Source organism: Marichromatium gracile (genome assembly GCF_004343155.1).
GTDB classification, from domain to species: Bacteria; Pseudomonadota; Gammaproteobacteria; order Chromatiales; family Chromatiaceae; genus Marichromatium; species Marichromatium gracile.
Map to the genome: position 1 here is coordinate 1 of NZ_SMDC01000014.1, position 87472 is coordinate 87472.

88 protein-coding genes, 1 pseudogene and 1 riboswitch are annotated in these 87472 nt (G+C 68.1%); of the genes and pseudogenes, 58 read left to right on the forward strand and 31 right to left on the reverse strand.

Annotated features, from left to right (window positions below; all coding sequences use genetic code 11):
* Window positions 1-105 precede the first annotated feature (105 nt).
* Window positions 106-486 carry a DnaJ family domain-containing protein gene (locus tag EDC29_RS15225; RefSeq protein ID WP_132230548.1) on the reverse strand — a complete coding sequence of 127 codons (381 nt, stop codon included), beginning with the start codon at window positions 484-486 and terminating at the stop codon, window positions 106-108.
* Window positions 487-671: 185 nt separating this feature from the next.
* Between EDC29_RS15225 and EDC29_RS15230 the strand changes: the two genes are divergently transcribed.
* Together EDC29_RS15230 and EDC29_RS15235 are read left to right on the forward strand one after the other, a co-directional pair.
* Window positions 672-1283 (forward strand): phosphate signaling complex PhoU family protein, encoded by a 612-nt coding sequence (locus tag EDC29_RS15230; RefSeq protein WP_165913551.1) that lies wholly within the window; start codon window positions 672-674, stop codon window positions 1281-1283.
* Window positions 1284-1418: 135 nt separating this feature from the next.
* Window positions 1419-2690, forward strand: coding sequence for a D-amino acid dehydrogenase (locus EDC29_RS15235; RefSeq protein WP_132230550.1), 1272 nt, complete (start codon window positions 1419-1421; stop codon window positions 2688-2690).
* A gap of 5 nt (window positions 2691-2695) precedes the next feature.
* Here the strand turns inward: EDC29_RS15235 and EDC29_RS15240 are convergent, their stop codons facing one another.
* Window positions 2696-3292 (reverse strand): TMEM165/GDT1 family protein, encoded by a 597-nt coding sequence (locus EDC29_RS15240; RefSeq protein WP_123143475.1) that lies wholly within the window; start codon window positions 3290-3292, stop codon window positions 2696-2698.
* A 183-nt stretch (window positions 3293-3475) separates the two neighbouring features.
* Window positions 3476-3573, reverse strand: a riboswitch (yybP-ykoY riboswitch).
* Window positions 3574-3832: 259 nt separating this feature from the next.
* On the opposite strand from EDC29_RS15240, the gene EDC29_RS15245 reads away from it, so the two are divergent.
* Window positions 3833-4180 (forward strand): TusE/DsrC/DsvC family sulfur relay protein, encoded by a 348-nt coding sequence (locus tag EDC29_RS15245; protein ID WP_123141554.1) that lies wholly within the window; start codon window positions 3833-3835, stop codon window positions 4178-4180.
* Between the two features lie 374 nt (window positions 4181-4554).
* Here the strand turns inward: EDC29_RS15245 and EDC29_RS15250 are convergent, their stop codons facing one another.
* The 7 genes from EDC29_RS15250 to EDC29_RS15280 all read right to left on the reverse strand — a co-directional run bounded on the left by EDC29_RS15250 (window position 4555) and on the right by EDC29_RS15280 (window position 10648).
* The gene (locus EDC29_RS15250; protein WP_132230551.1) at window positions 4555-5973 is read right to left on the reverse strand and encodes a DUF4139 domain-containing protein; all 1419 of its coding nucleotides are present in this window, start codon (window positions 5971-5973) and stop codon (window positions 4555-4557) included.
* 26 nt (window positions 5974-5999) lie between these two features.
* Window positions 6000-7220 carry an HD-GYP domain-containing protein gene (locus EDC29_RS15255; RefSeq protein WP_123141552.1) on the reverse strand — a complete coding sequence of 407 codons (1221 nt, stop codon included), beginning with the start codon at window positions 7218-7220 and terminating at the stop codon, window positions 6000-6002.
* 49 nt (window positions 7221-7269) lie between these two features.
* Window positions 7270-8493 carry an HD-GYP domain-containing protein gene (locus tag EDC29_RS15260; RefSeq protein WP_123141551.1) on the reverse strand — a complete coding sequence of 408 codons (1224 nt, stop codon included), beginning with the start codon at window positions 8491-8493 and terminating at the stop codon, window positions 7270-7272.
* Between the two features lie 125 nt (window positions 8494-8618).
* Window positions 8619-8798 carry a hypothetical protein gene (locus EDC29_RS15265; RefSeq protein ID WP_123141915.1) on the reverse strand — a complete coding sequence of 60 codons (180 nt, stop codon included), beginning with the start codon at window positions 8796-8798 and terminating at the stop codon, window positions 8619-8621.
* A gap of 72 nt (window positions 8799-8870) precedes the next feature.
* Window positions 8871-9176 (reverse strand): DUF4342 domain-containing protein, encoded by a 306-nt coding sequence (locus tag EDC29_RS15270; RefSeq protein WP_062275694.1) that lies wholly within the window; start codon window positions 9174-9176, stop codon window positions 8871-8873.
* A 60-nt stretch (window positions 9177-9236) separates the two neighbouring features.
* Window positions 9237-9671 (reverse strand): YchJ family protein, encoded by a 435-nt coding sequence (locus tag EDC29_RS15275; protein WP_123141549.1) that lies wholly within the window; start codon window positions 9669-9671, stop codon window positions 9237-9239.
* Window positions 9659-10648 (reverse strand): serine/threonine protein kinase, encoded by a 990-nt coding sequence (locus EDC29_RS15280; protein WP_123141548.1) that lies wholly within the window; start codon window positions 10646-10648, stop codon window positions 9659-9661. Before EDC29_RS15280 ends, EDC29_RS15275 begins: the two co-directional genes overlap by 13 nt.
* An 89-nt stretch (window positions 10649-10737) precedes the next feature.
* On the opposite strand from EDC29_RS15280, the gene EDC29_RS15285 reads away from it, so the two are divergent.
* The 17 genes from EDC29_RS15285 (at window position 10738) to EDC29_RS15370 (ending at window position 30014) form a co-directional block, all read left to right on the forward strand.
* Window positions 10738-11667 carry a metallophosphoesterase gene (locus tag EDC29_RS15285; protein WP_123141547.1) on the forward strand — a complete coding sequence of 310 codons (930 nt, stop codon included), beginning with the start codon at window positions 10738-10740 and terminating at the stop codon, window positions 11665-11667.
* A 69-nt stretch (window positions 11668-11736) separates the two neighbouring features.
* A complete protein-coding gene (gene leuC / locus EDC29_RS15290) occupies window positions 11737-13140 on the forward strand; it encodes a 3-isopropylmalate dehydratase large subunit (RefSeq protein ID WP_123141546.1) in 1404 nt (467 codons plus the stop codon).
* Window positions 13140-13778, forward strand: coding sequence for a 3-isopropylmalate dehydratase small subunit (gene leuD, locus EDC29_RS15295; RefSeq protein WP_005224567.1), 639 nt, complete (start codon window positions 13140-13142; stop codon window positions 13776-13778). Before leuC ends, leuD begins: the two co-directional genes overlap by 1 nt.
* Before the next feature lie 85 nt (window positions 13779-13863).
* Window positions 13864-14943 carry a 3-isopropylmalate dehydrogenase gene (gene leuB, locus EDC29_RS15300; protein WP_123141908.1) on the forward strand — a complete coding sequence of 360 codons (1080 nt, stop codon included), beginning with the start codon at window positions 13864-13866 and terminating at the stop codon, window positions 14941-14943.
* A 99-nt stretch (window positions 14944-15042) separates the two neighbouring features.
* Window positions 15043-16167 carry an aspartate-semialdehyde dehydrogenase gene (asd, locus tag EDC29_RS15305; RefSeq protein ID WP_132230552.1) on the forward strand — a complete coding sequence of 375 codons (1125 nt, stop codon included), beginning with the start codon at window positions 15043-15045 and terminating at the stop codon, window positions 16165-16167.
* Between the two features lie 130 nt (window positions 16168-16297).
* On the forward strand, window positions 16298-18865 hold the full coding sequence (locus tag EDC29_RS15310; RefSeq protein WP_132230553.1) for a motility hub landmark protein FimV: 2568 nt from the start codon (window positions 16298-16300) through the stop codon (window positions 18863-18865).
* Between the two features lie 111 nt (window positions 18866-18976).
* A complete protein-coding gene (truA, locus tag EDC29_RS15315) occupies window positions 18977-19759 on the forward strand; it encodes a tRNA pseudouridine(38-40) synthase TruA (RefSeq protein WP_123141542.1) in 783 nt (260 codons plus the stop codon).
* 24 nt (window positions 19760-19783) lie between these two features.
* Window positions 19784-20413, forward strand: coding sequence for a phosphoribosylanthranilate isomerase (locus EDC29_RS15320; protein WP_123141559.1), 630 nt, complete (start codon window positions 19784-19786; stop codon window positions 20411-20413).
* Window positions 20394-21644 carry a tryptophan synthase subunit beta gene (gene trpB, locus EDC29_RS15325; protein WP_123141903.1) on the forward strand — a complete coding sequence of 417 codons (1251 nt, stop codon included), beginning with the start codon at window positions 20394-20396 and terminating at the stop codon, window positions 21642-21644. The genes EDC29_RS15320 and trpB overlap by 20 nt, the downstream gene beginning before the upstream one ends.
* Window positions 21641-22483 (forward strand): tryptophan synthase subunit alpha, encoded by an 843-nt coding sequence (trpA, locus tag EDC29_RS15330; protein WP_132230554.1) that lies wholly within the window; start codon window positions 21641-21643, stop codon window positions 22481-22483. Before trpB ends, trpA begins: the two co-directional genes overlap by 4 nt.
* Window positions 22480-23385 (forward strand): acetyl-CoA carboxylase, carboxyltransferase subunit beta, encoded by a 906-nt coding sequence (gene accD, locus EDC29_RS15335; protein ID WP_123141539.1) that lies wholly within the window; start codon window positions 22480-22482, stop codon window positions 23383-23385. Before trpA ends, accD begins: the two co-directional genes overlap by 4 nt.
* Window positions 23386-23387: 2 nt before the next feature.
* Complete coding sequence (gene folC, locus EDC29_RS15340) at window positions 23388-24662, forward strand: bifunctional tetrahydrofolate synthase/dihydrofolate synthase (RefSeq protein ID WP_123141900.1); 1275 nt, start codon at window positions 23388-23390, stop codon at window positions 24660-24662.
* A 105-nt stretch (window positions 24663-24767) separates the two neighbouring features.
* Entirely contained in the window at window positions 24768-25373 is a 606-nt protein-coding gene (locus EDC29_RS15345) for an SPOR domain-containing protein (RefSeq protein WP_123141537.1), read from the forward strand.
* A gap of 13 nt (window positions 25374-25386) precedes the next feature.
* Window positions 25387-25872, forward strand: coding sequence for a CvpA family protein (locus tag EDC29_RS15350; RefSeq protein WP_123141536.1), 486 nt, complete (start codon window positions 25387-25389; stop codon window positions 25870-25872).
* A 389-nt stretch (window positions 25873-26261) separates the two neighbouring features.
* A complete protein-coding gene (purF, locus tag EDC29_RS15360; protein ID WP_123141535.1) occupies window positions 26262-27776 on the forward strand; it encodes an amidophosphoribosyltransferase in 1515 nt (504 codons plus the stop codon).
* Window positions 27754-28983 (forward strand): O-succinylhomoserine sulfhydrylase, encoded by a 1230-nt coding sequence (locus EDC29_RS15365; RefSeq protein ID WP_123141534.1) that lies wholly within the window; start codon window positions 27754-27756, stop codon window positions 28981-28983. Before purF ends, EDC29_RS15365 begins: the two co-directional genes overlap by 23 nt.
* On the forward strand, window positions 28980-30014 hold the full coding sequence (locus EDC29_RS15370; protein WP_132230555.1) for a phosphoglycerate mutase: 1035 nt from the start codon (window positions 28980-28982) through the stop codon (window positions 30012-30014). The genes EDC29_RS15365 and EDC29_RS15370 overlap by 4 nt, the downstream gene beginning before the upstream one ends.
* A 4-nt stretch (window positions 30015-30018) precedes the next feature.
* On the opposite strand, the gene EDC29_RS15375 is transcribed toward EDC29_RS15370, so the two are convergent.
* The gene (locus EDC29_RS15375) at window positions 30019-30507 is read right to left on the reverse strand and encodes an aminoacyl-tRNA deacylase (RefSeq protein WP_123141532.1); all 489 of its coding nucleotides are present in this window, start codon (window positions 30505-30507) and stop codon (window positions 30019-30021) included.
* Window positions 30508-30521: 14 nt separating this feature from the next.
* A complete protein-coding gene (locus EDC29_RS15380; RefSeq protein WP_132230556.1) occupies window positions 30522-31124 on the reverse strand; it encodes a DUF938 domain-containing protein in 603 nt (200 codons plus the stop codon).
* A gap of 351 nt (window positions 31125-31475) precedes the next feature.
* Between EDC29_RS15380 and EDC29_RS15385 the strand changes: the two genes are divergently transcribed.
* Both EDC29_RS15385 and EDC29_RS15390 read left to right on the forward strand, forming a co-directional pair.
* Window positions 31476-32723 carry a hypothetical protein gene (locus EDC29_RS15385; protein WP_132230557.1) on the forward strand — a complete coding sequence of 416 codons (1248 nt, stop codon included), beginning with the start codon at window positions 31476-31478 and terminating at the stop codon, window positions 32721-32723.
* A 76-nt stretch (window positions 32724-32799) separates the two neighbouring features.
* Complete coding sequence (locus EDC29_RS15390) at window positions 32800-33393, forward strand: hypothetical protein (RefSeq protein WP_123141895.1); 594 nt, start codon at window positions 32800-32802, stop codon at window positions 33391-33393.
* 8 nt (window positions 33394-33401) lie between these two features.
* Here EDC29_RS15390 and folP read toward each other — a convergent pair whose 3' ends face one another.
* From folP to EDC29_RS17665, 4 genes and pseudogenes are all read right to left on the reverse strand, one after another.
* Window positions 33402-34259, reverse strand: a complete 858-nt coding sequence (gene folP, locus EDC29_RS15395; RefSeq protein ID WP_123141528.1) for a dihydropteroate synthase — start codon at window positions 34257-34259, stop codon at window positions 33402-33404.
* Window positions 34260-34311: 52 nt separating this feature from the next.
* Entirely contained in the window at window positions 34312-35358 is a 1047-nt protein-coding gene (locus EDC29_RS15400; protein WP_123141894.1) for an FAD:protein FMN transferase, read from the reverse strand.
* A gap of 100 nt (window positions 35359-35458) precedes the next feature.
* Window positions 35459-35575: a DUF3096 domain-containing protein gene (locus tag EDC29_RS17660; protein WP_369958070.1), complete on the reverse strand. Its 117-nt coding sequence runs from the start codon at window positions 35573-35575 to the stop codon at window positions 35459-35461.
* A gap of 45 nt (window positions 35576-35620) precedes the next feature.
* A pseudogene (locus EDC29_RS17665) lies at window positions 35621-35815 on the reverse strand (DUF3096 domain-containing protein); the annotation flags it as partial.
* 515 nt (window positions 35816-36330) lie between these two features.
* On the opposite strand from EDC29_RS17665, the gene EDC29_RS15410 reads away from it, so the two are divergent.
* Window positions 36331-37314 (forward strand): SLAC1 anion channel family protein, encoded by a 984-nt coding sequence (locus tag EDC29_RS15410; protein ID WP_123141525.1) that lies wholly within the window; start codon window positions 36331-36333, stop codon window positions 37312-37314.
* Window positions 37315-37356: 42 nt separating this feature from the next.
* Window positions 37357-38157 (forward strand): OmpA family protein, encoded by an 801-nt coding sequence (locus tag EDC29_RS15415; protein WP_132230558.1) that lies wholly within the window; start codon window positions 37357-37359, stop codon window positions 38155-38157.
* Window positions 38158-38161: 4 nt separating this feature from the next.
* On the opposite strand, the gene EDC29_RS15420 is transcribed toward EDC29_RS15415, so the two are convergent.
* The 7 genes from EDC29_RS15420 to EDC29_RS15450 are packed head-to-tail and all read right to left on the reverse strand — an operon-like array spanning window position 38162 to window position 45708.
* Complete coding sequence (locus EDC29_RS15420) at window positions 38162-40009, reverse strand: V-type ATP synthase subunit A (RefSeq protein WP_123141890.1); 1848 nt, start codon at window positions 40007-40009, stop codon at window positions 38162-38164.
* A gap of 44 nt (window positions 40010-40053) precedes the next feature.
* A complete protein-coding gene (locus tag EDC29_RS15425; RefSeq protein WP_123140827.1) occupies window positions 40054-40743 on the reverse strand; it encodes a hypothetical protein in 690 nt (229 codons plus the stop codon).
* A gap of 12 nt (window positions 40744-40755) precedes the next feature.
* Complete coding sequence (locus tag EDC29_RS15430; protein ID WP_132230559.1) at window positions 40756-41457, reverse strand: hypothetical protein; 702 nt, start codon at window positions 41455-41457, stop codon at window positions 40756-40758.
* A 19-nt stretch (window positions 41458-41476) separates the two neighbouring features.
* Window positions 41477-41923 (reverse strand): ATP synthase subunit C, encoded by a 447-nt coding sequence (locus tag EDC29_RS15435; RefSeq protein ID WP_005224595.1) that lies wholly within the window; start codon window positions 41921-41923, stop codon window positions 41477-41479.
* Window positions 41920-43725 carry a V-type ATP synthase subunit I gene (locus tag EDC29_RS15440; RefSeq protein ID WP_123141889.1) on the reverse strand — a complete coding sequence of 602 codons (1806 nt, stop codon included), beginning with the start codon at window positions 43723-43725 and terminating at the stop codon, window positions 41920-41922. Before EDC29_RS15440 ends, EDC29_RS15435 begins: the two co-directional genes overlap by 4 nt.
* Window positions 43722-44327 (reverse strand): V-type ATP synthase subunit D, encoded by a 606-nt coding sequence (locus EDC29_RS15445; protein WP_123140824.1) that lies wholly within the window; start codon window positions 44325-44327, stop codon window positions 43722-43724. Before EDC29_RS15445 ends, EDC29_RS15440 begins: the two co-directional genes overlap by 4 nt.
* Window positions 44328-44343: 16 nt before the next feature.
* Window positions 44344-45708, reverse strand: coding sequence for a V-type ATP synthase subunit B (locus EDC29_RS15450; RefSeq protein ID WP_123141888.1), 1365 nt, complete (start codon window positions 45706-45708; stop codon window positions 44344-44346).
* A gap of 569 nt (window positions 45709-46277) precedes the next feature.
* On the opposite strand from EDC29_RS15450, the gene EDC29_RS15455 reads away from it, so the two are divergent.
* Window positions 46278-49133, forward strand: a complete 2856-nt coding sequence (locus tag EDC29_RS15455) for a PAS domain-containing hybrid sensor histidine kinase/response regulator (protein ID WP_123140822.1) — start codon at window positions 46278-46280, stop codon at window positions 49131-49133.
* Window positions 49134-49163: 30 nt separating this feature from the next.
* On the opposite strand, the gene EDC29_RS15460 is transcribed toward EDC29_RS15455, so the two are convergent.
* Together EDC29_RS15460 and EDC29_RS15465 are read right to left on the reverse strand one after the other, a co-directional pair.
* Window positions 49164-51320: a VTT domain-containing protein gene (locus tag EDC29_RS15460; protein ID WP_132230560.1), complete on the reverse strand. Its 2157-nt coding sequence runs from the start codon at window positions 51318-51320 to the stop codon at window positions 49164-49166.
* 7 nt (window positions 51321-51327) lie between these two features.
* Window positions 51328-52077 (reverse strand): endonuclease/exonuclease/phosphatase family protein, encoded by a 750-nt coding sequence (locus EDC29_RS15465; protein ID WP_132230561.1) that lies wholly within the window; start codon window positions 52075-52077, stop codon window positions 51328-51330.
* Window positions 52078-52201: 124 nt separating this feature from the next.
* On the opposite strand from EDC29_RS15465, the gene EDC29_RS15470 reads away from it, so the two are divergent.
* A complete protein-coding gene (locus EDC29_RS15470) occupies window positions 52202-52546 on the forward strand; it encodes a hypothetical protein (protein ID WP_123140819.1) in 345 nt (114 codons plus the stop codon).
* Window positions 52547-52561: 15 nt separating this feature from the next.
* Here the strand turns inward: EDC29_RS15470 and EDC29_RS15475 are convergent, their stop codons facing one another.
* On the reverse strand, window positions 52562-52846 hold the full coding sequence (locus EDC29_RS15475; RefSeq protein ID WP_123140818.1) for a late competence development ComFB family protein: 285 nt from the start codon (window positions 52844-52846) through the stop codon (window positions 52562-52564).
* 159 nt (window positions 52847-53005) lie between these two features.
* On the opposite strand from EDC29_RS15475, the gene EDC29_RS15480 reads away from it, so the two are divergent.
* From EDC29_RS15480 to EDC29_RS15625, 30 genes are all read left to right on the forward strand, one after another.
* Window positions 53006-53542 carry a PilZ domain-containing protein gene (locus EDC29_RS15480; RefSeq protein WP_123140817.1) on the forward strand — a complete coding sequence of 179 codons (537 nt, stop codon included), beginning with the start codon at window positions 53006-53008 and terminating at the stop codon, window positions 53540-53542.
* A gap of 208 nt (window positions 53543-53750) precedes the next feature.
* A complete protein-coding gene (locus EDC29_RS15485) occupies window positions 53751-55136 on the forward strand; it encodes a sigma-54 interaction domain-containing protein (protein ID WP_123140816.1) in 1386 nt (461 codons plus the stop codon).
* 259 nt (window positions 55137-55395) lie between these two features.
* The gene (gene fliE / locus EDC29_RS15490; protein WP_025275171.1) at window positions 55396-55731 is read left to right on the forward strand and encodes a flagellar hook-basal body complex protein FliE; all 336 of its coding nucleotides are present in this window, start codon (window positions 55396-55398) and stop codon (window positions 55729-55731) included.
* A 37-nt stretch (window positions 55732-55768) separates the two neighbouring features.
* Entirely contained in the window at window positions 55769-57424 is a 1656-nt protein-coding gene (gene fliF / locus EDC29_RS15495; protein ID WP_132230562.1) for a flagellar basal-body MS-ring/collar protein FliF, read from the forward strand.
* Entirely contained in the window at window positions 57414-58424 is a 1011-nt protein-coding gene (fliG, locus tag EDC29_RS15500; RefSeq protein ID WP_123141885.1) for a flagellar motor switch protein FliG, read from the forward strand. The genes fliF and fliG overlap by 11 nt, the downstream gene beginning before the upstream one ends.
* Window positions 58421-59260, forward strand: coding sequence for a FliH/SctL family protein (locus tag EDC29_RS15505; protein ID WP_132230563.1), 840 nt, complete (start codon window positions 58421-58423; stop codon window positions 59258-59260). The genes fliG and EDC29_RS15505 overlap by 4 nt, the downstream gene beginning before the upstream one ends.
* Window positions 59257-60636 carry a flagellar protein export ATPase FliI gene (fliI, locus tag EDC29_RS15510; RefSeq protein ID WP_123140812.1) on the forward strand — a complete coding sequence of 460 codons (1380 nt, stop codon included), beginning with the start codon at window positions 59257-59259 and terminating at the stop codon, window positions 60634-60636. The genes EDC29_RS15505 and fliI overlap by 4 nt, the downstream gene beginning before the upstream one ends.
* A complete protein-coding gene (gene fliJ, locus EDC29_RS15515) occupies window positions 60633-61070 on the forward strand; it encodes a flagellar export protein FliJ (protein WP_123140811.1) in 438 nt (145 codons plus the stop codon). Before fliI ends, fliJ begins: the two co-directional genes overlap by 4 nt.
* 71 nt (window positions 61071-61141) lie before the next feature.
* The gene (locus tag EDC29_RS15520; protein ID WP_132230564.1) at window positions 61142-62554 is read left to right on the forward strand and encodes a flagellar hook-length control protein FliK; all 1413 of its coding nucleotides are present in this window, start codon (window positions 61142-61144) and stop codon (window positions 62552-62554) included.
* Window positions 62555-62815: 261 nt separating this feature from the next.
* Window positions 62816-63358: a flagellar basal body-associated FliL family protein gene (locus tag EDC29_RS15525; RefSeq protein WP_123140809.1), complete on the forward strand. Its 543-nt coding sequence runs from the start codon at window positions 62816-62818 to the stop codon at window positions 63356-63358.
* 16 nt (window positions 63359-63374) lie between these two features.
* Window positions 63375-64373 (forward strand): flagellar motor switch protein FliM, encoded by a 999-nt coding sequence (fliM, locus tag EDC29_RS15530; RefSeq protein ID WP_123140808.1) that lies wholly within the window; start codon window positions 63375-63377, stop codon window positions 64371-64373.
* Complete coding sequence (gene fliN / locus EDC29_RS15535; protein ID WP_190287937.1) at window positions 64370-64825, forward strand: flagellar motor switch protein FliN; 456 nt, start codon at window positions 64370-64372, stop codon at window positions 64823-64825. The genes fliM and fliN overlap by 4 nt, the downstream gene beginning before the upstream one ends.
* A 5-nt stretch (window positions 64826-64830) precedes the next feature.
* Window positions 64831-65250 carry a flagellar biosynthetic protein FliO gene (gene fliO, locus EDC29_RS15540; protein WP_223806996.1) on the forward strand — a complete coding sequence of 140 codons (420 nt, stop codon included), beginning with the start codon at window positions 64831-64833 and terminating at the stop codon, window positions 65248-65250.
* Window positions 65247-65990 carry a flagellar type III secretion system pore protein FliP gene (gene fliP / locus EDC29_RS15545; RefSeq protein WP_123140805.1) on the forward strand — a complete coding sequence of 248 codons (744 nt, stop codon included), beginning with the start codon at window positions 65247-65249 and terminating at the stop codon, window positions 65988-65990. The genes fliO and fliP overlap by 4 nt, the downstream gene beginning before the upstream one ends.
* 10 nt (window positions 65991-66000) lie before the next feature.
* A complete protein-coding gene (gene fliQ / locus EDC29_RS15550) occupies window positions 66001-66270 on the forward strand; it encodes a flagellar biosynthesis protein FliQ (protein ID WP_005224619.1) in 270 nt (89 codons plus the stop codon).
* 7 nt (window positions 66271-66277) lie between these two features.
* A complete protein-coding gene (gene fliR, locus EDC29_RS15555) occupies window positions 66278-67051 on the forward strand; it encodes a flagellar biosynthetic protein FliR (RefSeq protein WP_123140804.1) in 774 nt (257 codons plus the stop codon).
* A gap of 1 nt (window position 67052) precedes the next feature.
* Window positions 67053-68207, forward strand: a complete 1155-nt coding sequence (flhB, locus tag EDC29_RS15560) for a flagellar biosynthesis protein FlhB (RefSeq protein ID WP_123141882.1) — start codon at window positions 67053-67055, stop codon at window positions 68205-68207.
* Window positions 68207-70318 (forward strand): flagellar biosynthesis protein FlhA, encoded by a 2112-nt coding sequence (gene flhA, locus EDC29_RS15565; protein ID WP_123140802.1) that lies wholly within the window; start codon window positions 68207-68209, stop codon window positions 70316-70318. The genes flhB and flhA overlap by 1 nt, the downstream gene beginning before the upstream one ends.
* Before the next feature lie 22 nt (window positions 70319-70340).
* A complete protein-coding gene (gene flhF, locus EDC29_RS15570; RefSeq protein WP_123141881.1) occupies window positions 70341-71615 on the forward strand; it encodes a flagellar biosynthesis GTPase FlhF in 1275 nt (424 codons plus the stop codon).
* On the forward strand, window positions 71602-72426 hold the full coding sequence (locus EDC29_RS15575) for a MinD/ParA family protein (RefSeq protein WP_123141880.1): 825 nt from the start codon (window positions 71602-71604) through the stop codon (window positions 72424-72426). Before flhF ends, EDC29_RS15575 begins: the two co-directional genes overlap by 14 nt.
* Window positions 72423-73178, forward strand: a complete 756-nt coding sequence (locus EDC29_RS15580) for an RNA polymerase sigma factor FliA (protein WP_369957890.1) — start codon at window positions 72423-72425, stop codon at window positions 73176-73178. Before EDC29_RS15575 ends, EDC29_RS15580 begins: the two co-directional genes overlap by 4 nt.
* A 47-nt stretch (window positions 73179-73225) precedes the next feature.
* Window positions 73226-73600: a chemotaxis response regulator CheY gene (cheY, locus tag EDC29_RS15585; RefSeq protein WP_005224626.1), complete on the forward strand. Its 375-nt coding sequence runs from the start codon at window positions 73226-73228 to the stop codon at window positions 73598-73600.
* 155 nt (window positions 73601-73755) lie between these two features.
* Window positions 73756-74526: a protein phosphatase CheZ gene (locus EDC29_RS15590; protein ID WP_123140798.1), complete on the forward strand. Its 771-nt coding sequence runs from the start codon at window positions 73756-73758 to the stop codon at window positions 74524-74526.
* Between the two features lie 35 nt (window positions 74527-74561).
* Window positions 74562-76676 (forward strand): chemotaxis protein CheA, encoded by a 2115-nt coding sequence (locus EDC29_RS15595; protein ID WP_123141879.1) that lies wholly within the window; start codon window positions 74562-74564, stop codon window positions 76674-76676.
* A gap of 3 nt (window positions 76677-76679) precedes the next feature.
* On the forward strand, window positions 76680-77789 hold the full coding sequence (locus EDC29_RS15600; protein ID WP_123141878.1) for a protein-glutamate methylesterase/protein-glutamine glutaminase: 1110 nt from the start codon (window positions 76680-76682) through the stop codon (window positions 77787-77789).
* 1 nt (window position 77790) lies between these two features.
* A complete protein-coding gene (locus EDC29_RS15605) occupies window positions 77791-78534 on the forward strand; it encodes a flagellar motor protein (RefSeq protein ID WP_123140795.1) in 744 nt (247 codons plus the stop codon).
* Window positions 78535-78542: 8 nt separating this feature from the next.
* Window positions 78543-79478 carry a flagellar motor protein MotD gene (gene motD / locus EDC29_RS15610; protein WP_123140794.1) on the forward strand — a complete coding sequence of 312 codons (936 nt, stop codon included), beginning with the start codon at window positions 78543-78545 and terminating at the stop codon, window positions 79476-79478.
* A gap of 77 nt (window positions 79479-79555) precedes the next feature.
* Window positions 79556-80041 (forward strand): chemotaxis protein CheW, encoded by a 486-nt coding sequence (locus EDC29_RS15615; RefSeq protein ID WP_123140793.1) that lies wholly within the window; start codon window positions 79556-79558, stop codon window positions 80039-80041.
* A 71-nt stretch (window positions 80042-80112) separates the two neighbouring features.
* Entirely contained in the window at window positions 80113-80508 is a 396-nt protein-coding gene (locus EDC29_RS15620; protein ID WP_123140792.1) for a hypothetical protein, read from the forward strand.
* Window positions 80509-80575: 67 nt separating this feature from the next.
* The gene (locus EDC29_RS15625) at window positions 80576-81022 is read left to right on the forward strand and encodes a DUF2802 domain-containing protein (protein ID WP_123140791.1); all 447 of its coding nucleotides are present in this window, start codon (window positions 80576-80578) and stop codon (window positions 81020-81022) included.
* Between the two features lie 30 nt (window positions 81023-81052).
* Here EDC29_RS15625 and EDC29_RS15630 read toward each other — a convergent pair whose 3' ends face one another.
* From EDC29_RS15630 to flgA, 6 genes are all read right to left on the reverse strand, one after another.
* Complete coding sequence (locus tag EDC29_RS15630; protein ID WP_123140790.1) at window positions 81053-81367, reverse strand: EscU/YscU/HrcU family type III secretion system export apparatus switch protein; 315 nt, start codon at window positions 81365-81367, stop codon at window positions 81053-81055.
* The gene (fliK, locus tag EDC29_RS15635; protein ID WP_123140789.1) at window positions 81364-82248 is read right to left on the reverse strand and encodes a flagellar hook-length control protein FliK; all 885 of its coding nucleotides are present in this window, start codon (window positions 82246-82248) and stop codon (window positions 81364-81366) included. Before fliK ends, EDC29_RS15630 begins: the two co-directional genes overlap by 4 nt.
* Window positions 82249-82748: 500 nt before the next feature.
* Window positions 82749-83459 carry a flagellar brake protein gene (locus EDC29_RS15640; RefSeq protein WP_123140788.1) on the reverse strand — a complete coding sequence of 237 codons (711 nt, stop codon included), beginning with the start codon at window positions 83457-83459 and terminating at the stop codon, window positions 82749-82751.
* 64 nt (window positions 83460-83523) lie between these two features.
* A complete protein-coding gene (locus EDC29_RS15645; RefSeq protein ID WP_062274522.1) occupies window positions 83524-84000 on the reverse strand; it encodes a flagella synthesis protein FlgN in 477 nt (158 codons plus the stop codon).
* Window positions 84001-84026: 26 nt separating this feature from the next.
* Window positions 84027-84338, reverse strand: a complete 312-nt coding sequence (gene flgM, locus EDC29_RS17330) for a flagellar biosynthesis anti-sigma factor FlgM (RefSeq protein WP_165913552.1) — start codon at window positions 84336-84338, stop codon at window positions 84027-84029.
* A gap of 100 nt (window positions 84339-84438) precedes the next feature.
* Window positions 84439-85371: a flagellar basal body P-ring formation chaperone FlgA gene (flgA, locus tag EDC29_RS15655; protein WP_243695656.1), complete on the reverse strand. Its 933-nt coding sequence runs from the start codon at window positions 85369-85371 to the stop codon at window positions 84439-84441.
* Between the two features lie 74 nt (window positions 85372-85445).
* Between flgA and EDC29_RS15660 the strand changes: the two genes are divergently transcribed.
* Both EDC29_RS15660 and EDC29_RS15665 read left to right on the forward strand, forming a co-directional pair.
* Window positions 85446-86378 carry a chemotaxis protein CheV gene (locus EDC29_RS15660; protein WP_123140785.1) on the forward strand — a complete coding sequence of 311 codons (933 nt, stop codon included), beginning with the start codon at window positions 85446-85448 and terminating at the stop codon, window positions 86376-86378.
* Window positions 86379-86503: 125 nt separating this feature from the next.
* The gene (locus EDC29_RS15665; protein ID WP_123140784.1) at window positions 86504-87316 is read left to right on the forward strand and encodes a CheR family methyltransferase; all 813 of its coding nucleotides are present in this window, start codon (window positions 86504-86506) and stop codon (window positions 87314-87316) included.
* The last annotated feature ends 156 nt before the right edge of the window (window positions 87317-87472 follow it).

An 87472-nucleotide genomic window follows, 5' to 3' on the forward strand; every position in this document is an offset into this window, starting at 1 on the left:
CTGGCCGCTGGCCGCTGGCCGCTGGCCGCTGGCCGCTGGCCGCTGGCCGCTGGCCGCTGGCCGCTGGCCGCTGGCCGCTGGCCGCTGGCCGCTGGTCGCTGGCCTTCAATCCCCCTCACGATCGGAGAATGCTCGATTCAGCGCATCCTGGTACTGCATCCGGGTGACGGCATTGAGGCCGTGTCCGCGTCCCTCGCTCAGTCGGGTTTCGAGCAGCCTGAGGCGTCTGGCTGCCTCGGCGCGTGCCTGTGGATCCTCGACCCGCGCGATGAGCGCCTCGGTGTCGCGGATCTGGCGCAGGGTCTCGATCTCTGGCGGGATGAACCCCGCCCCCTTGAGCAGACGGTAACCGGCGCGCAGGTGTTCGGGGACCATGGCGAGGTCTTCTGTCGGCAGTGGTTTGCCGCTGCCGGGCAGGTCGTCGAGTTCTCCTCGCGCTCGTGCCCGTTCGATATGACGTTCGGCGATTTGATCGATGAGATCCATGTGTCGTGGTTTCGCTTGACTGATCGACTGGGGATTGTAGCTTGGCTGCTGTCATCTCGCGGTCATCGACCAGTCATGCCCTGGGCGTAGATTGCTCCTATGCAACGAGATGGCAAGGGCGGGGTAAGGTGATGCTGGATCGACGATCGCTGATCGAGGACAGACGGGATGGTCTGCGCGAGTCCATGATCGAACTGGGTGAGCGGGTTGCCGGGATGGTGGTCGAGGGGCTCGAGGTCTTGCGTACACGCGATCTGGAGCGAGCGCGCTCCCTGATCGCGGCGGATCAGCAGATCAATGACGCGCGGCGCGCGCTCGAACAGGAGGCGTTGTTGATCCTCGCCGCACACCGACCGGCCGGCCGCGATCTGCGACTGGTTGGCGTGTCACTGGAGATGGTCTCGGAACTCGAACGTATCGCCGATCACGCCGCCGATCTCGGGCGATTGCTGCTGAGACATCCGGGTTGGAACCCAGATTCCCGGGCGTTCGCCTCTCTTTTGGATCTGGGCGAGAACAGCAGACGCTTGCTCGATGAGGTGCTCAATGGCTATTCGCAGGGCGCCGCAAAGGCCATCTCCTCTGCTTCAGAAACAGATTATTTCGCGATAGATCGCGACCTGGATTCGATAAATGTCGACATTATCGCGGCATTGCGCGCAGATCCCGCGAGTGCGGCCGATCAGGTGGCGCTGCTGTGGATGTCACAACATCTCGAACGGATCGCAGAGCGTGCGACCAACATTGCCGGGCAGTTGGTCTATATCGAGACCGGAAACCTCGAGGTACTCGACTGACCCGGATTGATCAGGCCGCTCATCCCCGCTGTTGTCCCCCTTGATCCTCGCCAATCCTCCCCGACCCTCAACAATTGGGCGTCGGGATCAGCGTATGACCACGCTGATTTCCGGGTACCCAAGGAGGGATGAGTGATGCGTGTCCTGGTCATCGGCAGCGGCGTGATCGGTACCACCGCCGCCTATCAACTTGCCCGCGCCGGTGCCGAGGTGACGGTACTCGAGCGCTGTGCCGGCTCCGGTCTGGAGACCAGCTATGCCAATGCCGGTCAGGTCTCGACCGGCTATGCCGCGCCCTGGGCTGCGCCCGGTCTGCCGCTCAAGGCGCTGCGCTGGCTGCTCACCCCGCACGCCCCGCTGCGGGTGCGACCACGGTTGGACGCGGCGATGCTGCGTTTCATGGCGGCGACGCTCGGCAACTGCAGCGCGCGTCACTATGCCCGCAACAAGGCGCGGTTGCTGCGCCTGGCCGAGTACAGCCGGATCGCTCTGGGCGAGTTGCGTGCCGAGATCGGGATCGACTACGACGCCGGCCAGGGCGGGACCCTGCAACTGCTGCGCTCGGCAGCCCAGTTCGATCAGGCGCGGCGCGATCGCGATATCCTCGAACGTAGCGGGCTGCGCTGCGAGCTGCTCGATGTCGAGGGCTGCGTCCGTCACGAGCCCGCGCTCGCCCGGGTCGCCGATCGCCTCGCCGGTGGTCTGCGCTTCCCCGATGACGAGACCGGCGACTGTCTGCGCTTCACCCAGGCATTGGCGGGCCATGCGACCAGGCTCGGGGTCGAGTTCCGCTACGGGGTGCGGGTCGAGGCGCTGCGTGTCCGCGACGGCGCGATCACCGGGGTCGAGACCGACGCCGGGCCCTTGGTCGCCGATCGCTGTCTGCTCGCTGCCGGACTCGACGCGGTGCGGCTGTTGCGCCCGCTCGGCATCCGCGCGCCGATCCATCCGGTCAAGGGCTATTCGCTCACCCTGCCGCTGCTCGATCCCGAGGCCGCGCCGCGCTCGACCTTGATGGACGAGACCAACAAGGTCGCGCTGACCCGGCTGGGCAACCGCTTGCGGGTGGCCGGCACCGCCGAACTCTGTGGCATGGACCTGCGGCTACGAAGCGGACGCCTGGAGACCCTGCGACGGGTGCTCGTCGACCTCTTCCCCGAGGCCGCCGATCCGCGTCAGGCCGAGCCCTGGGCCGGGCTGCGCCCGATGACCCCGGACGGCCCGCCGATCCTGGGCGAGAGCGGTTGTGCGGGGCTCTATCTCGATATCGGACACGGCTCGCTCGGCTGGACCCTGAGCTGCGGGTCGGCGCGTCTGATCGCCGATCTGATGCTCGGCCGAGCCGCCGCGATCGACCCCGAGGGTCTGACCCTGGCGCGCTATCGCGGCGGCTGGCTGGCCGCCTGAGCGGCTCAGAACACCTGGGTCGCAGCCACCGCGGCGAGCACCAGGAAGAACGCACCGGAGATGCGATGTACCAGTACGATCGGCAGCCGTGTGAGTAATCGGCAGCCGACGAAGACCCCGAGCGCGGCGGTCACGCCCATCGCCAGGTTGGCGCCGATCCACACCGGCAACGGTGCCAGGGTAGTGGCCATACCGGCGACGGCGAGCTGGGTCTTGTCGCCCATCTCGGCGAGGAACAGCAGCAGGAAGGTCGCGACCAGGATGCTGTGCCCGGAGCGTTGCACCGTCTTCTCGTCACTCTCCATCTCGTCCTCGGTGGTGCGTAGCGCGATGACCCCGAAGGTCGCGAACAGCAGTGCGACCGCTGCGGCCAGCCATTGGTCGGGGATCCACTGGGTGAGCGCGGCGCCGAACAGCACCGCCAGGGTGTTGAGCAACAGGAAGGCGGCGAGTGCGCCGAACAGCACCGGCCAGTGACGGTGACGGGCGGCGAGCGCCATGCACACCAGCTGGCTCTTGTCGCCCATCTCGGCGAGTGCGACCAGCGCGAATGTGGCGAACAGTGTGCCGCCATCGGTCGAGATCATGGTGGTATCGATCATGCCGCTGCGTATCCCTCGATCGCTTGGGGCGTGGCGGTGCGCGGTGACGGTGAACGGCGCTGGGCCGTGGTCGTCGGAGGTGACATCGGATGGGATCCTCGGGGCCGGGCGCAGGCACAAGACTCGAACACGATGACGCGCGCCCGGCCCATTGGCCGTCGCGTTCGTGCTCGAGGTCTCGTCAAGCCCGTCGGGCCGCATCCGCCATGGCGATCGCCAAGTCTGTTGACGGATGCCCCGCGCGCTGCGCGGGAGACTACTCCCCTCGGAGTGGGCCGCGATTCTCGCCGCCCGGGGTGGGGGTGTCAAGTCAGCCGCCAGCCGCCAGCCGCCAGCCGCCAGCCGCCAGCCGCCAGCAGGATTGAACCGCAAAGCCTCGAAGGGCGCGAAGGGCTGCAGCGATCAGTTGCCAGCGCGGCGTGCCCTGCGGCTTCGGTTGGATCGAAGCGCCGCTGGGGCTGACCGCTCGCTTGAGTCCTTGTGGTCCGGGTTCTTCTGGCCCCATCTCCAGGGTTCGGGCGTTGGATGGAGGGTGGGGAGATGCAGGGTTCGGATTCTGGGCTGTTGGAGGGGATCGCGCGAGACGAGGAGGGTTATCTGCTCGATCCCGCGATGTGGACGCCGGCGCTCGCCGAGGCGCTTGCGGCCGAGGATGGGCTGGAGCTCGACGCCTCGCGGCTGGAGATCGTGCGCTTCGTGCGTGAGCGCTTCGAACGCACCGAGTCGGTCCCCGAGGCGCGGCGGGTGCTCGCGCACATGCGCGATCTCTGGGGCGCGGAGCAGGCGACCCGCCGTGCGCTCTATCGGTTGTTCCCGCGCGGCTACGGCCAGCAGGCGTGCAAGATCGCCGGGATGCGCAAGCCGCGCAAGCTGATGCTCGACGTTTGACCCAGCCGCCAGGGGATTGAACCGCAAAGACCCAAAGGACACGAAGAAAGCGACCAGCCTTCAGCAAACAGCCTCCAGTGTCGGTTTGCGGTCAACCGCGACGCGACGAGACAACCCTGCCCCCTCACTGGAGGCTGGCGGCTGGAAGCCTTTCTTCATCTTCGCGCTCTTGGCGCCTTGGCGGTTCGAACCAGCTTCCAGCGATCAGCTTCCAGCCTCCAGTCGGGGAGGTTGGTGTGCATGATCGGCGATTGACGGGCAAGACGGTATCTTGGCGGTTCAATCTTCTGATCGCTGATCGCTGATCGCCGAGCCTTCGTAGGTTGGGTTGCCGTTTTCGGCAACCCAACGTCTGCCTTGGGTGCTGGTCTGTCTCAGCGCTCGATGCGGACCCGCCAGGTCAGGGTGGTGTGTCCCTCGGCGGGCACCTCCAAACGCCACACCGCGAGGTCGGCGGCGGCCTTGGTGTGGTCGGCGCTCTCGTCGAGCATGCGCCAGTCGCCGGAGATGCGCTCGCGCACCTCGACCGTCGTCGCCGTGTCCCGGGCGTTGGCCAGCTCAAGCTCGAAGCCGAGTTCGACGGTGTCGTCGCCGATCCGTTCGAGGTCGGTCTGGCGGCGCCGGGCGGTGACGTCGAAGCTCTCGCCGAGGGTCAGGGTGACACGCTGATCAGTGGGCGTGTGGTCGATGGCGTCCTCGCCGACGAACTGGGCCTGTCCGTCGCTGTCTTGCGCATAGACTCGGATGACCCCGCGCGGCAGCGGCATGTCCGGTCCCGCTGCGTCGTTGACGAAGCTCAGGGTGGTACGCACCGGCAGGCGACTCCAGCCGTCGCCGTTGCGGGCGCCGAGCTGTCGTCCGTTCACCACCAGCAGGCGCTCGACCGGGATCGCCTCGGCGGCGAACAGCGCGACCTGCTTGGTCTGGTTGTTGAGCAGATCGGTGCGCCGGGGCAGGGTGTAGAGATGATAGGCGTCGAGCTGTTCGCGTGCGGGCATGGCATCCTCGGCCATGTTTACCCCGAAGCGTATGGACTTTATCGCGCTGACGCGCTCGCGCACCTGGTTGAGTTCGCCGGCGACGAGCTGGAGACGGGCGTCGCGATAGGCCACGCCGCTACGATTGTCGAGCGTGACCCAGGCGTTGAGGGTCATGCGACCGTTGTGCTCGGGGTCGAGCTCGGCGACATAGTCGGCCCGCCAGGACAGCCCGCCGCTGAGATAGGAGAGTTCGAGCGCGCGCTCGCCCGCCGCCTCGGTCTCGAGATGCAGCACCAAGGTCGGCTGATCGCGCAGGTCGGTGGGGACGTCGGGATAGATCAGGTGGCCGACCACCTCGGTCTCGATACGATCGTCGTAGCGCAGCACCACGCCACCGTTGGCCGCCAGCACCCGGGCACGTTCACGGGTACGCTCGCCCTCGGCGTCGGTGCGCACCACCTCGATCTCGCGTCCGACGTACTTCTGCAGCAGGCTCTCGGGGGTGAGCAGGTCGTAGTCGAAGTTCTGTTCCAGCAGTCGCAGTGTGCCGCCGCCCTCGGGTGCGGAGAGCAGGGCCGTCTCCGGGCGGATCTCGGCCGAGACGTTGCGCCAGGCGATGCGGTTTTCGCCCGCTGCAAGCTCGACCCGGCGCCGGTCCCGTACCAGCGCCAGGTCCTCGTTGTAGATGGTCACCCCGAGCCCCTCGCGGGCGCTGTCGTCGAGTCGCAACTCATCGGCGGCGCCGGCCTGGAGCGCGCCGCCGAGGGCGAGCGCGAGCGGGATCCGGGCGAATGGGTGCTGGCGGTTGGGCATGGTGCGGTCTCCTGTGGACGGGCGGGTTAGCCGAGCGTGTGGAGCAGGACCACCTCGGGGCGCATGCGCCAGTGGGCGGGCGACTCGATACCGCTGATCCGGTCGCCGATCCCGGGGGCGGAGAGATCGAGATCGTACAGCGCCACGCTGCGGCGCTGGTTGGCGTTCATGAACACCCGAACCACGGGCTGCAAGGGTCCCTTGCGCCCGCCGCCCACCACCACGCCGAGCAGGCCGCTGTCGAGTCGCACCAGGCTGCCGACCGGATAGATCCCGAGACAGCGGATGAAGCGCTGGACCAGGTCGGCGTCGAAGTGGAAACGGCTCCATTCGAGCAGCTTGCGCAGCGCCAGGTGTGGCTCAAGGCCGGTCTGGTAGACCCGGTCGGCGGTGATCGCGTCATAGACATCGATGATCGCCGCCATCCGCCCCTGGCGCGAGATCTCCAGTCCGCGCCGTCCGCGTGGATAGCCCGAGCCGTCCAGGCGTTCGTGGTGCTCGGCGATCAGCCTCAGCGCGGCCTCGGGCATGCCGGGGAGGGTGCGCAACAGCTCGTGGGCGTGCAGCACATGAGCGTGCACCAGGGCGAGCTCGTCATCGGTGAGTGCGCCTGGTTTGTTGACGATCCCCTCCGGGATCAGGCTCTTGCCGATGTCGTGGAGCAGGGCGCCGAGCGCGATCTCGGCGGTATGGGCGCGTTCGAGTCCGAGGGTGCGGGCGAAGGCGATGGTGAGGACTGCGGCGTTGAACGAGTGCTCTAGGGTGTAGCGCCCGATGCGTCGGACCCGGGTCAGACCGAGCAGGGCGTCGCGATTGCGCTCGAGCGAGTCCATCAACGCTTCGATCAACTCGGTCAGCGGCGGCAGCTCGGGTGGTTGGCCCCGTCCGGTCTGCTCCATGGCGCGACGGATCAGCTCGAGGGCCTGACGCTGGAGCGGGCGGGCGCGTCTGAGTTCGGTAGCCAGCGGAGTCGGCGGTTGCTCGGGCGGTTGGGCGAGTGCAACCTGGGTCATTTCCTGCTCGAGGTCCTGCTCGACCTCGTTCTGGGTGCGGGCGTCGGCGATGTCGAGGCCCTTGTCGGTGTCGATGTAGAGTTCACGGATGCCGAGGCTGCGGATCTGCGCCAGCGCGCGCGCATCCTCAAGGAGGAAGTCGCTGCGCGCGAGCGGGTGGTCGGACCAGCCGAAGTTGAGGTCATGGACGTGCATGCCGGGGCGCAGCTGGTCGATCGCGATCTTCTTGATCACCGTGGACAGTCTCCATTGTTCGTCGCGAGGTCGGACTGCATGCCAGCGTTCATGGCAGGGGCTGCAGCAGGTCCTCCGGGCGGATGCCCCAGCGTTCGGGCGGCTCGGCGCTGAGGATCGACTCCTCGGCCTCGATCGCGGGATCGGACAGGTCCAGCTCGTCGGGTGGAAGATAACGGCGGCGCTGGATATCGAGCACCAGACGTACCTTGGGGTGGCGCACGCCGCTGCGCCCGGTACCGACCACCACCGCGAGGCGCTGGCTCTTGAGTCGGACCAGGGTGCCGACCGGGTAGATGCCGACGCAGCGGATGAAGTGTTGCACCAGCCCGGCATCGAGATGATGACTGCTCCACTCGAGCAGTTTGCGTAGCGCCCGGTGAGGGTCCATGCCCTTGTGATAGACGCGATCGGAGGTGATGGCGTCGTAGACGTCGACGATCGCCGCCATGCGTCCGTATCTGCTGATCTGGTCGCCGATCTTGCCGTCGGGGTAGCCGTTGCCGTCGATGCGCTCATGATGCTCGGCGGCGACGGCCAGGGCCACTGGTGGAATGCCGGGGGCGCGGGCGAGGATGTCGCGGCTGTCGACGACGTGACCGCGTATGATCTCGACCTCGGCGGCGTTCAGTCGTCCGGGCTTGTTGAGCACCTCGGGGGGGGTGAGGGTCTTGCCGATGTCGTGGAGCAGGGCACCGACGCCGATCTGGTGGACCAGCTCGGGGGAGAGCTTCATCGTGGTGGCGAAGGAGGTCATCAGCACGGCGACGTTGACCGAGTGCTCGAAGGTGTAGCGGTCCATGCGGCGGATCCGCGTCAGCCCGAGCAGCGCGTCGCGGTTGCGGAAGATCGAGCCGACCATGCGACTGATCACCGGGTCGGTGCGCTCGACGTCGATCTGACGACCCAGGCGTACGTCCTCCATCAGCTCGCGAATCAGCTGGTTGGCCTCGCGGTGGACCTTGCGGGCCTGCTCCTGCTCGTCCTCGAGGGTGGTTGGCTGATGGGGGTCCGGGGAGTTGTCGGCGACCTCGACCATTTCGCGTTCGAGCGCCGCCTCGACCTCCAGGCGGCTCGGTGCGCTGGCGACGTCGAGCCCCTTGTCGGTGTCGATGTAGAGTTCGCGGATGCCGAGGCTGCGCACCTGCGCCAGGGACTGTTCGTCCTCGATCAGGAAGTCGTTGCGCACATAGGGGTGATCGGTCCAGCCGAAGTTGAGATCATGGATGTGCATCCCCGGGCGAAGCTGATCGATACGGATCTTTTTAATCATGCCGTCTTGCTGATTGTCCGTCGTGCCGGTACGAGCGCGTCGAGATCTTGCTGCTCGCTGGTTCGACGGACATCATACGATCAAACGCGCGCCCCGGGCAGTCCCGCCCCGGGGGCGCGACGCGGTCAGTCGGCGCGCTCCGTCTGGCGTGTTGCGCCGGCTGCGGGGATGAGCTGCTCGGTGCGCAGGATCGTCTCCTTGGCCTCGCCGTTGATCCAGCGCTTCTCGCGTGGGTCGCGCACGGCATAGCGCCCGGTGCGCTTCTGGTAGATCACATAGTCCTCGGTCTGCTTGATCTGCTTCATCGTGAACCTCCGGTTTCTCGTTGATACAGATGATCGGCCGCGGTCGCGGCCGGTGCCGCCGGGGCGGGGTGACTAGCGACGGTCGTCGGGGTAGGGGCCGCGCGGCTGGCCCGGGTCGCGCTCGATCTCGATGCGGAACTGTGCGAGCAGCGCGGCGATGGCACCGAGCGCGGTGAGCACCGGGGCGATCAGGGTGAGCGCCGCGGCGACGCCGAGTCCGGCATTGAGCGGGACGTCGGTGAGGATCTGGCCGCTGGGGCGGCGCACGATCAGCCGTCTGACGTTGCCCTGGCGCACCAGTTCCTTGATCTTGTCGACCAGCGCGCCGCCGGCGACCGTGAATTCTTCGCGGGTCGGTCGTCGGTGATCGTCTCTCATGTCTGATTCCTCGGTGTTTCTGGCTTGGATGATCGGGGCCGGGCGATGCCCGGCGGTGTTTCAGTTCGTCGTGCGTGTCGCGGGAAAGGTTCCGTCGACATAGACCCAGTGTCCCTCGAGCCGGATGAAGCGGCTGCGCTCGTGCAGCCGATGTGCGCGACCGCCGATCTTGTAGCGGGCGACGAACTCGACCGTGCCCTGGTCGTCGTCGGGGCCGCCGGCGCTGCTGGCGAGGATGCGCAGTCCGAGCCAACGCGGTGGCGGATCGTCGGGGCCGAGATCACTCGGGCAGTGTTCGGGGTGCCAGGTGGCGCGCAGATAATCGTACGCCTCCAGGGTGAAGGCGGTGTAGCGCGAGCGCATCAGCCGCTCGGCGCTCTCGGCGTGCGCCTCCCCGGCCAGATAAGGCCCGCAGCACTCTGCGAGCGCCTTGCCGCTGCCGCAGGGGCAGGCGCTCGTCTTCACCACGGGGCTTGGCGTGTTCAGGCGGGCCATAGTGGTCCGGCCTCCATGGCGAGGAGCTGCTCGCGCAGCTGGGCGATGTGCTGTTCCCAGTAGTGCGTGGTGGCGAACCAGGGGAAGGCGGCGGGAAAGGCCGGGTCCTGCCAGCGCCGCGCCAGCCAGGCGGCGTGGTGGATAAGGCGCAGGGTGCGCAGCGCCTCGACCAGGTGCAGCTCGCGCACGTCGAAATCGCAGAAGTCCTCGTAGCCGGCGAGCACGTCGGCGAGCTGTCGGCTCTGCTCGGCACGGCTTCCCGAGAGCAGCATCCACAGATCCTGCACCGCCGGGCCGCTGCGCGCGTCGTCGAAGTCGACGAAGTGCGGTCCGGCGTCGGTCCACAGCAGGTTGCCGCGATGGCAGTCGCCGTGCAGCCGGATCTCGCGTACCCGTCCGGCGCGCGCGTAGCACTCGGCGACCGCCGCGAGCGCGCTGGCGCTCACCTCGGTGTAGGTCTCGCGCAGCTCGGCGGGGATCCACTCTTGATCGAGCAGCAACACGCGCGGGCCGGTGCCGAAGGCGTCGATGTCGAGTCGCGGGCGGTGCGCGAAGGGGCGGGTGGCGCCGACGGCGTGGATGCGGCCGATGAAGCGCCCGACCCACTCCAGCACCTCGGGGTCGTCGAGCTCGGGGTCGCGCCCGCCGCGTCTCGGGCTGACCGAGAAGCGGTGTCCGGCGAAGTGGTGCAGCGTCTCCCCCTTGATACGCAGCGGCGCGATCGCCGGGATCTCGCGCTCTGCCAGCTCGGTGGCGAAGTCGTGTTCCTCGGCGATCGCCGCATCGCTCCAGCGACCGGGGCGATAGAACTTGACCACCACCGGCGTGGTCTCGTCGAGACCGATCTGGTAGACGCGGTTCTCGTAGCTGTTGAGCGCGAGCATGCGCCCGTCGGGGACCAGGTCGACCGACTCGATGGCATCGAGGATGCGGTCGGGGCCGAGGTCGGCATAGGGTGTGGGATCGGTTGTATCCATGGCACGATTCTACGCGGATCGCCGCCCGCCCGGGGAGCACGATCGGAGATCCAGCCGCTGCTGCGCCGTTCCATGCCCGAGGAGTCCTGATGAAGATGCGTACGACACTGCTCTGTACCCTGCTGGCGCTGTGGCTGCCGCTCGCCGCGGGTGCCGCGCCCTGGCGGGTGTTCGCCGTCGGTGATCTCCCCTACGGCGGGTCCGAGCTGGCCGGGTTGCGGGCGCTGTTCACGCATGCCGCTGCCGAGGGCAGCCCCTTTCTGATCCATGTCGGTGACATCAAGAGCGGCTCGCAGCCGTGCACCGACGCCCAGCTGGCGGGGATCGCCGGGTTGTTCGCGGCACAGCCGGTGCCGGTGGTCTACACCCCGGGCGACAACGAATGGACCGATTGCCATCGTCTGCTGGCCGGCGGCCACGATCCGTTGCAGCGGCTCGCGCGGGTGCGCGCGCTCTTCTTTGAAGACCCAGCCGTGCTGCGGCTCGGGCAGCTCGGCGCCCGGGCCGCAACGCCCGACTATCCCGAACTCTACCGCTTCGTTCATCGTCGGGTGATGTTCGTCGTGTTGCACGTGGTCGGCAGTCACGATGGCGCGCGCCGGGCCGAGCCGCGTGCACAGGCCGAGTCGGCGGCGCGGCGCGCGGCCAATCGCGCGTTGCTGCGCGAGGCGGCCGACGCGGCCCGGGTGGCGGGACTCGATGCGCTGGTGGTGGTCTTCCATGTCGATCCGCTGTTCGAGCGCCGCCGCGCCCCGCGGGCGCTGGGCTGGGTGCGCGAGGCCCTCGCCGAGACCCTGGCGCGCTTTCCCGGGCCGGTGCTGGCGCTGCACGGCGACACCCACCGGCTGCGTCACGATCGACCGCTGCAGGGTGGGGCGGGTGACCGGCTGGTACGTGTCGAGGTGCCGGGGTCGCCCTCGATCGGTGGGGTCTGGATCACCATCGATCCGATCGCCGACGAACCCTTCCAGATCGAGCCGGTGTGGGCGCAAGGGCGTGACCTCGATGGTGAGAATTGAGTTTTACCCCTCAGCGGACTACTCTAGGGGATTCCCTTTTTCGCACCGTTCGCACCGAGGACAGAGTCTATGGGCGCCAGGACCCTCTACGACAAACTCTGGGATGAGCACGTCGTGCGCGTCGACGAGACCGGCACGGCACTGCTCTATATCGATCGTCAGCTGATCCACGAGGTCACTTCGCCCCAGGCCTTCGAGGGGCTGCGTCTGGCCGGGCGCCAGCCGTGGCGTACCACCGCGAACCTCGCGGTGCCGGATCACAACGTGCCCACCAGTGGCCGTGCCCAGGGCATCGCCGACCCGGTCTCGCGACTGCAGGTCGAGACCCTCGACGCCAACTGCGCCGAGTTCGGCATCCGCGAGTTCCCGATGTCCGACCAGCGCCAGGGCGTGGTGCACGTGATCGGTCCCGAGCAGGGCTTCACCCTGCCGGGTTCGACCGTGGTCTGCGGTGACTCCCACACCGCCACCCACGGCGCCTTCGGCGCCCTGGCCTTCGGCATCGGCACCTCCGAGGTCGAGCACGTGATGGCCACCCAGTGTCTGATCCAGCGCAAGTCGAAGTCGATGCTGATCCGCGTCGACGGCCAGCTCGGCGAGGGCGTCACCGCCAAGGACATCGTGCTTGCAGTGATCGGCAAGATCGGCACCGCCGGTGGCACCGGCTATGTCATCGAGTTCGCCGGCGAGGCGATCGAGGCGCTGACCATGGAAGGGCGCATGACGGTCTGCAACATGGCCATCGAGGCCGGGGCGCGCGCCGGGCTGATCGGCGTCGACGAGAAGACGGTGGAGTTCATGCGCGGGCGTCCGCTGGCCCCCGAGGGTGAGCTGTTCGAGCGTGCCGCCGCGCACTGGCGCACCCTGGTCACCGATCCGGGCGCCGCGTTCGACGAGGTCGTGGAGATCGACGCCGCCAGCATCGCGCCGCAGGTCACCTGGGGCACCTCGCCCGAGATGGTGCTCGACATCAACGGCCGGGTGCCGGATCCGGCCGCCGAGGCCGACGCGGTCAAGGCCGCCAGCATCCGTCGCGCGCTCGAGTACATGGGGCTCGAGGCGGGGATGGCGATTACCGACATCCGTCCCGACAAGGTCTTCATCGGCTCCTGCACCAACTCGCGCATCGAGGATCTGCGCGCCGCCGCCGAGATCGCCAAGGGCCGCAAGGTCGCCCCCGGCATCAAGCTGGCGATGGTGGTGCCGGGCTCGGGTCTGGTGAAAGAGCAGGCCGAGGCCGAGGGGCTCGACAAGGTCTTCGCCGAGGCCGGGTTCGAGTGGCGCGAGCCGGGCTGCTCGATGTGTCTGGCGATGAACGCCGACCGTCTGGAGCCGGGCGAGCGTTGCGCCTCGACCTCCAACCGTAACTTCGAGGGCCGTCAGGGGCAGGGTGGTCGCACCCACCTGGTGAGTCCCGCCATGGCCGCCGCCGCCGCGGTGACCGGGCACTTTGTCGACGTGAGGGAGCTGTGATGGAAGCGTTCAAGAACTTCACCGGCGTGGTGGCGCCGCTCGATCGGGCCAACATCGACACCGACGCGATCATCCCCAAGCAGTTCCTCAAGAGCATCCAGCGCACCGGCTTCGGTCCCTATCTGTTCGACGAGCTGCGCTATCTCGATCACGGCGAGCCGGGGATGGACTGCAGCAACCGTCCGCTCAACCCCGAGTTCGTGCTCAACGACGATCGTTACGCCAGCGCCGAGATCCTGCTCGCGCGCGAGAACTTCGGTTGCGGTTCCTCGCGCGAGCACGCCCCCTGGGCACTGGCCGACTTCGGCTTGCGGGTGATCCTGGCACCGAGCTTCGCCGACATCTTCTTCAACAACTGTTTCAAGAACGGCATCCTGCCGATCGTGCTGCCGGCCCCGGTGATCGACGCCCTGTTCGGCAAGGCGACCGGTCCCGAGGCGCTGCGCATCACCGTCGACCTGCCCGGTCAGACGCTGATCCTCGATGACGCCACCCGCATCGCCTTCGACATCGACGCCGGCAACAAGCACCGGCTGATCGAGGGGCTCGACGACATCGGCCTCACCCTGCAGGAGGTCGACACCATCCGCGCCTACGAGGAGCGCCGTCGCGCCGAGGCGCCCTGGCTGTTCATCTGACCCGGTCGCCCGCGCCGTCGCGGCGCGGGCGGGTCCTGACGGCCGCCGTTCGGGCGGCCATCGTCCAAGTATTCGGAGAAATCCCTTGAGCAAGAAGATTCTGGTTCTCGCCGGTGACGGTATCGGTCCCGAGATCGTCGCCGAGGCGATCAAGGTGCTCGACGCGCTGCAGGCCGAGGGCGCGATCGACGTGACCATGGAAGAGGCCCTGGTCGGCGGTGCGGCCTATGACGACTGCGGCGATCCGCTGCCGGCGGCCACCCTGGAGGCGGCCAAGGCCTCCGATGCGGTGCTGCTCGGCGCCGTGGGTGGGCCGAAGTGGGAGCCGCTGCATTTCTCCAAGCGTCCCGAGCGCGGTCTGCTCGGGCTGCGCGCCGGCCTGGGGCTGTTTGCCAACCTGCGCCCGGCCTTCCTCTACCCGCAGCTGGCCGACGCCTCCACCCTCAAGTCCGAGGTGGTCTCCGGGCTCGACATCATGATCGTGCGCGAGCTGACCGGCGGCATCTACTTCGGTGAGCCGCGCGGCGTCGAGACCCTGGAGTCGGGCGAGCGCTACGGCTACAACACCCTCTGCTACAAGGAGTCGGAGGTCGAGCGCATCTGCCGCGTTGCCTACGACATCGCCATGAAGCGCGGCAAGCGGGTGTGCTCGGTCGACAAGGCCAACGTGCTCGAGGTCACCGAGATGTGGCGCGAGGTGGCGATCGAGACCGCCGCCGACTACCCCGAGATCGAACTCTCGCACATGTATGTCGACAACGCCTCGATGCAGCTGGTGCGCGCGCCCAAGCAGTTCGACGTGATGGTCACCACCAACATGTTCGGCGACATCCTCTCCGACTGCGCGGCCATGCTCACCGGCTCGATCGGCATGCTGCCCTCGGCCTCGCTCAACGCCGAGGGCCAGGGCATGTACGAGCCGATCCACGGCTCGGCCCCCGATATCGCCGGTCGCGGCATCGCCAACCCGCTGGCCACCATCCTCTCGGTGGCGATGATGCTGCGCTACTCGCTCGACGCGGGCGAGGCGGCCGATCGCATCGAGGCGGCGGTCTCCAAGGTGCTCGATCAGGGCCTGCGCACCGGCGACATCATGTCCGAGGGCATGCGCCAGGTCGGCACCGCCGAGATGGGCGATGCGGTGGTCGCGGCGCTGCGCGCCTGAGCCGATCGCGCCGAACGCCGGTCGGGACGGAACGCGTCGGTATGCCGGCGCGCCGCCCCGGCGGGCGAATCCAGATCAGATGACTGTGGGGTGAGAACAATGCAACGGGTTGGTTTCGTCGGCTGGCGAGGCATGGTGGGCTCCGTGTTGATGGAGCGGATGCGTGCCGAGGGGGACTTCGCGCACATCACCGAGCCGGTGTTCTTCTCCACCTCGCAGGCCGGGCAGCCCGGTCCCGATGTGGGGCGGGGTGCCCAACCGCTGCGCGACGCCGATTCGCTCGACGCGCTGGCGGAGATGGACGTCATCCTCAGCTGTCAGGGCGGCGACTACACCAAGTGCGTCCACCCGCAGCTGCGCGCGCGCGGCTGGGACGGCTACTGGATCGACGCCGCCTCGGCGCTGCGCATGGCGCCGGAGTCGACCATCGTCCTCGACCCGGTCAATCGCGAGGTCATCGACGCGGCGCTCGCCGCCGGTCGGCGTGACTTCGTCGGCGGCAACTGCACCGTCAGTCTGATGCTGATGGCCATCGGCGGGCTGTTCCGCGCCGGCGCGGTGGAGTGGGTCAGCGCCATGACCTACCAGGCCGCCTCGGGCGCCGGTGCACGCAACATGCGCGAGCTGCTGGCGCAGATGGACGCGCTGCACGAGTCAGTCGCGCCGCAGCTGGCCGATCCCGGCTCGGCGATCCTCGAGATCGACCGCGGCGTGACCGCGGCGATGCGGGGCTCGGCCTTCCCGACCGAGAGTTTCGGGGTACCGCTCGCCGGCAGCCTGATCCCCTGGATCGACACCCAGCTCGACAACGGTCAGAGCCGCGAGGAGTGGAAGGGCCAGGCCGAGACCAACAAGATCCTCGGCATCGACCCCGCCGCGCCGCTGCCGATCGACGGGATCTGCGTGCGTATCGGCGCGATGCGCTGTCACAGTCAGGCGCTGACCATCAAGCTCGCGCGTGATCTCGAACTCGACGAGATCGAGCGCCTGATCGCCGCGGCCAATCCCTGGGCGCGGGTGATCCCCAACGAGCGCGAGCGCACCATGCGCGAACTCTCGCCGGCGGCGGTCACCGGGACGCTCGAGGTGCCGGTGGGGCGGCTGCGCAAGATGAACCTCGGTCCACGCTATCTCTCGGCCTTCACCGTCGGCGATCAGCTGCTGTGGGGCGCGGCCGAGCCGCTGCGGCGGATGCTCACGATCCTGCTCGCGCAGGGTGCCTGAAATCAAGGATGTTTGCTTGGTGCGCGTCGACCGATCGGATATAGTCGGGAGTCATTTCGTTCGGCCCGTCGGGAGTCGCTCGGGATCCGGCCGACGGATCGTCGCTGCACAAGGTGCATGAGGGAGGACGATGTCTCGCAATCTCACTCTGGCGTCGGTCCTGGCGCTGACCCTGGTCGTGACCGACGCGGGTGCGCTCGGGCTGGGAGGCCTGCAGACGTACTCGGCGTTGAACCAGCCCTTCCGGGGCGACATCGCGCTCATCGACGTCGACCCGGATACCCTGGATACGGTACGCATCGAGCTGGCGCCCGCCGAGGCGTTCAATCGGGCCGGGCTCGAGCGGTATCACTATCTCACCCAGCTCGAGTTCGAACCCGCGGTCAGCGAGGGCGGACTGCCGATCGTCCGGATCACCAGTCGGGAGCCGATCCGCGAGCCCTATCTCGACTTCCTGGTCGCGGCCACCTGGCCCGAGGGTCAGCTGGTGCGCGGCTATACCGTGCTCCTCGACCCGCCGGTGAGCACCCCGTCGCGTGCCCCGGCAGTCACCGCGCCGCGGGTCTCCGAGCGGCCCGCACGCACGCCGACGCCCTCGCGCGCGCCCGTCGAACAGACCGCGCCGAGTCCGCAGTCAGCGCCTGCCGCCATCGAGCTGCCCGAGGGCGTCGATCCCTCGGTCTTCCCCGTCCAGGTCGGCCCGGTCCCCGAGGGGATGGGGCTGTGGCAGTTCGCGCTCGAGTCCAAGTCCCAGGGGGCGAGCCTGGCGCAGACCGCGATGGCGCTCTATCGCGCCAACCAGGACGCCTTCATCCGCGGTGACATCAACCGTCTGGTCGCCGGCGAGACCCTGACCATCCCCTCCGCCGAGGAGCTGTTCGCACTCGATCCGGCGGCCGCGCAGACCGAGTTCCAGGCGGCGATGCAGGGCGAGTCGGTCAACCGCGCGCCCCTGGCGCCGCCACCGCCCGAGCCGGCGCGGCTGAGGATCGCCGGCGAGGTCGGCGAGATGCCCGGTGGTGACGACGAGGCGCAACCCGGCGGCACCTCATCGCCGGCGCGCTCGGCTGAAGTGGTGGCGCTCGAGCAAGAGCTGATGACGGTGATGCAGGCGCACGAGAGCGCCCGTCAGGAGACGCTGGAGCTGCGCGCGCACATCCGCGAGCTCGAATCCCAGCTCGTCGAGATCAAGGAACTGCTGCGCGCCCGCAATGCCGAGGTGGTGCGGCTGCAGACGGCGGCCACGACGGCGGTGGACGATGGCGACTCGACGGCCGCCGCCGAACCGATGGCCTCCTCGGTCGCTGCTGCGCCTGAACCCGTGACCGAGCCCGCAGCGACCGAGGCGTCCGCGCCCGTGGTGAGCGAGCGGGAGGCGTCCACCGTCAGCGAGCCGGCGCCGAGCAAGTCGCCGCGCCAGCCGCCACCGCCAGTCGTCGAGCCGACGCCCGAGGCGTCCGACTCGCTCTGGCACGCGCTGCTGTTGCCGCTGGCCGGATTCGCCGCGATCGCCGCGCTCGGGCTGATCGGCTTTTCCTGGTGGTCCTCACGCCGGCGCCAGCGTGAGGACACCGAGCTGGTCTCGACCCTGGATATCGAGTCCGAGTTCGAGCCGCTCGACGTGCCGGCGCGTCGCACCGCCGAGCAGGACACCCGGATCAGCGAGGCGGCGGAGCTGTCGGCCCTGGCCGACGAGGATGCCTCGGGCTCGCCCTTCTCCTCGCTCACCCAGTTCGACTCGACCCTCGACGAGGCCGATCCGCTCTCCGAGGCCGATATCTATATCGCCTATGGTCGCTATGACGAGGCGGTGCGGCTGTTGCGCGGCGAACTCGATGCCGCGCCGGAGCGGATGGATCTGCGGCTCAAGCTCGCCGAGGCGTACTTCGCCACGCGCGATGTCGCGGCCCTGGAGGCGTTGCTCGAGGACGGTCGCGCCGCCGATGGCAAGCGCATCGATCCGACGGGGTGGCAGCGCCTGCTCGAGATGCACTCGGCCCTTGCCGCCGGCAGCGGTGCAGAGGCCGCGCCACCGTCGGCTGGCGATGTCGAAGCGGCGGGGCTCGACCTGCCATCGGCCTCGCAGGAGTCGATCTCCCTGCATCTCGAGGATGTCGCCGATCCGGCGCCCGCACCCTCCGAGGACAAGCCCCGGCCCGAGCCCGAGGCCAGGGACGATGACTTCGATCTGCCGCTGCTGTTCGACGACACCGATCTCGAGGAGCCTGCGGCGGCCAAGACACCGCCCCCCGCCCGTGGCGATGGCGCCGGTGGCGAGCGGATTGCGGCCTCGCGTCCATCCGCCCCCGAGGCGTCGCTCGATCCCGGCGCGGCCTCGAAGTCCGCCGCCGACGACTCCGAGCTGATGCTGACCCTGGAGGATCTCGACGGCTTCTCCGATACCGACCTGGCGCCGCAGAGCACGCCCCAGCCGCTCGCGCCCGAGTCTTCTGCCCGTCCCGCGGGCGGGGGCGAGGTCAAGCCGGTGGCTGATACCGACCCCAGCGAGTTCCTGCTCTCGCAGTGGGAGATGGACTCCGGGCTGTGGGACGAGAACGCCACCAAGCTCGATCTCGCCCGTGCCTATCTCGACATGGACGACAAGGAGGCCGCGCGCGGGATCCTCGAAGAGGTGATCGCCGACGGCCGCGAGGACCAGCGCCAGGAGGCTCGTCAACTCCTCGACAAGCTGGGGTGACGGGGCGCGCATGAAACGATCGATCGCCCCCGCGCGGCGGGGGTGGGACACGTCCGTGTCCCTGCAGCCATTCACAGGAGAGAGACCGGCGTGACGCCTGGACGAATCGTGATGGGCGTCGAGTACGACGGCTCTGACTTCCACGGCTGGCAGACCCAGGTCGGGGTGCGCACCGTGCAACAATGCCTCGAGGCGGCGATCTCGCGGGTCGCCGATCATCCGCTCGGCGTACAGTGCGCCGGGCGCACCGACACCGGCGTCCATGCCTTCGAGCAGGTGGTGCACTTCGACACCACCGCCTCGCGCAGCGAGCGCTCCTGGGTGCTCGGCACCAACGTCAACCTGCCGCCCGACGTGGCGGTGCGTTGGGCGCACCGGGTCGAGGGCGATTTCCATGCGCGTTTCAGCGCGGTGGCGCGCCACTATCGCTATCAGCTGCAGGTGCGTCGCACCCGCTCGCCGCTCGCGCGCAACCGTGCCGTCTGGGTCCACGACGCCCTTGACCTGGCGCGGATGCGCGAGGCCGCGCGCGCGCTGGTCGGCGAGCACGACTTCTCGAGCTTCCGCGCCGTGGCCTGCCAGGCCAAGAGCCCGGTGCGCCGGGTGCACTATCTCGAGGTCGACGCCGAGGACGATCTGGTGGTCCTGCGTATCGGTGCCAACGGCTTCCTCCATCACATGGTGCGCAACATCGCCGGGGTGCTGGTGGCGATCGGTCGCGGTGAGGCCGAGGTCGGTTGGACCCGCGAACTGCTGGAGGTCTGCGATCGTACCCGCGGTGGCGTCACCGCACCGCCCCAGGGGCTGTTTTTCGTGCGCGCCGACTATCCCGAACACTTCGCCCTGCCGCAGGCGGTGTATCGCACGCCGTTGCAGCGGCTGGCGGCGGACTGAGGCCCCCGGGAGGTTTACGCCATGATCAGGACCCGGGTTAAGATCTGTGGGCTGACCCGCGCGGCGGACATCGACGCGGCGGCCGCCGCCGGCGCCGACGCCGTCGGGCTGGTGTTCCATCCCGACAGCCCGCGCGCCGTCTCCATCGCGCAGGCGCGCTCACTGTGCGAGCGGTTGCCGCCCTTCGTCACCGCCGTGGGCTTGTTCGTCGACGCCGACCCCGAGCGGGTGCGCGAGACCCTGCGCCAGGTGCCGCTGGAGCTGCTGCAGTTCCACGGCGAGGAGTCGCCCGAGTATTGCGCGGCCTTCGGGCGGCGCTGGATCAAGGCGGTGCGGATGCGCCCGGGTATCGTGCTCGAGGCGGTGCGCGCGCGCTATGCCGGCGGCGCCGGGCTGTTGCTCGATACCTATCGCGCCGGGGTCGCCGGGGGCACCGGGGAGCGTTTCGACTGGGCGCGGATCCCGCAGGCGCTGCGCGGCGAGATCGTGCTCGCCGGTGGTCTCGCACCGGACAACGTCGCCGCGGCGATCGCCGCGGTGCGGCCCTTCGGCGTCGACGTCAGTGGTGGCGTCGAGGCGTCGAAAGGGGTCAAGGATCACGCAAAGATTTCCGCCTTCATGACAGGGGTAAGAGATGGCGACAGATGCCGATAGCACGCGTCCGCTGAGCCAGCGGGCCGCCAGCCAGGGGCACTACGACCTGCCCGACGCCGATGGTCACTTCGGGCCCTATGGCGGTACCTTCGTGCCCGAGACGCTGGTCTATGCGCTCGACGAGTTGCGCGAGGCCTATGAGCGGTTTCGCGAGGATCCCGAGTTCCTCGCCGAACTCGACGCCGATCTGCGCGACTATGTCGGTCGCCCCTCGGCGCTCTATCACGCCAAGCGCTGGAGCCGCGAGCTCGGCGGCGCGCAGATCTATCTCAAGCGCGAGGACCTCAATCACACCGGCGCGCACAAGGTCAACAACACCATCGGTCAGGCGCTGCTGGCGCGGCGCATGGGCAAGACCCGGATCATCGCCGAGACCGGCGCCGGTCAGCACGGCGTGGCCACCGCCACGGTCGCCGCGCGGCTCGGGCTCGAGTGCGTGGTCTACATGGGTGAGGTCGACGTCGCCCGCCAGGAGGCCAACGTCTATCGCATGCGTCTGCTCGGCGCCGAGGTGGTGCCGGTCAAGTCCGGCTCGCGCACCCTCAAGGACGCGATGAACGAGGCGATGCGCGACTGGGTCACCAACATCGACAACACCTTCTACATCATCGGCACGGTCGCCGGGCCACACCCCTATCCGGCGATGGTGCGCGATTTCCAGACGGTGATCGGTCGCGAGGCGCGGGCGCAGATGCTCGAGCGTACCGGGCGCCTGCCCGATGCCCTGGTCGCCTGTGTCGGCGGCGGCTCCAACGCCATCGGGCTGTTCCACCCCTTCCTCGGCGACACCTCGGTGGCGATCTATGGGGTTGAGGCCGGCGGCGAGGGTATCGCCACCGGCCGTCACGCCGCGCCGCTGTGCGCCGGCACCCCCGGGGTGCTGCACGGCAACCGCACCTATCTGATGGAGGACGCCGACGGCCAGATCATCGAGACCCACTCGATCTCGGCCGGGCTCGACTATCCCGGTGTCGGCCCCGAGCACGCCTGGCTCAAGGACTGCGGCCGTGTCAGCTATGACGCGGTCACCGATGCCGAGGTGATCGACGCCTTCCACCACCTCACCCGCACCGAGGGCATCATCCCCGCGCTCGAGTCCAGCCATGCGCTGGCCTATGTGCAGAAGATCGCTCCCGGGATGCGCGCCGATCAGAGCATCCTGGTGAACCTCTCCGGGCGCGGGGACAAGGACATGCACACGGTCGCCAAACTCGATGGGTTGACGCTATGAGCCGGATCTCGACACGTTTCGAACAGCTGCGCGCGGCGCATCGTACCGCGCTGATCCCCTTCATCACCGCCGGCGACCCGCGTCCCGAGACCACCGTCGAGCTGATGCATGCGATGGTCGCAGCCGGCGCCGACCTGATCGAACTGGGGGTGCCGTTCTCCGACCCCATCGCCGACGGCCCGGTGATCCAACGCGCCACCGAGCGCGCCCTCGCGCGCGGTGTCTCGCTCAGCGACGTGCTGGAGATGGTGCGCCAGTTCCGCGAGCGTGATGCCGATACCCCGGTGGTGGCCATGGGCTATCTCAACCCGATCGAGGTGATGGGCTACGGGCGCTTCGCCCGCGCCGCCGCCGCGGCCGGGCTCGACGGCGCGCTGATCGTCGACGTGCCCCCGGAGGAGGGGCATGAGCTGGTCCAGGTGCTGCGGACCGAATCGGTCGATCTGGTGTATCTGCTGGCGCCGACCTCGACCGAGCGGCGGATCTCGCGCATCGGCGAGGTCGCCTCGGGCTTTGTCTACTACGTCTCGGTCAAGGGTGTGACCGGGGCGGCCAACCTCGATGTCGACGAGGTGGCCGCCAAGGTCGAGACCATCCGCGCGCGCATCCCGCTGCCGGTTGGTGTCGGCTTCGGCATCAAGGACGGCGAGACCGCCGCGCGGGTGGCCGCCGTTGCCGACGCGGTGATCGTCGGCAGCGCCATCGTCAAGCAGATCGAGGCGCTGGCCGAGACGCCCGAGGCGATTGCGCCGACCATTGGGGACTTCATCGCCGAGCTGCGTGGCGCCATCGACGCTGCCGACGCGGCCGCCAACCGACCCGAGCAGGTAACATCGTGAAGCAGGCAGTCGACAAGAGCAAAAGCTGGTTCGAGAAACTGGTCACCAGCCGCATCCGCACCGAGGCGAGCAACAAGCGCGCCGTGCCCGAAGGCGTCTGGGCCAAGTGTCCGGGCTGTCAGGCGATCCTCTATCGTGCCGAGCTCGAGCGCAATCTCGAGGTCTGTCCCAAGTGCAACCATCACAACCGTCTCACCGCGCGCAAGCGTCTCGAGGCCTTTCTCGACCCCGACTCGCGTGAGGAGATCGGCGCCGAGCTCGAGTCGCTCGATCCGCTCAAGTTCAAGGACCTGAAGAAGTACAAGGATCGCGTCGCCCAGGCGCAGAAGCAGAGCAGCGAGAAAGAGGCGCTGATCACCATGCGCGGCGAGCTCAAGGGCGAGCCGATCGTGGCCAGCGCCTTCGAATTCAAGTTCATGGGCGGTTCCATGGGCTCGGTGGTCGGCGAGCGCTTTGTGCGCGGCGTGGAGGCGGCGATCGAGCAGTCCTCGCCCTATGTCTGCTTCTCCGCCAGTGGCGGCGCGCGGATGCAGGAGAGCCTATTCTCGTTGATGCAGATGGCCAAGACCAGCGCGGCGCTCGGGCGCATGCGCGAGCGTGGACTGCCCTTCGTCTCGGTGCTCACCGACCCGACCATGGGCGGCGTCTCGGCCAGTCTGGCGATGCTCGGCGACATCAACATCGCCGAGCCCGGCGCGCTGATCGGCTTTGCCGGACCGCGGGTGATCGAACAGACCGTGCACGAGAAGCTCCCCGAGGGCTTCCAGCGCAGCGAGTTCCTGCTCGAGAAGGGGGCGATCGACATGATCCTCGATCGTCGCGATCTGCGCGAGCGGCTCGCCGACCTGCTGGCGATCCTCGGCCACCGGCCGCGCTACTGCCGTACCGTGGTGCCGGTCTGACGATGCGCTTCGACACCCTTGAGGCCTGGCTCGACTGGCAGGCCGCGCTGCACCCGCGGACGATGGAGCTTGGGCTCGATCGGGTCCGCGCGGTGTGGCGGCGTCTCGAGCACGGTCCCTTCGCCTGCCCGGTGATCTCCGTCGCCGGCACCAACGGCAAGGGCTCCTGCGTGGCCATGCTCGAGGCCACCGCGCTGGCTGCCGGTTATCGCTGCGGCACCTACGGCTCGCCGCATCTGGTGCACTACAACGAGCGTATCCGCATCGACGGCGAACCGGTCGACGACGCCGCGCTGATCGGCGCCTTCGACCGTATCGACCAGGCCCGGGGCGAGATCTCGCTGACCTATTTCGAGTTCGCCACCCTGGCCGCGCTCGATCTCTTCGCGCGCGCCGGGCTCGATCTGGTGGTGCTCGAGGTCGGGCTCGGCGGACGGCTCGATGCGGTCAACCTGATCGATGCCGATGTCGCCGTGGTGACCTCGATCGGGCTCGACCATACCGATTGGCTGGGCGAGAGTCTCGATGACATCGCCCGCGAGAAGGCGGGGATCTTCCGTCCCGCTCGCGCCGCGGTGATCGGTCAGCGCGACGCGCCGGCGGCCCTGCGCGAGGCCGCGCTCGGCTGCGGCGCGCGTCCGCTGCAGCTGGGTGTGGAGTTCGACCGTCACGGCGCCGAGGCCGGCTGGGAGTGGCAGGGCCCCGATGGTCGCCGTCACGCGCTGCCGTTGCCGGCGATGCGCGGCGAGTTCCAGCGCGACAACGCCGCCGCGGCGATCACCGCGCTCGATGCCCTGCGCGAGCGCCTGCCGATCCCGCGCAACGCCTTGCGTCAGGGGCTCGGGCGCGCCCGCCTGCCGGGGCGCTTCCAGGTGTTGCCGGGGACGCCGAGCCATATCCTCGATGTCGCCCACAACGCCCAGGCCGCCGCCGCACTGGCCACCAATCTGCGCGCCTTCGCCAGTCGTGGTCTGGCGGTGCGGGTGGTGTTGGCGATGCTCGCCGACAAGGAGCCGGAGGCGCTGTTTGCGGCGCTCGCCGATCAGGTCACGCACTGGTACCTGACCGAGACCGACGATGCCCGCGCCATGGCGCGCGAGACGCTGCGCGCGCGTCTGGGTGCGGCCGGACTCGCCGCCGAGGACTGTAGCCTCTGCGTCGACCCGGCGGAGGCGCTGGCGCGCGCCGATGCCGCCAGCGAGGGCGAGGACTGCGTGCTGGTGTGTGGATCCTTCACCACCGTCGGGGCGGCGCTGCGGGTGCTCGGGCACGGCTGATATACTCTCGCCAGGGCGGGCGTCCCGGCCCGCGCCTCGGCCGGGAGTGCCATTCGAGTCATCACGCAGCCGGACGGCTGCGTTCGCTATCGTGGGTGAAGTGTCATGCGTGAAGGTGCCAAGAGACGATTGACAGGGGCGGTGGTAATCGTCGCGCTGGTGGTGATCTTCGTGCCCATGCTCTTCGAGCAACCACCGCTGACCCCGCCCGAGCCGATCCCCGCCGCGATCCCCGAGCAGCCGCCCTTTGCCGATCGCTTCCGCTCCGAGTCCTATCTGGCACCCGACGAGGACGTCGACGAGGTCATCGCGCCGAGGCCGCTGCCCCAGGTCCAACCTCAGGCTGCCTTCCAGACGCCGCGGGAGTCTGTCCCGGAGCCGGAGCCGATGCGCCAGTCCCGCCCGCAGCCCGAGCCTGCGCCGAGCGTCCAGCCCCGTCCAGAGCTGCGTCAGCAGCAGGCGCCGGCCACGCAGTTGCCCTCCTGGGTGGTGCAGGTCGCCAGCCTCGGTACCGCCGCCGGCGCCGCCGAGCTCGAGGCGCGGTTGCGCGCCGCCGGCTACTCGGCCTTCGTCGAACAGGCCGAGGTCAACGGCAAGCGCTACTACCGCGTCCGCGTCGGTCCCGAGATCGATCGTGTCGATGCCGAGCGCGCCGCGACCATGCTGCGCGATCGCCAGGGGCTCGAGACCCTGATTCAGCGCTACCCCTGAGGCCGCATCGGCGATGACCGGGGTCGACCTGGCGTTGCTCGGCCTGGTGCTGTTCTCGGCCTTGATCGGCCTCGCCCGGGGCCTGATCCGCGAGTCGTTCTCGCTCGGCGCCTGGGTCATCGCCCTGCTGTTCGCCTGGACCCAGCACCGCGCATTCGCCGCGGTACTCGCCGACTGGGTCGCACAGCCGGCCCTCGCCCTGGCGCTGGCCTTCGCGCTCTTGCTGGTCGTGGTGCTGCTGCCTGGCGCGGTGCTCGGCGCCATCCTCGGGCGCCTCACCGAGAGGGTCGGCCTGGCGCTGCCGGATCGTCTGCTGGGGCTGGTGTTCGGCACGCTGCGCGGGGTGCTGATCGTGGCGTTCGCGGTATTCCTCGCCGCCCTGACCCCATTGCCAGAATCTGCCTGGTGGCAGGATTCGAGCCTGATCGGCGGCCTCGAGGGCATCGCCCAGCGTATCCTCGAGCGCCTGCCGGCCTCGCTCGGTGCCCGCTTCGGGTGAGGGCGGGACCAGCTACCAGCCGCCAGCCGCTAGCCGCTAGCCGCCAGTCGCCAGTCGCCAGTCGCCAGTCGCCAGTCGCCAGTCGCCAGTGGGGATGGGTGGCGCCCATATGGCGGCAGTGGCTGATGTCTTGCGGCGACGACGGGAGGAACAGCGCCTACTGGAAGCTGGTGGCTGACGGCTGGTAGCTAATAGCGTTTCCCTTCGCGTTCTTCGCGGCTTTGCGGTTCAATCCGCTGGCCGCTGGCGGGCTTGGAATGCGCCCTCCGGCCCCGATCTTGGGCGTTGTGGGTTGCGGGGGCAGGGCGTATCGGGTAATTTCGATCGTTTCCATTCCACCCAATTTCGGTTGTCGTCATCCTCCGTGGCGGCAGACGCGCGAGGACCTCATGTGCGGGATCGTCGGCATCGTCGGTAAGGGCCCTGTTAATCAGTCGCTTTACGACGCGCTCCTAGTTTTGCAGCACCGCGGCCAGGACGCCGCCGGTATCGTCACCTGCGAGGGTGGGCGCTTGCACCTGCGCAAGGACAACGGACTGGCTCGTGACGTGTTCCGTACCTCGCACATGATCCAGCTGCGTGGCGACATGGGCGTGGGGCACGTGCGCTATCCCACCGCCGGCGCCTCCAGTTCGGCCGAGGCCCAGCCCTTCTACGTCAACTCGCCCTACGGCATCGTGCTCGCGCACAACGGCAATCTGACCAACGCCGATGCGCTCAAGCGCGACCTGTTCGTCGACGACCTGCGCCACCTCAACACCGACTCCGACTCCGAGGTGTTGCTCAACATCTTCGCCCATGAGCTGCAAAGCCAGGGCAAGCTGAACATCGAGGAAGAGGACGTCTTCCAGGCCGTGGCCGGGGTGCACCGGCGCTGTCGCGGCGGCTATGCGGCGGTGGCGATGATCCCGGGCTTCGGCGTGCTCGGCTTCCGCGATCCGCACGGCATCCGTCCGCTGGTCTACGGCTATCGCGAGACCGCCGATGGTCACGAGTACATGATCGCCTCGGAGAGCGTCGCGCTCGATACCAGCGGCTTCAAGCTGATCGGTGACGTCGCCCCCGGAGAGGCGGTGCTGATCACCCTCGACGGCAAGCTCCACACCCATCAGTGCGCCGCCGAGCCGGTGCTCTCGCCCTGTCTGTTCGAGTTCGTCTATTTCGCCCGCCCCGACTCGATCATCGACAACATCTCGGTGCACAAGGCGCGTTCGCGGATGGGCAAGAAGCTCGCGACCAAGATCAAGCGCGAGTGGGGCGATCATGACATCGATGTCGTGATCCCGGTGCCCGACACCAGTCGCACCGCCGCGCTGCAGCTGGCCAACCATCTCGGCGTGCCCTATGCCGAGGGCTTCATCAAGAACCGCTATATCGCCCGGACCTTCATCATGCCGGGGCAGAAGGTGCGCAAGAAGTCGGTGCGCCAGAAGCTCAACGCCATCGATCTGGAGTTCCGCCGCAAGAACGTGCTGCTGGTCGACGACTCGATCGTGCGCGGCACCACCTCGCAGCAGATCATCCAGATGGCGCGCGATGCCGGTGCCAACCGGGTCTATCTCGCCTCGGCCGCGCCGCCGGTGCGCTACCCCAACGTCTACGGCATCGATATGCCGGCGGCCAGCGAGCTGATCGCTTCGGGTCGCACCGAGGCGGAGATCTGTGCCGAGCTCGGCGCCGACGGCCTGATCTTCCAGGATCTCGAGGACCTGATCGACGCGGTGCAGAAGAAGGGCAAGAGCCATGTCGATCGCTTCGATACCTCGGTCTTCGACGGCAACTATGTGACCGGGGACGTGACCCCGGAATACCTCCGCGCCCTCGAGGCCAATCGCAACGACGGCGCCAAGGAACAGCGCTCAGCGCGCAGCGAGAGTGTCATTGACCTGCACAACTCAGTCTGATCCGGGTCTCCCGGAGGAGTCGGCTGGCGCCACGGCGGCGCCGGGCTTTGCCACGCGTGCGGTACGCGCCGGTCAGCGGCGCACGCCCGAGGGCGAGCACGCCGAGCCCATCTTCACCACCTCGAGCTTCGTCTTCTCGAGCGCGGCCGAGGCCGCCGCGCGCTTCGCCGGTGAGGCCGAGGGCAACATCTATTCGCGCTTCACCAACCCCACGGTGCGGACCTTCGAGGAGCGGCTGGCCGCGCTCGAAGGAGGCGAGTGTTGCGTCGCCGCCGCCTCCGGGATGGCCGCGATCCTCGCGCTCTGTCTCGGGACCCTCGAGGCCGGGGATCACGTGGTGGTCTCGCGCAGCGTGTTCGGCAGTACCAGCTCGCTGTTCAGCAAATATCTCGCCCGCTTCGGGGTGGCGACGACCTTCGTCCCGCTCTCCGATCCCGCCGCCTGGGAGGCGGCGATCGGGACGAAGACGCGGATGCTGTTCTGCGAGACGCCCTCGAACCCGCTCACCGAGATGGCCGATCTGCGCGAGCTGGCCGAGATCGCACATCGAGGCGGCTGCCGGCTGGTGGTCGACAACTGCTTCTGCACCCCGGCACTGCAGCGTCCGCTCGAACTCGGGGCCGATGTGGTGGTGCATTCGGCGACCAAGTATCTCGATGGTCAGGGGCGCTGTGTCGGTGGCGCCGTGGTCGGTGATCGCAAGTTGGTCGGCGAGGCGGTGTTCGGCGTGATGCGGACCGCCGGCCCGACGATGAGTCCGTTCAACGCCTGGGTCTTCCTCAAGGGGCTCGAGACGCTCGAGCTGCGGATGCAGGCGCATACACGCGCCGCCGAGCAGCTCGCCCACTGGCTCGACGACCATCCGGCGGTGGCGCGGGTCCATTACCCGGGGCTGCCCCAGCATCCCCAGCACCATCTGATCGGCACCCAGCAGCGCAGCGGCGGCGGTATCGTCTCCTTCGAGGTGCGCGGTGCGCGCGCCGAGGCCTGGCGGGTGATCGACTCGACGCGGATGATCTCGATCACCGCCAACCTCGGTGATGCCAAGACCACCATCACCCATCCGGCGACCACGACCCACGGTCGACTCAGTGCCGCGGAGCGCGCCGACGCCGGTATCACTGAGTCGCTGCTGCGGGTCGCGGTGGGGCTGGAGTCGGTGGCCGACATCCAGGCCGACCTGGCGCGAGGGCTGGCGGTGTCGTGACGGCCCTGGAACTGATCTGCCCGGGACTGCTCGGCCCCCTGCCGCTACGTCCCGAGCCCTTTCCGATACTGCCCAATCTCGACCGTCTGCTGGCACGTGCGAGTGTCGTCGACGGGGTTGCCAGCGATCCTTTCGCCGCGCTGTTCGCCGCCTTCGGCATCGCCGCCGAGCCAGGCTGTGATCTGCCCAGTGCGCCCTTGTGTCTGCTCGGCGACGCCCCCGAACTGCTCGCCGGAGAGGGCGCTGCCGCTTACTGGCTGCATGCCGATCCGGTCTACCTGCGCCCGGACATGGAGCGGTTGCGGCTCTTCGAACTCGAGCGCTTCGCACTCGACGCCGAGGAGGCCGCGGCGCTGGTGGCGAGCTTCAACGATCACTTCGCCGACGCCGGACTGGAGTTGGTTGCGCCGACCCCGCAGCGCTGGTATCTACGCCTGGCGCGGCCGCCCGCGCTGCGTACCACGCCGCTCTATCGGGTGATGGGCGAGGCGCTCAGCCCGGATGCGATCAGCGGCGACGATGCGCTGGCCTGGAACCGGCTGCTCAACGAGGTGCAGATGCTGTTCTTCGCCGATCCGGTCAATCGCGCCCGCGAGGCGCGTGGCGAGCCGGTGGTCAACGGACTCTGGCCCTGGGGCGGGGGACGGCTGCCGGCGGCGCCGGGGCGGGGGCCTGCCCTGGTGGTGGGCGAGCATCCGCTCACCCACGGGCTGGCACACTGGGCCGGGGTGGGGCACCGCACCCCGGCCCAGTGGTTGCAAGACCCAGCGCTCGGCGAGCGGGGTGTCCTGATCTATGACGAGAGCCCCTGGCGGGCGCTGCACGGGCGCGATCTTGGCGCCTGGTCCGATGCCCTGGTCGCCTGTGATGCCGCGCTCGCCGCGCCGCTGCGCGCGTTGCGTCGGCAGCGCTGGTCGGAGGTCGTGCTCGATCCCTGTGCCGGGACCCGCTATCGCACCTCGGGCTGGGGGCTGTTGCGCGGGTGGCGTCGGCGCGGGTTGCGATCGCACTGCCGGCTCGCCCGGCGCTGAGGGCTCAGCCCGCGACCGCGAGGTCGAGCGGCTGGGCCTGGAGCAGCTGGAGCGCGGCCCGGGTCTCGACCTCGAGGATGAAGCCGCGCTTGCCGCCGTTGATATAGATCCGCGGCAGTTCGAGGATGCCGCGCTCGCAATAGACCGGCATCGGGTGACGGGTCCCGAACGGCGAGGTGCCGCCGACCCGGTAGCCGGAGTGCCGATCGGCGACCTCGGGCGCGCAGGGGCGCACCCGCTTGGTGCCGATGGCGCGCGCCAGGTGCTGGGTGGCGACCTGACAGTCGCCGTGCATCAGCACGACCAATGGCCGCGCATCGGCGTCCTCCATGATCAATGTCTTGACCACCAGGTGCTCGTCGACGCCGAGTGTCGCCGCCACCTGCGCCGTACCGCCGCCGCTGACATAGTCGTAGCAGTGCGGGGTGAAGGCGATGCCGGCGGCACGCAGCGCCCTGACCGCCTGGGTGACCGGGTGTTTCTCCTTGGCCATGTTCCTCCCCTCGTTCAGTGTCGCCGCCACACCAGGATGCGGTTGTTCGTCGGCATCGCATGTTCGGCCAGCGCCTCGAAGCCGTTGTCCTCGGCCAGCCCCAGCAGCCAGGTGCGATCGCGCACCCCCATCGCCGGGTCGCGCGCGCGCAGCCAGGCGTCGAAGGCGGCGTTGCTCTCGCTGGTCGGTCGGCCATCCTCGTGGAAGGGGCCGTAGAGGGCGAAGAGCCCACCGGGGGCGAGTACCTCGCCGAGTCCACTGAACATCGCCGCGACCGCCGCGACCGGCATGATGTGCGCGGTGTTGGCGCTGAAAGCGGCGTCGAACCCGGGTGTCGGCCAGGGACCGCGCAGCACGTCGAGCGCGATCGGCTCGGGCAGGTTGGGCAGCGCCGCCTCGCCGATCCACTGACGCATCCCCGGCAACTCGTCGGCGCGGTCGCTGCACTGCCAGCACAGCTCGGGCAGTGCCGCGGCGAAATGGACCCCGTGCTGCCCGGTGCCGCTGCCGATCTCCAGCAACCGGCGCCGTCCGGCATAGAGCGGGGCGATCACCGCGAGGATGGGGGCGCGATTCTGATCGCAGGACTCGGCGTAGGGCTTGGTGGTCGATTGCATCGGTGGACTCGTATGTGGTGGCGACGACAGCGCCTCGATCGGCCACAGGATGCCGCGCGTCGGGAGCGGTCGCAAGTCAGCTGCCAGCTATCAGCTTCCAGCTATCAGCTGCCAGCCGCCAGTGGCCGCCTGCCCCCAAGCGCTGGCACCAAGCGCGTGTGATGGCAGGCAATGCCGTCGTCAGGGGCGCATACTCACTGGCGGCTGGCGGCTGGCGGCTGGCGGCTGGCGGCTGGCGGCTGGCGGCTGGCGGCTGGCGGCTGGCGGCTGGCGGCTGGCGGCTGGTACTGGAGCCCGTGGCATGATCGGCTATCATGGTGGCTTTGTGCCGCCTGGGCGGGGGTGCCCTCGATGTCGACGCCGAATCCCGATCCGCAGTCAGTTCGCAGACGTGGCGCCGTCGTGGTGTCGCTGCTGGTGCTCGGTGCGCTGTTGCTGGTGCTCGGCGGCTGCGCCGGTTCCGGCGGCACGGTGCAGGGGGCGGCGCCCTGGCGCACCCCGGGTGCCCAGCTCGCCGCCGAGCGTGCCGATGGGCCGCGTCCGTCGATGTCGGCCCATGTGCTCTACAGCACCGACCCGCTCGGTCTGCGCCAGGAGTTGCAGACGCGCTGCGCGGGGATGGATGGGCGTGGCACCGGGGCGGTATTGAGCACCCTGGTCACCGATCTCTATCTCTCCGGGGTGGAGCCCGGGGAAGGTGCCGAGGCGCTGTTGCGCGGCGGCTGTGCGCCGGTCAGCGAGATCGTCACCGAGATGATCGCCCAGGGCGGGGAGTCGGCCTTCGATCCGGTGCTCGAGCGCGCGCTGATGCTCACCGGTTCGGGCGCGCGCGAGACGCTCGAGCTGGCCGCCGCCGAGGGGCTCGAACGTCGCGCCCGGCTGCTCGATGCCAGCGACGGGCCGTTGCGCGAGTCGCTGGTCTATGCCATGCGCTACTATCCCTCGGGCGCGCCGACCAGCGAGACCCAGACGGCGGTGGCGATGAACCTGCTGTTCGAGCGCGCCGAGTCCGGCTACGGCCTCTATACCTTCGTGCTGCTCGGACGCACCAGCGCGCTCGATGCCGCCGACGTGCAGCGCTATCGCGAGCTGTTCCGCATCATCGAGACCTATGTGGCGAGCGCCAGTGGCGTGAGTGAGCCGCGGCGCGAGGCGCATGCCTTCCTGGTGCCGGTCTATGCCGACTCCGGCGACATGGCGCTGGTCGATCAACTCGCCCCCGAACTCTCCGACCTGATGCGTTACCGGCTCGGCCGTGCGTTGCGCCGCCATGGCCGACCGGGCCCGGCGGCCCGGCTCGAGAGCGGCGCCGGCCCCTTCCTGATGACCAGCACCGATCCGCAGCTGTTGCCGCTCGAGGTCGGTGCGCCACGGTTGCTGATCGACCTCTCCGGGGTCGGCGCCGAGTATCTCTACGGCATCATCGATGCCTGCGATCGGCCGGTCGAGGACGCGGCGGCGCTGGAGCGGCTGCGCGAACGGCTGCGCCTGTTGCTCGACGAGGCGCCGGCCGACTGGCTCGAATGGATCGAACCTCGAGCGCCCTCGACACCACGCGCCGCGACCGTCGTGGCGGCGCCGTCGTCGGTGGTGGGGTGAGCGGCCGTCGGGCAGGCACGGATCCTTCGTCGGGCCACGCCCGCGCGTGGCTTCACAACCTGAGCAGATGAGATTGATGAGCATCATTCCACACAGCCTTGGCAGCCTGATCCGATTCCTGATCGGTATCTTCCTGCTGCAGGGAGTCACCGCACTCTTGGTCTACACCGCGCTGAGCACCGACTGGCAGACCACCTGGCCACTGTTCGCGCTGCTCGGTGGCGCCATCGGCATCCTCGTCGCGCTGTGGTTCAACACCATCGCCGATGCCTACCGCCACCGCGCCACCTCGCGGTTGAGCGAGCGCTTCTCCAAGGAGCGCGAGAAGATCCGGGTCAAGGCCGAGCAGCAGCGTGCCAAGGCCGGACGCTCGCAGGAGCGGCTGGCGGCCAAGGCGCGACGTAGCTCCTGGGGGGCGAGCCTCAAGACCGGCGCTGTGGTCGGCGGTACGGTGGGAATCGGGATCACCATGATGCTGACCCAGTTCGTCACCCTCGGGCTGGTGACCCTGAGCGCCGCCGGTGGCGCGGCGCTCGGCTACGGGGTACGGGCGCGCCAGCAGCGGGCGATCGACAACCGCCGTCTGGCCGCCGAGGCACGCGAGCTGAAGACGCTGGAGACGGTGTCCGAGCGGCGGGTGCTGCCGCGCCATCGCGCCGCCGGCGACTAGCCCGACCCTCAGCCTGTCACCAGTGTGCCGGTGGCGCGCATCCCGGCGCCCCTGAGCGCCCAGGCGACGTCGGCGGCCTGACGGTTGCCGGCGACGTCGTGTACGCGGAAGACCTCGATCCCGGCGAGCACGCCCGCGGTGGTGGTGGCGGCGGTCGCCGCATCCAGTGCTGCCGGGTGCGGCTCATCGCAGATCGCGCCGAGGAAGCGCTTGCGGCTGGCGCCGAGCAGCACCGCGAAGCCGTGCGCGCGCAAGCGATCGAGCGCGGCGATCAGCGCAAGGTTGTGCGCGAGGGTCTTGCCGAAGCCGATGCCGGGGTCGAGCAGGATGCGCTCGGCGGCGACGCCGGCGGCGCGCGCGAGGCGCGCGCGCTCGAGCAGATAGTCCTCGACCTCGGTGGTCACGTCACCATAGCGCGGGTCCTGCTGCATGGTCTCGGGGCGTCCCTGACGATGCATCAGCACCAGGGTGGCGCCGGTCTCGGCGGCCAGTGCGAGCAGTCCGGGATCGTCCTCGCCGGCGGCGGTGTCGTTGATCCAGCTGGCGCCGGCGGCGAGCGCCGCACGCGCGACCTCGGCGCTGGTGGTGTCGATGCTGATCTCCACGCCCGCCGGGAGCCGCTTGCGCAGCGCGCCGATCACCGGCAGCACGCGCTCGCACTGTTCGGCGGCGGGCACCGCGCGTGAGCCGGGGCGGGTCGACTCGCCGCCGACATCGATGATGTCGGCCCCGGCGCGGGCGAGTGCGAGACCGTGGGCGACGGCCGCCTCGGGTGCGAAGTGCTCGCCGCCGTCCGAGAAGCTGTCCGGGGTGACGTTGAGGATGCCCATGATCCGTGGTGGGGCCGTAGGGGCTTGGTTGTGCATGAGGGAGGGACTCCTGGGCGATGGCGCCGGGGCAGGGGCCCGGCGCCGACGATCACTCGGCGGTGAGCGCCGCGAAGCGTGAGGTGGCGCGGTCGCTGTAGCCGTCGCCCTCGCGGACGACGAAGAAGGCGGCGATATCATGCGCCTCGGCCAGCGCGAGGCCGGCCTCGGGGCCGAGCACCAGCAAGGCGGTGGCAAGCGCGTCGGCCTGGGCGCAGTCGGCGGCGATCACGCTCACCGATGCCAGGGTGTGGGTGACCGGGCGCGCGGTGATCGGGTTGATGGTATGGCTGTAGAGCTTGCCGTCGCGCTCGTAGAAGTTGCGATAGTCGCCCGAGGTGGCCATGGCGGCATCGTGCAGGGTGACGATGCGATGGACCTCGCGCACGCCGGGCTCGGGGCGCTCGATGGCGATCCGCCAGGGGGTGCCGTCGGGCTTGGTGCCGCTGGCGCGCAGCTCGCCGCCGACCTCGGCGAGATAGTCGGTGACGCCCGCCGCCTCGAGCACCGCCGCGACCTGATCGACGCCATGGCCCTTGGCGATGCCGGAGAGATCGACATAGACGCCTGGTTTCTCCTTGCGCAGCGCCGGGGGATCGAGTCGGTACTCGAGCCGGGGGAAGCCGATGCGCTCGCGTACCTCGGCGAGCTGCGCATCGCTCGGCAGCTGTTCGGGAGGCTGGCCGGGACCGAAGCCCCAGAGGTTGACCGCCGGGCCGACGGTGACGTCGAAGGCGCCGATGCTGAAGATGCTGATGCGCTCGGCGAGCGCGACCAGCGCGGCCAGCTCCAGGGAGACCGGGAACCAGTCGCCCGAGTCGCTGGCGTTGAAGCGCGACAGCTCCGAGTCGGGACGATAGGTCGACATCAGGTCGTTGACCTGTTCCAGTCGGGCATCGATCCGCGTCTGCAGCTGCTCGGCCGAGAGCGCGTCGGGGAGCCCGTAGAGCTTGACGCTGTAGTGCGTGCCCATGGTGCGCCCCTGGAGTTCCACGGGGGCGTCGTCCTGGGCGCAGCCGGCGAGTGCGAGCAGCGCACCGAGCAACAGGATCGGGAGGAGGCGCCAGCGCGGCGGCGCGAGTACGGCGATGGATGGCATGGGTCCTTCTCGGGCCGTTTGGCCCTGATCGTCTGATGACCGGCACGCGTGTCGGCGGGCCGGGGCTAGGGATGATTGCGGGGCGAGACGCGGCGCGCCATCAGGGGTGCAGCAGCCCGGCGCCGAGCAGGCCGATCAGGATCAGGTAGATCCCCACCACGTAGCTCAGCAGGTTGGGGCGGATCAGGATCAGCACCCCGGCGACCAGGGCGATCACCGCCTGGGGCGCGAACGGCTGGCCGGCGAAGGCCGTCAGCAGACCATGGATGCCGACCAGCAGCAGATAGGCGGCGACGGCATAGTTGAGCACCCGCGGTACGGCGAGGATCAGCACACCGGTGAGCACGGCGGCGATCGCCGGTAGTGGCCAGTGTTGCAGCAGGGCCGGGAACTGGTCCATGGGTCGTCTCTCCTGTGCGTTGATCGTGCCCGATCGCGTCTCGACCGAATGGGTCATTCTAACGGCCGCCAGCCGCCAGCCGCCAGCCGCCAGCTACCAGCTACCAGCTACCAGCTACCAGCTACCAGCTACCAGCTACCAGGGGATTGAACCGCGAAGACACCAAGGACGCAAAGGGGAATAAGCTGCCAGCGATCAGCCACCAGTGGGTGCGGACCCCCGCTGCCTGTGGTCTCGCGCCGACATCACACATCATTCACTTTGCGCGCTTCGCGGCTTTGCGGTTCAAGCCTGGCGGCTGGCGGCGCTATAACCAAGTTTCGAGCTGTGATATTTGTCAATGCGTGTGCGAGGTGCCGGGCTCTACACTGCATGACCTCTCGATCCTTCCCTCGATAGCCGTCGCCGGGCCGATGTCCGGCGACCCGGTGTGGAATCCATAGGAGTACCGCGATGACCACCAGCCCACTGCCGGCGTGGCCGGCCCAGCTCTGGCCCTTCGTCCCGACGATCGCCACCGCGCTGGCGCTTGCCCTGTTGCTGTTCGGGTCGGCGCTGTGAGCGGCGCGCAGATGGATGTCCAGGCCAGCAGCGGGGATGTGCCGCAGGGGCGTCTCGCCTTCTTCCCGATCCCGTTTTTCGCCATGGTGATGGGGATGAGTGGGCTGACCATCGGCTGGGAGAAGGCGCAGCACCTGCTCGGCCTGGATCTCGGGATCACCCCCTGGCTGGTTGGTTTCAGCAGCCTGCTGTTTCTCACCCTGGCAGTGCTCTATGTCGCCAAGCTGCTGCGTTATCCGCAGGCGGTACTCGCCGAGTTGCGCCACCCGGTCAAGCTCAACTTCTTTCCCACCATCTCGATCAGTCTGCTGTTGCTGGCCATCGCCTATCTGCCGTTGCAACCGTCGGTGAGCCGGATGCTGTGGTTCGCGGGGGCAGGGCTGCACCTGGTCTTCACCCTCTATATCGTCAGCGCCTGGATGCATCAGGAGCACTTCAAGGTGCAGCATATGAACCCGGCCTGGTTCATCCCGGCAGTGGGTAATGTGCTGGTGCCGATCGCCGGGGTGCCGCTGGGGTTCGAGTCGGTCTCCTGGTTCTTCTTCAGCGTCGGTGTGCTGTTCTGGCTGGTGCTGCTGACCATCATCTTCAACCGCGTGCTGTTCCACAACCCGATCGAGGACCGGCTGACCCCGACCCTCTTCATCCTGATCGCGCCTCCGGCGGTCGGTTTCATCGCCTACACGCGACTGGTCGACAGCCTCGATACCTTCGCCCTGGTGCTCTATTTCGCCGCGATGTTCCTGACCCTGTTGCTGTTCAGTCAGGCCGGGCGTTTCCTGCGGTTGCGCTTCTTCCTCTCCTGGTGGGCCTATTCCTTCCCGCTGGCCGCCTTCAGCATCGCCTCGATGGTGATGGCCGAGCAGACCGAGGCGTTGTTCTATCGCTATTTCGGCGTGGCGATGCTCACCATGCTCACCGGCATCATCGCGATCCTGCTGTGGTCGACTCTGCGGGCGGTGCTGCGGCGCGGGATCTGCGTGCCCGGGCATTGAGCGTGTTGCGTCATCGGTTGTCGTCTTCAGGAGTCATCTGCCATGTCTGAACAGACCCCGGCGAGCGCCACCAAGGCCTGGCTCGTCATTCCCTTTCTGTCGCTGATGTTCGTCGCCGGGCTGGCCCTGGTCTATGTCGTCGACGGCGGCCTGACGGTGTCGACTGGCACCGCGGTCGCGGACGAGACGACGTCGCCCGATCCGCTGGCGTCGCTGCACGCCGCGCTGGCCGAGCAGGAGACGCGCTGGCAGGCGCAGCAGCAGCGCATCGAGCGTTTGGAGCAGGCGCTGCGTGAGCGCGCGCAGCGTGAGGCCGTCGAGACGGAGGCGCTGGAGCGCCGGATCGAGGGGCTGCGCGCGGTACTCGGTCAACGCGTCGAGACCGTCGAGAGCGCTGATGAAGAGGTGGCGCATGCCGGGTTGCTGCGCGACTACGCCGCACTCGGTGCGCGTTTCACCCCGCGTGGCGCCCTGGTGAGTCTGGGGGAGGAGAGGTTGCGTTTCGCCCCCGGTGCCGCCGAGCTGCCCGAGGGGCCGATCGCGCCGCTGACGGCGATCGCCGAGCATCTGCAGGCGCACCCTGAGTTGCAGCTGCTGCTGAGTGGGCACACCGATGCCAGCGGCGATGCGGCGGGCAACCTGGTGTTGTCGCAAGCGCGCGCCGCGGCGGTCGCCGCGGCGCTGGTCGCGCTCGGGGTCGAGTCGGCGCGGATCACGGTCGAGGGTGTCGGCTCGAGCGAGCCGCTGGTCGAGGAGATCGATGCCGCGTCGCGCGCGCGCAATCGCCGGGTCGAGGTCTATTTCACCCTGCCCGGCTTCGGCGAGGACCGCGACCCGGCGTAAGGACTCAGCCGGTCGCCGCCAGTGCGACCGGGGTGTCCTCGTCGAGCGCGGCGATCTCCTCGAGCAGGCGGGTGAAGTCGTGCGAGTCCTGGGCGGCGTAGTTGAGGTTCTTCAGTAGCGCGGTGAGCCGGGTGAAGAAGGCGCGCGCGGCGTCCTTGTCGGCAAAGGCGCGCTCACGCCCGATCAGGCTGTCGATCAGCTCGAAGATCTGGCGCTGGCGCGCCAGTGGTACCGCCGCGTCGACCGCGTCGAAGGCGTCCTGCTGGAGGAAGGTCATGTCGAGCAGCAGCGCCTGCTGGTAGGTGACGTAGTCCTCGGTGGTCACGCCCTCCTCGCCGGTGACCTGCATCATCTGCTGCACCGCCTCGCCACGGACCAGGAGCTGCTGCATCGCCTCGACCCGACGGTTCCAGTCGGCACCGAGATGTTGTTCGTACCAGGGGGCGAGCTGGCCGAGATAGCGTGACCAGGAGATCAACGGGTCGATCGCCGGATAGAAGCGCTTGTAGGCGCGATCGTAGGACAGTCCGAGGAAGCACTTGACGGTGCTCAGGGTCGACTGGGTGACCGGTTCCTCGAAGTTGCCCCCGGCCGGCGAGACGGTGCCGATCATGGTCAGGCTGCCGACGCTGGCGTCGGCGGTGCGCACCACCCCGGCGCGCTCGTAGACGCTGCGGATCGCCGAGTCGAGATAGGCGGGGAAGGCCTCCTCGCCGGGGATCTCCTCGAGCCGCCCGGAGGTCTCGCGCATCGCCTGCGCCCAGCGCGAGGTGGAGTCGGCCAGCAGCAGCACCTGATAGCCCATCTGGCGGTAGTACTCGCCGAGGGTGATGCCGGTGTAGATCGAGGCCTCGCGCGAGGCCACCGGCATCGACGAGGTGTTGCAGATGATGATGGTGCGATCCATCAGCGAGCCGCCGGTCTTGGGGTCGGAGAGCTGGGGGAACTCGCTGATGGTCTCGACCACCTCGCCGGCGCGCTCGCCGCAGGCGACCACGATCACGATGTCGACGGCGGCGTGCTTGGCCAGCAGGTGTTGGAGCACCGTCTTGCCGGCGCCGAAGGGGCCGGGGATGCAGCCGGTGCCGCCGCGGGCGATGGGAAAGAAGGTGTCGATCAGACGGATGCTGGTGGTCATCGGCTCGTCCGGATAGAGTCGCTCGGTGGTGCGCGTGCGCAGCATGTGCTCGGTGAGCGCGCGGCGTACCGGCCAGCGCTGGATGAGATCGAGCGAGCGCTCGTGGCCGCGCCGGTCGCGGATGCGCGCCACCGGGGTGTCGACGGTGATACTGCCCTCCTGGATCCAGGTCACCTCGACCTCGCCCTCCTGATCGAAGGGCACCATGATCTTGTGGGTGTAGCGTCCCTCCTGGACGGTGCCGAGCACCCCGCCGGCGCGCAGCCGCGCGCCGTGCTGGACCAGCGGCACGAAGGACCACTTGCGGTTGCGATCGAGGGCGTCGAGATCGACCCCGCGCGGCAGGAACACGCCATGGGTGATGGCGATCTTCTCCAGCGGGTTCTGCAGGCCGTCGTAGACCTCGCCGAGCAGTCCCGGGCCGAGCTCGACCGAGAGCAGCTCATCGGACTGCTCCACCGGATCGCCGATGCTCACCCCGCGGGTGTCCTCGAACACCTGCACGTCGGCGAACTCGCCGCGCACCCGCAGCACCTCGGACTTGAGTCGCTCCCCGTCGCTACGCTCGGGGCGGATGAACACCACCTCGTTCTTCTTCAGCGGCAGGCGCGTACCGTTGCGCCAGCCGGCCTCGATGGTGGCCAGGCTCTCCTGGACCGAGACCACCCGGGCGGGCGAGTCGGCCTGGACCTGGGGTGTCAGCGCGTCATCCATTGCGGGTTCCTCTTCGGCAAGGTCGGGCGATCGGCGCGGCGCGCTCAGGCCGCCGCCTCGGGGGTGAGTTCGACCCCGTCGAGCGCGGTCTCGATCAGGTCATCGAAGCGCGCCAGTGCGCGCTCGTGGTGATAGCTGGTCCAGCGGGCCACCAGATCCCAGCGCAGCGCGTAGATGATCACCGCGGCGAAGTCGAAGTGGTGGCCGTCGTGGAGTCGTTCGAGATGCTCCCAGACCGTCCTCAGCAGCAGTCGCTCGACGCCGATGGCATCGCCCTGGTCGAGGCGGCGCGCGGCCTCCGGCAGCCAGGGGCAGGCGCGTTCGAGCCGGAACGCCGGTTCGTTCCAGTGGCGGCGCACCTGTTCGGTCCAGCGCCCGTATCCCCAGCGCCGCTCGCTCGGCGGCGGCTCGCCACGATGGCGACGGCGCAGCGCGCAGATCAGCGTGCGCATCTCCAGTCGCCAGTCGGCGAGGTCGCGGGCGAAGGGATCGGGCAGGGTGGGGATCTGCCGCCGGGCGCGCTCGAGGACGGCCTGGTCGCTGCTGTGCGGGTCCTGCTCGGCCCATTCGATCAGGGTTCTCAGGGTGCGCAGGGTGCGCGCGTCCTCGGCGTCGAGCTGGGTCAGGCGCTGTTCGAGACGGATGCGCGAGAGCGGCGTCTGGCGCGCGGTGAACAGCGCCCCGTGCGCCGGCAGTGCGCTCAGCAGCATGGCGTAACGGTGTGAGTCGGTCATGGCGCCACCCCGCTACTTCACCATCCCCTCGAGGATGGCGCGGAAGCGAGGCTGGAGGTGGGCGAGCAGCAGCGCCGCGACCTTGTCGTCGGTGAGGTCGATCTGCACGTCCTGGTCGCGCAGCGAGAGACGGATGCCCTGGCTGTCGTCGTCGCCGACGCTGAAGGTCACGCCCTCGGCGAGCACGTTGCCGGCGATCGAGAGCACGAAGTGCGACAGCGAGCCCTCGCGCAGTTCCAGCGGGTTGCGCCGCAACTCCTCGGGGCCGACCAGCGCCTTGGGCAGCTGGATGTCGACCGCCTGGCCGGCATCGATGCCGGCCTCCGCGCGTGCGGCGCGACCGACCTCGAGGATCAACTGTTGGAGGAAGCTCTGCTGTTCGAGCTCGGCGGCGATCAGCCGCTTGACCTCGTCGCTGAAGCGATCGGAGAGCTCGGACTTGAGCCGCAGCACGGTGTCGCGCATGGCGATGCGCAACGCCTCCTCGCCGCCCTTGCGCAGGGCCTCGGCCTCGCGCCGTGCCTCCTCGACGATGGCCGCGGCGCGCTCATTGGCGGCGCGCTCGATCTCGCCGGCCTGACGGCGCGCGGCGCGCTCGATCTCGCCGGCCTGGTCGCGCCCGGCGCTCACCCCTTCCTCGCGCAGCCGCGCGATCAGGGTCTCGATACCGGAGGAGGCGAGCCCCTCGGGGATGCCGCTGTCTGTGGTGGTCATCTGTTCAGCTCCCCCCGGTTCAGGCCGGGATGCCGCCGGCGAGCACCAGCGCGAAGACGAAGGCGAACACCGCGAAGCCCTCGACGATCGCCGCCGGGGCCAGCGACAGACCGAAGATCTCGGGCTTGGTCTTGCTCGCGTGGATCGCCGAGGCACAGGCCTGGCCCTGGCGTACCGCCGAGAACAGCAGCGCCAGGCCGGCGAGGATGCCGATGCCGAACAGCGCCGGGGCGGTGTCGACGGTGACCTCGCGCTGCAGGGTGAACATGATCACGATGCCGTAGATGACCTGGGAGGAGGGCATCACCGAGATGCCGATATAGCGGCCGTAGCCGGAATCGGTGTCGACCATGGCGCCGATCGCCGCCTGACCGGCGATCGCGCAGCCGATGATGCTGCCGATGGCGCCGAGCGCCATGGCACCGCACAGCCCCGCCCAACCCAGTGCAATCACCAGTTCGTTCATTCGCTCAGCTCCGTCTTCTTGAAGGGCTTGAAGGGATAGCCCTCGCCGGCCAGCGCCCAGTTGTAGAACTCGATGAAGTTCAGACGCAGTCCGTGCACCACGCCGCTCATCAGACAGAGCGCGAGGTTGAGGACGTGACCGACGAGGAGGATGAGGATCGAGAGCAGCAGTCCGAGTCCGGGCTGGCCCTGCTGGACGTCGCGCGCCAGCTCGTTGAAGGTCAGCGCGAGCGAGGCCGAGGCCAACCCCAGCGCGAACAGGCGCAGATAGGAGAGCACGTCGCCGAAGGCCTGGGTGACGCGCACCAGTTGGCGCAGACCGTCGAGCACACGTAGCAACGCCGAGGTCGGGCTGCGTATCGGACGGTCGCTGCCGAGCGTGAAGAGCGCGATCAGGCCGCCGCCGAGCAGCCACTGGCCGAGGGTGGCGAGCCAGAGCGGTCCGCTCGGGCCGGTGCCGCTCCACAGCGCGAAGCCGCCGAGCAGGGCGGCGATCCAGGCGAGCGCGATACGGCGCTCGGCCCCGGGAGCGCTGCTCAGCGCGCGTTCGACATTGGCCAGCACCAGGTGGAGCACGCCGATCGCCACCGACAGCCACATCATGGTGGCGAAGTCGTCGAGATCGAAGACCCTGAGCTGGCCGAGCAGCCCATCGGGCGCTGGCGTGACGCCGAAGTAGCTCCCCACCAGGATCCCCCAGAGCAGCGCCCCGCCGCACAACGCGAGCGCGAGCAGGCGCAGCCGCCCCCCGGTCTCGCTGCGCCCGAGGCGGCGCCAGCCGAGTGCCAGCGCGGCGCCGAGCACCAGCGCGTAGCCGGCGTCGGAGAGGATCATCGCGAAGAACAGGGTGAAGGAGAAGAACAGCACCCGCGACGGGTCCCAGCTGCGATAGGCCGGCATCTGGTAGAAGCCGACCAGGTCCTGACCGGCGGCCACCGGGGCCGGATTGTCGAGCCGGGTCGGTGGTTGATCATCCGCGCCCGGGGCCTCGAGCAGCAACGCGAGGCCGAGCTGGTCGGCCAGCGCCTGCACGCCGGGGCAGTCCTCGAGCGCGACCCAGCCCTGGACCAGGAACAGCGCCTCGTCGTCATAGGTCTGGGCGCGGGCGTAGTTGAGCCCGGCCTGGTCCTCGGCCTCGGCGAGATGCGAGGAGAGCAGATAGATCCAGCGGGTGAGCGCGTGACGCTCGGCGATCACCGCCTCGAGTTCGATCTCGGCGCGTTCGAGCCGGCGCGCGACCTCGGAGCGACTGAACGCGCCGGTGTGGGTACGCGCCACCGGCAGGGCGTCGGCCGGCGGTTCGCGCTCGGCGATCACCACCACCCAGGCCTGACGATGGTCGCGATGGACGATCTGCCAGGGCAGTTCGAGTCGGGCGAGGGCGTCGAGCTGACGCAGCGGCAGGATGTAGAACCACAGCTTGCGTCCGGCGAGCGCCGCCGGCTCGGGGAGGCTGAACTCGCCCCAGGGCTCGAGTTCGGCGAGGCGCTGGCGCAGGGCGTCGCGGCGATCGCTGATGTCGCGCAGCCGCTGCTGGTTGTCGAGCACCTGGGTGATGGTCGCGGCGAGGTCGAAGTCGGTCGGCTCGCGGACCTGGCGGCGTTTGTCCGGCACCTCGCGCAGATGGCGCAGCGCCTTGCGCGCCTCCAGGGCATGGGGCGAGGGGGTGCGCTCGGGCTCTCTGGGGTGAGCGCCGAGTTCGACCAGGTGCATGCAACCGAGCTGCTGGAGCTGCTCGAGCACCGCGTCCTTGTCGGCCGCGAGTCCGGCCAGGGTGACGCGGCGCATCGTCATGATGCTCATGCCAGACCTCCCCGTTGACGCTTGGCCTTGGCGATCTTGGAACGCACCACGGCGGCGCGCTCGGCGTCGGAGAGGGCGACGCGGATGCGCTTGATATGGGCGCGGGTGCGTGGGATCAGCACCTTCTCGAACAGGTTGACGCGCTGGGTGACCTTGCGCACTGCGGTCTCGAGCAGGGTCACGCGCTGTTGCTGCAGACGCAGTCGGATGCGCAGTTCGAGCATCTGTTCGAGCCGCTCGACCAGTGGATCGACCCAGTGCGGGCGGCTCAGGCAGCCGTAGTCGACACGGTCGAAGTCGACTCCGACGAGCCGCGGCAGCCGGGTGCCCATGCGATTCTCCTCGTCGATGCGGATCTGGGTGACGCGGGTCAGTCCGGCCAGCGGGATCTCGGTGTTGGCGAGCATCGGCAGCTGTTCGCGCACCTGTTCGCGCAGGGTGGCGATGGCTTGCTCGAGCGCGGTGCGCTCGTCCTGGGCGCGGGCGCGCTCGGCGAGTAGCTGGCGGCGCTTGAGATCGAGCGAGGGCAGATAGCGCTCGAAGGTCTGCAGCTGGCGCTGTTGCTTGGCCAGCGATGACTTGCTCAGGCTCAGTCGTGCCATGGCCGCGCTCCCGGGGTCAGGCGACCGCGTCGTGCGGGTCGTCGAGGCGGGGGAAGTACTTGTCGATGAGCTGTTGCTTCATCAACAGGTCCGCGGGCTCGAAGCACTCGGCCAGGGTCTGCCAGCAGAGATCGAGCGCGGCCTCGAGCGGCAGGCTGACCTCGATGTCCATGAAGCGCTCGCGAAACAGCCGACCGAACCTGAGCAGGCGGTGGTCGAACTCGGAGAGTTCGAAGGCCATCGCCTGTTTCTGCTCGGCGTCGCGGGCGCCGGAGTAGAAGCGGATCATGGTGTTCATGATCTGGCCGTGGTCCTCGCGGGTGACCTTGCCAATGACATGCTGCTTGAGTCGCGAGAGTGAACCGAAGGGGTCGATGGCGCCGTCGTGCAGATAGAACTGCCCCTCGGTGATGTAGCCGGTATTGTCCGGGACCGGATGGGTGACGTCGTCGCCGGGCATGGTGGTGACCGAGAGGATGGTCAGTGAGCCGCCGTCCTTGTAGTCGGCGGCCTTCTCGTAGCGGCGCGCGAGCTGGGAGTAGAGGTCGCCCATGTAGCCTCGGTTCGAGGGGACAGACTCCATCGCGATACCGACCTCCTTCATGGCGTCGGCATAGGCGGTCATGTCGGTCAGGAGCACCAGCACCCGCTTGCCCTCCTCGACGGCGAAGCGCTCGGCCACCGCCAGCGCCATGTCCGGCACTAGCAGCCGCTCGACCACCGGGTCGGAGGCGAGGTTGACGAACATCACCGTGCGGGCGAACACCCCGGCATCCTCGAAGCGACGCAGGAAGTAGTGATAGTCGTCGAAGATCAGCCCGAGGCCACCGAACACCACGATGTCGGCGTCGGCCTGGATGCCGATGCGCGCGAGCAGCTGGTTGTAAGGCTCACCGGCGACCGAGAAGATGGGGATCTTCTGGCTCTCGACCAACGAGTTGAAGACGTCGATCATCGGCACGTCGGTGCGGATCATCTTCGAGGCGAGCAGTCGGCGCGCGGGGTTGGCCGGCGGACCACCGATGTCGAGCTTGGGGTCCTGGGAGAGGTCGGGGGCGGTGTCGAGGGGCTCGCCGTCGCCACGGAATACCCGCCCGAGGATGTTGGCCGAGTAGGTGACCTGCATCGGGTGCCCGAGGAAGCGTACCGAGGCCTCGGTGGAGAGCCCCTTGGTGCCGGCGAAGACCTGCAGCGAGACCAGGTCGCGGTCGATGCGGATGGCGCGCGCCAGCGAGCTGAAGCCACCGGGGTCCTCGACCAGCGCCAGATCGTCGAAGGCGACACGGGTCTGAGTGTTGCCGCCGCGGCTCGGGACCCTCACCTTGAGGATGTCTCCGACGATCTCGACGACCTTGGAGTAGCGAACCAGGGTTTGGGTCACCTTGAGGGTCTCCGTGCTGGTCTGGCGCGGGGCGGATGCCTCGGGCCTGCTCTCAGTCGATGGTATCAGCTGCGTCTCGATGGCTCCAGTTGACAATGGTCTGGTCGGTGCTCGAACGGTGGCCCTGTGGGGCGTTGCCGACGGTCATCCGGCGGTCGTGTTTTCCTCGTCGAAACATGCGATTGTAGACCTCCGGGCCGATTCCCCAGACCTGCTGTCGGGGATGTTCGGGCAGACGAATGGCGCCTCCCCAGGCTTGACAAGCACGGCGCTGGCCGCCAGAAACAGGTGAGCGACCCCGGCCCCTCGGGCCGGATGTAACGAAGGGGTCTGACTTTAAGGATGGCCAAGGCGCATGCTGCCGAGAGACCACGGCGGGTGCGCTGTCACGGAGGGCGCGTCACGCGTTGATCGGGGTGGGCGAGATCGCCAGCGTGTGACGTGGGGCAAGTCGTCGGAGACGAACATCACGTTGACGACCCGGGCGTGCGCGACACCTCCTGCCCGTCGTGACTGGCGGCAGGCGCGCGAGTCTTGCAACAACGGATCGAGCGATTTCCGACAAGTCCATGGCATGGCTTTTCCGACTTGGCGAGCGTGGGGCCGGTAAGGCCGCGAACGCCGAGGCCTTTTTCGAGAACCTGGTGCGCCAGCTCCCCGATCCCACCTGGGTCAAGGATCTGGATGGCCGCTATCTGTATTGCAATCCCGCCTTCGAGCAGCATTTCGGCATCGCCGCCGAGCAGGTGATCGGGTGCACCGAGGCCGACCTGTTTCCGCCGTCCTTTGCCGCCGCGCTCGGCGAGCAGGCCGCGGCGGTGCTCGGTGACGGGGGCGAGTCGCGCCGCGACCAGCGTCTCGAGCGTCCCGGTGGCGGTGAGTCGCGCTGGTTCGAGATCAGCTGTGCGCCGCTGTGCGATGAGCAGGGGCGGCGGTTCGCGCTGCTCGGCAGTGCGCGCGATGTCACCGAGCGTCGCCGCGCCGCCGAGGCGGCCTGGGATACCGAAACCCGGTTCCACGCCTTGTTCGAGCAGGTCGAGGCGATCTCGGTGCAGGGCTATGATCGCAACCGTCGGGTGATCTACTGGAACCCGGCAAGCGAGGTGCTCTACGGCTACCGCCCGGCCGAGGCGCTTGGCGTCAAGCTCGAGGACCTGATCATTCCCGACGCGCTGCGTCACTATGTGATCAGCGCGGTCGACTCCTGGGTCCACGGTGCCCCGGTCCCGCCGGCCGGGGAGATGACCCTGCGTCGCGCCGATGGCTCGCCGGCGCACGTCTTCTCCAGTCACGTGATGTTGCGCGGCCCGGACGGCGAGCCGCAGATGTATTGCGTCGACATCGACCTGAGCGAGCGCAAGGCCGCCGAGGAACATATCCGCAAGCTCTCTCTGGCGATCGAGCAGAGCCCGGAGAGCATCGCCATCACCGACCCCGATGGCACCATCGAGTATGTCAACGAGGCCTTCGTGCACAACAGCGGCTATGCCCGCGAGGCGCTGATCGGCGCCAACCCGCGCATCCTGCAGTCGGGGCGCACGCCGCGCTCGACCTATCGCGACCTCTGGGCGACGCTGGCCCGTGGCGAGGTGTGGCGCGGCGAGTTCGTCAACCGTCGTCAGGATGGCAGCGAATACATCGAGATGGCGGTGATCGCGCCGATCCGTCAACCCGACGGGCGCATCACCCACTATGTTGCGGTCAAGGAGGACGTCACCGAGAAGAAGCGCATCGCCGAGGAGCTCGAGCGCTATCGCGATCATCTCGAGGAGCTGGTCGCGGCGCGCACCCGTCAGCTCTCCGAGGCGCGTGAGCGCGCCGAGGAGGCCAGCCGGGCCAAGAGCGCCTTCCTCGCCAACATGAGTCACGAGATCCGCTCGCCGATGAACGCCATCCTCGGGCTGACCTATCTGCTCGGGCGCGAGATGGCAACGCCGCAGCAACGTGCCACCCTGGCCAAGATCAAGGGGGCGGCCAACCACCTGCTGTCGATCATCAACGACATCCTCGACGTCTCCAAGATCGAGGCGGGCAAGCTCACGCTGGAGACCCATGACTTCGCCATCGCCGAGCTGTTCAACCAGGTCGAGGCGTTGGTCCAGGCGCAGGCCGCGGCCAAGGGGCTGGCACTCGACTGCGAGGCCGAAGGGCTGCCGGCGGTGCTCCATGGCGACAGTACGCGACTGCGCCAGGCGTTGCTCAACTATCTGGGCAATGCGATCAAGTTCACCCACGAGGGCCGCATCCTGCTGCGTGCCGAGGTCCTCGAGACCCGTGGCAGACGCCTGTTGATCCGTTTTGCCGTCACCGATACCGGGATCGGCATCGAGCCCGCCGATCTCAAGCAGCTGTTCCAGCCCTTCACCCAGGTCGACAATTCCGCCACCCGTCGCTATTCGGGCAGTGGGCTGGGGTTGGCGATCACTCGCCGGCTGGCCTTGATGATGGGAGGCCAGACCGGGGTCGAGAGCGTTTCCGGCAAGGGCAGCACCTTCTGGTTCACCGCCTGGCTCGGTCAGGCCGAGAACCAGGATCCGATCGAACTCGGTGTGCCACGCGAGGAAGGGGATGCTGCGGCGCATCTGAGCGAACGCCATCGTGGTGCCCGGGTGCTGCTGGTGGAAGACAACCAGGTCAACCAGGAGGTCGCCGCCGAGATCCTCAAGGATGTCGGGCTGGAGGTCGACGTCGCCGACAATGGCCGCGAGGCGGTGACCATGGCGCGGCGGGTTCACTATGATTTGGTCCTGATGGATCTGCAGATGCCCGAGATGGACGGACTCGAGGCCACCCGGCGGTTGCGCCGGTTGCCCGGCTGGGAGGAGCGACCGATCATCGCGATGACCGCCAATGCCTATGATGACGACCGGCGCCGTTGCGAGGCGGCGGGGATGAACGGTCATGTCTCCAAGCCGGTCGACCCCCAGACCCTCTATGCCACCCTGCTCGACTGGCTCTCGCGCACCATGACCGAGACACCGAGCGCGCCCCCATCGGGCGCCGTCGCTGCGGGCGCTGTGGTGCTGGAGCAGGGGGACGAACAGGTCGCCACCGGCGACGTCCTGGAGCGGCTCGCCCAGCTCGGTCATGTCGATCTGAGCTTCGCCCTCAGGAGCCTGCATGGCAAGCGCGAGGTCTATACGCGACTGGTCGGCATGTACGCGGAGCATCATCGCGAGGATCTCGCCAAGCTACGCCGGGCGTTGCAGTCGGGCGATCGCGATCAGGCGCGGCGGCTCGCACATGCATTGAGCGGTGTCGCCGGGACCCTGGGGTTCGTCGAGCTACAGCGGTTGTGCCGCACCCTCGATGTCGCGCTGCGCGATGAGACCGAGATCGAGATACTCGAGGTGTCGCTGGCGCGCGCCGAGGTCCTCCAGGGACAGCTGCTGGCGGCAATCGCCACCGACCCCGGGCGCGGCTGAGCTCGGTCGGAACACTGTCGCGGCGAGCGCTCAGCGTTGCTCGACGAACACCGTCAGCAGGCGTCGGGCGAGCAGGGTCAGCCCGACGATCAGCGCCAGTGCCAGGGTGAGCAGCAGGAACTGCTCGGGACCGGCGCGGCGCAGCAACGCCATCAACCCCTCGGCGAACACCGCCATCGTCGCCACCCCGGGCAGCATCCCGATCAAGGTGCCGATGGCGTAGTCACGCAGGCGGATGTGCGAGGCCCCGGCGAGCAGGTTGAGCAGGGTGAAGGGGGCGACCGGGACGATGCGCACGGCGATGATGGTGAGGATGCCGCGCCGTGCCAGGCGCTCGCTGAGGCGGTGGATGCGTCCGCCGGCGAGCCGGTTGACGGCGGGTCGACCGAGATAGGCACCGAGCCCGTAGGCCGCCAGCGCCGCGAGCAGCGAGCCGAGCAGGGCATAGCTGGCCCCGGCCAGGGGGCCGTAGACCAGCGCGGTGACCAGGATCAGCAGGGTCACCGGGATCGCCAGCAGACTGCCGACGACGAAACCCGCGAGCAACAGCGCCGGCCCCCAGGGGGCGTGGAGCTGATCGGTCAGTTGCTCGGCGAGCTGCTGCGGATCGAGTGATTCGCCCAGGCCGCTCCAGCGCCAGAGGATCGCCAGCGCGGCGAGCAGCACGACCAGCGCGATCCCGAATCTGAGTCGGCGCCGCGCGTGCGGCAGATGACGACGCCCGAGCACGGCGTCGCCGACATCGAGGACGTTGAGCGGGCGCTTGGGGTCGATCAGCCGCTCGTCGGGGAGCTGGCGTTCCCACTCCGGGTCGACGGCGCCCTCCAGCGGGGTCAGGGTCTTGCGCCCCGGAGGGGCGTCGGCGCGGATCGCTTCGATTGCCCCGATCAGTCCGCCGGCCTCCCGTTCGGCGCTTGCCAGGTGTTGCGGCTCGCAGTCGAGCAGGTTGCCGATGAGTTCGCGGCGCAGCGCGGCGATGCGTGCCCGTCCCTCCTCGTCGGTGACCTCGAGACAGAGGTCGCATTCAGTATCCAACCCCATCGATCGATTGCTGAGATTGGCCGATCCGACCCGCAACCAGCGGTCGTCGACGATCGCCAGCTTGGCGTGGACCATCAGGCAGCCGCTCTCGAGGCCGGGGACCTCGGGGTGGTAGACGCGCAGTCGAGCGTGCCGATCGGCCTCGCGCAGGCGCTCGAGCTGGCGGGCGCGAAGTATGTCCATGGTGTGCTGTTCGAGCCAGGCGCCGGTCTCGCGCGGCAGCACGATCACCACCTCCGGGCCGTGCGTCTCGTCGAGGCGTTCGCACAGCGCGCTGCACAGGGTGGTCGAGGTCAGGTACTGGTTCTCGAGATAGATCAGCCGCTCGGCGCGTGCGAACAACGCCAGATAGAGCTGCTCGACCTCGCGCACCTCCCGCTCCGGTGCCTGGTCGTCGCGCGCCGGTTGCTGCGGCTGGGTGCGGGCGATGGCGCAGGGTTGGTCGCGCAGCAGCGCAGCGACCCCTTCGGGCCAGGGATCGTGTACCGGTGGTGGGCTCGGCGCGGGCGTCTCCTCGCCGCAGCGCGCCCAGCGCGCGCGCGCCAGCTCGGCGAGTGCGCCGGCGCTCTCGCCGTCGACCATCAATTGCAGGTCGTGGAAGGGCGGGTAGGGCTTGCCGTCGGGATCGCGTCGACGGGCATCCTCGGCCTGGTGCGCGCTGCTGTCCCAGCGCCACTTGCCGAGGTCGAAGCCGCCGCAGAAGGCCAGTGCGTCGTCGATGACCACCAGCTTCTGGTGGTGACTGGCCGCCAGCGGATGATTGTCATCGAGGGCGAAGTGCAGGCGAGGGTGCTGGCGCCAGGGGTGGATGCCGAAGAGCAGCGGTTCACGCTCGAGCGCGTAGATCGGCGCATAGTCCCAAAGCAGGATCCAGGCCTCGAGCCCGGGGGTGCGTTCGAGCAGGGCATGGAGCAGCTCGCCGAGTCGGGTCGGCAGCCCGTCGCCGGGGTCCTCGCGCACCAGCTCGAGCTGACTGTGCAGGTCCCAGCCGAGGATCAGGATGCGATGCCGGGCATTGATCAGTGCCCGACGCAGGGTGGCGAAGTAGCGTTCGCCATCGATCAGTGGAGCCAGACGGCGGGTGCCGGTGATCTGCCAGCAGGTCTCGCCGGGTACCAGCAATGGGTTGGGCGTGTGACGTTCCATCGGGGGGTCATCCTGTTCGGGTGGCGCGCGGCAGCGCCAGTTCTGCGTAGAGCGGCAGGTGGTCGGAGGCGATGCGGGCCCGTGGGTCGCGGCTGCGTTCGAGTCGCTGCAACAGTCCCGCCGGTCGGGTCCAGACGCGATCGAGCGCGAGCAGTGGCCAGGCGGCGGGGAAGCTGGCGAGCCTCGGGGTGGGCCCGAGCAGCCGGGAGAGCTGGCGTTCGGTGCGCGCCAGCGGCCACCAGGTGTTGAAGTCGCCCAGTACCACCAGGGGGGCGGGTGAGTCGCTGATCCAGGGGCGCAGGCGTTCGACCTGGCGGCGTCGCTCCCGGGTCTTCAGCCCGAGATGGGTGGCGAGACAGCGCAGCGGGGTGCCGTGCGCGGTGCGCAGGTCGGCGACGATGGCTCCGCGCGGCTCGCGCCGGCGTTCGCTGAGGTCGAGACGGGTGAGTGCGATGACCGGCAGCCGGGTGAGCAGGGCGTTGCCGTAGTGGCGGTCGTGGGTGAGGATGGTCGGACCGGGAATGGCGTGATAGTCGCCGAGTTGCGCCAGCTCGTGCATCTGTGCCGAGGGCGCGTGTGCTGTCGGGGTCGAGTCGACCTCCTGGAGCGCGATCAGGTCGGCATCGAGCGCGCGCAGCACCGTGGCAATGCGTCCGAGGTCGCGGCGACCGTCGCGGCCGATCCCGCCGTGGATATTGTAGGTGACCACGCGCAGCCGCTGGCGCGGGTCCTGGTCGGCCATCATGTTCCATGACATGGCTGCCGCGTGGCGTGATTCAACCGCGGCCACGTCGTCCCCGGGCCGGCTCCCCTATACTGTGGGCAGACGAAAAGGATGTCGCAAGGCGTGTTGGTTCAGCGTCAGCGCAGGAGTGAGCACCATGATCGATGTCCCGGTTTCGGTTCCCTTCGTCCCCACCGGTGCGCGTCCGAGCATGTCGGAGCGGCTTGGGCTCGGGCGGGTGGCCACGCGCCCCGAGTCGACACGTCCGGTCAACGATCCCGAGGCGGTCGGCCCGCGCCGCCCGAGCGACGAACAGGCGCGCGACGGCGCAGTGCTGGGTGGCGAGATCGGCGCCCGCGTCCGTCTCGCACTCGAGGCCGGCGAGCACACCGCCGAACCCGCCTCCACGACCTCGCAGACGAGCGGGGAGGCGCGCTTGAGCGCGGCGCTGGATCCCGGGCCGGCGGCGCCGACGCGCGGGTCGTTCGACGCCGAGGCCTGAGCCTCGCTGTCGGGGTCAGTCTTCCTCGTGGGGCCGCGGTGTGCGGCGGCGGCGGGTGGTCTCGAAGGCGAAGGCCACGGCGTCGGCGACCTCCTCGGCCATGCGCGAGCGTTCCTCGTCGCTCTGGTGCGAGGCGAAGTCGATGCTGTGGCGTACGTAGCGCGGCGGCAGATAATTGAGCGCGACACAGGCGAGATCGTCAAAGTAGTCTGCGTCGAAGGCTTCGCCGCGCTCGGCGAGCAGCTCGCTGATACGCGCGGCGACCAGGCGTTCATAGTGATTCTCGATGCTGGAGAGCATGACGGTCGACTCCGGTTCTGCCTATCGGGATGGCGCCGGCCCCGGGGTGGGCACGATGCGCCATGGGTCGGCGCTATCTTAGCCGAAGCCTCGCGATCTCGACCATGACGCAGGGCGTGTCGTCCAGCAAGTCCCGAGTTCGATCCCAAAGGAGCGAAGATGCACGATCGACACGGCTCGACCGATGCCGCCATTCCCGCCGCATGGCGGGGCGTGCTGGGCGACGGCCTGGCCATCACCCTGGTGCTGGCGCTGGCGCCGAGCCGTCGCCCCCCGACCCCGGCGGAGTCGGGGGTTCGGCTGCTCGATGCCATCGCGATGCTCGAAGACGGTGGCCGTGGCGGGCGCGACGAGACGCCCTCGCTGGAGCTGCAGCGACTCGAGGCGAAGGTCGACCTGCTGATGCAGCTGCTCTCGACCTGGATGCAGGCGCAACTCCCGGCGCCGGTGAGCGCGACCTTGAGCGCCGAGGGGGTGGTGTTGCCCGCCGCGCTGCTCGATACTGCCGATGATCGGCTCGAGCTCTACCCCTCGACAGCCTTCGCCCAGCCGCTGGTGCTCGGGCTCGAGACGGTCTGCGAACTCGATGGTGCGATGGGCGCGCGCTGGCGGTTCAGTGATGACGGGCTGCGCGAGGCGCTGGGGCGTTGGGTGTTTCGGATGCACCGGCGCGCAGTGGCGCGGGCGCGGCGATAGCGCGCCTTCGGTCGCACCATGGGGTCTGCGTGCTTGACAGTGGCCGACGCGGACGTTAGAAACTCGTCGCTCCATCAAGAATCGCGATGCGCCCTCTCCGGAGCAAACAGCAAGCCGGTTCGGCGGCCGTCTGCTCGCCTTCCGCGTGTCGCGGGCGCGAGTGTCACGAGCGCGGGGCTGCGTTCACCGCGGAAGGATTGCGTTTACGATGCCGAGCGAGGGCAACCCATTTGAGCAACGCGTGCGGATCGGTGTGTTCGGTGATCAGCCGGCGCGCGACAGGACCGGACACATCCTGGAGTTCCTCGGCTGCGAGGTGCAGCCACTCGAGGCCCTCGACGAACTCGACACGATGTCACTCGCAGCACTCTGGCTGTGCGCGCCGGGGGCGCGTCTGGCCGAGCAGCTCGAGCGTGTCCGTCCACCCTCCCTGCCACTGATCTGTCAGCCGCTCGACGGTGCCCGCGAGGCGCTGCCCGGGCATGTCTGTGTGGTCGACGAGCCGCCTGTTGTCGGGCGGGTGCTGGCGGTGTTGCAGTGGTTACGGGCGGACGCGACCGATGCCGTCGAGACGTCCGGGATCGAGGGCCTGGTCGGCGCCCATCCGATCATGCGTGGGGTCAAGCGCGCCATCACCCAGGTCGCCAACAGCGATGCCACGGTGCTCATCCTCGGCGAGACCGGCTCCGGCAAGGAGGTGGTGGCGCGCGCGATCCATGCCGCCTCGTCGCGGTGCGACAAGCCCTTCGTCGCCGTCAACTGTGGCGCCATCCCGCCCGACCTGCTCGAGAGCGAGCTGTTCGGTCACGAGAAGGGGGCCTTCACCGGGGCCTTCACCGCTCGCACCGGGCGCTTCGAGCTCGCCGCCGATGGCGTGCTGTTTCTCGACGAGATCGGCGACATGCCGCTGCCGATGCAGGTCAAGTTGTTGCGCGTGCTCGAGGAGCGAACCTTCGAGCGGGTCGGCTCCAACAAGCCGATCCAGGCCCAGGCGCGGATCATCTCGGCCACCCATCGAGACCTCCAGGAGGCGGTTGATGCCGGCGCCTTTCGCCAGGATCTGTTCTTTCGTCTCAACGTCTTTCCCATCGAGTTGCCGGCGCTGCGCGAACGGCGCAGCGACATCCCGCTGCTGATCGGCGCGCTCGAGGAGCGCTTGCGCGCGCAGTCGGTGGAGACCGCGCGGCTGACCCCGGCGGTCATCGCCTATCTCGCGCAGCTGCCCTGGCCGGGCAATGTGCGCGAACTCTCCAATCTGCTCGAACAGTTGGCGATCCTCTATCCGGGGGAGCCGGTGGACCTGGCGCAGCTGCCGCCGCGCTTTCGCCCCGAGGCGGCCGCCGAGGTGCTTGAGGGGTTGCCCCCGGCCCCGGTCGCCGCCCCGGCGCTCCCCGGAGGGTGCGAGGAAGGCGCCCTGCCGCCTGAGGGGGTGGAGTTGCGCGGCTATCTCAACGAGCTCGAGCGCCGCATGATCGTCACCGCCCTGGAACAGAACGATCAGGTGGTGGCGCGTGCCGCGCGACGTCTGGGCATGCGTCGCACCACCCTGGTCGAGCGCATGCGCAAGTTCGGCCTGGGGCGCGGCGGCGACTAGCAAAGCCCCCCCCCGGCCGAGCGGGAGACCGAGATTGGCCGTCAAGAATTCGACGTCCTGTCGGTGATGATGCTGCTCGTCATCTGCGCCCGGGGTTGCGCAATCCTGCCGCAGCCCTTGTCCGTCAGGCCCTGCCGCCATGCCTGAGGTTTTTGGCACTTAATTTGCAATATCCCAATCGTGTCCAAGGGTCGGGTACGCCGCTGCACCTGCGTATCCAACCGGATTACGTGGATTGAAGAGATGGGAGATTGTGAACGTGAGTGACATGCAGATCCAGAACGTCTTGCAGCAGATGCGCGCGCTCTCGCAGTCGGGACGGGTCGAGGGGAGCATGCCTGCGACGCAGCAGCCGACGGCGCCGAGCGAGGGCGGTGAATTCGCCACCGCGCTGCGCGATTCGTTGCGCTCGGTCAATGCGTTGCAGCAGGAGGCCAAGCAGGTGCAGACCAGTTTCGAGCTCGGTGAGGCCAATACCAGTCTGCCGCAGGTGATGGTGGCGATGAACAAGTCGAGTCTCGCCTTCGAGGCGACCAATCAGGTGCGCAACCGGCTGTTGTCGGCGTACCAGGAAGTCATGAGCATGCAGGTCTGAGCGCTGACGGCGCGCGGATCCACGGAGAGATTCATCCATGGCGTCTTCGCTGACAGCCGCCTTTTCTACTGGAATCAAGACCTTCAACGAACTGCCGGTGGGTCGGCAGATCGCGTTGCTGGGGATGATCGCCGGTGGTCTGGTGGTGGCTGGCGCCATCCTCTACTGGGCGATGCGCCCGACCTATGCGCCGCTGTTCTCGCGGATGGAGAATGCCGAGGCGGCCGAGGTGGTTCAGGCGCTCGATCAGCTCGGCGTGGCCTACCGCATCGATGAACTCTCCGGACGGATCGAGATCCCCCAGGCCCAGATCGCCCAGACCCGATTATTGCTCGCCGGTCAGGGGCTGCCACGCGCCTCGGACTTCGGCTTCGAGCTGCTGCAGGAGGACATGGGATTCGGCGCCAGTCGCTTGATGGAAGGAGCGCGCCATCAGCGTGCGCTCGAAGGCGAGCTGGCGCGCTCGATCGCGGCGCTCGATCCGGTGGAGAGTGCGCGGGTTCATCTCGCGCTGCCCGAGCGCTCGGTGTTCGTGCGCGAGCGCAAGCCCGCGAGCGCTTCGGTGGTGGTCCATCTGCGCGGCACCCGGGCCTTGAACGACACCCAGGTCGCAGCCATCGTTCATCTGGTGTCCTCGAGCATCCCGGCGCTCGATCCCGAGCAGGTCACCGTGGTTGACCAGCACGGTCGGCTGCTCACCAGCAACGACGACGAGATGGGGTTGTCGACCTCGGCCGACCAGCTCGACTACATCCGCCGTCTCGAGAGCAGCTATGTCGATCGGGTGATGACCCTGCTGGTGCCGATCATCGGGCGCGACGGGGTGCGGGTGCAGGTGGCCGCGGACATCGATTTCTCCCGCGTCGAGCGCACCCAGGAGTCGTTCGATCCCGAGCGCACCGCGGTGCGCTCCGAGCAGCTCAGCGAGCAGGAGCGCGTCGGCAGCGACCCGGCGATCGGCGGCATCCCCGGCGCCTTGACCAACCAGCCGCCGGCCGGTGGCGCCGTCGGCGAGGCGCCGGTGGCCGACCCGATGATGCCGAGCAGTCGCAGCATGCAGAAGACGCGCAACTACGAGATCGATCGTGCGATCTCGCACGTGCGCGAGATGCCGGGCAATATCCGCCGGCTGTCGACGGCGGTGGTGGTCGACTATCGCGAGGAGCTCAACGAGGAAGGCGAGGTGGTGCGGGTGCCGCGCACGGAGGAGGAGCTGGCGAGCATTCGCGCGCTGGTGCGTGAGGCGGTGGGGTTCGACGATGCGCGCAATGATTCGCTCAACGTGATCACCGCCTCGTTCACGCCCGCCGACACCACCGACGCCGAGCCGGTCTGGACCCAGCCGTGGTTCCTCGAGCTGGCCAAGATCGGCGCCGGGCTGATCCTCGCGCTGATGGTACTCTTGACCATCGTGCGTCCGGCGGTACGTCAGCTCGCGCCGCCGTCCGCCGACGAGGCTGCCGCCGCGCTCGAGGACCAGTCGGGCGAGGGCGGTGGGGCCGGCGGCGAGGGCGAGCTCGGCGAGGATACCGTGGCGATCACCCAGCAGAGCGCGGCGATCGCCGCGCTCACCGGGCCGAAGGACGGGGATCAGCAGCAGGTCGATCTCGAGGCGGTGCGCGAGCTGGTCAAAGAGGATCCGAAACGCGTGGCACAGGTGATGAAGAGCTGGCTGAACGAAGATGGCAACTGATCCGTCCAAGCGCCCCGGCCCCGAGCAGGTGGCAATCTTCCTGATGAGCATCGGTGAGGGGCCAGCCGCCGAGGTGCTCAAGCACATGGGACCGAAGGAGGTGCAGAAGATCGGCACCGCCATGGCCTCGCTCGAGCGGGTCTCGCGCACCGATATCGACTATGTGCTGAAACGTTTCTCGGAGACGGCCATGGAGCACACCTCGCTCGGGATCGGCGCCGAGGACTATGTGCGCTCGGTGCTCAACTCCGCGCTCGGCGAGGACAAGGCCTCGGGGCTGATCGACCGCATCCTGCTCGGGCGCAACTCCAAGGGGCTCGAGGCGCTCAAGTGGCTCGATCCGCGCGCCATCGCCGAGATGATCCGTCACGAACACCCGCAGATCGTCGCCATCGTGCTCTCGCACCTCGACGCCGACCAGGCCGCCGAGACCCTCTCCTATCTCCCCGACCGGATGCAGTCGGATATCGTGCTGCGCATCGCCACCCTCGACGGCGTCCAGCCCGCAGCGCTCCACGAGCTCGACGAGATCCTCGAGCGCCAGCTCTCGGGCAAGAACACCGCCAAGTCCTCGATGGTCGGCGGGGTCAAGACCGCCGCCGACATCCTCAACTTCATGGACGCCTCGCAGAGCACCAACGTGATGTCCGGGGTCACCCAGGTCGACGAGGACCTCGGCGAACGCATCCAGGAGCTGATGTTCGTCTTCGAGAGCCTGGTCGACGTCGACGATCGCGGTATCCAGACCCTGCTGCGCGAGATCTCCACCGACTCGCTGGTGCTTGCGCTCAAGGGCGCCGATGACGCGCTCAAGGACAAGATCTTCAAGAACATGTCCAAGCGCGCCGCCGAGATGCTGCGCGAGGACCTCGAGGCCAAGGGGCCGGTGCGGTTGAGCGACGTCGAGGGGGCGCAGAAGGAGATCCTTGCCGTGGCGCGTCGACTCTCCGAGAGCGGTGACATCGTTCTCGGCGGGGCCGGCGGGGAGCAGATGGTGTGAGCGGCTCCGGATCTTCGGTGCTCTATGCCGACCTGCTCGACGGGCCGGTGCAACGCTGGCAGCCGCCGGATGTCGGCGCGCCGCCGCCCGCGCCCGAACCCGAGCCCGAACCCGAGGTCGAGCCCGAACCCGAGCGTTATCTGCCGACCGCCGCCGAGATCGAGGCGATCGAGCAGGCCGCGCGTGATGCCGGTTACGAGGCCGGTTTCGAATCCGGCTACAAGGAGGGGCGCGAACTCGGCCAGGGTGAGGCGGAGAAGGAGGGCCGGGCGCGCTACGACAAAAAGGTACGCGAGACGGTCGAAGCCCTCGAGGGCGTGGCCCGCGATCTCGCCGATCCCCTGGCCGCCGCCGCCGATGCGCTCGAGCCCGAGCTGCTGGCGCTGGTGGTGGCGATGGCGCGACGGGTGGTGATGGCCGAGCTCGAGCAGCACCCGGAACACGTCGCCCGGGTGCTCGGCAGTGCGCTCGGGCAGCTGCCCTCGCGCAATCGCGAGATCCGCGTGCGCATCAACCCCGAGGACGCGGAGATCCTCGAGGCCTATGCCCGTGACCGTGACGAGCGCATCAGCTGGCGCCCGGACCCGGGTGTCGCCCGTGGCGGCTGCACCATCGAGAGTGGCCCGAGTCGGATCGACGCCACCCTCGAGGAGCGGTTGCGTCAGAGTGTCGAGGCGCTCTGGGGAGAGGTCGAACCGACGCCTGACGAGCCAGTGGTCGACGGCGCCGAGTCCTTGTCGCCGGCGGCTTCGGTGGATGCTGCCGTTACCGACGTTGACGCTGCGCCGGAGACGGGAGACGTCGCACTGGCCGATGAAGAGGTCGAGCAGCGATGAGCGAGCTGATCGATGGACTGCGCGAGCAGGGCACCCGCGATCTGGTCAGCGGGTTGCGCGAGCGCCTGGCACAATCGGGGCGGCGCATCGACAAGGTGGCGCCGCCCCAGCCCGAGGGGCAGCTCTCGCGGATGGTCGGGCTGACCCTCGAGGCCGAGGGGATCCGGCTACCGGTCGGCGGGCGCGCGGCCATCCATACCGCCAGCGGTGGTCGGGTCTCGGCCGAGGTGGTCGGCTTCCAGGGCGAGCGCACCTTCCTGATGCCCGAGGGGCGGATCGAGGGACTGGTGCCGGGGGCGCGGATCGAGCCGCTCGACCAGCAGCGGCGCATCGCCGTCGGGCCGCAGTTGTTGGGGCGGGTGATCGACGCCAACGGCGAGCCACTCGACGGCGCCGGGCCGCTGCGCGCGCAGCAAGAGATGCCGATCGACGGGCGCCCGATCAATCCGCTCACCCGCGACCCGATCCGCACCCAGCTCGATGTCGGCGTGCGCACCCTCAATGGACTGCTCACCGTCGGTCGCGGCCAGCGCCTCGGGCTGTTCGCCGGCAGTGGCGTGGGCAAGAGCGTGCTCTTGGGGATGATGACCCGGTTCACCGCCGCCGACGTCATCGTCGTCGGGCTGATCGGCGAGCGCGGTCGCGAGGTCAACGAGTTCATCCACGACATCCTCGACGACGAGTCGCGCCGGCGCACCGTGGTGGTGGCGGTGCCGGCCGACCAGTCGCCGCTGCTGCGTCAGCACGGCGCGCTGGTGGCGACCACGGTGGCCGAGTACTTCCGCGACCAGGGGCTCGACGTGCTGTTGCTGATGGACTCGCTGACGCGTTTTGCCCAGGGCGCGCGCGAGATCTCCATGGCCATCGGCGAGCCACCGGCGACCAAGGGCTACTCGGCCTCGGTGTTCGCGCGCCTGCCCGCGCTGGTCGAGCGCGCCGGCAACGGTGACAAGGGCGGCGGCTCGATCACCGCCTTCTACACCGTGCTCGCCGAGGGCGACGACCAGAACGACCCGATCGTCGACGCCGCGCGCGGCATCCTCGACGGGCACGTGGTGCTCTCGCGCGAGATCGCCCAGAGCGGGCGCTATCCGGCGATCGACGTCGGCGCCTCGGTCTCGCGGGTGATGAGCGCGCTGATCAGCCCCGAACACGAACAGGCGGCGCGGCGCTTTCGCGGCATGATGGCCACCTATGCCGCCAACCGCGACCTGATCGCCGTCGGCGCCTATCGCAAGGGCACCGATCCCCAGCTCGACGAGGCGGTGGCGATGTACCCGCGTCTCGAGGCCTATCTCGCCCAGCAGCGCAGCGAGTGCGTGACCTTCGAGGAGGCCCGCGACAGCCTGATCGCGCTGATGCGGGGTGGGCCGTGAGCGCCGGCATCCGTCGTTTCAAGCGCCTGCTGCGCATCCGCGAGGCGCAGGAGAACGAGGCCGCGGTGGGGCTCGCCGCGCGGCTCGACACTCTCAACCAGGTCGAGGCCCAGCGCGAGCAGCTCGAGCGCTATCTCAACGACTATCTGAACGCCCTGGTGCCGGAGGATGTCAACATGCTCAAGCAGTTGGCGCGGATGCGCGATCAGCTGCGCGAGGCCCTCGATCAGCAGGAGCTGCGTGTCGATGCCGCTCAGGCACAGGTCGATCAGGCCCGTGCGTTCTGGCTCGAGCGCCATCAGGCGAGCCTGTCGCTGGACAAGCTGATCGAGCGACGTCGTGAACAGGAGGCGCTCCAGGAGGGGCGTCGCCAGCAGCGCGAACAGGACATGTGGGCGACCCGGCGCGCCTTCGATCAGCGTCACCAGGAATGAGGCCCGCTGATGCGACAGGCGCCTAGCCGGGGCGGTGCAAGCCCCCTTCATCAATAGCGAGGATCGCGGTCATGCAAGCGCAAACAGCTCAGTTACAGCCATATGGCCTGTTGCAGCTGCTCTCCGGCGCCACGGCCGGGGCGGCGGCGGTTGATCCCGCGGGGGAGGGCGGCGCCTTCACCGAGGCGCTCGAGGGCCAGCTGCGCGAACTGCTCTCGGGCTGGGGCGTCGACCTCGAAGAACTCGACTCCGAGTTGCAGGGGGCCGAGACCCCGGATGAGGCGCTCGCCTCGCTGGTCGCCTTGCTCCAGCAACTCCCCGCCGAGCTGCCGAGCGCTGTCGTCCCGAGCGGGGGCGTGGTCGCGCCCGCACTCCCGGGCAGCGGGCCGAGCACGGGGGAGGCCGTGGTGCTCGCCGCGTTGCAGCAACTTCCGCTCGGACAGGGCCGGGCGCTTGGCGCGCGGCTGCCCGGTGAGGAGATGGCGGGGCGCGGCGAGGCCCTGCTCAACGCATTGCAGGCCCAGCTCGATGCCGCGACCACCGGCACCGAGAGTGCCGATGGTGCCGACGATCTGGTGGCGCGGCTGCGGGGGTTGCTGCGAGGCGAGACGAGCAGCGTCGAGCTCTCGGCGGCGGAGCGTGCAAGCCTGACGGCGCTGCTCCAGCAACAGGGGGGTGGGGCGTCGACCGAGGACGGACTCGAGACGCTGGCGCCGGTCCTGCGGTCGTTGTTGCAGTCGGTGACGACGGACGGCAGCGATGCCGATCCCGAGGCCTTGCTCAGGGGGGCGGTGAGGTCGGGCGAGGGTGCTGATCTTGCGGCCCTGTCGTTGTCGCCGGGGCTGACGCGTGCGCTCCAGCCGGAGATCGACGGCAGTCTTGAATTCTCGCGCGAGGCATTGTTCGAGCTGCTGCAGCGCTGGGGCGGTCATGATGGCGCCTCGGTTGTCGAGCAGGAGCGAGACCAGGACTCGCGGCTTGCGGTGTCGGCGCCGACCGGCACCGGCGCGACGACTCAGCCGGCGGGCGCCGAGACCAGTCGCCCGCTGGTGCTCGATTTCCAGCAGCTACTGCGCCCGGGGGGCGAGCGTGCGCTGGTCGAGCGCATGCAGTGGCTGGCTCGCGCCGGAGAGGATGCGGCCGAGATCAAGCTGCACCCGCCGAGCCTGGGGGCGCTCGAGGTACGGGTGGCGATGGAGGGCGACAAGGCCAATGTGCAGTTCTTCGCCGCCAACCCAGTCGCCCGCGAGGTGCTCGAGGCGGCATTGCCGCGGCTGCGCGACTCGCTGGCCCAGGAGGGGATGTCGCTCGGCGAGGTGACCATTGCCGACCAGCCGCCGCAGCAACAGGATCGCGGTTCCCAGGCCGATCGTGACGGTGGCGCCGGTCGTGGCGAGGGTGGTGGCGATCCGGGAGAGACCGGCGAGCCCTTGACCCACAGCACCCTCGGCGCCCTGTCGCAACGGCTCGATCTGTTCGTCTGATCGCGGCGTTACCGTCCTCCCGGCCGAGCGCCGTTCCCGCCTCCCTACGTCCAGTCATCGGGCTTTGATAGACTGCTCCGATGTGCGGGCGCGCGGCCTGGTCTGGTGCCGCGTCGTGCGTCCGGCGCGTGCCCGAGGCTCGACGCTCCAGTGGTGTCAATATCCTGACGCGCCTGGTCGTCTCCGCTATCGCGGCATGATCCGCTCCACGGATGGAGTCAATCCGCATCCCGCGCGGATGCCAGTCAATTCGGGTGAACCATGGCGAAGAACAAGAAGGCCGAGACCGACGAGGCCGCGAAACCGTCGGGTAAGTGGAAGCTGATCATCCTGATCCTGCTGGTGGTGCTGGTCCTCGCCGGCGGTGGGGGAGCGGCCTATTTCTTCCTGATGGGCGGCGATGATCCCGAGGCCGAGGGTGAGGAGGCGGCCGAGCAGGGCACCGAGATGGTCGCGCCCGGCGCCGCAGCGCCGGCGGCTCCGCTGGGACCGATGATCTACCGTCCGCTCGACTCGATGACGGTCAATCTGTCGGCCGAGGGGCCGGTACGCTTCCTCCGTGTCGGGGTAACGGTGATGACCCGTGACGAGGCGGTGGCGGCCGCCATCGAAAAGCACATGCCGATGATCCGCAACGACTTCCTGGCTCATCTGGCCGCGCAGGACTATGCCCAGCTCAACACCCCTGAGGGCAAGGACGCGTTGCGTGCGGCGCTCACCGAGATGCTCAGCGCGGCGCTGATCAAGGTCGGCGAGCCGGCACGGATCGAGGGCGTCCTGTTCACCGATCTGGTGATGCAGTAACAGAGGACAGGCGGCGATGGCCCAGCAGACCGACATCCTCAGTCAGGACGAGATCGATGCGCTGTTGCATGGTGTCGACAGCGGGGATATCGATACCGAGGACAACCCCTATCCGGCCGATGGCCAGATCCGGCCCTTCAATCTCGCCAGCGAGGAGCGCATCGTGCGTGGGCGAATGCCCACGCTCGACATGATCAACGAGCGCTTCGCCCGCTATCTGCGCGTGCACCTGTTCAACCTGTTGCGTCGCTCCTCGGAGATCTCGGTGGTCGGCACCAAGGTCACCAAGTTCTCCGAGTACATCCACTCGCTCTACGTCCCCACCAGCCTCAACCTGGTGCGGGTGACGCCGCTGCACGGCACCGCGTTGTTCGTCTTCGACCCGCGGCTGGTGTTCACCCTGGTCGACAACTTCTTCGGCGGCGACGGGCGCTATTACTCGCGCATCGAGGGCCGTGACTTCACCCCGATGGAGCTGCGCGTCATCCAGAACCTGCTCCATGCCGCCTTCGACGACATGAAGAAGGCCTGGGAGCCGGTGATGGACCTGACCTTCGAGTACGTCAACTCGGAGGTCAATCCGCAGTTCGCCAACATCGTCAGTCCCACCGAGATCGTGGTGATCAACGATTTCCACATCGAACTCGAGGGCGGCGGCGGCAACCTCCACGTGACCCTGCCCTACTCGATGATCGAGCCGATCCGCGAGCTGCTCGACACCGGTCTGCAGTCCGACCGCTCCGGGGTCGACGAGCGTTGGTTGCACGCGCTCCAGGAGGAGGTGCAGATCGCCGAGGTGGAGATCTTCTCGATGCTCACCGAGGCGACCTTGACGGTGCGCGAACTGCTCGATGTCCGCCCCGGCGACATCATCCCGGTCGAGCTGCCGGAGACCGTGGTGCTCAACGTCGAGGATATCCCGACATTTCGGGGCAAGTTCGGCACCTCGAACGGCAACAACGCCATCAAGATCACTGAATTCCTGCAAGGGAGCAAGGAGACGACGACGCCATGAGTCCGGAGAAAGGCAAGGGCCAGGACGATGCCGCGCTGGCCGACGACTGGGCGGCGGCACTCGAGGAGCAGAAGGAGTCCGATACCCCGCCGCAGACGACGCCGGGTGGGGCCATCCATGAGTTCGGCGCCGGTTCGCCACAGCCGATGACGCCGGAGGACTTCACCGACAATCAGACGCCGCCGTCGGACAACGTCAACCTCAACATGATCCTCGACGTGCCGGTGACCATCTCGATGGAGATCGGCCGGGCCAAGATCCCGATCCGCAACCTGCTCCAGCTCAATCAGGGCTCGGTGGTGGAGCTCGACCGGCTGGCCGGTGCGCCGCTCGACGTCCTGGTCAATGGCACGCTCATTGCTCATGGTGAAGTCGTGGTGGTCAACGAGAAGTTCGGTATCCGTCTGACCGACGTCATCAGTCCCAGCGAGCGTGTGCGAAAACTCAAATGAGATCAATGCGGTCGAGCTCGACGCCAATCCTCGTCGGCATCCTGGCGCTGCTCCCGGGGGCGGCCTGGTGCGCCGATGTCGAGCTGACCAGCGCCGGATATCTGGCGCAGCTCTTCGGCGCGCTGGTGCTGGTGATCGCCGCCATCCTCGGCCTGGCCTGGCTGCTGCGCCGGCTGCCCGGCGGGGTGGGGCGGGCCGCTGACCAGCCGATCTCGATCCTCGCGGTACGCGCCATCGGTGCGCGCGACCGACTGCTGCTGGTCCAGGTCGGCGAGGAGCAGCTGCTGATCGCCGCCGGCGCCACCGGCATGCGTACCCTGCACCGGCTGCGCAAGCCGGTGAGCGTCGCGCCGCCGGAGAACGGTGGCGGGGTCGATTTCGCCACGCTGCTCAAGCAGAGTCTGGGTCGGCGGGGGCGGTCGTGAGCGCGCGTCACTGGTTGTTGCTCGCGTTGCTGTTGCTGCCGGGGCTCGCCCTGGGGCAGCCGGGGGGGCTTGCTGCGGTGACCGTCACCGATGGCGCCGACGGTGGGCAGACCTACTCGGTCACCCTCCAGGTGCTGCTGTTGATGACGCTGCTGACGCTGTTGCCGTCGGTGCTGATCATGATGACCTCCTTCACCCGCATCATCGTGGTGCTGGCGTTGTTGCGCCAGGGGCTGGGGACCACCCAGACGCCCTCCAACCAGGTGCTCCTCGGGCTGGCGCTGTTTCTCACCCTGTTCATCATGGCGCCGGTGTTCCAGGAGGTCTACGACACCGCGGTCAAGCCCTACATGGACGAGGAGATCAGCACCGAGGCGGCGATCGGTCAGGCGGTGGAGCCGCTGCGGCGCTTCATGATCGCCCAGACCCGCGAGACCGACCTGGCGATGTTCGCCGAGATCCGCGGCATCGACGGTTTCGACTCGCCCGAGGCGATCCCCTTGAGCATGCTGGTGCCGGCCTTCGTCACCAGCGAACTCAAGACCGCCTTCCAGATCGGCTTCCTCATCCTGATCCCCTTCCTGATCATCGATCTGGTGGTGGCCAGCGTGCTGATGTCGATGGGCATGATGATGCTCTCGCCGCTGATCATCTCGTTGCCGTTCAAGATCATGCTGTTCGTGCTGATCGACGGCTGGCCGCTGCTGATGGGCACCCTGGCGCAGAGTTTCTACAGTTGAGGATGATGCTATGACTCCCGAAATGGTGATCGACGTCGGCAAGGACGCGGGCATGGTCGTGGTGCTGCTCTCGGCCCCGGCGCTGCTGACCGCGCTCGCCGTCGGTCTGGCGATCGGGATGATCCAGGCCGCCACCCAGATCCAGGAGATGACGCTGACCTTCATCCCCAAGCTGCTCGGCATGGGGGTGGCGCTGCTGTTCACCGGCCACTGGATGCTGGCGCTGGTCACCGACTACACCATCAGGCTTTATCACAGCATCCCCGAGCTGATCGGCTGAACCGCGGATGGTGATCTCGTTCGACACCCTGCTCGACTGGGTGGGGATGTTCGTCTGGCCCTTTGTGCGCATCAGCGCCATGCTGCTGGTCGCACCGATCTTCGGCGCCCGGACCGTCAACGCCCGTGTCCGGCTGTCGCTGGGCTTGTTGCTGGCGATCCTGGTTGCACCCCTGTTGCCACCGTTTCCCGCCATCGATCCACTCAGCATGGAGGGGTTGGTGGTCGCCCTCCAGCAGGTGCTGATCGGTGTCATGATGGGCTTTGTCGCCCAGCTGGTCTTCGCCGCCGTGACCCTGGCCGGCGAGAGCATTGCCTTGTCGATGGGATTGGGCTTCGCTTCGGTGATCGACCCCGCCGGCGGGGTACAGGTGCCGATGGTGTCGCAGTACTTCGTGATCCTCACCACGCTCTTGTTCCTCGCCTTCGATGCCCATCTGGTGTTGCTCCAGCTGATGACCCTGAGCTTCGAGGTGATGCCGGTGGGGATGCAGGGGCTGGTTGCCGAGGACTTCTGGCGCATCGCCGGGTTCGGTACCACCATGTTCGCCGGCGCCTTGCTGATCGCGCTGCCGGCGGTGGCCTCGTTGTTGCTGGTCAATCTCGCCATGGGCGTGGTCACCCGTGCCGCGCCTCAGCTCAACATCTTCGCGGTCGGTTTCCCGGTGACCCTGCTGATGGGGTTCGTGCTCATCATACTGATCCTGCCGGGGCTGCCGGCGCGGATCGGGGATCTGCTCACCGCCGCTTTCCTGCTGATCCAGCGGCTGCTCGGGGTGTGACATGGCCGAGAACGAGAACGGCCAGGAAAAAACCGAAGAACCGACCGCCAAACGCCAACGCGAGGCGCGCGAAAAAGGCCAGGTGCCACGCTCGCGAGAGTTCAACACCCTGACGGTGTTGCTCGCCGGTGCCGGCTTCATGGTGTTCTTCGGTGGTCATCTCGGCGGCCAGCTCGCCGCCCAGATGGCCGATGGCTTCACCCTGGAGCGCGAGCTGTTCTACGACACCCAGCGACTGCTGCCCTATCTGGCCAGCCAGATCGGTCGCGCGCTGCTGACCCTCGCGCCGCTCTTTGCGCTGCTCTTCGTCGTCGCGCTGCTCGGGCCGATCCTGATCGGCGGTGCCAACTTCTCGGCGCAGGCGATGTCCCCCAAGCTCGACAAGCTCAATCCGCTCAAGGGGATCAAGCGCCAGTTCTCCGCCCAGGCACTGCTCGAACTTGGCAAGACACTTGCCAAGTTCGTGATCGTCTCCCTGGTCGCCGGCATGGTGCTCTGGAGCGTTTCCGACGAGTTGCTGCATCTCGGCGAGGAGCCGCTCAAGGAGGCGATCTTCCATACCGCCGACATGGCAGTATGGATCTTTCTGCTGGTCTCGGCGGCGCTGGTGCTGATTGCTGCGGTCGACGTACCCTTCCAGCTGTGGAACCACAACAAGCAGCTGCGCATGACCCGTCAGGAGCTCAAGGACGAGTACAAGGAGACCGACGGCAAGCCCGAGGTCAAGGGACGCATCCGTCAACTGCAGCAGGAGATGGCCAGCCGGCGGATGATGGCCGAGGTGCCTAAGGCCGACGTGGTCATCACCAACCCCACCCGCTATGCCGTGGCCATCGTCTACGAGCCGGCGCGAATGCGTGCTCCACGGCTGCTCGCCAAGGGGGTTGGCGAGGTCGCCGGGGCGATTCGCGGGCTCGCCGACGAGCACGACATCATCCGGGTGGAGGCGCCGCGGGTGGCGCGTGCGATCTATTTCACCACCGATCTCGGCGAGGAGATCCCCGGTGGGTTGTTCGTCGCCGTGGCGCGCATCCTCGCCTATGTCTATCAGCTCAAGCGTCACGACCCCGAGGTATCGATGCCGACCGATCTGCCTGTGCCCGATGAATATCTCGATCCGCGCGAGGCCGCCCGCGCCGCACGGGGTAAACGCTAGTGGCCGGATTCAGTGAACGCCTCGGGGGCCTGAGCCGGCTCGGGCTGGGCGCGCCGCTGCTGCTCATCGCGCTGCTGTCGATGATGGTGCTGCCGCTGCCGCCGCTGGCGCTCGATCTGCTGTTCACCTTCAACATCTCGCTGTCGCTGATCGTGGTGATGGTGGCCGTCTACACCCCGCGCCCGGTCGATTTCGCCGCCTTCCCCTCGGTGTTGCTGCTCGCCACCCTGCTGCGTCTTGCGCTCAACGTCGCCTCGACCCGGGTGATCCTGCTGCGCGGCGCCGATGGCACCGATGCCGCCGGGCAGGTGATCCAGGCCTTCGGCGACTTCGTGCTCGGCGGTAACTTCGCCGTCGGTCTGGTGGTCTTCACCATCCTGGTGATCATCAACTTCGTGGTGGTCACCAAGGGCGCGGGGCGTATCTCCGAGGTCAGCGCGCGTTTTACCCTCGATGCCATGCCGGGCAAGCAGATGGCCATCGACGCCGATCTCAACTCCGGGCTGATCACCCAGGACGAGGCGCGTACGCGGCGCGAGGACATCGCCCAGGAGGCCGACTTCTACGGCTCGATGGATGGCGCGAGCAAGTTCGTGCGCGGGGACGCCATCGCCGGCATCCTCATCCTCTTCATCAATATCCTCGGCGGCATCGTCATCGGCACCACCCAGCACGGCATGTCCTTCGGCGAGGCCGGCAACGTCTATGTGCTGTTGACCATCGGCGACGGGCTGGTGGCGCAGATCCCCTCGCTGATGCTCTCCTCGGCCACGGCGATCATCGTCACCCGCACCTCGACGGCGCAGGACATGGGGCAGCAGGTGTTCGGACAGATGTTCGAGAACCCGCGGGCACTGTTCGTCGCCGCCGCCGTGCTCGGCATCCTCGGCGCCATCCCGGGGATGCCGAATATGGTCTTCCTCGGGCTTGCGGCGATGATGGCCGGCGGCGGCTATCTGCTCAGTCGTCGCAGCGCCCAGCCGGCCGGCGCCGAGGAGGTCGACCAGCTCCCGCCCGGGGTGGAGATGCCGCCGGCGCCGGAGGAGCGCGAACTCTCCTGGGAGGATGTGCCGCCGGTCGACCTGGTCGCGCTCGAGGTCGGCTACCGGCTCATCCCGCTGGTCGATCGCGGCCAGAACGGGCAGCTGATGGGACGGATCAAGGGCATTCGGCGCAAGCTCTCGCAGGAGCTCGGATTTCTCATCCAGCCGGTGCACATCCGCGATAACCTCGAGCTCGGTCCCAACCACTACCGTATCTCGCTGCTCGGGGTCACCCAGGCCGAGGCCGAGGTCTTCCCCGATCGCGAGTTGGCGATCAACCCGGGACAGGTCTTCGGCACCGTCCCCGGCACCCCGACCAAGGACCCGACCTTCAACCTCGATGCGTTGTGGATCGATCCGAGCGATCGCGAGAACGCCCAGGGCGCGGGCTACACCGTGGTCGATGCCGCGACCGTGATCGCCACCCATCTCTCGCAGGTGTTTCGCGAGAATGCCCACCGACTGATCGGTCACGAAGAGGTCCAGCACCTGCTCGATCAGCTCGGCCGGCGCTCGCCCAAGCTGGTCGAGAACCTGCTCTCGAAGACGCTGTCGCTGAGCGCGATCCTCAAGGTGATGCAGAACCTGCTCGCCGAGCAGGTCTCGATCCGCGACATGCGCACCATCGCCGAGACCCTGGCGGAGCAGGCGCAGAAGAGTCAAGATCCCGGCGCTCTGACCGCGGCGGTGCGGGTCGCGCTGGCGCGCTCGATCGTCCAGGACCTGGTCGGGCCTGCGGGCGAGCTGCCGTTGATCGCCCTTGAGCCAACATTGGAGCAACTCTTGCATAAGTCGCTGCGAGGCAGTCAGGGCGAGACCGTCGGGCTCGAACCCGGACTGGCTGAGCGGGTTCAGCGTTCGGTGGCCGACGCGGCCAGACGCCAGGAGATGGAGGGGGCGCCAGCGGTGCTGGTGGTCGCCCCGGAGATCCGTACCTGGGTCGCGAGCTGGTTGCGCGGCGCCGTCAGCAGCCTGACGGTGCTGGCCTTCACCGAGATCCCGGACAACCGCAAGATCCGGGTGGTGGCCACCGTGGGGCAGGGCGACGCCGCTCCGGCAAAGGCATGATTGAGCGAGCAGGAGTACGACCATGAGTGTGAGGCGCTATACGGCACGGGACATGCGCGACGCGATGCGTCAGGTGCGCGAGCTGCAGGGACCGGATGCGGTGATCCTGTCGAGTCGTCGGGTCGATGGCATGCTGGAGGTGATCGCCGCGCTCGACGAGGGCGATCAGGCCGCCGCGCCGGCACCGACGGTACCGACCCGTGCGCCACGCCGCGAGCGCGCGAGCGCGCCCGAGGCGCGTGCTCCGCGCCCGGCGGTGCCGGCGACCGCGACCCTGCCCACCGACCCCGAGATCGCGGCGATGCGGCGTGAACTCTGCGACCTGCGCAGCCTGCTGGTGCAACACCAGAACGCCAGCGAGTCGGCGCGCTGGGCGGCGCGTCATCCGCTCGCCGCCGAACTGGTGACGCGCCTGACCGACTGTGGCTTCACCGAGAAGCTCGCGCGCAGTCTCGCCGGTGGGATCCTCGAGGAGACCTCGGTCGAGAGCGCCTGGTCGCGGCTGCGCGCGCGGCTCTCGGCGGCGATCCCGACGGCACAGTCGCCGGTGCTCGACCAGGGGGGCATGCTGGCGCTGGTGGGGCCGACCGGGGTGGGCAAGACCACCACCCTGGCGCGGTTGGCGCTGCGCCAGATCCGGCGCATGGGACGCGACTCGGTCAGCCTGGTCTCACTTGACCGCCAGCGCATTGGCGCCTACAAGCAGTTGCAGGCGTTCGGGCAGATGGCCGGGGTCTCGGTGATGCTGCTCGAGAACGAGCATGAGCTGGCGGCGTTGTCGAGTCGCGCCGGTGATGGCAGACTGATTCTCATCGATACGGCCGGGCATGCCGCGCGTGATGCCGCCGAGCGCCGATTGTTTGCGCAGGTGCGCGAGCGCATCGAGCTCGAGACCTGGCTGGTAATTGCCGCTACCCATCAGTCGATGGTGCTCAGACAGGTGCTCGAGGCGTTCCAGTCGAGCGAACCCTCGGCCCTGGTGTTGACCAAGGTGGACGAGACGGAACAGCTCGGCGAGACCCTGTCCGTGTTGATGGAGCAGCGGCTCGGTTTGATTTTTTATAGCGATGGTCAACGCATGACCGAAGATTTCCACAAGGTCGATACACTCTATCTCACCCGCTTGGCGCTCCAGGAGCGGGCGCACGCCATGCGTGCGCCGGGCGGCGCCCGCGCCTCTCTCGATGGTCTGGCAATGAACGCGATGCCGGCGTCCACGCGGACGCCTGGTGAACAGGGCAGCATGGTTCTGGAGTCGGTCTTGCCCTTCAGGACGCCTGCCCATGCAACCGCCTAGCAATCGGCTCAGGAGTATCGCCGTCGCCAGCGGCAAGGGGGGCGTCGGCAAGACCAATGTCTCGGTCAATCTCGCCGTCGCGCTCGCGCGCATGGGACGGCGGGTGATGCTGTTCGACGCCGACCTCGGTCTGGCCAACGCCGATCTGCTGCTCGGACTGCGCCCGACCAAGACTCTGCACGATCTCGTCGAAGGGCGGGTCGAGGGGCTCGAGGATGTGTTGGTGCAAGGCCCGCAGGGCATGCAGCTGGTGCCCTCGGCCTCGGGTATCGCCAGCATGGCCAATCTCAGCCCCGCCGAGCATGCCGGGCTGATCCGTGCCTTCAGCTCCTACCGTCAGCCGCTCGACGTGCTCATCGTCGATACCTCGGCCGGCGTCCAGGAGTCGGTCACCGCCTTCTGCAAGGCGGTTCAGGAAGTGATGGTGGTGGTCTGTGACGAGCCGGCATCGCTCACCGACGCCTATGCACTGATCAAGGTGCTGCACCAGGATCACGGCTTGCGTCGTTTCCGCATGGTCTGCAACATGTTGAGCTCGCCGGAGGCCGGTCGGCGTCTGGTGCGCAAGCTCTCGGCCGTCTGCGCCCAGTACCTGCCGGAGGTGATGCTCGAGGCCTCGGGTATCATCCCGCTCGACGACAACCTGCGTCGGGCCGTGCAGCGGCGCGGGCCTGTGGTCGACCTGTATCCGGGCAGTCCCTCGGGGCGCGCCTTCACCGAGTTGGCGACCCGGGTCGATCGTTGGCCCATCACCGAGACCGACCTGGGCGGGATCGGCTTTTTCGTCGAACGGATGTTGCAAAGTGCCTGATGGCCCCGAAACGTCCATTGCAGGGGTATCCTAGCCTGGCCGACCGGCCCGACGAGCTGGTTGCGGCCAATGTCGATCTGGTACAGCGTATCGCGCATCATCTGGCGGCGCGTCTACCGCCGTCGGTGCAGCTCGACGACCTGGTCCAGTCGGGCATGGTGGGGCTGATCGAGGCCGCGCGCCAGTTCCAGGCGGGACAGGGCGCGACCTTCGCGACCTATGCGACCATACGCATCCGTGGCGCGATGATCGATGAACTGCGCCGCGCGGACTGGACCCCGCGCTCGGTCCATCGCAACACCCGTCGCATCGCCGCAGCCATCCGTGAGGTGGAGACGCGCGAGGGGCGCACGGCGAGCGACGCCGAGGTCGCCGCCGAGCTTGAGATCGGGCTGGCGGACTATCATGCGATGCTGCAGGACAGTGCGAGCGCCAACGTCCTCGGCATCGAAGACCTGGGCGGCCCGGAGATGGAAGCCGATCGCTGGTTGGCGGGGACGGAGGATTCGCCCCCGGAGCAGCTCGCTCAGGCGCAGTTTCGCCTGGCACTGGCCCAGGCCCTGGGTGGCTTGCCGGAGCGCGAGCGCCTGGTCATGAACCTGTATTACAACGAGGCGTTGAACCTGCGCGAGATCGGCGCCGTGCTCGGCATCACCGAGTCGCGTGTCAGCCAGATCCGCAGTCAGGCCTTGCACCGCTTGCGCTCACGGTTGTCCGACTGGACCGGCGAGGGCAGTGAGTCGCTGTTGTGATCGATAAATCCGACAATTGACACTGGGAGTTCAGTGTGGACAAAGGCATGAAGATCCTCGTCGTGGACGATTTCTCCACGATGAGACGCATCATCAAGAACCTGCTGCGCGAGCTGGGGTTCAATAACACCATGGAGGCCGACGACGGCAGCACGGCCTTGCCGATGCTCAAGAGCGGTGGCTTCGATTTCCTCATCACCGACTGGAACATGCCCAACATGGAAGGCATCGAGCTGCTGCGCCAGGTCCGCGCCGACCCTGAGCTCAAGGAGCTGCCGGTGCTGATGGTGACGGCCGAGGCCAAGCGCGAGCAGATCGTCGAGGCGGCCCAGGCTGGCGTCAACGGCTATATCGTCAAGCCCTTCACCGCCGAGACACTGAAGGAAAAGATCGATAAGATCTTCGAGCGGGTCGCAGGCTAGGGTCGGGCTGAAGCGACTGTCTCGCGCTGCGCCGGCCGTCGCCTCATCGTTCGCCCCTGGCGCTGACACATGGACTCAGCCCACTCCGGCACGTGCCTCCATGGCCGGCCCAGCCATGTCACGGGTAGCCTTTTCGTTCGGCCTGGGAACAATCGATGGACAATGACGAAACACGTTTGACCGCACAGCTTGCACTTGCGCAGGAGCTGGTCGAACACCTCCAAAACGGCGATGAGGAAGGCGCGCGTCTGGTCATCCAGCAGTTGCGCTTCCCCTACGAGCGTGAGCTGTTCGAGGAGCTCGGCAAGCTGACCCGCGAGCTGCACGAAGCGCTGCAGAGCTTCCGCGGCGACTCGCGTCTGGTCGAGATCACCCAGGACGAGATCCCGGACGCCAAGGAGCGGCTCTCCTATGTCGTCACCATGACCGAGCAGGCCACGCACCGCACCCTCAATGCGGTCGACGAGGGCTTGCCGATCGCCGAGCGGGTACATGACAGCGCGGTGCGGCTCTCCGAGCGTTGGGGGCGGTTCCGGCGCCGCGAGCTCTCGCTCGATGAGTTCCGCGAGTTCGCGCGCGAGCTCGACGCCTTCTTCTCCGCCACCGGTCAGGAGACCGAGCGGCTGCGCTCGCTGATGTCCGAGGTCATGATGGCCCAGGACTTCCAGGACCTTACCGGCCAGATCATCGGGCGGGTCATCCGTCTGGTTCAGGACGTCGAGGAGAACCTGGTCGGCTTGATTCGACTCTCCAGCGGACGCATGGAAGGGGCTGTCGCCAAGCCCGTCGAGCCGACCGTCGAGAAGGCCGAGGAACCCGCCCGGGGTGGTGTCGGGCCGGCGGTGCCCAACACCAGCGACGATCTCGGGGATGTCGTTTCGGGTCAGGACGACGTCGATGCCCTGCTGTCCAGTCTCGGCTTCTAGTTGCCCGAGCCCATCGAGTTCAGAGGATAAGGTGAATGCCAATCGACCCGAATGACGAAATTCTTCAGGATTTCCTGGTCGAGGCCGGCGAGCTGCTCGAAGGCTTGAACGAGCAACTGATCGATCTGGAGCAGGATCCGGCGAACCGCGACCTGCTCAATTCGGTCTTCCGCAGTTTTCATACCATCAAGGGTGGCGCGGGCTTTCTCAACCTCAATGCGCTGGTCTCGGTCTGTCATCATGCCGAGGACGTGTTCAATCTGCTGCGCAACGGCGAGCGTCATGTCGATGCGCAGTTGATGGATACGGTGCTGCGGGTGCTCGATGTCGTCAACGTCATGTTCGGCGACCTGCAATCGGGCAAGGAGCCTGAGCCCGCCGCGCCCGAACTGATCGCCGAACTCGAGCAGCTGGCCTCGCCTGCGGCGGCGGCCCCCGAGCCGCCCCCGGCTCCCGTCGAGCCGGTGCCTGCCGAGCCCGAGGCGGCGCCTGAGCCGCCCTCCGAGTCCGTGGCGGCGGGTGCCGAGCCCGCGGATGAAATCACCGAGCAGGAGTTCGAGGCGTTGCTCGATGCGCTCAGCGGTCAGCCCCAGTCCGGTGCTGCGCCCGCCGAGTCTGTGCCCCCGGAGCCGACCGCGTCGACTTCCGCCGAGATCTCTGCTGCGGGCGGGCCGCCAGTCGAGGAAGAGCCCGCCGGCGAGGATACCGACCTCATCACCGACGAGGAGTTCGAGAACCTGCTCGATCAGCTCCACGGCAAGGGCGCCTTCACTGCGGCGCCCGCGCCGAAGGCGGCGGCCGAGAGCGCGCCTTCCTCACCCCCGCCGGCGCCACAGCCGAGCACCGCGCCCGCCCCCGCCAAGCCGGCGCCGAAGCCCGAGGGCGAGAGCAGTGCTGCGGCGGCTGCGGCGCGTGCCGTCAAACAGGCTGCCACTCCGACCGAGACCTCGGTGCGGGTCGATACCAACCGACTCGACGAGATCATGAATCTGGTCGGCGAGTTGGTGCTGGTGCGTAACCGGTTGAGCATGCTGCGCTCGCAGACCGAGGACGACGAGGTTTCCAAGGCGATCAACTCGCTCGCCCTGGTCACCGCTGATCTGCAGTCGGCGGTGATGAAGACGCGGATGCAGCCGATCAAGAAGGTCTTCAGTCGCTTCCCGCGTGTGGTCCGCGATCTCTCGCGCTCGCTCGGCAAGGAGATCGACTTCCAGACCTATGGCGAGGAGACCGATCTCGACAAGAACCTTGTCGAGGCCCTGGCCGATCCGCTGGTGCACTTGATCCGCAACGCCGTCGATCATGGCATCGAGATGCCCGACGTGCGCGAGGCCGCCGGCAAGTCGCGGCGCGGGCGGGTGATCCTGGGTGCGGCGCAGGAGGGCGATCACATCGCCCTGACCATCGAGGACGATGGCCGCGGCATGGATCCCCAGGCGCTGCGCCTGAAGGCGGTGGAGAAGGGGCTGCTCGAGCCGTCGATGGCCGAGCGGCTGTCCGATCGCGATGCCTTCAACCTCATCTTCATGGCAGGCTTTTCCACCAAGGAAGAGATCTCCGACGTCTCCGGGCGCGGGGTCGGGATGGATGTGGTCAAGACCCGCATCGCCCAGCTCAACGGTTCCGTCGAGATCGACTCCGAGCTTGGCCGGGGCACCCTGCTGCAGGTCAAGCTGCCGCTCACCCTCGCGATCCTGCCGGCGTTGATGGTGATCCTCGACGGGCGGCGTTTCGCCATTCCGCTCGCCTCGGTCTCCGAGATCCTCGACCTCGACCTCTCGCGCAGCCGCTTCGTCGACGAGCAGGAGGCGATCGTGGTGCGCAGCCATGCCTTGCCGATCTATCACATCGGTCGCTGGGTCCGCCCCGGTCGGGACGAGGGGCCACGAGGCGAGGCCCATGTCGTGGTGGTCCAGGTCGGACAGCGCAAGGTCGGCCTGGTGGTCGACGGCCTGGTGGGGCAGGAAGAGGTGGTGATCAAGCCGCTCGGTCTCGGGTTGCGTCATGTCTCCGGGCTCGCCGGGGCCACGATTACCGGTGATGGTGGTATCGCACTGATCCTCGATGTCCCCGAGCTGCTCAAGGTCATGGGGCGCTCGGAGTTCGGCGGTCGCCGGGAAACGGTCGCCGAACTGGCCACAGGGAGCTGATCCGTGCCGCTCAAGGTTGTCGTTGTCGATGATTCCGCCTTCTTTCGACGTCGTATCGTCGAGATCCTGAATGCCGATATCGGCATCGAGGTGGTCGGTACCGCCGGTGATGGTCGTGAGGCCATCGAGGTGGTCAAGCGCCTCAAGCCCGATGTGGTGACCATGGATATCGAGATGCCGGTGATGGACGGCATCACCGCGGTACGACGGATCATGGCCGAGTCGCCTCGTCCGATCCTGATGTTCTCGACTCTCACCACGGATGGCGCGACCGCCACGCTCGATGCCCTGGACGCAGGCGCGATGGACTTCCTGCCCAAGCGCTTCAGCGAGATGGCCAAGGACGAGGACAGCGCCAAGATGCTGCTGCGTCGCCGGGTGCGCGCGCTGGCCCGGGGACGTGGCCCCGCGCTGACTGCGGCTCGTGCCCCGGCGCGCGCCGAGGCGCGTCATGTGCCAGCCTCCCCCGCATCCTCGGCGCCGGCTCAGTCGCCGACCCCGGCACCGCCGCCCCGCTCATCGGGTGTGCGCGGCGAGTCGTTACGCTCGTTGCGGGCGTTGCTGATCGGCACCTCGACCGGTGGGCCGGTGGCGCTGCAAGAGGTGCTCAAGGCGCTGCCGAGCCAGTTCCCGCTGCCGATCGTGGTGGTCCAGCACATGCCGGCGAGCTTCACCCCGGCCTTTGCCGAGCGCCTCAACAACCTCTGCCAGATCGAGGTGCGCGAGGCGGCCAATGGGGATGCACTCAAACCGGGGGTGGCGCTACTCGCGCCCGGCGGCATGCAGCTGGTGCTCGAGGGCGGATCGCAGCCACGGGTGCGGATCGTCGACAGCCCGCCCGGCACCATCTACAAGCCGAGTGTCGATATCACCTTCACCTCCGCCGTCGCTGCGCTGCGCAGTCAGGTGCTGGCGGTGGTGCTCACCGGAATGGGGGCCGACGGTCGTGAGGGCGCGCGCGCGCTCAAGGAGCATGGGGCCCGGATCTGGGCCCAGGACGCCGCCAGCTCGGTGGTCTTCGGGATGCCGGCGGCGGTCATCGAGGCCGGGCTCGCCGATCAGGTGCTTGCGTTGAGGGATGTCGGGCCGGCGCTCGTCAAAAGCCTCTGTTGAGATGGATGTCCTGACCCTGGTCGGGCTCCTGCTGGGGCTGGTGGCCGTGGTCGGGGGCTCCATCGCCAAGGGCAGTGGGCTGGGCGCGCTGTGGAATCTCGCCGCCTTCACCATCGTGGTGATCGGGACCCTGGGCGCGGCACTGGTCCAGGCCCGCCTGCCGGTATTCCGTCATGCATTGCGCATCCTGCCCTGGGTGGTGCTTACCCCCAGGCTCGATCCCCTGGCGATGGTCAAGCGCCTGGTCGACTGGGCGCATCTGTCTCGTCGTGAGGGACTGCTCGGTCTCGAGGCGCTCTCCGAGCAAGAGACCGATCCCTTCGTCCGCAAGGGGTTGCAGCTGCTCGTCGACGGCACCGAGCCCCAGGTGCTGAGACAGATCCTCGAGTCGGATCTCGACAATCGTGAGCACTTCGACCTGCAGGGTGCCAGGGTCTTCGAGAGTATGGGGGTCTATGCCCCGACCCTCGGCATCATCGGGGCGGTGATGGGGTTGATGGCGGTGATGCAGAATCTGGCCGACCCGAGCAAGCTTGGCCCGGGGATTGCTGCAGCATTCGTGGCCACCATCTACGGAATCGCCTCGGCCAACCTGCTGTTCCTGCCGGTGTCGAACAAGCTCAAGGGCTTGATCCAGGCGCGCGTCAATTATCAGACGATGCTCCTCGAGGGGTTGGTGGCGATCGCAGAGGGTGAGAACCCGCGCAACATCGAGAACAAGCTGAGCGGCTTCATCCAGCGTTGAGGCGGTCCATGGCGCGACGGCGCAGATACGACGACCATACCAACCATGAGGCCTGGGCCATCCCCTACGGGGATCTGGTGACCCTGCTGATGGCCTTCTTCGTGGTGATGTATGCGGTCTCGAGCATCGATGCGGGCAAGTATCGAGTGCTTTCCGACTCGCTGGAGCAGGCCTTCGGGTCGCAGCCCAAGGTCTCGCCGATACAGATCGGTGAGCCATTGCCGGGCGATGCCTTGATCGGTGAGGACATGCGCCGCACGCTCGCCCCGATCAGCAGCAGCCTGGCGCTGCTCGACCCGGCGCTGCTCGATCCTCTGGTCGACATGACCGATGTGTCCGCCGATCTCGCGATGCGCAGCATCCTCGAGGGGGGAGGGGATGTGCGCAGGCGCGAGATACTACGCGAGATCGGCGAGATGGCCGGTGAGATCGAAGGGGCGCTCGGCGGGTTGGTCGATGACGGGCGTATTCAGGTCGACCGTCAGGCCTATTGGCTGGAGATCGAGATCAACACCAGCCTGCTGTTCCTCAGTGGCTCGGCGACCCTCGAGCCGGCGGCCCTGCCGGTCCTGGAAGAGGTGGCCAAGGTGCTGGCAAAGCGCGATTCGCGCATCCATGTCGAGGGGCATACCGATGATCTGCCGATCGGTAACTCGATCTACCCCTCGAACTGGGAGCTGTCATCGGGGCGCGCGGCGACGGTGGTCAATCTGTTTGCGCAGAATGGCGTCGATCCCCGTCGCATGGTGGCGATCGGTTATGGTGAGTTCCAGCCTGTCGCCTCCAACGACACCGCCGAGGGGCGGGCGCGCAATCGGCGTGTGGCCATCGTGGTGCTGCCGGGGCCGCCGCCGCGTTCTCACGAACGCGTCGAGCCCGAATGGCTCAAGCGTGATCATATTGTCCCCGAGGTGGACGAGTTCGGCGCCGTACCCGGGGATTGATCCGGGCGCCGCCGCCGACCATCATTCAGAATGACCTCCGGCGGTGCGTGACGGCCGGACATCAAGGCGAGGAATCCATGAGCGAACCAAACACCCAGACCAACACCGCGGGCACCTCCTCCTCCTTCGTAACCTTCAGCCTGGCAGAGGAGACCTATGCCATCGATGTGCTGCAGGTTCAGGAGGTGCTCAAGATCACCGAGATCGCGCCGGTGCCCGGCGTGCCCGATTACATCCTCGGGATCATCAACCTGCGTGGCGACGTGGTCACCGTGATCGATGCGCGCCGGCGCATGGGGCTGCCGCCGCGTGCGCCCGATGAAGCCTCGCGCATCGTCATCATCGACATCGACAACCAGAATGTCGGCATCCTGGTCGATGCGGTGGCGGAGGTCGTGCAGATCGATGCCGACTCGGTCGATCCGGCGCCGGCGGTGGGCAATGACCAGAGCAGTCGCTTCATCCTCGGCGTGACCAGTACCGAGGAGGGGCTGACGATCCTGATCAGCCTCGAGAAGCTGCTCTCCGATGACGAGTGGGAGCTGGTACGTAGCGTCGGCTGATCCTGGGTGCCGCGGGTGCATGGCCCGCGGCTTCCGGCCAGGGGTGGTCGAGGCGGCTCAGGAGGGAGTGTATGAGCGATCCGATCAAGCCGATGCTACCCGTCCAATCCGGTCTCAGGGGACGCGACTCGGACGAGGACCAGGGGCAGGCGGCCGCGCTGTGGAGCCCTTTGCTGCGTCGCCGAGCCGGGCTGCGCGAGCGTCGTCAGATCGAACGGCGCCAGGGCGAGCGTCGTCGACTCGAGCGTCGCAGCATGGAACGCCGTTCAGAGGAGCGTCGTGCCGGCGCGCCACGCGCGCTGGAACGTCGCCGGCAGGAGCGGCGGCAGGGGGAGCGGCGGCTGGGCGATCGACGACGAACTGAGCGTCGCCGTCCCGGCGATGATCCACCGACCTCGGGTGGAAGCGGTGTGTCGCGCCGACTGATCGGCAGGAAACGTCGGGGGTTCATCGATGAGTATGCCTAGCCGGGAAGCCGGGTCGCGACCTGTATCGCGGCCGCGCCTCGCCGCTGACCGCTGAGAGCCTGGGCCCTTGATCAGTCTGGCGGAAATCCTGGCCATCCTGGCACTGCTGGCGGCAGCGCTCGCGCTCGCCGCCTTCGTCTATCTGTGGCGCGAAACACGCAGGTTGCGGCGCGACCTGAGGCGTTTTGATCCCGTGCTGCAGACCTTGCATCGCGACCTTCGGGTGATCGCCGGCGAGAGCTTCCATCGCGGTCAGGATCGGGTGATGCTGGTCAATGCCCTGGAGCGCCTGGCCGATCAGCAGCAGGAGATGCGCCTCGAGATGCGCATGCGCGATGCCGATCAGAGTCCCTATGCCCAGGCGATCAAGCTCATCCGCAATGGCCAGAGCCGGGAGCAGGTCCGTCGGCTCTGCGCCCTGACCGACGCCGAACTCGAACTGCTCTTCGGCCTGCATGGCCACGGAATCGGTGGTGAGTACGCCTCCGATCGGCTGTCCGACACGGGTTCCTGAGAGCGCCTGGGCGTCGGCGCGCCTCGATCTTCAGTCCTGCTCGTGCGGCTCCTGGTGTTGCTGGCGCGGGTCGATTCCGGCAAGTGCGAACACGAATGCCAGGACCTCGGCGACGGCGACATAGAGTTCCGCCGGGATCTCGTCGCCGATCGGGATCTGTGCCAATGCCTCGGCGAGCTGGCGGTCGGCGTGCAGCGGGATGTCGTGGGCCTCGGCGATACGCACGATCTGCTCGGCGGTGACGCCCAGCCCCGAGGCGGTGATGCGTGGCGCGTTGCGCGTGTCCCAGTGCAACGCGACCGCCTTGCTCGGCGTCTCCTCGGGAAGATCATCGTGCTTGCTCATGCCTGCTCGCTGATCAGTGGCCCGGGGTGACGCGTCGGGTTCGCCGTCTGGCCCTGGCCCGCGTGCAGGGCGGTGACCTCGAGTTCACGCGCCTCGAGCTGTTCGCGCAGCAGCGGCAGTCTGCTGCGCAGCAGCGCCGCGGTCGGCGCGCGCTCGGCCAGCAGGCTCGCGCTCAACCGCTGCCCCTTGAGGGTCAGGCGAATCGAGAGCGGGCCGAGTTCGGCCAGATCCAGCCGCAGCCGGATCGTCCATCCAGCCTCCTCGACCTCGCCTTGTCTTCGCTCGCGTTCGATCTCGGCCTGAACGGTGCCGACACCGCCGCTGTGTCGATAGGGCAGGTCGAGCACCCAGCGCGGCTGTTCGGTCTCCTGCTCCAAGGGTTGTAGCTGGAGGCTGACGAGCTGCTTGAGCATGCCTTCGGTCTCGTGCTCCAACGCCTTACCGGCGTTGATCACGGCGGGCGTGGCGGTGCGGGCCGTGGTGTCGGCCGCATCCCGGTTGTGACGCCTGATCTGGTCGGCGAACTGCAACAGCTGTGCCTTGAGATCCTCACCGAGACTCGCATCGGTGAGCGCTCCGGGTGTGAGCGCGAGTTGCGCGAGCCGGGCCTCGAGCCAGATCCCTGATCCCTCGACGGCACGCTGCAGTCCGCCGGGCTCAGTGAGTGTGCTGGGGCCGGGCAGGCGGCTGATCAGACGCTCGAGTCGGTCGTTGAGTGGGACGGCGGCGGTGCTCGGGGCCGGCGTCTGCCCCTTGGGTTGGGCCGTGCCGATGGCCTCCTGGGTCGTGAGTCGTCTGCTCCATTCGGTGAGGGTCTCGGCGAGTGCGCGTGCCTGTGGCAGGTGCAGCCTGACCTGTTGGGTGAGCCAGTCGCGTGTCATCGTCTCGCTGTTTGCAAGCGTTGCCGAAGGGGGCGCGAGCGGTGCGGGAGGCGGTTGGGCGGGGAGTAGCCGTAGCGTCGGGATCGGGCGCAGCGCGATGACCTCGGCGGTTGGCCGCGTGGGCAGGGGCGCGGCGTTCGGTTGGGGCGGCGGCGTTGATGTCGGTGTCGCCGCCCCCGGGAGCTGAGGACTGGGCTGTGGGGCGCTGGCCTGTGCTGGCGACTGCGTGGATGGCAGTGGTGCCAGCAAGCGCAGTTGCAGCGGGGCCGACCAGCTGGTGCCCGGGCCCGGGGGACGGACCCGGGCGAAGACCTCTCCCGGGGCGGGCGCTGGGGTGCGGTTCGGTGTGGCGAGCTCGAGCTCGAGCTTCAATCCGATGGTCAGCTCCAGGGCCTGTCGTACCGTGGCGCTGCCCTGCATCCGGCTGCTGCTCAGCAGCTGCAGCAATGGTTGACCTGGGATGGGTTCGCTCATGCGGGCCGTGATGCGGGGCTCGCGGGTCAGACCGCGACCTTGCGCGCCTCACGCTGATAGTGGAGGGTTGCGCGCATCAGCGCGCGCTCGGTGCCCTGATCGAGATTGACGATACGAAAACCGGCGGCGAAGCGCCCGGGCTCGGCCACGGGGCGGCTGTTGATCAGGACTGCCTCGCCGGTCAGCGGTGCGTTCAGGACCGGCAGCTGCATCCCCGAGTAGTGCAGCAGGGTGCCGGGCTCGACCCGTGCGATATCGCTCCAGTCGACCTCGAGACAGAAGCCCTTGGCCGAGAGGTCGAGCAGCCGGCCGTTGAGCGTATCACTGGAGTTGACGTGGTGCAGACGAACGTGACGGATCTCGCCAAAGGGCAGGGCGGCGCGGAAGATCTCGCGACGCTGCAGATAGTTGAGTGCCTCGGGGTAGGGGCAGGCGTAGAGCGCGATGCCGTCCTCCTCGAGGATGTCGGCCACCCGGGTCGAGAAGCGGATCGCGATCCCGCGCAGGTTGCCATAGACGCGGATCTCATGGGCCTGGCCGACCTGCTGATGTCCCTCCTCGGGGTGGAGTTCGTCGAGAAACAGTGTGCGCTGTTCACCATCGAGACGGATCAGCGAGGAGGCGAACAGCGGGCCGTCGGGATCGAGACGGACGTTGACCACCAGCAGCCGGTGATTCATGTCGCTGAGGATGGTCGAGATCCGTCCGGGGTTGGTGATCAACTCTTCTGCGGCCATGATGCTGCTCGGTCTGTGGTTGGCGGAGGGGCCGTCCGGCTCCGGCCAGGGCGAGGTCGGCCTGTCAGGCGCGGCTGATGGTGCGACTGTGCGGGGTGCCGTTGTTGGCCTGGCCGCGCGGGTCGTAGGTGGTGGCGTTGGGGTCCTCGCCGCGGAGGATGCGCAGCGACAGGGTGACGCGCTTGCGATCACGATTGATCAGTGTGGCATTGGTGCGGTTGAGTTGGTCGCAGCGCACCACGTAGCCCCGCAGCGCATCCCAGCGCGGGGTGAGGTCGCGTCGTGGATCAACGCGCTCGAGCAGCCGCTCCACGCCCTGGGCGTCGAAGGTGTAGCCGGTGTCCTCGACCCATTGCTTCATGCGTAACGTCTCTTCCTCGAGCTGGTCGGCGAGCTGCTGCTTGCCGGCGACGACGCGCTGCAACTCATCGGGATCGCGCAGCTCGATTGCCCGGGTCTCGTCGAGCAACGCCTGCTCCAGACGGGTCGCCAGGGCGATCGCCGTTTCGAGCGAGTGGGCGAAGGGACCGGTGTGCTCCATGGGCCAACCTCAAGTCAGACGGTGATTCAGGCCAGCAGTTGCTCGAACTCGATGACGCTGTCGGCGAGCTGCTGGTTGTCGATCGGATAGCGCCCCTCGGCGATGGCCTGCTTGATCTTCGCGACCTTGGCCTCGTCGATCGGCGGCTCGGTCGATTCGCCACGCGATGCGCTCATGCTCTTGGCCGCTGAGGTCAACGTGACCGTCTCCCCACCCTCGACGCCCGGACGTGCCTGGGCCTCGCCCTCGGGCGCCTTGGCGCCACCGCGCACGCCGTTGCCGGCGGAGTTGTTGCCTTCGGTGCGAAACGCGGTCGTGGTGAGGTTCTTGATGTCCATTGGCGTTGCTTCCGATCGACGTGGGCTCACAGCTGATAACGGCCGTCGACCAGGAAACTGTAGTCCATTGTCGTGTGCCCGTCGCAGCCCCACCATATGGCTACAATGGTACGTGGATATGCCCGGAGGGTTCCACATAGCCTTCGACGATCCGGCGCGAGGAGCGGTTGCGCACGCGGATGCGCTCTCCCGCCGCTCCATCCTCGAGCGCCTCGCCGGACATTCGGACCATCAGGCCGCCGTCTCCCGAGTAGATGGTGACGAGCTGTCCGCGCTCGACGAGCTTGCGCGGGGCGACGTGGGCGCTGGTGATGACTTGCCCCGGAGTGAGCGCGCGGCGCGCTTCCATGCCGATCACGGCGTTCGGGTCCCTGAAGTAACCACCGCTCAGGCTCGAGACCTCCTGGCGTTCACGCCGCAGGTCGGTTGCCTGGATACGCTGCTCGCGGGCGATCGGCCTGGCGACCACCACGACCTGGGTGTGGCGCTCGATACGGGCGGGGACGAAGATCGACCATTGCACCGGCTTGGAGCAGCGCAGGTTGACGGTGGTCGAGCCGCTGGTGCGGGCGCCGGGGGCGAGACTGGCGTTCGGCGTACGATCACACCGCGCCAGTCGCAGGCGGGCGTCGATCTGGCCGACCAGGACCTCGATCTCGTCCGTCCCCGTCGTTTGGGTGATCGCCGAGAGATAGGTGGCCACGGTATCGCGGAGTCGCTCGACCGACTCGATCTCGCCAGCCTGGGGGTGCTGTGCTGGCCACAACAGCAGGCTGAGGAGACCGGCGAGGGCGATCGCCAGGCTGATGGTGCGCCGTGTCGGGTTGTCGATAGAGGTGGATGGTTGCATGGGGATCACCGCTGAATGGATGCTGGCGGGGTGCCGACGCGCCGGGTCGGCTGTCCGATACGCCATGGCATGCAGAAATCGCGCCTGAGCGTAGCCCGGGGCAGGGTCGGTGGTGGCGTCTCGTTGGGTCATGATGCCCCGGAGAGACGAGTGGGAGAGGACGGCTGCGCCGAATTCGTTCATGAAGCCTGTCGGCTTAGGCTATCATGCTCAGGCATGATCACCCGGGCCGGCGGGCCTCGACTTGGAGGTGGTAGATGAGTCAGTTTATTGACGACGTCGATCAACGTACCCGCATGGTGGGGCAGAATCGCATGGAGCTGCTGCTGTTCCACCTCGGCAGCGACCAGACGTTCGGTATCAATGTGTTCAAGGTTCGCGAGGTGATCGCTCGCCCCAAGCTGCAGCAGTTGCCCGGGGCGAGCGCGATCGTGCGCGGCGTGGCGACGATCCGTGACCGCACGGTCTCGATCATCGATCTGGCGCAGGCCATCGGCTTCGTCGACCGGCCGGGGGATGATACCGATGCCAAGGTGATCGTCACCGAGTTCAACCGTTCGGTGCAGGGCTTCTGGGTCTCGGCGGTGGATCGTATCGTCAACGTCAACTGGGAGACGGTGAAGCCGCCGCCACGAGGGACCGAACAGGAAAGCTATCTGGTGGCGGTCACCGAGGTCGAGGGGCGGCTGGTGCAGATCATCGATGTCGAGCGGGTGTTCGCTGCCATCAATCAGCTCAAGGAAGATGTCTCGGAGACCACCCTGGAGCGGGCCGAGCACATCGATCATCACAAGTCGATCCTGGTGGTCGACGACTCGATGGTTGCGCGCAAGCAGATCGAGCGCGCCATTGGCGAGATCGGTTTCCAGGTCGAGACCCGCTCCGATGGTCGCGCCGCGCTCGACTTCCTCGAGGAGCTGGCCGAGACTGGCGCTGTCTCGGACACCATCGAGATGGTGATCTCCGACATCGAGATGCCGCGTATGGACGGCTATACCCTGACCCGCAAGATCCGCGACAATAGCAAGCTCAAGGATCTGCCGGTGGTGCTGCACTCCTCGCTGAGCGGGCAGTTCAACGCCGATATGGTCAAGCGCGCCGGGGCCGATGACTTCCTGCCGAAGTTCGATCCGGACGAGTTGGCCGCGATGGTGATGAAGCATGGTGGCCGACCCGCGGACGACTCCTGAGCGAGATGGCCCTTACAGTCTTCCTGATGCATAGAAAGTGTGAGTATTCCATTGAGTGATTCGATCAGCGTGGTCCTGCGCCAGTGCATGGCGGATGCGAACGGACGTTTGGCCAGAGGTCTGTCGTGATAGATCCGCAAGACTACGCAGAATTCTCGCGCTTTCTCTCCGAGTGCTGCGGCTTGGTGCTGGGTGAGAATCGTCAGTATCTCGTCTCCAGTCGGCTCTCGCGCCTGCTCGGTGAGTTCTCCTTCTCCAGTGTCGAGGAGCTGCTGCGCGCGCTGCGCCGCTCTGCGGACCCGACGCTCAAGTCGCGTGTGATCGACGCGATGACCACCAACGAGACCTCCTGGTTTCGTGATGTCTATCCGTTCGAGATCCTGCGCCACGTGGTCCTCCCCGAGCTGGCGGAAAAGAAACGCCCGATCCGCATCTGGTCGGCGGCCTGCTCGAGCGGTCAGGAGCCTTACAGCATCGCCATGGTGCTGGCCGAGTGGGAGCAGAGCTTTCCGCCGAAGAACATCCAGACCAGCGTGCTCGGCACCGATCTCTCCGATACCGTGCTCGCCGAGGCGCGTGGTGGTGTCTACGATGGGCTTGGGATCGTGCGCGGCCTGAGCAAGGAACGGCGCGACCGTTTCTTCGAGACCGTGCCCAACGGGCATCGCATCAAGCCCGATATCCAGCGTCGGGTCCGCTTCCAGAAGCTCAACCTGATGGAGTCCTATGCCGCGCTCGGCAAGTTCGAGATCGTCTTCTGTCGCAACGTGCTGATCTATTTCTCGGCCGAGACCAAGCGTCGGGTTTTTGACGGCATTGCCAAACAGATGGAGCCGGGTGGCTATCTCTTCGTCGGAGCCTCCGAATCGGTCGGCTCCTATACCAACGCCTTCGAGATGGTCCGCACGCCAAAGGGCGCCGTGCTCAGGCGTCGTTAGCGCCTCTCTACGACCCCGCTCGCGCTCCTGTCTGTTCGCGGCGGGGTCGTCTCCAGCCTCCCCAGCCTCCAGCCTCCAGCCTCCAGCCTCCAGCCTCCAGCCTCCAGCCTCCAGCCTCCAGCCTCCAGCCTCCAGCCTCCAGCCTCCAGCCTCCAG

Excerpts from the sequence above, each read along its gene's own strand:
- EDC29_RS15660 (WP_123140785.1), top strand. The coding sequence starts at position 85,446 with ATGAGTCAGTTTATTGACGACGTCGATCAACGTACCCGCATGGTGGGG.
- EDC29_RS15345 (WP_123141537.1), top strand. The coding sequence starts at position 24,768 with ATGCGTGAAGGTGCCAAGAGACGATTGACAGGGGCGGTGGTAATCGTC.
- EDC29_RS15455 (WP_123140822.1), top strand. The coding sequence starts at position 46,278 with ATGGCATGGCTTTTCCGACTTGGCGAGCGTGGGGCCGGTAAGGCCGCG.
- EDC29_RS15435 (WP_005224595.1), bottom strand. The coding sequence starts at position 41,923 with ATGAACGAACTGGTGATTGCACTGGGTTGGGCGGGGCTGTGCGGTGCC.
- folC (WP_123141900.1), top strand. The coding sequence starts at position 23,388 with ATGCGCTTCGACACCCTTGAGGCCTGGCTCGACTGGCAGGCCGCGCTG.
- EDC29_RS15280 (WP_123141548.1), bottom strand. The coding sequence starts at position 10,648 with ATGGATACAACCGATCCCACACCCTATGCCGACCTCGGCCCCGACCGC.
- flhF (WP_123141881.1), top strand. The coding sequence starts at position 70,341 with ATGAGTGTGAGGCGCTATACGGCACGGGACATGCGCGACGCGATGCGT.
- EDC29_RS15245 (WP_123141554.1), top strand. The coding sequence starts at position 3,833 with ATGCAGGGTTCGGATTCTGGGCTGTTGGAGGGGATCGCGCGAGACGAG.
- EDC29_RS15235 (WP_132230550.1), top strand. The coding sequence starts at position 1,419 with ATGCGTGTCCTGGTCATCGGCAGCGGCGTGATCGGTACCACCGCCGCC.
- EDC29_RS15445 (WP_123140824.1), bottom strand. The coding sequence starts at position 44,327 with ATGGCACGACTGAGCCTGAGCAAGTCATCGCTGGCCAAGCAACAGCGC.
- EDC29_RS15440 (WP_123141889.1), bottom strand. The coding sequence starts at position 43,725 with ATGAGCATCATGACGATGCGCCGCGTCACCCTGGCCGGACTCGCGGCC.
- EDC29_RS15275 (WP_123141549.1), bottom strand. The coding sequence starts at position 9,671 with ATGGCCCGCCTGAACACGCCAAGCCCCGTGGTGAAGACGAGCGCCTGC.
- EDC29_RS15430 (WP_132230559.1), bottom strand. The coding sequence starts at position 41,457 with ATGACCACCACAGACAGCGGCATCCCCGAGGGGCTCGCCTCCTCCGGT.
- EDC29_RS15400 (WP_123141894.1), bottom strand. The coding sequence starts at position 35,358 with ATGCCATCCATCGCCGTACTCGCGCCGCCGCGCTGGCGCCTCCTCCCG.
- EDC29_RS15640 (WP_123140788.1), bottom strand. The coding sequence starts at position 83,459 with ATGGCCGCAGAAGAGTTGATCACCAACCCCGGACGGATCTCGACCATC.
- EDC29_RS15390 (WP_123141895.1), top strand. The coding sequence starts at position 32,800 with ATGAGCATCATTCCACACAGCCTTGGCAGCCTGATCCGATTCCTGATC.
- EDC29_RS15575 (WP_123141880.1), top strand. The coding sequence starts at position 71,602 with ATGCAACCGCCTAGCAATCGGCTCAGGAGTATCGCCGTCGCCAGCGGC.
- cheY (WP_005224626.1), top strand. The coding sequence starts at position 73,226 with ATGAAGATCCTCGTCGTGGACGATTTCTCCACGATGAGACGCATCATC.
- fliI (WP_123140812.1), top strand. The coding sequence starts at position 59,257 with ATGAGCGAGCTGATCGATGGACTGCGCGAGCAGGGCACCCGCGATCTG.
- EDC29_RS15480 (WP_123140817.1), top strand. The coding sequence starts at position 53,006 with ATGCACGATCGACACGGCTCGACCGATGCCGCCATTCCCGCCGCATGG.
- fliF (WP_132230562.1), top strand. The coding sequence starts at position 55,769 with ATGGCGTCTTCGCTGACAGCCGCCTTTTCTACTGGAATCAAGACCTTC.
- EDC29_RS15460 (WP_132230560.1), bottom strand. The coding sequence starts at position 51,320 with ATGGAACGTCACACGCCCAACCCATTGCTGGTACCCGGCGAGACCTGC.
- EDC29_RS15350 (WP_123141536.1), top strand. The coding sequence starts at position 25,387 with ATGACCGGGGTCGACCTGGCGTTGCTCGGCCTGGTGCTGTTCTCGGCC.
- EDC29_RS15590 (WP_123140798.1), top strand. The coding sequence starts at position 73,756 with ATGGACAATGACGAAACACGTTTGACCGCACAGCTTGCACTTGCGCAG.
- EDC29_RS15485 (WP_123140816.1), top strand. The coding sequence starts at position 53,751 with ATGCCGAGCGAGGGCAACCCATTTGAGCAACGCGTGCGGATCGGTGTG.
- folP (WP_123141528.1), bottom strand. The coding sequence starts at position 34,259 with ATGCACAACCAAGCCCCTACGGCCCCACCACGGATCATGGGCATCCTC.
- EDC29_RS15470 (WP_123140819.1), top strand. The coding sequence starts at position 52,202 with ATGATCGATGTCCCGGTTTCGGTTCCCTTCGTCCCCACCGGTGCGCGT.
- EDC29_RS15260 (WP_123141551.1), bottom strand. The coding sequence starts at position 8,493 with ATGATTAAAAAGATCCGTATCGATCAGCTTCGCCCGGGGATGCACATC.
- fliO (WP_223806996.1), top strand. The coding sequence starts at position 64,831 with ATGCGGTCGAGCTCGACGCCAATCCTCGTCGGCATCCTGGCGCTGCTC.
- EDC29_RS15415 (WP_132230558.1), top strand. The coding sequence starts at position 37,357 with ATGTCTGAACAGACCCCGGCGAGCGCCACCAAGGCCTGGCTCGTCATT.
- fliG (WP_123141885.1), top strand. The coding sequence starts at position 57,414 with ATGGCAACTGATCCGTCCAAGCGCCCCGGCCCCGAGCAGGTGGCAATC.
- EDC29_RS15380 (WP_132230556.1), bottom strand. The coding sequence starts at position 31,124 with ATGCAATCGACCACCAAGCCCTACGCCGAGTCCTGCGATCAGAATCGC.
- EDC29_RS15250 (WP_132230551.1), bottom strand. The coding sequence starts at position 5,973 with ATGCCCAACCGCCAGCACCCATTCGCCCGGATCCCGCTCGCGCTCGCC.
- EDC29_RS15410 (WP_123141525.1), top strand. The coding sequence starts at position 36,331 with ATGGATGTCCAGGCCAGCAGCGGGGATGTGCCGCAGGGGCGTCTCGCC.
- EDC29_RS15385 (WP_132230557.1), top strand. The coding sequence starts at position 31,476 with ATGTCGACGCCGAATCCCGATCCGCAGTCAGTTCGCAGACGTGGCGCC.
- leuC (WP_123141546.1), top strand. The coding sequence starts at position 11,737 with ATGGGCGCCAGGACCCTCTACGACAAACTCTGGGATGAGCACGTCGTG.
- EDC29_RS15520 (WP_132230564.1), top strand. The coding sequence starts at position 61,142 with ATGCAAGCGCAAACAGCTCAGTTACAGCCATATGGCCTGTTGCAGCTG.
- EDC29_RS15425 (WP_123140827.1), bottom strand. The coding sequence starts at position 40,743 with ATGACCGACTCACACCGTTACGCCATGCTGCTGAGCGCACTGCCGGCG.
- fliM (WP_123140808.1), top strand. The coding sequence starts at position 63,375 with ATGGCCCAGCAGACCGACATCCTCAGTCAGGACGAGATCGATGCGCTG.
- EDC29_RS15285 (WP_123141547.1), top strand. The coding sequence starts at position 10,738 with ATGAAGATGCGTACGACACTGCTCTGTACCCTGCTGGCGCTGTGGCTG.
- EDC29_RS15375 (WP_123141532.1), bottom strand. The coding sequence starts at position 30,507 with ATGGCCAAGGAGAAACACCCGGTCACCCAGGCGGTCAGGGCGCTGCGT.
- EDC29_RS15615 (WP_123140793.1), top strand. The coding sequence starts at position 79,556 with ATGAGCGAACCAAACACCCAGACCAACACCGCGGGCACCTCCTCCTCC.
- fliR (WP_123140804.1), top strand. The coding sequence starts at position 66,278 with ATGGTGATCTCGTTCGACACCCTGCTCGACTGGGTGGGGATGTTCGTC.
- EDC29_RS15620 (WP_123140792.1), top strand. The coding sequence starts at position 80,113 with ATGAGCGATCCGATCAAGCCGATGCTACCCGTCCAATCCGGTCTCAGG.
- EDC29_RS15225 (WP_132230548.1), bottom strand. The coding sequence starts at position 486 with ATGGATCTCATCGATCAAATCGCCGAACGTCATATCGAACGGGCACGA.
- EDC29_RS15420 (WP_123141890.1), bottom strand. The coding sequence starts at position 40,009 with ATGGATGACGCGCTGACACCCCAGGTCCAGGCCGACTCGCCCGCCCGG.
- flgM (WP_165913552.1), bottom strand. The coding sequence starts at position 84,338 with ATGGACATCAAGAACCTCACCACGACCGCGTTTCGCACCGAAGGCAAC.
- flhB (WP_123141882.1), top strand. The coding sequence starts at position 67,053 with ATGGCCGAGAACGAGAACGGCCAGGAAAAAACCGAAGAACCGACCGCC.
- leuD (WP_005224567.1), top strand. The coding sequence starts at position 13,140 with ATGGAAGCGTTCAAGAACTTCACCGGCGTGGTGGCGCCGCTCGATCGG.
- fliK (WP_123140789.1), bottom strand. The coding sequence starts at position 82,248 with ATGACACGCGACTGGCTCACCCAACAGGTCAGGCTGCACCTGCCACAG.
- EDC29_RS15310 (WP_132230553.1), top strand. The coding sequence starts at position 16,298 with ATGTCTCGCAATCTCACTCTGGCGTCGGTCCTGGCGCTGACCCTGGTC.
- fliN (WP_190287937.1), top strand. The coding sequence starts at position 64,370 with ATGAGTCCGGAGAAAGGCAAGGGCCAGGACGATGCCGCGCTGGCCGAC.
- flgA (WP_243695656.1), bottom strand. The coding sequence starts at position 85,371 with ATGAACGAATTCGGCGCAGCCGTCCTCTCCCACTCGTCTCTCCGGGGC.
- EDC29_RS15645 (WP_062274522.1), bottom strand. The coding sequence starts at position 84,000 with ATGGAGCACACCGGTCCCTTCGCCCACTCGCTCGAAACGGCGATCGCC.
- EDC29_RS15475 (WP_123140818.1), bottom strand. The coding sequence starts at position 52,846 with ATGCTCTCCAGCATCGAGAATCACTATGAACGCCTGGTCGCCGCGCGT.
- EDC29_RS15230 (WP_165913551.1), top strand. The coding sequence starts at position 672 with ATGATCGAACTGGGTGAGCGGGTTGCCGGGATGGTGGTCGAGGGGCTC.
- EDC29_RS15595 (WP_123141879.1), top strand. The coding sequence starts at position 74,562 with ATGCCAATCGACCCGAATGACGAAATTCTTCAGGATTTCCTGGTCGAG.
- trpB (WP_123141903.1), top strand. The coding sequence starts at position 20,394 with ATGGCGACAGATGCCGATAGCACGCGTCCGCTGAGCCAGCGGGCCGCC.
- EDC29_RS15465 (WP_132230561.1), bottom strand. The coding sequence starts at position 52,077 with ATGTCATGGAACATGATGGCCGACCAGGACCCGCGCCAGCGGCTGCGC.
- asd (WP_132230552.1), top strand. The coding sequence starts at position 15,043 with ATGCAACGGGTTGGTTTCGTCGGCTGGCGAGGCATGGTGGGCTCCGTG.
- trpA (WP_132230554.1), top strand. The coding sequence starts at position 21,641 with ATGAGCCGGATCTCGACACGTTTCGAACAGCTGCGCGCGGCGCATCGT.
- EDC29_RS15240 (WP_123143475.1), bottom strand. The coding sequence starts at position 3,292 with ATGATCGATACCACCATGATCTCGACCGATGGCGGCACACTGTTCGCC.
- truA (WP_123141542.1), top strand. The coding sequence starts at position 18,977 with ATGGGCGTCGAGTACGACGGCTCTGACTTCCACGGCTGGCAGACCCAG.
- EDC29_RS15270 (WP_062275694.1), bottom strand. The coding sequence starts at position 9,176 with ATGAGAGACGATCACCGACGACCGACCCGCGAAGAATTCACGGTCGCC.
- EDC29_RS15525 (WP_123140809.1), top strand. The coding sequence starts at position 62,816 with ATGGCGAAGAACAAGAAGGCCGAGACCGACGAGGCCGCGAAACCGTCG.
- fliQ (WP_005224619.1), top strand. The coding sequence starts at position 66,001 with ATGACTCCCGAAATGGTGATCGACGTCGGCAAGGACGCGGGCATGGTC.
- motD (WP_123140794.1), top strand. The coding sequence starts at position 78,543 with ATGGCGCGACGGCGCAGATACGACGACCATACCAACCATGAGGCCTGG.
- EDC29_RS15265 (WP_123141915.1), bottom strand. The coding sequence starts at position 8,798 with ATGAAGCAGATCAAGCAGACCGAGGACTATGTGATCTACCAGAAGCGC.
- EDC29_RS15630 (WP_123140790.1), bottom strand. The coding sequence starts at position 81,367 with ATGAGCAAGCACGATGATCTTCCCGAGGAGACGCCGAGCAAGGCGGTC.
- EDC29_RS15605 (WP_123140795.1), top strand. The coding sequence starts at position 77,791 with ATGGATGTCCTGACCCTGGTCGGGCTCCTGCTGGGGCTGGTGGCCGTG.
- purF (WP_123141535.1), top strand. The coding sequence starts at position 26,262 with ATGTGCGGGATCGTCGGCATCGTCGGTAAGGGCCCTGTTAATCAGTCG.